At 36.5% G+C, this 115343-nt stretch carries 116 protein-coding genes, 1 pseudogene and 2 riboswitches (1 of these 119 running past the window's edge); of the genes and pseudogenes, 94 read left to right on the forward strand and 23 right to left on the reverse strand.

All coding sequences use genetic code 11. From position 1 onward, the window contains the following. Both MHH64_RS07480 and MHH64_RS07485 read left to right on the forward strand, forming a co-directional pair. Positions 1-518, forward strand: partial view of an amidohydrolase family protein gene (locus MHH64_RS07480; RefSeq protein ID WP_340002975.1) — the 3' portion only. The gene continues 325 nt to the left of window position 1, outside the view; 518 of the gene's 843 nt are visible here — the last part of the coding sequence; the start codon falls outside the window, past its left edge; the stop codon is at positions 516-518. 55 nt (positions 519-573) lie between these two features. Further along, positions 574-1464 carry a fumarylacetoacetate hydrolase family protein gene (locus MHH64_RS07485; protein ID WP_340002976.1) on the forward strand — a complete coding sequence of 297 codons (891 nt, stop codon included), beginning with the start codon at positions 574-576 and terminating at the stop codon, positions 1462-1464. 122 nt (positions 1465-1586) lie between these two features. Here the strand turns inward: MHH64_RS07485 and MHH64_RS07490 are convergent, their stop codons facing one another. Further along, positions 1587-2831, reverse strand: coding sequence for a TraB/GumN family protein (locus MHH64_RS07490; protein ID WP_340002977.1), 1245 nt, complete (start codon positions 2829-2831; stop codon positions 1587-1589). 248 nt (positions 2832-3079) lie between these two features. Next, positions 3080-3180: riboswitch (purine riboswitch) on the forward strand. A 198-nt stretch (positions 3181-3378) separates the two neighbouring features. Here MHH64_RS07490 and MHH64_RS07495 point away from each other — a divergent pair. The 3 genes from MHH64_RS07495 (at position 3379) to MHH64_RS07505 (ending at position 6169) form a co-directional block, all read left to right on the forward strand. Continuing rightward, on the forward strand, positions 3379-4683 hold the full coding sequence (locus MHH64_RS07495) for an NCS2 family permease (protein ID WP_095312539.1): 1305 nt from the start codon (positions 3379-3381) through the stop codon (positions 4681-4683). A gap of 368 nt (positions 4684-5051) precedes the next feature. Continuing rightward, complete coding sequence (locus MHH64_RS07500; protein ID WP_251659571.1) at positions 5052-5537, forward strand: GyrI-like domain-containing protein; 486 nt, start codon at positions 5052-5054, stop codon at positions 5535-5537. 107 nt (positions 5538-5644) lie between these two features. Beyond that, positions 5645-6169 carry a GNAT family protein gene (locus MHH64_RS07505; protein ID WP_095312545.1) on the forward strand — a complete coding sequence of 175 codons (525 nt, stop codon included), beginning with the start codon at positions 5645-5647 and terminating at the stop codon, positions 6167-6169. Positions 6170-6402: 233 nt separating this feature from the next. On the opposite strand, the gene MHH64_RS07510 is transcribed toward MHH64_RS07505, so the two are convergent. Next, positions 6403-7575, reverse strand: a complete 1173-nt coding sequence (locus MHH64_RS07510; protein WP_095312547.1) for an MFS transporter — start codon at positions 7573-7575, stop codon at positions 6403-6405. Between the two features lie 172 nt (positions 7576-7747). On the opposite strand from MHH64_RS07510, the gene MHH64_RS07515 reads away from it, so the two are divergent. Then, a complete protein-coding gene (locus tag MHH64_RS07515; protein WP_095312550.1) occupies positions 7748-8461 on the forward strand; it encodes a gamma-glutamyl-gamma-aminobutyrate hydrolase family protein in 714 nt (237 codons plus the stop codon). A 39-nt stretch (positions 8462-8500) separates the two neighbouring features. Here MHH64_RS07515 and msrA read toward each other — a convergent pair whose 3' ends face one another. After that, a complete protein-coding gene (gene msrA, locus MHH64_RS07520; RefSeq protein WP_095312552.1) occupies positions 8501-9022 on the reverse strand; it encodes a peptide-methionine (S)-S-oxide reductase MsrA in 522 nt (173 codons plus the stop codon). Between the two features lie 75 nt (positions 9023-9097). Between msrA and MHH64_RS07525 the strand changes: the two genes are divergently transcribed. The 17 genes from MHH64_RS07525 to MHH64_RS07605 all read left to right on the forward strand — a co-directional run bounded on the left by MHH64_RS07525 (position 9098) and on the right by MHH64_RS07605 (position 28835). Further along, on the forward strand, positions 9098-9637 hold the full coding sequence (locus MHH64_RS07525; protein ID WP_095312555.1) for an MOSC domain-containing protein: 540 nt from the start codon (positions 9098-9100) through the stop codon (positions 9635-9637). Between the two features lie 334 nt (positions 9638-9971). Then, complete coding sequence (locus tag MHH64_RS07530; protein ID WP_095312557.1) at positions 9972-11234, forward strand: Nramp family divalent metal transporter; 1263 nt, start codon at positions 9972-9974, stop codon at positions 11232-11234. A gap of 241 nt (positions 11235-11475) precedes the next feature. Then, positions 11476-12114, forward strand: a complete 639-nt coding sequence (locus tag MHH64_RS07535; RefSeq protein WP_095312560.1) for a DUF2179 domain-containing protein — start codon at positions 11476-11478, stop codon at positions 12112-12114. A gap of 137 nt (positions 12115-12251) precedes the next feature. Continuing rightward, positions 12252-15509, forward strand: coding sequence for a BTAD domain-containing putative transcriptional regulator (locus MHH64_RS07540; RefSeq protein WP_095312563.1), 3258 nt, complete (start codon positions 12252-12254; stop codon positions 15507-15509). A 159-nt stretch (positions 15510-15668) separates the two neighbouring features. Next, positions 15669-16268, forward strand: coding sequence for a TetR/AcrR family transcriptional regulator (locus tag MHH64_RS07545; RefSeq protein WP_095312566.1), 600 nt, complete (start codon positions 15669-15671; stop codon positions 16266-16268). Between the two features lie 5 nt (positions 16269-16273). Next, positions 16274-17767, forward strand: coding sequence for an AMP-binding protein (locus MHH64_RS07550; protein WP_095312568.1), 1494 nt, complete (start codon positions 16274-16276; stop codon positions 17765-17767). Positions 17768-17793: 26 nt separating this feature from the next. After that, complete coding sequence (locus MHH64_RS07555; protein ID WP_187393182.1) at positions 17794-18213, forward strand: MaoC family dehydratase; 420 nt, start codon at positions 17794-17796, stop codon at positions 18211-18213. Further along, entirely contained in the window at positions 18210-19217 is a 1008-nt protein-coding gene (locus tag MHH64_RS07560) for a 3-oxoacyl-ACP synthase (RefSeq protein ID WP_095312575.1), read from the forward strand. Before MHH64_RS07555 ends, MHH64_RS07560 begins: the two co-directional genes overlap by 4 nt. A gap of 99 nt (positions 19218-19316) precedes the next feature. Beyond that, a complete protein-coding gene (locus tag MHH64_RS07565; RefSeq protein WP_187393178.1) occupies positions 19317-20522 on the forward strand; it encodes a substrate-binding domain-containing protein in 1206 nt (401 codons plus the stop codon). 222 nt (positions 20523-20744) lie between these two features. After that, on the forward strand, positions 20745-21497 hold the full coding sequence (locus tag MHH64_RS07570; protein ID WP_095312578.1) for an ABC transporter ATP-binding protein: 753 nt from the start codon (positions 20745-20747) through the stop codon (positions 21495-21497). Further along, a complete protein-coding gene (locus MHH64_RS07575) occupies positions 21497-22204 on the forward strand; it encodes an ABC transporter ATP-binding protein (protein ID WP_095312582.1) in 708 nt (235 codons plus the stop codon). The genes MHH64_RS07570 and MHH64_RS07575 overlap by 1 nt, the downstream gene beginning before the upstream one ends. A gap of 11 nt (positions 22205-22215) precedes the next feature. After that, the gene (locus MHH64_RS07580; protein WP_095312585.1) at positions 22216-23076 is read left to right on the forward strand and encodes a branched-chain amino acid ABC transporter permease; all 861 of its coding nucleotides are present in this window, start codon (positions 22216-22218) and stop codon (positions 23074-23076) included. 70 nt (positions 23077-23146) lie between these two features. Continuing rightward, positions 23147-24100: a branched-chain amino acid ABC transporter permease gene (locus tag MHH64_RS07585; RefSeq protein WP_303447871.1), complete on the forward strand. Its 954-nt coding sequence runs from the start codon at positions 23147-23149 to the stop codon at positions 24098-24100. A 1-nt stretch (position 24101) separates the two neighbouring features. After that, the gene (locus tag MHH64_RS07590; protein WP_303447769.1) at positions 24102-25109 is read left to right on the forward strand and encodes a 3-oxoacyl-ACP synthase; all 1008 of its coding nucleotides are present in this window, start codon (positions 24102-24104) and stop codon (positions 25107-25109) included. 11 nt (positions 25110-25120) lie between these two features. Next, positions 25121-26032, forward strand: a complete 912-nt coding sequence (locus MHH64_RS07595; RefSeq protein WP_340003266.1) for an alpha/beta hydrolase — start codon at positions 25121-25123, stop codon at positions 26030-26032. After that, entirely contained in the window at positions 26033-26776 is a 744-nt protein-coding gene (gene fabG, locus MHH64_RS07600) for a 3-oxoacyl-ACP reductase FabG (protein ID WP_303447767.1), read from the forward strand. Between the two features lie 553 nt (positions 26777-27329). Beyond that, positions 27330-28835, forward strand: a complete 1506-nt coding sequence (locus MHH64_RS07605; RefSeq protein ID WP_340002978.1) for an AMP-binding protein — start codon at positions 27330-27332, stop codon at positions 28833-28835. An 88-nt stretch (positions 28836-28923) separates the two neighbouring features. Here the strand turns inward: MHH64_RS07605 and MHH64_RS07610 are convergent, their stop codons facing one another. After that, entirely contained in the window at positions 28924-29337 is a 414-nt protein-coding gene (locus MHH64_RS07610) for a MarR family transcriptional regulator (RefSeq protein ID WP_095312602.1), read from the reverse strand. A 307-nt stretch (positions 29338-29644) separates the two neighbouring features. Between MHH64_RS07610 and MHH64_RS07615 the strand changes: the two genes are divergently transcribed. After that, positions 29645-30691, forward strand: a complete 1047-nt coding sequence (locus MHH64_RS07615; RefSeq protein ID WP_340002979.1) for an NADH:flavin oxidoreductase/NADH oxidase — start codon at positions 29645-29647, stop codon at positions 30689-30691. Positions 30692-30863: 172 nt separating this feature from the next. On the opposite strand, the gene MHH64_RS07620 is transcribed toward MHH64_RS07615, so the two are convergent. Genes MHH64_RS07620 through MHH64_RS07630 form a run of 3 tightly spaced genes read right to left on the reverse strand, consistent with a single transcriptional unit; the run spans position 30864 to position 32719 of the window. After that, the gene (locus MHH64_RS07620; RefSeq protein ID WP_095312608.1) at positions 30864-31553 is read right to left on the reverse strand and encodes an ABC transporter ATP-binding protein; all 690 of its coding nucleotides are present in this window, start codon (positions 31551-31553) and stop codon (positions 30864-30866) included. After that, positions 31550-31930, reverse strand: coding sequence for a GntR family transcriptional regulator (locus tag MHH64_RS07625; RefSeq protein ID WP_095312611.1), 381 nt, complete (start codon positions 31928-31930; stop codon positions 31550-31552). The genes MHH64_RS07620 and MHH64_RS07625 overlap by 4 nt, the downstream gene beginning before the upstream one ends. A 3-nt stretch (positions 31931-31933) precedes the next feature. Then, positions 31934-32719, reverse strand: a complete 786-nt coding sequence (locus tag MHH64_RS07630; RefSeq protein ID WP_340002981.1) for a hypothetical protein — start codon at positions 32717-32719, stop codon at positions 31934-31936. Positions 32720-33001: 282 nt separating this feature from the next. Then, positions 33002-33102, forward strand: a riboswitch (purine riboswitch). 141 nt (positions 33103-33243) lie between these two features. Here MHH64_RS07630 and purE point away from each other — a divergent pair. The 27 genes from purE (at position 33244) to rlmD (ending at position 64587) form a co-directional block, all read left to right on the forward strand. Next, a complete protein-coding gene (gene purE / locus MHH64_RS07635) occupies positions 33244-33738 on the forward strand; it encodes a 5-(carboxyamino)imidazole ribonucleotide mutase (RefSeq protein ID WP_340002982.1) in 495 nt (164 codons plus the stop codon). Continuing rightward, complete coding sequence (gene purK, locus MHH64_RS07640; protein WP_340002983.1) at positions 33725-34855, forward strand: 5-(carboxyamino)imidazole ribonucleotide synthase; 1131 nt, start codon at positions 33725-33727, stop codon at positions 34853-34855. The genes purE and purK overlap by 14 nt, the downstream gene beginning before the upstream one ends. After that, positions 34852-36168 carry an adenylosuccinate lyase gene (gene purB / locus MHH64_RS07645; protein ID WP_340002984.1) on the forward strand — a complete coding sequence of 439 codons (1317 nt, stop codon included), beginning with the start codon at positions 34852-34854 and terminating at the stop codon, positions 36166-36168. The genes purK and purB overlap by 4 nt, the downstream gene beginning before the upstream one ends. Beyond that, positions 36158-36871 (forward strand): phosphoribosylaminoimidazolesuccinocarboxamide synthase, encoded by a 714-nt coding sequence (gene purC, locus MHH64_RS07650; RefSeq protein WP_340002985.1) that lies wholly within the window; start codon positions 36158-36160, stop codon positions 36869-36871. The genes purB and purC overlap by 11 nt, the downstream gene beginning before the upstream one ends. After that, a complete protein-coding gene (purS, locus tag MHH64_RS07655) occupies positions 36868-37119 on the forward strand; it encodes a phosphoribosylformylglycinamidine synthase subunit PurS (protein ID WP_095312622.1) in 252 nt (83 codons plus the stop codon). The genes purC and purS overlap by 4 nt, the downstream gene beginning before the upstream one ends. Then, positions 37116-37799: a phosphoribosylformylglycinamidine synthase subunit PurQ gene (purQ, locus tag MHH64_RS07660; protein WP_118890119.1), complete on the forward strand. Its 684-nt coding sequence runs from the start codon at positions 37116-37118 to the stop codon at positions 37797-37799. Before purS ends, purQ begins: the two co-directional genes overlap by 4 nt. Continuing rightward, positions 37783-40011, forward strand: a complete 2229-nt coding sequence (purL, locus tag MHH64_RS07665; protein WP_340002986.1) for a phosphoribosylformylglycinamidine synthase subunit PurL — start codon at positions 37783-37785, stop codon at positions 40009-40011. The genes purQ and purL overlap by 17 nt, the downstream gene beginning before the upstream one ends. After that, the gene (gene purF, locus MHH64_RS07670) at positions 39987-41396 is read left to right on the forward strand and encodes an amidophosphoribosyltransferase (RefSeq protein WP_095312628.1); all 1410 of its coding nucleotides are present in this window, start codon (positions 39987-39989) and stop codon (positions 41394-41396) included. The genes purL and purF overlap by 25 nt, the downstream gene beginning before the upstream one ends. Positions 41397-41579: 183 nt before the next feature. Then, on the forward strand, positions 41580-42599 hold the full coding sequence (gene purM, locus MHH64_RS07675) for a phosphoribosylformylglycinamidine cyclo-ligase (RefSeq protein ID WP_340002987.1): 1020 nt from the start codon (positions 41580-41582) through the stop codon (positions 42597-42599). Further along, positions 42596-43162 carry a phosphoribosylglycinamide formyltransferase gene (gene purN, locus MHH64_RS07680; protein WP_340002988.1) on the forward strand — a complete coding sequence of 189 codons (567 nt, stop codon included), beginning with the start codon at positions 42596-42598 and terminating at the stop codon, positions 43160-43162. Before purM ends, purN begins: the two co-directional genes overlap by 4 nt. Before the next feature lie 10 nt (positions 43163-43172). Then, positions 43173-44705: a bifunctional phosphoribosylaminoimidazolecarboxamide formyltransferase/IMP cyclohydrolase gene (gene purH / locus MHH64_RS07685; RefSeq protein ID WP_340002989.1), complete on the forward strand. Its 1533-nt coding sequence runs from the start codon at positions 43173-43175 to the stop codon at positions 44703-44705. Between the two features lie 78 nt (positions 44706-44783). Next, complete coding sequence (gene purD, locus MHH64_RS07690; RefSeq protein ID WP_340002990.1) at positions 44784-46028, forward strand: phosphoribosylamine--glycine ligase; 1245 nt, start codon at positions 44784-44786, stop codon at positions 46026-46028. A 273-nt stretch (positions 46029-46301) separates the two neighbouring features. Next, positions 46302-48041 carry an adenine deaminase C-terminal domain-containing protein gene (locus MHH64_RS07695; RefSeq protein ID WP_340002991.1) on the forward strand — a complete coding sequence of 580 codons (1740 nt, stop codon included), beginning with the start codon at positions 46302-46304 and terminating at the stop codon, positions 48039-48041. Positions 48042-48083: 42 nt separating this feature from the next. Beyond that, positions 48084-49136, forward strand: a complete 1053-nt coding sequence (locus MHH64_RS07700; RefSeq protein ID WP_340002992.1) for a DUF3048 domain-containing protein — start codon at positions 48084-48086, stop codon at positions 49134-49136. Positions 49137-49157: 21 nt separating this feature from the next. Then, the gene (locus MHH64_RS07705) at positions 49158-49454 is read left to right on the forward strand and encodes a YerC/YecD family TrpR-related protein (protein ID WP_118890126.1); all 297 of its coding nucleotides are present in this window, start codon (positions 49158-49160) and stop codon (positions 49452-49454) included. A gap of 370 nt (positions 49455-49824) precedes the next feature. Continuing rightward, on the forward strand, positions 49825-50514 hold the full coding sequence (locus MHH64_RS07710; protein ID WP_303447754.1) for a heptaprenylglyceryl phosphate synthase: 690 nt from the start codon (positions 49825-49827) through the stop codon (positions 50512-50514). A gap of 19 nt (positions 50515-50533) precedes the next feature. After that, positions 50534-52759 (forward strand): DNA helicase PcrA, encoded by a 2226-nt coding sequence (gene pcrA / locus MHH64_RS07715; protein WP_095312645.1) that lies wholly within the window; start codon positions 50534-50536, stop codon positions 52757-52759. Between the two features lie 10 nt (positions 52760-52769). Next, positions 52770-54779: an NAD-dependent DNA ligase LigA gene (ligA, locus tag MHH64_RS07720; RefSeq protein ID WP_303447752.1), complete on the forward strand. Its 2010-nt coding sequence runs from the start codon at positions 52770-52772 to the stop codon at positions 54777-54779. Positions 54780-54792: 13 nt separating this feature from the next. Continuing rightward, positions 54793-55899: a CamS family sex pheromone protein gene (locus tag MHH64_RS07725; RefSeq protein ID WP_095312647.1), complete on the forward strand. Its 1107-nt coding sequence runs from the start codon at positions 54793-54795 to the stop codon at positions 55897-55899. Between the two features lie 482 nt (positions 55900-56381). Beyond that, positions 56382-57662, forward strand: coding sequence for a helix-turn-helix transcriptional regulator (locus tag MHH64_RS07730; RefSeq protein ID WP_340002993.1), 1281 nt, complete (start codon positions 56382-56384; stop codon positions 57660-57662). A gap of 13 nt (positions 57663-57675) precedes the next feature. Beyond that, positions 57676-57825, forward strand: a complete 150-nt coding sequence (locus tag MHH64_RS07735) for a hypothetical protein (RefSeq protein ID WP_340002994.1) — start codon at positions 57676-57678, stop codon at positions 57823-57825. Positions 57826-58091: 266 nt separating this feature from the next. After that, entirely contained in the window at positions 58092-58388 is a 297-nt protein-coding gene (gene gatC, locus MHH64_RS07740) for an Asp-tRNA(Asn)/Glu-tRNA(Gln) amidotransferase subunit GatC (protein ID WP_095312651.1), read from the forward strand. Between the two features lie 91 nt (positions 58389-58479). Further along, positions 58480-59946: an Asp-tRNA(Asn)/Glu-tRNA(Gln) amidotransferase subunit GatA gene (gene gatA, locus MHH64_RS07745; protein WP_340002995.1), complete on the forward strand. Its 1467-nt coding sequence runs from the start codon at positions 58480-58482 to the stop codon at positions 59944-59946. Beyond that, positions 59946-61376 (forward strand): Asp-tRNA(Asn)/Glu-tRNA(Gln) amidotransferase subunit GatB, encoded by a 1431-nt coding sequence (gatB, locus tag MHH64_RS07750; RefSeq protein WP_340002996.1) that lies wholly within the window; start codon positions 59946-59948, stop codon positions 61374-61376. Before gatA ends, gatB begins: the two co-directional genes overlap by 1 nt. A 160-nt stretch (positions 61377-61536) precedes the next feature. After that, positions 61537-62451 (forward strand): diacylglycerol kinase, encoded by a 915-nt coding sequence (locus MHH64_RS07755; protein WP_095312656.1) that lies wholly within the window; start codon positions 61537-61539, stop codon positions 62449-62451. Positions 62452-62528: 77 nt separating this feature from the next. Then, positions 62529-63101, forward strand: a complete 573-nt coding sequence (locus MHH64_RS07760; protein WP_303447745.1) for a Uma2 family endonuclease — start codon at positions 62529-62531, stop codon at positions 63099-63101. 106 nt (positions 63102-63207) lie between these two features. Continuing rightward, a complete protein-coding gene (gene rlmD, locus MHH64_RS07765; protein WP_340002997.1) occupies positions 63208-64587 on the forward strand; it encodes a 23S rRNA (uracil(1939)-C(5))-methyltransferase RlmD in 1380 nt (459 codons plus the stop codon). A gap of 1461 nt (positions 64588-66048) precedes the next feature. Here the strand turns inward: rlmD and MHH64_RS07770 are convergent. The 4 genes from MHH64_RS07770 to MHH64_RS07785 form a co-directional block, all read right to left on the reverse strand. Continuing rightward, positions 66049-66561, reverse strand: a complete 513-nt coding sequence (locus tag MHH64_RS07770; protein WP_303447742.1) for a hypothetical protein — start codon at positions 66559-66561, stop codon at positions 66049-66051. Positions 66562-66939: 378 nt separating this feature from the next. Then, complete coding sequence (locus MHH64_RS07775) at positions 66940-67143, reverse strand: hypothetical protein (protein WP_078989028.1); 204 nt, start codon at positions 67141-67143, stop codon at positions 66940-66942. 329 nt (positions 67144-67472) lie between these two features. Further along, a complete protein-coding gene (locus MHH64_RS07780; protein WP_340002998.1) occupies positions 67473-68090 on the reverse strand; it encodes an SAR2788 family putative toxin in 618 nt (205 codons plus the stop codon). Between the two features lie 444 nt (positions 68091-68534). Then, positions 68535-69476, reverse strand: a complete 942-nt coding sequence (locus MHH64_RS07785; protein WP_340002999.1) for a YafY family protein — start codon at positions 69474-69476, stop codon at positions 68535-68537. Between the two features lie 118 nt (positions 69477-69594). Here MHH64_RS07785 and MHH64_RS07790 point away from each other — a divergent pair, with 118 nt between their 5' ends. From MHH64_RS07790 to MHH64_RS07810, 5 genes are all read left to right on the forward strand, one after another. Continuing rightward, the gene (locus tag MHH64_RS07790) at positions 69595-70167 is read left to right on the forward strand and encodes a dihydrofolate reductase family protein (protein ID WP_340003000.1); all 573 of its coding nucleotides are present in this window, start codon (positions 69595-69597) and stop codon (positions 70165-70167) included. A 547-nt stretch (positions 70168-70714) separates the two neighbouring features. After that, positions 70715-71551 (forward strand): undecaprenyl-diphosphate phosphatase, encoded by an 837-nt coding sequence (locus tag MHH64_RS07795; protein ID WP_340003001.1) that lies wholly within the window; start codon positions 70715-70717, stop codon positions 71549-71551. A gap of 725 nt (positions 71552-72276) precedes the next feature. Further along, positions 72277-72687: a DUF4064 domain-containing protein gene (locus MHH64_RS07800; protein WP_095312700.1), complete on the forward strand. Its 411-nt coding sequence runs from the start codon at positions 72277-72279 to the stop codon at positions 72685-72687. Between the two features lie 273 nt (positions 72688-72960). Then, on the forward strand, positions 72961-73620 hold the full coding sequence (locus MHH64_RS07805; protein WP_118890138.1) for a metalloregulator ArsR/SmtB family transcription factor: 660 nt from the start codon (positions 72961-72963) through the stop codon (positions 73618-73620). A 19-nt stretch (positions 73621-73639) separates the two neighbouring features. Then, a complete protein-coding gene (locus tag MHH64_RS07810; RefSeq protein ID WP_340003002.1) occupies positions 73640-74938 on the forward strand; it encodes an MFS transporter in 1299 nt (432 codons plus the stop codon). Positions 74939-75176: 238 nt separating this feature from the next. Here the strand turns inward: MHH64_RS07810 and MHH64_RS07815 are convergent, their stop codons facing one another. The 7 genes from MHH64_RS07815 to MHH64_RS07845 all read right to left on the reverse strand — a co-directional run bounded on the left by MHH64_RS07815 (position 75177) and on the right by MHH64_RS07845 (position 81228). Continuing rightward, positions 75177-76370 carry an MFS transporter gene (locus MHH64_RS07815; RefSeq protein ID WP_340003003.1) on the reverse strand — a complete coding sequence of 398 codons (1194 nt, stop codon included), beginning with the start codon at positions 76368-76370 and terminating at the stop codon, positions 75177-75179. Positions 76371-76373: 3 nt separating this feature from the next. Further along, positions 76374-76865 carry a glycosyltransferase gene (locus MHH64_RS07820; protein WP_340003004.1) on the reverse strand — a complete coding sequence of 164 codons (492 nt, stop codon included), beginning with the start codon at positions 76863-76865 and terminating at the stop codon, positions 76374-76376. Then, the gene (locus tag MHH64_RS07825; RefSeq protein WP_340003005.1) at positions 76798-77517 is read right to left on the reverse strand and encodes a hypothetical protein; all 720 of its coding nucleotides are present in this window, start codon (positions 77515-77517) and stop codon (positions 76798-76800) included. Before MHH64_RS07825 ends, MHH64_RS07820 begins: the two co-directional genes overlap by 68 nt. A 348-nt stretch (positions 77518-77865) precedes the next feature. After that, complete coding sequence (locus MHH64_RS07830; RefSeq protein WP_340003006.1) at positions 77866-78774, reverse strand: HAMP domain-containing sensor histidine kinase; 909 nt, start codon at positions 78772-78774, stop codon at positions 77866-77868. A gap of 20 nt (positions 78775-78794) precedes the next feature. Continuing rightward, positions 78795-79544: an ABC transporter permease gene (locus tag MHH64_RS07835; protein WP_340003007.1), complete on the reverse strand. Its 750-nt coding sequence runs from the start codon at positions 79542-79544 to the stop codon at positions 78795-78797. Next, entirely contained in the window at positions 79541-80455 is a 915-nt protein-coding gene (locus MHH64_RS07840; protein WP_303447719.1) for an ABC transporter ATP-binding protein, read from the reverse strand. The genes MHH64_RS07835 and MHH64_RS07840 overlap by 4 nt, the downstream gene beginning before the upstream one ends. 95 nt (positions 80456-80550) lie before the next feature. Beyond that, positions 80551-81228, reverse strand: coding sequence for a response regulator transcription factor (locus tag MHH64_RS07845; RefSeq protein ID WP_303447717.1), 678 nt, complete (start codon positions 81226-81228; stop codon positions 80551-80553). Between the two features lie 280 nt (positions 81229-81508). Here MHH64_RS07845 and MHH64_RS07850 point away from each other — a divergent pair, with 280 nt between their 5' ends. The 3 genes from MHH64_RS07850 to MHH64_RS07860 all read left to right on the forward strand — a co-directional run bounded on the left by MHH64_RS07850 (position 81509) and on the right by MHH64_RS07860 (position 84586). Next, entirely contained in the window at positions 81509-82492 is a 984-nt protein-coding gene (locus MHH64_RS07850; RefSeq protein ID WP_340003008.1) for a tRNA-dihydrouridine synthase, read from the forward strand. A 254-nt stretch (positions 82493-82746) separates the two neighbouring features. After that, positions 82747-83313 (forward strand): hypothetical protein, encoded by a 567-nt coding sequence (locus MHH64_RS07855; RefSeq protein WP_340003009.1) that lies wholly within the window; start codon positions 82747-82749, stop codon positions 83311-83313. Positions 83314-83875: 562 nt separating this feature from the next. Then, the gene (locus MHH64_RS07860; protein ID WP_303447714.1) at positions 83876-84586 is read left to right on the forward strand and encodes a class I SAM-dependent methyltransferase; all 711 of its coding nucleotides are present in this window, start codon (positions 83876-83878) and stop codon (positions 84584-84586) included. A gap of 244 nt (positions 84587-84830) precedes the next feature. On the opposite strand, the gene MHH64_RS07865 is transcribed toward MHH64_RS07860, so the two are convergent. Together MHH64_RS07865 and MHH64_RS07870 are read right to left on the reverse strand one after the other, a co-directional pair. After that, a complete protein-coding gene (locus MHH64_RS07865) occupies positions 84831-85415 on the reverse strand; it encodes a PepSY domain-containing protein (RefSeq protein ID WP_340003010.1) in 585 nt (194 codons plus the stop codon). 246 nt (positions 85416-85661) lie between these two features. After that, the gene (locus tag MHH64_RS07870; RefSeq protein WP_303447710.1) at positions 85662-86285 is read right to left on the reverse strand and encodes a flavin reductase family protein; all 624 of its coding nucleotides are present in this window, start codon (positions 86283-86285) and stop codon (positions 85662-85664) included. Positions 86286-86379: 94 nt separating this feature from the next. Between MHH64_RS07870 and MHH64_RS07875 the strand changes: the two genes are divergently transcribed. From MHH64_RS07875 to MHH64_RS07910, 8 genes are all read left to right on the forward strand, one after another. After that, entirely contained in the window at positions 86380-87060 is a 681-nt protein-coding gene (locus MHH64_RS07875) for a winged helix-turn-helix domain-containing protein (RefSeq protein ID WP_303447709.1), read from the forward strand. Positions 87061-87168: 108 nt separating this feature from the next. After that, positions 87169-88086 (forward strand): LysR family transcriptional regulator, encoded by a 918-nt coding sequence (locus MHH64_RS07880; protein ID WP_340003011.1) that lies wholly within the window; start codon positions 87169-87171, stop codon positions 88084-88086. A gap of 110 nt (positions 88087-88196) precedes the next feature. Next, positions 88197-88835, forward strand: a complete 639-nt coding sequence (locus MHH64_RS07885) for an HD domain-containing protein (RefSeq protein ID WP_095312730.1) — start codon at positions 88197-88199, stop codon at positions 88833-88835. Between the two features lie 501 nt (positions 88836-89336). Then, positions 89337-90734 (forward strand): right-handed parallel beta-helix repeat-containing protein, encoded by a 1398-nt coding sequence (locus MHH64_RS07890; protein WP_340003012.1) that lies wholly within the window; start codon positions 89337-89339, stop codon positions 90732-90734. Between the two features lie 186 nt (positions 90735-90920). Continuing rightward, complete coding sequence (locus MHH64_RS07895) at positions 90921-91394, forward strand: stress protein (protein WP_118890143.1); 474 nt, start codon at positions 90921-90923, stop codon at positions 91392-91394. 252 nt (positions 91395-91646) lie between these two features. Further along, on the forward strand, positions 91647-91982 hold the full coding sequence (locus tag MHH64_RS07900; RefSeq protein WP_118890144.1) for a hypothetical protein: 336 nt from the start codon (positions 91647-91649) through the stop codon (positions 91980-91982). Positions 91983-92467: 485 nt separating this feature from the next. After that, a complete protein-coding gene (locus MHH64_RS07905; RefSeq protein WP_340003013.1) occupies positions 92468-92971 on the forward strand; it encodes a GNAT family N-acetyltransferase in 504 nt (167 codons plus the stop codon). A 322-nt stretch (positions 92972-93293) separates the two neighbouring features. After that, entirely contained in the window at positions 93294-94124 is an 831-nt protein-coding gene (locus tag MHH64_RS07910; RefSeq protein ID WP_340003014.1) for a dihydrodipicolinate synthase family protein, read from the forward strand. Between the two features lie 144 nt (positions 94125-94268). On the opposite strand, the gene MHH64_RS07915 is transcribed toward MHH64_RS07910, so the two are convergent. After that, entirely contained in the window at positions 94269-94472 is a 204-nt protein-coding gene (locus MHH64_RS07915) for a hypothetical protein (RefSeq protein WP_340003015.1), read from the reverse strand. 196 nt (positions 94473-94668) lie between these two features. On the opposite strand from MHH64_RS07915, the gene MHH64_RS07920 reads away from it, so the two are divergent. Then, entirely contained in the window at positions 94669-95121 is a 453-nt protein-coding gene (locus MHH64_RS07920) for a MarR family transcriptional regulator (RefSeq protein WP_095312744.1), read from the forward strand. Positions 95122-95143: 22 nt separating this feature from the next. Beyond that, positions 95144-95662 (forward strand): GNAT family N-acetyltransferase, encoded by a 519-nt coding sequence (locus MHH64_RS07925; RefSeq protein WP_303447699.1) that lies wholly within the window; start codon positions 95144-95146, stop codon positions 95660-95662. 129 nt (positions 95663-95791) lie between these two features. Here the strand turns inward: MHH64_RS07925 and MHH64_RS07930 are convergent, their stop codons facing one another. Continuing rightward, positions 95792-97243 carry a PLP-dependent aminotransferase family protein gene (locus MHH64_RS07930; protein ID WP_340003267.1) on the reverse strand — a complete coding sequence of 484 codons (1452 nt, stop codon included), beginning with the start codon at positions 97241-97243 and terminating at the stop codon, positions 95792-95794. Positions 97244-97372: 129 nt separating this feature from the next. Between MHH64_RS07930 and MHH64_RS07935 the strand changes: the two genes are divergently transcribed. The 17 genes and pseudogenes from MHH64_RS07935 to MHH64_RS08015 all read left to right on the forward strand — a co-directional run bounded on the left by MHH64_RS07935 (position 97373) and on the right by MHH64_RS08015 (position 107413). Continuing rightward, on the forward strand, positions 97373-97990 hold the full coding sequence (locus tag MHH64_RS07935; RefSeq protein WP_340003268.1) for a LysE family transporter: 618 nt from the start codon (positions 97373-97375) through the stop codon (positions 97988-97990). A 100-nt stretch (positions 97991-98090) separates the two neighbouring features. Then, on the forward strand, positions 98091-98489 hold the full coding sequence (locus MHH64_RS07940; RefSeq protein ID WP_340003016.1) for a hypothetical protein: 399 nt from the start codon (positions 98091-98093) through the stop codon (positions 98487-98489). Positions 98490-98722: 233 nt separating this feature from the next. Then, entirely contained in the window at positions 98723-99208 is a 486-nt protein-coding gene (locus MHH64_RS07945; RefSeq protein ID WP_340003017.1) for a GNAT family N-acetyltransferase, read from the forward strand. Positions 99209-99262: 54 nt separating this feature from the next. After that, positions 99263-99454, forward strand: a complete 192-nt coding sequence (locus tag MHH64_RS07950) for a hypothetical protein (RefSeq protein ID WP_303447695.1) — start codon at positions 99263-99265, stop codon at positions 99452-99454. Between the two features lie 126 nt (positions 99455-99580). Continuing rightward, positions 99581-100348 carry a hypothetical protein gene (locus MHH64_RS07955; protein WP_251659624.1) on the forward strand — a complete coding sequence of 256 codons (768 nt, stop codon included), beginning with the start codon at positions 99581-99583 and terminating at the stop codon, positions 100346-100348. A gap of 24 nt (positions 100349-100372) precedes the next feature. Continuing rightward, a complete protein-coding gene (locus tag MHH64_RS07960; RefSeq protein WP_095312754.1) occupies positions 100373-100600 on the forward strand; it encodes a hypothetical protein in 228 nt (75 codons plus the stop codon). A gap of 61 nt (positions 100601-100661) precedes the next feature. Further along, positions 100662-101159, forward strand: coding sequence for a GNAT family N-acetyltransferase (locus MHH64_RS07965; protein WP_340003018.1), 498 nt, complete (start codon positions 100662-100664; stop codon positions 101157-101159). 43 nt (positions 101160-101202) lie between these two features. Next, the gene (locus MHH64_RS07970) at positions 101203-101439 is read left to right on the forward strand and encodes a hypothetical protein (RefSeq protein ID WP_340003019.1); all 237 of its coding nucleotides are present in this window, start codon (positions 101203-101205) and stop codon (positions 101437-101439) included. Between the two features lie 141 nt (positions 101440-101580). After that, a complete protein-coding gene (locus MHH64_RS07975) occupies positions 101581-102162 on the forward strand; it encodes a DUF4256 domain-containing protein (RefSeq protein WP_251659628.1) in 582 nt (193 codons plus the stop codon). Positions 102163-102436: 274 nt separating this feature from the next. Then, on the forward strand, positions 102437-103012 hold the full coding sequence (locus tag MHH64_RS07980; protein ID WP_340003020.1) for a LysE family transporter: 576 nt from the start codon (positions 102437-102439) through the stop codon (positions 103010-103012). Positions 103013-103036: 24 nt separating this feature from the next. After that, entirely contained in the window at positions 103037-103813 is a 777-nt protein-coding gene (locus MHH64_RS07985; protein WP_340003021.1) for an AraC family transcriptional regulator, read from the forward strand. 43 nt (positions 103814-103856) lie between these two features. Next, on the forward strand, positions 103857-104819 hold the full coding sequence (locus MHH64_RS07990) for an MBL fold metallo-hydrolase (RefSeq protein WP_340003022.1): 963 nt from the start codon (positions 103857-103859) through the stop codon (positions 104817-104819). A gap of 78 nt (positions 104820-104897) precedes the next feature. After that, complete coding sequence (locus tag MHH64_RS07995; protein WP_340003023.1) at positions 104898-105284, forward strand: enoyl-CoA hydratase; 387 nt, start codon at positions 104898-104900, stop codon at positions 105282-105284. A gap of 215 nt (positions 105285-105499) precedes the next feature. Then, positions 105500-106294 carry an aminoglycoside adenylyltransferase domain-containing protein gene (locus MHH64_RS08000; protein ID WP_340003024.1) on the forward strand — a complete coding sequence of 265 codons (795 nt, stop codon included), beginning with the start codon at positions 105500-105502 and terminating at the stop codon, positions 106292-106294. 84 nt (positions 106295-106378) lie between these two features. Beyond that, on the forward strand, positions 106379-106654 hold the full coding sequence (locus tag MHH64_RS08005) for a hypothetical protein (RefSeq protein ID WP_340003025.1): 276 nt from the start codon (positions 106379-106381) through the stop codon (positions 106652-106654). 15 nt (positions 106655-106669) lie between these two features. After that, positions 106670-106814, forward strand: a pseudogene (locus MHH64_RS08010) (RidA family protein); the annotation flags it as partial. Between the two features lie 38 nt (positions 106815-106852). Continuing rightward, positions 106853-107413, forward strand: coding sequence for a GNAT family N-acetyltransferase (locus MHH64_RS08015; protein WP_340003026.1), 561 nt, complete (start codon positions 106853-106855; stop codon positions 107411-107413). A gap of 244 nt (positions 107414-107657) precedes the next feature. Here the strand turns inward: MHH64_RS08015 and MHH64_RS08020 are convergent, their stop codons facing one another. Beyond that, on the reverse strand, positions 107658-108113 hold the full coding sequence (locus MHH64_RS08020) for a YfmQ family protein (protein ID WP_340003027.1): 456 nt from the start codon (positions 108111-108113) through the stop codon (positions 107658-107660). A 174-nt stretch (positions 108114-108287) separates the two neighbouring features. Here MHH64_RS08020 and MHH64_RS08025 point away from each other — a divergent pair, with 174 nt between their 5' ends. From MHH64_RS08025 to MHH64_RS08060, 8 genes are all read left to right on the forward strand, one after another. Then, positions 108288-109052 carry a methyltransferase domain-containing protein gene (locus MHH64_RS08025; RefSeq protein ID WP_340003028.1) on the forward strand — a complete coding sequence of 255 codons (765 nt, stop codon included), beginning with the start codon at positions 108288-108290 and terminating at the stop codon, positions 109050-109052. Positions 109053-109168: 116 nt separating this feature from the next. Then, entirely contained in the window at positions 109169-109867 is a 699-nt protein-coding gene (locus MHH64_RS08030; protein WP_340003029.1) for a peptidase E, read from the forward strand. Between the two features lie 239 nt (positions 109868-110106). Continuing rightward, positions 110107-110805, forward strand: coding sequence for a DJ-1/PfpI family protein (locus MHH64_RS08035; protein WP_340003030.1), 699 nt, complete (start codon positions 110107-110109; stop codon positions 110803-110805). A gap of 33 nt (positions 110806-110838) precedes the next feature. Then, entirely contained in the window at positions 110839-111261 is a 423-nt protein-coding gene (gene fosM, locus MHH64_RS08040) for a FosM family fosfomycin resistance protein (RefSeq protein WP_340003031.1), read from the forward strand. 58 nt (positions 111262-111319) lie between these two features. After that, complete coding sequence (locus MHH64_RS08045) at positions 111320-112204, forward strand: alpha/beta fold hydrolase (protein ID WP_340003032.1); 885 nt, start codon at positions 111320-111322, stop codon at positions 112202-112204. A 43-nt stretch (positions 112205-112247) separates the two neighbouring features. Next, on the forward strand, positions 112248-112733 hold the full coding sequence (locus MHH64_RS08050; RefSeq protein ID WP_303447684.1) for a diadenosine tetraphosphate hydrolase: 486 nt from the start codon (positions 112248-112250) through the stop codon (positions 112731-112733). 226 nt (positions 112734-112959) lie between these two features. Further along, positions 112960-113748: a lipid II flippase Amj family protein gene (locus tag MHH64_RS08055; protein WP_303447866.1), complete on the forward strand. Its 789-nt coding sequence runs from the start codon at positions 112960-112962 to the stop codon at positions 113746-113748. 299 nt (positions 113749-114047) lie between these two features. Next, positions 114048-115331, forward strand: a complete 1284-nt coding sequence (locus MHH64_RS08060) for a histidine--tRNA ligase (protein ID WP_340003033.1) — start codon at positions 114048-114050, stop codon at positions 115329-115331. The last annotated feature ends 12 nt before the right edge of the window (positions 115332-115343 follow it).

Genomic DNA, 115343 nt, shown 5'->3' on the forward strand with positions numbered 1-115343 from the left:
GTCTGAAGTTAGGACCAATGTATCAAAATTTTTATCCAGATGATAAAAAACATTTCTCACTTTATGCTAAAGCAGATGAACTAAATATTCCTATTTTATTTCATCAAGGTACCTCCTTTGTTCCAGAAGGATTTTTAGATGCTTCACGCCCTGCTGCGCTGGATCCAATTGCAAGGGAATTTCCAGATTTAAAAATAATTATTGCACATATGGGACATCCATGGGTAGGAGAATGTATTTCCGTTGTTCGGAAAAATACAAATATGTATATGGATTTATCGGCTTTAGGTGGACGTCCATGGCAATTTTATAATGCCATGGTATTAGCAATGGAATATGGGGTAACTCATAAAATATTATTAGGATCTGACTTTCCTTTCTTCACTATTAAAGAAACGATAGATCTGTTATGGCGGATTAATGATGTTGTTGAAGGAACAAAGATGCCAAAAATACCTAATCAAATTATAGAAGATATTATAAATCGAATGACCCCTGAAATTCTAAATTTAAGTTAATAAACTTTTATATAGAGATTTAGAGAATTTTGTGATATGAAGGAGGTAATTGGAGATGAAGTTGCTAACTATTTTAAATGAAGGAAAAGAAGTATTAGGTGTTAAAACAAATGAAGGTATTATTAATATTAGTCAAACACTATCTATTCATCCAAATGCTAATATTCCAACTGATTTGATGGATGTAATTAACGGTGGAGAAAAAGTTGTAAATGAAATTGAATACTATATTAAACAATTACCAACTGATTCTATTCAATATCTTAATGAAGAAGAAATTGAATGGGGTCCAGCAGTAACGAGACCTAATAAAATCATTTGTGTAGGTTTAAACTATAGAAAACATGCGGATGAAACAAAAGTTCCATATCCTGAAACTCCGATTTTATTTACTAAATATAACAATACTCTTACTGGACATGAAAAAGATATTACAGTCCCGAAGGTAACAAACAAGCTAGACTACGAGGTAGAGTTAGGAATTGTTATTGGAAAGGAAGCTAAAAATATCTCGAAACAAGACGCATTAAATTATGTGTTTGGTTATGTTACAGCAAATGATTTATCTGCTCGGGATTTACAATTTGTGTCCTCTCAATGGCTATTGGGTAAAAGCTGTGATGGATTTAGTCCAGTAGGTCCTTATCTAGTTACTCGTGATGAGATTAAAAATCCAAATAATTTACAACTTAAAACGATTGTAAATGGTGAGGAAAGACAAAACTCTAATACAAGAGATATGATCTTCTATTGCGATGAGATTATTAGTTATATTTCAAAATATATGACACTAGTACCTGGAGACTTAATATTAACTGGTACCCCGGAAGGAGTAATATTAGGTGACCCAGAAGACAAACAAGTATATTTAAAACCTGGTGATGAAGTTAGTGTGGAGATAGAAAAAATAGGTAATTTAACTAATCGATTTGTAAAAGATTATTAATTGTCTGTTCCATTTATAACTTGTCTTTTGTAATTGAACTTTATAATAATATAACCCTATACTGGTGTGTATCTTTAGCTATCAAATAAAAAAAGCTGTCTCGAATTGAGACAGCTCTCCAATCAATAAACATGCTCCACCTCATACCCCTCTTCTTCCAAAATCGAAACTACATGAGGCTCCATAATTAAGTGCAAGCTACCGACAATAACAAAGTATGTATCGCCATTATCTTCCTCAAGAAACTCCGTAATTGTATCGGCCATTCCATAGTTACGTTCATCATTCAATGCTTCCATAAATGCTTGTTCTTCAGCTGTTGGTTCTGCCTCTTCCTCGGTTAAAGCAGTTAATAGTTCATCGACATCCCCTTCTTTATAGAGGTTGAATAGCTCTAGCATATCTTCCTCATAATCATCGATATCAACTAATGATTCCTCTAGCATTTGAATTTGATAGTCATCCGATGTATCAGCAAAAATGCTCAGCTGTTCCTCAACTGTTTCGAGGGCAATAATTTCTTTGTCATCTTGAGCGGCTCTGTCTAAAAAGTATTGATCGACCCCATTCATAAAACCAAGTTGTTCTGTCATGAGCTGTTGAATGGTGGAGGATAGGAACCATGGCTTAAAGCCTTCAACCATCTGTAATGGCAATCCAAGTTCATCTAGTGTCGCAGATAAATCAGAATACACATCTTCTGGAATATGATCTTCTATTGTGGTCCCGTCTTGATAGGCGCCAAGATCCATTGTTAATTGCTGTACCTCCATTACATTTAAATCGGTTATATCAATTTCAGGCACAACGACATCAGCTTCTCGATATGCATCTTCAATTTTTTCGTTTAATGGATAGAAGTCTTCTGTTCCAGCATGAATGGTTCCTTGCAGATAAACGGTTGTATCACCATTTTCTACTTTCCACAAAAAGCCACCCGGACCATCCGGACTTCCGACGACTTCTGTTTCTTCTGTGAAGTGAACGACAACGTCTTGTTCGGTTAATTCATCTAATAGTGCTTGTTGCTCCTCATCAATTGGATTACTCCTTACATTAACTTCTTCGAGACTTTCTAAATCCTTTAAAAGAGAGAAATCATTAATTTCATTATCTTCTAATGATAATACCTTCAAATCATCTAATAACTCTATTCCAGTAAGGTCCTGAATACCTAAACCAGATAGGTCAAGCTCAACTAATTCATCGAAATCTGACTCGTATAACTCTCCGTCTGTTTTTTCAACTTCCGCACGTAATCCTTCCTCTAATTGTTCATCGGAAAAAGAAACAGCTTCTTCTGATTGACATGCCGTGATAACAAGTGCAATCATCACAATCAGTAAGTTGGCAAATAGGCGTTTCATAAGAACAGCTCCTCTTGTATGTTGTGTTTTTATCATTGGGATGAAAATAAGTGATGGTGAAGTTTTGTACTAATATTATCCCTGTCTCAATTATAAATGATAATTGGTATGATTAGGAAAATAATATGAAAAAACTCTTTTTATGATTAGTTTTATAAATCAGATTAAAATTTAACGAACGTTAATATATTTTTACATAAATAATGTACGCATTTTGTTGACAAATCGTTACTGAGTTAGTAATCTATTGATGTGAATTAAAAGAAAAGCGTATAATTTCGGGGATAGGGCCCAGAGTTTCTACCAGACTACCGTAAATGGTCTGACTACGCAAAGATGAAAGTAATCAAGGGATTGATGTTATCTCTTGTATTACCCCTTCTTGCATAGTTAATGGGTAGTGCTCTTGGTCAAATGATCAAGGGCATTTTGGCAAGCATAAAAGTATAAAACTTTTAAATTTGCATGAGTGCTACTAAGGCATCCGCTTAAAAGCATAGCGAATGCCAAGTTTGCTAATTTCCGAAAAAGCTGAGGAGGACAATGAATGAAAAAGTATTTTCAGTTTGATGAACTGCGGACGAATTACAGAACGGAGTTTATGGCTGGTTTAACCACGTTTTTAGCGATGGCATATATTCTTTTTGTTAACCCATCAATACTTGCTGAAGCGGGAATGGATGAACAGGCTGTCTTTGCAGCAACTGCTATAGCTGCAGCTGTTGGTTCGTTATTTATGGGAGTGATTGCGAAGTATCCAATTGCATTGGCGCCTGGAATGGGATTAAACGCCTTTTTTGCATACACGGTTGTATTAGGCTATGGTATTCCTTGGCAAACGGCATTAGCAGGAGTTCTAGCATCAGGAATTATCTTTATTATTTTTACATTAACTGGTTTACGTGAACTGATTATAAATGCTATTCCTGCAAATATGAAATTAGCAGTTGGAGCAGGGATTGGGTTATTCATTGCTTTAGTTGGGCTTATTAACTCAGGAATTATTGTTAGTGATGAAGCCACTTTAGTTGCACTTGGTGACTTAACTTCACCAACTGTTTTATTAGCTATCTTTGGGGTTGTCGTATCTGTCATACTTCTAACGCTCGGTCTAAAGGCTGGGATTTTCTACGGGATGATTCTAACGGCAATTGTGGGAATGATCTTTGGGTTAATCGCTGCACCTTCCGGAATTGGCAGTATTGTAAGTTCTGTTCCAAGTCTAGAGCCAACATTTGGTCAAGCGTTTTTGCATTTTGGTGAAATTTTTACATTAGAAATGCTCGTTGTTATTCTAACGTTCTTATTTGTTGATTTCTTTGATACTGCAGGGACACTGTTAGCAGTCGCAAGGCAAGCTGGTTTAGTGAAAGATAATAAACTGCCTCGTGCAGGAAGAGCATTGTTTGCAGATTCGACTGCAACTGTAGTTGGAGCAGTTGTTGGTACATCTACAACAACTTCTTATGTCGAATCAACGTCTGGTGTTGCTGTTGGTGGACGCTCTGGATTCACCTCGGTTGTTACAGCTGGATTCTTCTTATTGGCTTTGTTCTTCTCACCATTATTAAGTGTTGTAACAGCAGAAGTGACAGCTCCTGCATTAATTATCGTCGGTGTGATGATGGCGAGTGCGCTGAAGCATATTGAATGGGAACAATTTGAGATCGCAGTACCTGCTTTTTTAACAGTACTCATGATGCCGTTAACCTATAGTATTGCAACAGGAATTGCGATTGGATTTATTTTCTATCCAATCACAATGATTGTAAAAGGGCGGGCGAAAGAAATACATCCAATCATGTACGGATTATTTGTTGTCTTTGTTCTATATTTTGTTTTCTTAAGTTAGCCAAGAGAATGTTTCTTTTCTCTTGGTTTTTTTTTATGTATCTATCCAATTACTGATGGTCACAATGAAATGGCTGATGTTTACAAATAGTTTTTCACGAATACTTACTCACATCAAAAAGTTAAATCAATATGTAATACGTTGGATTATTATCACGAAATAAACATAAAAAAGAACTACTGTTGCAGATTTGAAATAAAGTTAAATCGTTTGTAAGAAGTTCGACCATTTATTCAAAAGGTTGCACCGTTTTCCCCCTTTGGATATGATGATTCCAAAGGGTTTTTACGGAAAACAATATTCCGCAATCAGGCCATTATGCGGAATAACGTTATGAAGGATTTTTATTTTTGGAGGGAGGGTATCTAATGAAAAACTTTCATTACGAAATTAAAAAGCTTCCTGCCTATCGTGCTATGGGAATTAAATGCGACGTTGCATTTACTGAAATGAAAAAGATTAAAGATGTGATTCAAAGTGCAATTAAAAGAGTGGATGAGCTTGAATATGCTGTAAATAAAGATACAAGATTGGGCTTTTCTTATCATATTCGATCAGATGGTTTCGTTTATTATTCTGCCTATGAAGTACGGAAGGAACAACAACTTCCAGAAGATATGGTTGAAATTCATGTTCCAGAAATGACCTACTTGGTCACAAAACATGATGGTGGAAGTATTGAAGAAACTTATGGAAAAATCATGGAATGGCTAAATGAAAATGAATACATAGTTTTTAAAGAGCAAGGTGTTGATTACTATGATGACTTGCCGATAAAGCATGAAAAATACCCAATTGATGTAGATACAAGGGATCCACATTTTGAAATCTTAATACCTATAGAAAAGCTATAGACAATCTAAATGAGGTGCTTTTGCGGAACAAGCGCTTTGCAGGCCATTTAGTGGATTAATAAGGTAGCTTAGTAACAAATCATTTGACATTCAAAGGAGGAGTTTCTTTGAAGTTTAACACTGAAAGATTAACAATTCGACCGTTTAAAAGTAATGACTTACATAATGTATTTAACATTTACAAAAACGATGATACATGTAAATATCTCTTGCATGATAAATGGACACATGAAAATATGGAAGAAGAGTTTAATAAAAAGCTAGAAAATAGTGCACTTACTAAAGAATCAATGTTAAGTGTGGCGGTAGTAAATCGTTCTAAAGTAATTGGAGATCTATCTGTATGGTATACAGATATGAAAGATACTGTTGAAATTGGTTATAGTTTTTCTAATGAATCTTCAGGAATGGGTTATGCAACAGAAGCCGTGGGCAGTTTAGTCAAGAAGCTATTTGATGAATTTGATGTGCATCGTATACAAGCTAACCTTGATGCAAGAAATGAAGCATCACAAAAATTATGCGAGCGTATTGGTATGAGGAAAGAAGCTCATTTCATTCAGGATTTTTGGAATAAAGGGGAATGGACAGATAGCATTGTATATGGAATGTTGCTTTCAGATTTAAATTAAAGCTAAAATCAAGAATACCTGCTAATATCAGTTTAACCGAACTTAGGTAAATAGAGTGGGGTTGTCGAAAATCACATAGAAAGTGGTCAAGCTTTTTTTAAAAATTGAACAATCCCTCACAAAGAAAAGAATCCATTTTGATCAGTCTTTTTTCAAAATGGATTCGTAATACTAGTATTTTGATCGACCTTTATTTTAAATCTACTACTAACAAAATAGAAGCTCCTAATACATTATTCCACTTCTCGAACCGCATCCTCTTTTCCGAATGGCAGCAAGTGATAAAGAATAAGCGAGACCGTTCCGATTGCTGCGAGAGACCCCATAACTAGATACATCATGCTTCCACCAAATAATTCGATAATTGGACCACCTGCTAATGAGCCGATAATCCCGGAAAGACCAAAGTACACAGAGAAGAAAATGAGATGACCAGTTGATTGTAGTAAACTTGGAATTAATCGTGTCACATATTCAAAGGCAGCTGTGTAAAATACACCAAACGTTAATCCATGCATGAATTGAAGTGCGATAACATGCATCGGGTCATCAACATATGCGTATAAGAACCAACGAATCGTATAAAGGATTGCTGCAGCTATGATAAAGATTAATGTTCGGTACTTTTTGAACCAAAAGCCTGCAAGTGCAAATACTGCAGCTTCTGAAATAACTCCCATGAACCAAGCAAGTCCAACTAACGATTCGCTTCCGCCAAGTTCTGCAATATAGAGTGCTATATAATAATCATTCATGCGGTGGGTTATTGTAATAAAGACAATGACAACCAGAAAGAGAAGGAAAGGTTTATTTGTAAAAATTTTGCGAACATCTTTCAACTTTACAGGCTCTGATTCCACTTTCACATCTTTCATTGGAATGAGGACAAATAAAATAACGAGTCCGAAAAATAAATACGGCCAAATCATATATTGAACACCGAATTGGTCAAGAATTCTACCAACAATTAATGCTGAAATTGCAAAGCCAACAGAACCCCACATCCGAATTGAACCAAAGGAAATATTTAATTCATCTGCTCGTCTTTGGGCAAGGCTGTCACTTAGCGCTCCAATTGGTGTCGCGAAGAAGTAAAACGCTGCGCCTGTAATTAAGATAGTCGATAATGTATCCATCTGAAAGAAGATAGAGCTTCCAATTAGGAGACCAATCACACAAATGAACAATATTTTTCGTACTGTTTTGAATTTATCGCTTAAATATCCCCAAATTGGCTGTGCAAGAAGGGAAGCACAAGATTCAACTGCGAGCACCCAGCCAATTTCAGTTCCGTTTAACCCACGATAATGTAAATAAAGTGGCAAAAAACTAATCAGAATGGTGTTGGAGGCATGAAAGCTTACAAATAATGTTTTTAAAGGTATAAGTGATTTTTGTATGGACAAACGTCTTGGGCCCTCCTTATATAAAGTCTACGATTAAATAGTAAGCATATAAATGAATGTGTTAGACTACTATACCATGATTTTTTAGTGTTAAATAGAATTGTTAAGAAAAAAACAAATAACAGATTAATCAGAATGTATTGGTTGCACAGACCAATTAGGAGGAGTTGTAATGAAACCAATTATTGGAGTAACAGCGTCCATGGAAACGGACCGGGCTTACTACAGTACAGCTAAACGAAATGTGAAAGCAATTATCGATGCAGGAGGTATCCCTGTCATTCTACCATACATCATAGAAGGGGAGGATGTTGCAGAAATTGTTAACCGGTTGGATGGTCTTTATGCCACAGGTGGGGGAGATATCGACCCGATTCTATTTGGAGAAGAACCGCACCCTAAGCTTGGTTTGATTATACCGGAACGCGATCAATCGGAACTTATTCTTATTCAAAAAATGCTAGAAATGAAAAAACCAATTCTTGGTGTTTGTAGGGGAAGTCAGATTTTAAACATAGCTGCTGGTGGAGATATGTATCAAGATATTTATTCGCAAATCGATAAGCAATTGCTCCAGCATTCGCAAAAAGCGCCTTTTGATTATGGTTCCCATTTTGTTTATGTCAAGAAAGACTCGCTATTACACAAGCTGACAGATGAAGATAAATTACGTGTGAATAGCTATCACCACCAGGCTAATCGTAAGGTTCCGAAAGAGTTTCAGATTAGTGGGACTGCAAGTGATGGTGTGATTGAGGCAATTGAGAGTAAAACCCATCCTTTTGTACTTGGCTTGCAATGGCATCCGGAGGGGATGACGGAAGTAAATGATGAAGCATCGCTTAAAATTTACGCTGGCTTTATGAAGGCATGTATTTCTAAATAGAAGGAAAGCTGTCTATTAAAGACAGCTCCCTCCTCGCAATTATTTCCAAACGCTATCAATAAACTCATCTCTTCCAGATTTCGCACGGTCTTCTTCATATTCTGCTTTATGCGTTTTGTAAAAATCCTGATGGTAATCTTCTGCATGATAAAAGGTAGTAGCTGGAAGAGTCTCTGTAACAATCGGTTTTGAGAATTTGCCACTTGCAGCTAATTCCTGCTTAGCAGCCTCCGCTAATTCTTTCTGGTTTTCATCGTGATAAAAGATTGCAGTACGATATTGGTCTCCACGATCATCAAACTGTCCCCCAGCATCTGTAGGATCAATTTGTTTCCAAAATAAATCAATGATTGTCTCGTAGGAAATTATATCTGGATCATAGGTGATTTCAACTGCTTCATAATGTCCCGTTGTACCAGTTTTTACTTGTTCATATGTCGGGTTTTTCACATGTCCACCAATATATCCGGAAATAACACTATGTACGCCATCCCATTGATCAAATGGCTTTACCATACACCAAAAGCAGCCCCCTGCAAATGTCGCTTTTTTAATTGTCATTCATGATTCCTCCCTGTATGAATTGGAACGATAATCTAGTAAAATATACTATATCACAAATAAGTAGGTGACATAATGGAAGAACCTCACGTACATAAAATATTTACAAATCATAAGGAGTTAATGGAATCCTTTTTATTACAGAAAACGGGATTTTTGAGTGATGCAGAGAGTCAAGATGCTAATAAAAGCAAAATGGATAAAGCAATCTTTGCTTACCCAATTAAACATTATACGGAGTTGCAAGACATGGGGTCGAACGGTGAAAATTTTGCTGTGCTTGAAATGGATGAATTTACTGTGTTTATTGGAGATACGTTTAAAATTGGTGATGCCATTATTCAAGTTTCGCAGCCCGGCCCTGTATCAAGGCAACATCTTCAAGGTGGATTACAAACAGGCTGGTACTTTCGGGTAATACAGGAGGGGATGATTCAAGGCGCGACAGATTTTGAATTACTTGAGCGCCCATATCCAGAATGGTCAATTGCGGCATGTACAGAAGTAGTATATTTGCATCAAGATGATTTTCGCGCTGCAGATGATTTGTATGCCTGTGAAGCACTTGGTGATATTTGGAGACGTACATTGCGAAAGAGATTACGGGGATTTTAATTGACCTTAAGTGCGTGTTCACCAGATTTTTTGAACAACCTTCTATAATCAAATATCGATGCACAAAGGAATGGTTATCTTGCTAGCCATTCCTTTTATGATATTAGAATATACAGTGCTTGTAATTCGTAATTCCAATAACTTCCACGTAAGTGTTACTTCGCGCATTTCTACAAGTTCTCGGGCGGCACCTCTACAAGAATTTAGTTTTATTCCTATTTAGGAAGGGTAGTAGAAAAAGGATGTATCAATTACATTTGTTGACGAATTGTTATACATATACATGCAATTCGAAACATAGGGATTAAAAAAATGAAAAATTAGAGGTGAGTCAATGGGGTTAACCCAGCAAGAAAACGATGATTCAGACGGTAGGAAGGATACAATTATTGACAAGATAAAGAGCGTTGGTCCAGGGGCCATTATTGCCGCGTCATTTGTTGGTCCGGGGACTGTGACAACAGCAACGCAGGCTGGTGCATCATTTGGCTACGCGCTTGTCTGGGCGGTTGTGTTTTCGATTATTGCTACCATGGTTTTGCAGGAAATGTCAGCTCGCCTAGGAATTATCGCACAAAAAGGTTTGGCAGAGGCGATAAGAGATCAATTTGCAAATCCTATTATTAAATATAGTGTGATTTGGTTTGTGATCATAGCCATTTCGGTAGGCTGTGCAGCGTATATGAGTGGTGATTTGAATGGCACATCATTGGGTATATCTGCTTTAACAGGTGGATCGGTTAAAATGATTGGTCCGATCGTTGGTGTTATTATCCTAATACTTGGATTAACGGGAAGTTATAAATTAATTGAGAAATTAATGATTGTATTTGTCGTTCTCATGAGTGTTATCTTCATTACAACCATGTTTATAGCAAAGCCAGATATTGGAGGGATTCTTACTGGAATGTTTGTGCCGACAATTCCGGTTGGTTCCATTATTACGGTTATTGCTTTAATCGGAACAACAGTTGTACCGTATAATTTGTTTATTCACTCTACATCTGTGCAGGAAAGATGGAATAAGCCTGAGCATTTGAAAAAGTCACGTTGGGACATTTATTTATCGATTGGCGTCGGAGGATTGATCACAGCAGCTATCTTAATTACATCCGGTACATTAATGAGAGGAATTGAAGTTCAAAGTGTTGTCGATTTAGCGGTACAATTAGAGCCGCTTTTAGGAACCTATGCAGAAGCTTTTCTTGCAATTGGTATCTTTTCAGCAGGGTTTTCTTCTGCTACTGCATCAGCACTAGGGGCAGCAATCACAGTCAGCAGTATGCTAAAGTGGGAGAATGGGATGAAAAATTGGCGTTTTAAAGCGGTCTTTGCTTCCGTTATCCTCATTGGAATCATTACCTTTATCTTCAATTTCCAGCCGATGGATGTTCTACTTTTTGCTCAAGCACTAAATGGCATCCTTTTACCTGGTATTGCGATCTTGTTAATGATTATTATGAACAACAAAAAAACACTTGGCAGCTATCGCAACTCCATAAAAATAAATGTGATCGGTTCTGTTGTTGTGTTAATCTGTCTTGGTCTCGGTATGTATAGTTTTGTTACCGCTATTCAATCATTCTTAGCATTATAATAGGTGAGTTAGCATGATAATCAAGAAAAGTTCCATTATTGGTGTCCCTGTGCTTTTTTTGCTGGACACCAATTTGGTATGCTCGGATGAAAAAGGAAATTACCCACAGATGGAAAGATAGCTCATAAAAAAAATAATGCGATGGTACAAATTATATTTAAAATGAGGTATTCTAAAAGTGTGTATTTAAAATGAAATTTTACAACCTCTAAAATGGAAAGAAATCTAAGGAGGAATTCTATTGCTAAGTAATGCATTAATCATGCTCGCAATTATTTTTGCTGTTAATGTTGTCTACGTATCATTAATGACTATCCGAATGATTTTGACACTTAAAGGACGCAAATATATTGCTGCTTTTGTCAGTGTGTTTGAGATAACTGTATATATTGTTGGTTTGGGACTTGTACTAGATAATTTAAATGAAATTCAAAACTTAATTGCTTATGCACTTGGGTTTGGAACGGGATTAATTATTGGCTCCATAATTGAAGAAAAGCTGGCGCTCGGTTACATAACAGTTAATGTTGTTTCCACTAATCCTGATCTTAAATTTACAAAGAGAATTAGAGAAAAAGGATATGGAGTCACAAGCTGGTCATCGTATGGGATGGATGGAGATCGGTTATCGATATCAATTCTCACCCCGAGAAAATATGAGTTAAGGCTATACGAACTGATCCAGGAAATAGATCCGAAAGCATTTATCATTTCCTATGAACCAAAACGGATTCATGGCGGTTTTTGGGTTAAGCAAGTACGAAAAGGAAAGCTAATGAATCCAAAGAAAAAAGCTGCTGCAGAATCGGCGAAAAAGCAAATAGAGCGGGAAGAGCTAATGAAAGAAGATCCCAGTTCAGTAAATCAAGAAAAGAAATGAGTAGACGTTCATAAGTCTATTCATTTTTTTATGCATTGTTATAAGATATGGATTCTTGAAATATAAATCAATTTATAGGTAAACAATGGTATGATAAAATAATAGAATATAAAAATAATTTGGAAAGGAGGATGAAAATGAGACATATACCAATTGTTCATAGCCAGCTTTCACCACCGCCAATACGTGACCGATTTGTACAGCGCAGTCATTTGAATAAAAAGCTCATGCAGATACCGAACTACCCGTTAACATTATTGTATGCTGGAGCTGGATATGGCAAAAGCACGGCATTATCTCTCTTTACCAAAAATAGAAATGCAGCTGTCTGTTGGTATTCCATTTCCAAAAATGATGATGATCTCTTTCCATTTCTAACAAAACTCATTAGCTCTATTCGGCAATGCCATCCGCGGTTTGGCAACTCCATCGAAAAGGAATTAATGCGGCTGGATAATTATATGAATACGGAAGAAATTTATTCACTCGCAACGTTCTTTATCAATGAAGTAATTCAGCTTGATGAAGAAATTCTGATAATCTTAGATGATTTTCACCTTGTGATGAATTCGAGTGAAATTGAAAATATGCTCTTATATGTAGTCGAATATATACCATCAAATTTGCATATGATTGTCTCGAGCCGGAAAAAACCACGTTGGAATATTCTGCCCAAATTAAGGGGACAAGGGGAATTACTAGAGCTAACGCATTTTGACTTTGTTTTGTCGCCTGCTGAAATGTCCTATATTTTAGAGGAAATATACAAGACTGATGTTTTGGAGGAAGAGGTAGCGCAAATTTATCGCGCTACAGAAGGGTGGGCAATCGCATTCAATATGTTAGCCCAACAAATTGCTGAAAATACGTCCATAACTGCGATTTTACAAAATAAAAAGAAATCATTAAAGGACTTGTTTGCTTATTTGGCCTCGGAAGTATTGTCCAAACAGTCGTTAATTACACAGCAGTTTCTCATGCAGTCCAGTATATTTCATGTTTTATCACCTGAGATTTGTGATCACGTCCTTGAAATTCAAGGATCAGAAGAAATTCTAGTTGGACTCGTAGAACAGAATTTGTTTATTGAAGAAGGGGAAGGAAATGTCTATCGTTATCATGCATTGTTTCAAGCTTTTTTAGAAAACTTATTTATGCGTAAATATGAAAACGAATTCAACCTTTTGCATAAACGGGCAGCTAGCTACTATAAGCAAGTAGAGGACTTGGAATCTGCACTATATCACTATAAAAAGATAAATGAATCACAAGCAATTGCTGTCTTATTAAATGAGCATGGCCGTACAATGCTCCAATCTGGTAGATTGCAAGCTTTATATGATTTACTAGTTGAACTTCCTGACAATTATAAAGGGCAGTATCCACTGCTTTATTTTTATCAAGGGGAAATTGAGCGGTACAGATCATTATATGATCAAGCAGAGCACAACTATAATGCGATAAGTGATGCAATCACAAAAGGTGATAAAGCAAAAGACTATATTATGAGTCTTGCTTTAGAGGGAAAGGCACGTATCTATTTGGACACGATTCAGCCGGACCGGGCAGAGCATTTTGTAAATCAGGCCATTCAATTGCGTGAAAAAGCCTCCGCATCAAAGGAAGAGATGGCACGGCTATATGTATTAATGGCTGAGAATTTATTGAATGCCGGTCAAGCAGTAAAGGCAGAGGTTTGGTATGATCGTGCAAAGCGTCTAAACCTGCCGTTGGAAGAGAGTGAAAGTAATTTACAAGCGAGAATATATTTGAGGACAGGAAGGCTTGCACAAGCGAAGGAGATTTTAATTGCACGTAAACAGCAAAATGCAGGAAGTGAGAAAGAGCATTTGCCACAATCGCATCGAGAAACGGATTTAATTTTATCGATTATTGAAGCTTTTATGGGCAATGAAAAAGCAAGTAAACAATTAGCATCAGATAGCATTCAATTAGGGTTGGCGATTAAATCACCTTTTGTAGAAGCATGTGGCTGGATGCGATTAGGACATGCAGTTCAATTAATCAATCAATATAATCACAAATTAGCAATTCAATGCTACCAAACTTCCCTTGATATAATGGAGAAGATTAATGTATCTCGGGGCAAGGCAGAGCCATATATGGGGCTTTCTATTCTTTATGGGAAGCAGCAAGCATACAGCCTCGCGATGGATAATGCAAAACGAGGATTGCTGGAAACAGAGAAGGTAAATGACCGCTGGCTAAGTGCATTAATTAAGCTAGGAATTGCGATTACAGAAGTGTATCGGATGAATTACGATCAAGCAGTAAAAGCGATTGAAAAAGTAAGAACAGATATGATTGCTTGTGGTGATCGATATGTTATGATGGTTACCTCCTTTTGGTCAGCGTACATCGCATTTGAAAAGGGAGAGGCGGATGGATTTAAAGAAGAAATGATTGCGTTTCTTACAGCGGTTCAAGCTGAAGCATACGACTTTTTTCTGAAAAGAAGAACGACCTTTGGTCCGCTTGATATGCAAAACATGGCACCGATGCTGCTCAAAGCAAAGCAATTAGATATCGAATCTACCATTGTTACACGCATGCTGTCTGATCTTGGACTTGATAAAACTGTTAAAAATCATCCTGGCTATACGTTAGTAATTCAAACGTTAGGTCAATTCAAGCTATGGCTAGGTACAAAGCAAATTGAGTCAAACGATTGGCAACGTGGGAAGTCGAAGGAGTTATTTGAGCTTTTTATAACTAATCGAAATATAAAATTACAAAGAGAAGAGATTTTCCAAAGTCTCTGGCCAGACCAAGATGAAAAAACAGCAACTAAAAACTTTAAAGTAACCCTTAATGCTCTCTTAAAAGTACTAGAGCCACATCGAAAAGCAAGAGAGGATTCCTTCTTTATTATACGAGAAGGCAGCTCCTACGGGATTAATCCTGATGCGGTCTATGAATTAGATACGATCACGTTTGAAGCGCTTATCTTAAAGGGATTAGAAGAAAGTAATCCAAAGCACGCAGCAGAGTTATTAGAAAAAGGGTTAATGGTATATCAAGGTGATTACTTAAAAGACCTTCGATTTATTAGCTGGTGTACCACTGAAAGAGAACGCTTGCGTCAGTTGTTTTTACGTGGTGCAGAAAGGCTAGCGCAGCATTCGGTTCGATTACTAGACTTCCATCGGTGTATAGAATGGTGTGAGAAAATCCTAAGCTTGGACTCCACGTGGGAGGAAGCATATCGCCTAATGATGTATTGCTATTATCAAAATAATAACCGTCCTCAAGCGATTCGATGGTATGAGAAATGCTGTAATGTGCTGCAAGTGGAATTAGGTATCGAGCCAATGCAACAAACAGAAGAAATATATGATTTGATTATGGAATCAGAGGAATTAGACAAATATTGAGGAAGTTCTAAAGTATGTTATATCGAATGAACATCAAGCATCCGATTTCTTGGATGCTTGATTTTTTAAATGAATTTAGTAACTTTTAATATTTAAAATAAAATACACTTGCTAATTTTTAGATAATTATTTATAATCAAAAACTGAGGGGTGATTCATATGTCAGAAATTAAAGCGACACAATTAACTAAAAAGGGAATAAAAACAAGGCAAAAAATATTAGCAACGGCAGAGCAAATCTTTGGTGAAAAAGGATACTTTGAAACATCGATTGCTGAGATCACTGTACGAACAGGGGTAGCACAAGGGACGTTCTACAATTATTTTCCAACGAAAAAGGCGATATTTGATGAGCTGATTTATCAATTAAGTTCGGATTTCCGTTATGCGATTAAAAAGAATATGGATGAGGCTGACACATTTGAAGAAAAACAACGTGCGGGGTATTTTGCCTTTTTTAAATGGGTAATGAACCATCGTAATTTATATAGCATTATACAGCAATCCGTATTAGTTGATAACGAGCTTTATCGATGGTATTACGAAAAAATAGCCGATGGATTTATCAGAGCCATTGAGACAGCGGTTGATAGTGGAGATTGTAAACCGTTAAATCCAGAAACCGTGGCATATTGTTTAATGGGGATTGGACAATTTATTGGAATGCGCTGGGTGCTTTGGGAGGATAAGCTCGTACCAGAGGATGTATTTGATGAAGCAATGGAAATAATCTTTCACGGAATACGTGGCAGGGGGTAGACGAAATGGAGTCAATTGCTAATTGGATTCATAAGCGAGGATTAATCACGCCGAATCGCAACGCATTAATAAGTGAACATAATCAATATACCTACAAATCCCTTTCTACTAAAGTAAAATCGATGGCTGGTTTATTGCAAAACAAGTATCAGCTGGAAAAAGGAGATCGGGTCGCAATTCTTTCGCACAACCGGGAAGAATATATTATTTCTTATTTCGCAATAGCACAGCTTGGTCTAATTGCAGTTCCTTTAAATATCCGTTTACGAGCTACTGAAATAGCTTTTCAATTAACGGATAGTGGCACAAAAATGATTCTCTTTGAAACAGAGACAGAAGCATTACTTGAGGAAATAAAAGACTTGTTCGTTTTTGAAAACGCTTACTCGTTTGATGAGAGAATAGCAGATACCGAAGAAACAGTAGTGACAGTGGAAGTAGACGCGAGTGTGGATCCGTTTATTATTTGTTACACATCGGGAACAACTGGAAGGCCAAAGGGAGCTGTATTAACACAGGGAAACATGTTTTGGAATGCGGTAAATAATCAATATGCAATAGATATTACTTCAACAGATATTGTTCATGTGCTGCTTCCATTGTTCCATATCGGAGGAATTGGTTTATTTGCTTTTCCAACATTACTTGCAGGTGGATCCATCGTTATTCCCGGTAAATTCAATGCAGAGCTGGCGATTCGTTCCATTGAAACCCATCGTGTAACGATCGTTATGGGAGTCCCTACAATTCATGATGCAATTAGAAAGCATGCCTTATTTGATACAGCCGACTTTTCATCCGTGAGATGGTTTTATAGTGGAGGAGCCCCTTGTTCAGAAGAGATTATCCGCTCATTTATTGATCGTGGTCTTCCGTTTGGCCAAGGAATGGGGATGACAGAAACTGCTCCAACCATCTTTATGTTGTCTAAGGAGGATTACAAGCGAAAGATAGGATCCATTGGAAGGCCAGTCATGTTTTGTGAGATTGCTCTCGTAGATGAAATGGGTCAACCAGTTGATACTGACGAAGTTGGCGAACTGATTATTAAAGGACCAAATGTGATGAAAGAGTATTGGGGGTTGCCTGATAAAACAAAAGAAGCAATACGTGATGGGTGGTTCTATTCAGGTGATTTAATGCGTCAGGATGCGGAAGGCTTTATTTATGTGGCTGGAAGAAAAAAAGATATGATCATTTCTGGCGGGGAAAATATTTATCCATTGCAAGTGGAACAAACCATTTATGAGCTTCAAGCAATCCATGAATGTGCTGTAATTGGGATGGCTGATGATAAATGGGGAGAGGTACCGATTGCATTTATCTCATTAAACGATGGGAAAACCATAAGTAAGACAGAAATTATGGCACACTGCAGAGCGAACTTAGCAACTTATAAAGTACCGAAAGACATTCGGATTATCGAAGAATTACCGAAAAATGCGACTGGAAAAATAGATAAGGGAAAACTTACTCCTTTATTCAATTTCCCAACTTAAATTTATCAAACTAGCCTAAAGGGGGAATTACATTGGATTTTGCAGTTGGTGATGCAGCAGCTTTTTCAAGGACAATAACAGAAACAGATTTTACTATTTTTGCAGGTTTAAGTGGAGACTATAATCCGATACATGTGGATAAGGAGTATGCAAGGGAGACATTTTTTGGAGAACGAATTAGTCATGGGCTACTAACTGCAAGCTTCCTATCGAGATTATTAGGAATGCATTTGCCAGGTCCTGGATCTGTGTATGTATCACAAACCTTAACCTTTAAAAAGCCTGTCTATATTGGCGATACGATTACAGCTAGAGCAGAGGTCATCAAGGTAGAAGATGAAAAAAGGCTGCTAACGTTGGCCACGACCTGTTTAAATCAACATGGAGAAATCGTATTGGATGGCGAAGGGGTTATGAAACTACCAAAAAAGGAGCGTAATCGATGATTGGCATACAAGCAACCAGTATTTATGAACCAGAATTGAAAGAAACTGCAGTAGATTTAGCAGTTAAAACTGGGATACCAGAGCAGGTTATTGTGGAGAAGTTTGGTCTTTATGAAAAACGAATTGCTCCGGATCATTTGCATGCATCCGATTTGGCAATTGCAGCAGGTAAGAAAATTTTAAGGCATATCGATCCGAAAGCAATTGATGTTGTGATTTATTTTGGTAGCCCCTACAAGGACTATCCAATTTGGACAGCGTCCTCTAAAGCACAATATGAGCTTGGAACAACTAGTGCATATGCCTTTGAAATGATGAATGTAAGCTCTTGTTTTCCAATCGCAGTCAAAGTGGCGAAAGACATGATTCGTTCCGATGAAAGTGTTAACCATATTTTACTCGTTGGCGGATCAAAAGAGTCCATGACAATCAATTACGAGAACCCTCGTTCACGGTTTATGTTTAATTTTGCGGATGGTGGGACCGCTGCATTAGTATCGAGAAATGCGACAAAAAGTGAGATTCTTGCTTCATCGATTATCACGGATGGTTCGTTTAGCGGTGATGTACTTGTTCCAGGAGGAGGGTCTGTCCAGCCTGTTAGTACGGAAGTGGTAGAGAAGAAACTACACTTTCTTGATGTACCCGACCCACTAGGAATGAAAGAGAGGCTTGATCCGGTCTCCATACCGAACTTTACGCGTGTGATCAAACAAGCGGTAGAAAGGAGTGGAGTAAGACTAGATGATTTGAAAATGCTCTTTCCATTGCATACAAAGAAATCCATGTTCCGTGAGATGCTTGAAGGAGTTGGCTTAAAGGAGGATCAAGCTGTTTACTTAACACATCACGGACATATGTCTGCACTTGATCCATGCTATGGGCTTCATCTGGCAGAACGAAACGGATTATTGAAGAACGGGGATATCGCTGTTATTGTTTCCGCCGGAACTGGCTATACGTGGGCTGCTACTGCGATTCGTTGGTTTGGGATGGCTGTGTAAAAGACGTAGGTTTACGCAATGCACTGTAACTTCCTTGTAACTTGAAAATTTTATGATGATTGTAGGTAAAACGATTCTATTCAAAGGGGGCAAAAAGTAATGATAGCTAGGAGATTTGGAGTTGTTTTGATTGCAGTGTTGATCATTGGTGTACTAGCAGCTTGTGGAGATAGTGAAGGGGCATCCAGTGAAACAAAGGATACAGTCAAGGTTGGTGTACTTATTTCAGCAACTGGGGCATTAGAAACATACGGTGGCATGACAGAAAGAGGATTTAAATTAGGAATGGAATATGCTACAGACGGAACGATGGAAGTTGCAGGCAAGAAAATCGAATATATTTTTGAAGATACAGAGACAGACCCGACGATTGCACGGCAAAAGGCATTGAAGCTACTGGAAGATGATGAGGTAGATTTTCTTGTTGGATCATCAAGCTCAGGCGATACGCTAGCTGTAACACCATTAGCAGAAGAATACGAAAAAATCATGATTGTTGAACCAGCTGCAGCTGATAGTATTACAGGCTCTGAGTACAATGATTACGTATTCCGTACGGCAAGAAATTCCTCACAGGATGCCATTGCAGCCGCTGCAGCAGTAGCTGGTGAAGGAGTTAAAATAGCAACGCTTGCACCAGATTACTCCTTTGGTCATGATGGGGCAAAAGCATTTATCGAAGCTGCAGAGGAATTAGGGGCAGAGCTTGTTCATGAGGAATATGCCGATCAAGCAGCAACCGATTTTACAGCGAATATCCAAAAAATAATTGAAAAGAAACCAGATTATCTTTTCGTTGTGTGGTCGGGAGCAAATACACCATGGAATCAAATTGTAGATATGCGTGTGGAAGAGCAAGGAATTAAAGTAACGACAGGTGTTGCCGATAATGCAACATTGCCATCTATGAAGCCTTTAGTAGGGATGGAAGGTTTTACGCTTTATTATCATACATTACCGGATAATGAAGTGAATGACTGGTTAGTTGAAGAGCATAAAAAACAATATGATGGTGAAGCACCAGATCTATTTACAGCTGGAGGTATGAGTTCAGCTCTCGCAATTGTGGAAGCGCTTAAGCAAACGGATGGTGATACAGACGGTGCAACATTAATTGAAGCGATGGAAGGAATGAGCTTTGAAACACCAAAAGGAACAATGACATTCCGTCCAGAAGACCATCAAGCATTGCAGGAAATGTATTCGGTAACATTAGAAGAAAGTGATGAATTTGATTATCCAGTTCCAGTATTAAAACGTGTTCTAACACCGGAAGAAACAGCACCACCAATTATGAATGAGTAGTTGTAAAACGCGTTACAGGCAAGATAAATTGCTAGAGTATTATACAGAAAATAGGACAAATCTTTCATATCCTTACCTAAAGGGATTTGTCTAAGGATAAGAATGTATAAAATTAGGCGCAATCATGCTGATTTATCATAATTTACCACGTCTGGCTCCAGCGCCCTAAATGGGCGCTCCTTGAGCCTTTGTAATACATCATGCTGTAGGGGAGGAAGGAAATTGGCAGCAATTTTGGAAACAAAGGATTTATCGATAGCATTCGGTGGGCATGTAGCAGTAGATCGTGTTTCTGTACAAATTACCGAGAAAAAGTTCACCTCGATTATCGGGCCTAATGGTGCAGGAAAAACCACCTTTTTTAACCTGCTTAGCGGACAGCTCTCACCCACAAATGGTTCCATCTATTTTAAAAATCATGACATAACAAAGCTTTCTACAACTGAACGTACACGTATGGGAATTGGAAGGTCGTTTCAGATTACGAATGTTTTTCCAAAACTAACCGTCTTAGAAAATGTCCGTTTAGCGGTTCAATCACAAGCGAAGGTTCGATATCATATGCTTTCTCATTATTTACATTATAAGAAATTTGAAGAACGGGCCTATGAGCTACTGGAAGTTGTCTTTTTGAAGGATAAGGCAAAATCGATTGCAGTTAATTTGGCACATGGAGAAAAACGAAAGCTTGAGATTGCTATGTTACTAGCCTTAGATACAGAGATTATGCTGCTGGATGAGCCAACGGCAGGTATGTCCTTAGAGGAAGTCCCGGCAATCATCGATGTAATTAATAAAATTAAACAACAAGGAGAACAGACAATCGTCCTCATCGAGCACAAAATGGATATGATTATGGGATTATCAGATGAAGTGCTCGTTCTATACCACGGAGAATTAATTGCGCAAGGTTCACCACATGAAATTGTGGAGAATGAAACGGTTCAATCCGCCTATTTAGGAGGTGGTGTCTAATGGAGAGCTTACTCGAACTAAAACAAGTCGAAGCATTTATTCAGCATTATCATATTTTACATGATATCTCTTTTGAAGTTCCAAAGAGTGAGGTTACTGTTCTATTAGGAAGAAATGGTGCTGGGAAAACAACCACATTGCGTACGATTATGGGATTAAATCAAGTATCTAAAGGGACGGTGCGATTTAAAGGAGAGGAAATTTCAAATCGATCCACACATCAAATTGCAAAAAGAGGTATTGGTTACGTACCGGAGGATCAAGGGATTTTTAATGGCCTGACCGTAGGAGAGAATATGCGCGTAGCGATGAAAAAAGAAGACGAAGAAACAACAAAACGGATGGAATGGGTGCTTGAACTGTTTCCGGATTTGAAGAAGTTTTGGAAGAAAGAAGGCGGCCAATTAAGTGGCGGACAAAAACAAATGCTTGCTATTTCCAGGGCATATGTCAATAGAAATGATCTATTACTGATTGATGAGCCGAGTAAGGGACTCGCACCAATCATCGTTGATAAGGTGACTGAGTCGATTCAGCAAATGAAGGAGCAAACGACAATTGTTTTAGTGGAACAAAACTTTATGATGGCAAGTAATATCGGCGATCATTTTTATATTATTGATGATGGCGCTACGGTCCACCACGGGAAAATGGAAGAATTGAAGGAAGACAAGATAACAATGAAAAAATACCTTGGTATTGCATAGGAGGGATTGGAATGGATTTATTAATAAGCTTAGTAATCAATGGGCTTGCGACGGGCATGCTAATATTCCTCCTTGCAGCCGGATTAACACTTATATTTGGTTTAATGAGCGTGCTGAATTTTGCTCATGGTGGCTTATTTATCTGGGGTGCTTATACAGGTGTTTGGGTTTTTCAAATGAGTAACAGCTTTATCTTAGGAATTATTGCTGCAATCAGTATAGGATTGCTTCTGGGACTCGTAACGGAGAGGCTGATTGTTAGGCCAGTATACGGAAATCATATTCAGCAGATATTGATTACCCTCGGATTTATGCTTGTCTTGCAAGAGTTAATTAAAGTGGTGTTTGGACCAGATCAAAAAGCAGTTTTTCCACCGGATATTCTTGCAGGAAGCTTTATTGTTGGTGACATTGTCTTAATTAAGTATCGATTGTTTATTATTGCAATCGGCATACTAATCTTTGTTATTTCAACCATTATCTTAAAAAAATCACGAATTGGATTAATTGTACGAGCAGGTGTTATGGATAAGGAAATGATTCAGTCGCTTGGGATCAATATTAAGCTCGTATTTATGCTTGTCTTTATGGTTGGAGCTGGGCTTGCAGGATTAAGTGGCGTGCTTCATTCCGTGTATTCTGGTGTTATTTATGCAGAAATGGGATTGGAATTCTCCATTCTCGCATTTATCGTTGTTGTTATCGGTGGGATGGGCAGCTTCTCTGGCTCTTTATTTGCGGCTATATTAGTTGGCTTAGCACAGGCTTTTATGGCTTATTATGTACCAGCACTTTCCTTGGCAGTGAACATGTTATTAATGACGATTGTACTCATTTTCAGACCACAAGGCTTGTTTCAGGTGAAGGGGTGAGGACGAAGTGAATTTACGTAATGTAGATAAAAGTACCTGGATTTATTTAATTGCTAGTTTGTTATTGTTTATGGTGCCATTTATTCTTACGGGCAGAAGCATGCAATTTATTTTTATCCAAATATTTATTTTTGCGATCTTTGCCATGAGTTATGATATTTTGCTAGGATTTACTGGGATTATTTCATTTGGGCATGTGATGTTTTTCGGAATAGGAGCGTATTCAACGGCAATTACAATGAGTAAGTTTGATTCAACAATAGGTTCTTTTCTTTTTGGGGTCGTTATAGCGGTGATTCTCGCAGCCTTTGTAAGTTTTATCGTCGGTGTTTTAACATTAAGGCTGAAGAGCCACTTTTATGCGATGCTCACATTGGCTCTTGCCGGGTTATTCTTAGTTGCCGCTGAAAAATGGCGCACCTTAACAGGAGGAAATGATGGATTTACATTTAGACTTCCAGAGATATTCCGTGATTCACAAAGTATGTATATGTTCTGCTTGCTATCTCTGATTTTAATATTTTTTGGGCTTAGACGATTTACGAAATCTCCATTTGGCAGAGTATTAATGGCCATCCGTGAAAATGAAAACCGTACAGAATCATTAGGCTATAAAATAGTTCATTATAAAGTGATTGCCAGTGTTGTAGCAGGGGTAGTAGCTAGCTTTGCAGGTGTTTTATATGCACTTTCGCTTCGTTTTGTAAATACGGGTGTATTTGCGACCGACCTTACGATTGATGTCCTCTTGATGACGATTATTGGTGGTGTTGGGACATTAGTTGGACCGATACTGGGTGCCGGTTTAGTTGAATTTGCGCATCATTGGTTATCTGGTTTAGCAGATGTACACTGGATATTCGAGCGTTGGATTATCCTGTATGGAACTGTCTATATTCTAGTTGTTATTTTCTTTCCGCTTGGCATTGTTGGGACCATTCAATCGAGGTTTTCAAATCGTCCATTAAAAGGGTTACGCGATAATCGAAAACCAAATGAAAATAAGGGGAGGAGGGCTTCGTGATATGCAAATAGGAATTTTAAGTACGGGTGTCTATATTCCGGAAAAAAGAATAACATCAGGTGAAATAGCAAAGCGGGCAGGACTTCCACTAGAGGTTGTCGAACATAAAATGGGGATAAAGGAAAAGCCGGCCCCGGGTATTGCAGACCACACGGTGGAAATGGGGATTCGTGCTGCAAGGACAGCAATTGAAAAAGCAGAAATCGATCCAAAGGAAATTGACCTTGTCATCTATATTGGGGAAGAATATAAAGAATACCCCGTTTGGACAGCCGGAATTAAGCTGCAATATGAGATTGGTGCAAGTAATGCATGGGCTTTTGATACAGCATTGCGATGCGGAACGACGGTAATGGGATTAAAAGTTGCTAAAGATATGATGATTGCAGATGATAGTATTCAAACCGTACTGCTCGCAGGAGGCTATCGAAACGGAGATCTGATAAACTATGAGAATCCCAACACAAGGTTTATGTTTAATTTAGGTGCAGGTGGTGGAGCAATCATTCTGCAAAAAGGCGATGTGAAAAACCAGTTGCTCGGCACGCACATGATTACCGATGGGGCATTTTCCGAAGACGTGATTGTTCCAGCTGGTGGAACAAAGAACCCAATGACCAAAGAATCATTAGAGGAAGGTCTCCATCAATTTGATGTGCCAGATCCACTTGGAATGAAGCAACGATTAGAAGAAAAATCAATGGTTAACTTTATCGCATGTATCGAGAAAGCATTGCATAAAAGCGGCTATCGTAAAGAAGACATTGACTATGTTGCGATGCTTCATATGAAGCGATCTGCACATACATATGTCTTAGATCAACTTGGAGTTTCACTGGACAAATCGGTTTATTTGGAGAACTACGGCCATATTGGCCAGATAGATCAGATCATTTCGTTAGAGCTTGCTGAACAACAGGGAAAGCTTAAAGATGGATCTATTGTTGTCTTTGTGTCTGCAGGAATTGGCTATGCATGGGGTGCAACGATTTTAAAATGGGGAAATTAGAGGTGAGTAAAATGATTGATGTGAAAAAGGTTTTACTAGCAAACGGTGAGGAGATTGCTTATCAGGAAAGAGCTGGTGGTGAGGATGTTGTAATACTTGTTCACGGAAATATGACATCTTCGGTCCATTGGGATGTCGTGATTGAAAATTTATCACCTCATTATAAGGTGTATGCCATTGATCAGCGAGGATTTGGAAATTCCAGCTATTATCAACCGATAACAGAGATTAAAGATTTTGCGGATGATCTGAAGCTTTTTGTAGATGAATTGCAATTGAGAGATTTTGCACTTGTAGGCTGGTCACTTGGTGGAACGGTTTGTCAGCAATTCTGTGCCGATTATCCAGGCTACTGCAATCGTTTGTTTTTGCTAGCTTCAGGTTCATCCAGGGGTTATGCTTACTATCCAATTGGAGAAGACGGGCTTCCAGATACAATCAACCGTCTTCGTACGATAGAAGAAGTACGTGAGAGTGATAAGGCGAAAATTGTACAAACAGCGTATGATACGTTAAATTACGATTTCTTAAAGCAAATGTGGGATATGGTTATCTACACTGACAACAAGCCTGATTCGGAACGCTATCAGAAATATTTAGAGGATATTACAACGCAACGCAATTTAGCAGAATGCTATCAAGCATTAAACATATTTAATATTAGCGATGTTCATAACGGTCTTGTTGCAGGTACGAATCAAGTCAAGGATATTGATATCCCTGTCATGATCGCATGGGGTGAAACAGATATGGTTGTAACAAAGGATATGACAGATGAATTAATTGCGGATTTTGGTGACAAAGCAGTGCATAGGGAGTTAAAGAAATGTGGACATTCTCCTTTAATTGATGATCTTGATCAATTATTAGACGCAATGGAAACGTTCTTCGTTGGATCGACTACGAATAAAGGAGTTTTATAGATGGGGAGACTTGAGGGGAAGGTTGCAATTATAACCGGGTCCGCAAATGGAATCGGACTGGAGGCTGTCAGGGTGTTCGCAAGTGAAGGGGCAAAGGTTGTACTTGCAGATTTTGACCATGAAGTTGGTGAGAAACGTGAGCAGGAGTTAGCTGCTGAAGGGATAGAATGTAAGTTTATTCCAGTGAACGTATCAGATGCGGATAGTGTGAATTCAATGACTGAACGTGCCAAAAGTGAATTTGGAAAAATTGATATTTTGGTTAATAATGCCGGAATAACAAGGGATGCGATGCTTTCAAAAATGTCAGTAGAACAGTTCCAGCAAGTAATTGAGGTGAATTTAACCGGTGTTTTTAACTGTACGAAGGCAGTTCTTCCAGCGATGATAGAGCAGGGTAAAGGAAAAATTATTAGTACGTCCTCGGTATCTGGCGCATATGGCAATGTTGGACAAACAAATTATGCTGCAGCAAAGGCTGGAATTATTGGGATGACAAAGACGTGGGCAAAAGAGCTTGGTCGCAAAGGGATTAACGTGAATGCTGTCGTTCCAGGCTTTACAGAGACAAGCATGGTGGAGGCAGTTCCAGACAAAGTCATTGAGCAAATGAAAGCCCAAATTCCACAACAGCGCCTAGGAAGACCAAGAGATATTGCGAATGCATATCTGTTTCTTGCATCAGACGAATCAGATTATGTAAACGGGCATGCATTACATGTTGATGGAGGAATTATGATGTAATTGAATACAGGTGATTTACAGTCTGGTGGGCTGGTGAATCACCTGTTTTTACTTGGGTTTGTAATTCTTGCTCCCTTTATACTAAACGTACTTCATCTTAATCAGTTACTGAATGATCTAGCTTATGCCCTCAATGAGTTACCAACTGGCCAAGAAATCCGTGATTTCGGGCGCTTATGGCCTTAATGAGTTACCAAATGACCAAGAAATCCGTGATTTCGGGCGCTTATGGTCTTAATGAGTTACCAAATGACCAAGAAATCCGTGGTTTTGGGCGCTTATGCCCCCAATGAGTTACCAACTGGCCAAGAAATCCGTGATTTCGGGCGCTTATGCCCCCAATGAGTTACCAACTGGCCAAGAAATCCGTGGTTTTGGGCGCTTATGCCCTCAATGAGTTACCAAATGATCTAAATATCCCTCCGTTCGGTAACTCAACGCCCTAAGAGTTATCAAACACGCTAGTGAAGTACCGAGTCCCAGGTGTAACTCCCCTGTAACTAGATCGATTTATACTGAACGTAATTACTTAGTTGGGCAAGGGGTGGCGAGGATGCTATATGATATTAATTGGTTTGAGAGCCGTGTTCAGTTAACACCAAAGGATATTGCGATTATTGATTCAGAAACAAAAGAATCATGGACATATGAAGAGTTATATGAGCGTGTAATAAAAGTTTCAAATATTTTTCATACAAAAGGAGTGCGGAAAGGTGACCGAGTTGCTATCTTAGCTCCTAATCATATTAGTTATTTTGATTTTTTCTTTGCTTCCATGAAAATTGGCGCAATCTTCGTCCCGTTAAACTGGAGAGTTGCAAAAGCTGAATTGCATTATTGTATAAATGATTGTGACCCAAAGGTTATAGGGGTGAATCCAGATTTCAAGGCGAATCTAGATGCTGCTGAAACAAATGGAACGTATATTACTATTGATACGAGTAATTATATCGACGATCTATATTATGAACAAGCTACTTTTGATGGAAATCTGCATGAGGAAGATCCACTAGCAATGATCTATACTGGTGGAACTACCGGATGTCCAAAAGGGGTTGTGTTATCCCATAAATCGATTTTATGGAATGCTTTAAATACAATCGTTAGCTGGGGACTAAGTAAAGAGGATACGACGCTTACTTGTTTACCGATGTTTCACACTGGTGGTCTTAATGTATTGTCCTTACCATTATTATTAAGCGGCGGTAAAGTAGTTCTCCTAGCAAATTTTGATGCAAGTCAAGTAATAGAGGAGTTACTCCAGTATAAATGTACAATTGCTATGTTGGTGCCCACAATGTACCACATGATGATTGAAACAAAAACCTTTAAAACAGCAACATTTCCTGATATGAAGGTGTTTGTGTCTGGCGGAGCGCCATGTCCTTATAAAGTTTATGAGGCATTTTCGAAAAAGGGGATTGCTTTTAAAGAAGGATATGGGTTGACAGAGGCTGGTCCGAATAATTTCTACATCGATCCCAAGGATGCCATGCATAAATTGGGCTCCGTTGGCAAACCAATGCTTTTTAATGATATTAAAATTATGAAAGATGAAGAAGTTATCACAACTGTTGATGAAGTGGGGGAATTATATATTCGTGGAAGTCATGCCTTTACATACTATTGGAATAGACCTGAAGAAACAAAAACAACGTTGATTGATGGGTGGATCCGAACTGGGGACATTGCAAGACAGGATGCAGATGGCTATTTTTATATCGTCGGGAGAAAGAAAGACATGATTATAACAGGAGGAGAAAACGTTTATCCATTAGAAATAGAGCATTGGCTGGAGGCACATCCTGCTATCGATGAAGCAGCAGTAATTGGATTGCCGGATGAAAAGTGGGGAGAGGCTGTTGTGGCATGTATTGTCACGGAGAAGGTATTGACTGTAGAGGAATTGGAAGACTACTGTAAACAGCAGTTAACACGGTATAAGGTTCCGAAACAGTTTTTCTTCTTAACTGAGTTGCCGAAAACCGATGTTGGTAAAGTAAATAAAAAAACGCTAAAGCTCAAGTATAGCAATTATACCGACAGCACAATTTCATAATTAAAATTGTATGTTATAAAACTAGCTATCCCCGTAAATGGAGTCAATGAACCCTATTTTACGGGGATATATTAAAAGCACTGCGAAACTATTCAATAAGCCTTTTTATGTCATGAATATCTTTTATACTTATTTGAGTTTGTAAACTGTTATTTAACAGTATTAACATCTCTTCAACCTGTAGTTGCCCTTTTTTTAATAAAAGAACATAGACTGATCGTTTATCATTTTCATCTGTTTGACGCTGCACTAAAGACTCACCACGATGCTTTTCCAATCTAGTTACCAACCGAGATAAAGCACTATGGCTAAGCCCCACTTTTGGCACCAAATCCAAAAGCTTCATTTTTTTGTTTTCGGATTGGGCAAGAAAATACAAAAGATAAAACTCATTAATCCCTAATTGAAAGTGATCTTGAAGTGTATAATCTATCGCTTTTAAGAGACGATTATGATATTTAGTTAACTTGAGCCACGTATCAAATAATTCATTATCATACATGTTGATATTCCTCTCCGATTTTAATTATTGACTTCATTATATCATATGCTATATTATATGCATGCGCAAACAAATAATAAAGTGTAGATAGGTGGTTAAAGAATCTTTTATGTTATTTATATGTATGCGCAAGCAAATTAAAGGAGTGATGCATACATAGAGATATTTCAACCTTTTATATTTAAATGTTGGATTCATTAATTACTCTCCATATCTTAACTAAATAGAACAACTGATGAACACTTTTATTACATTGTAATGAAAAAATAGTTCTAAAAATAATCTTAATCAATAAGGAGTTTTCATAATGAGTAACATGTTTAGTCCCTATTCTATCAAAAACTTAACTATAAAAAATCGTATTGTTATGCCGCCGATGTGCCAGTATTCGGTTGATAAAGAAGATGGTGTTCCAAATGATTGGCATTCTGTCCATTACGTTTCAAGAGCTGTTGGGGGAGCCGGATTAATTATCTTGGAAATGACAAGTGTAACCCCCGAGGGACGTATTACAAATCGCGACTTAGGTCTATGGTCAGACGAACAAATTCCACATTATCAACGGCTTGTTAGCCAGATAAAGAGATATGACGCTAAAGTTGGAATTCAAATTGCACATGCGGGTAGAAAAGCAGAAGATGCAAATCAGCCTGTCGGAGCTTCCGATATTCCAGTTGAGGTTCTGCCGGAGGAGACTATAAACGGTGAACTAAAACAACCGAGAGCTTTAACAACCCAAGAAGTTAAGGAAACCATTCAACAGTTTAAAAATGCTGCTGAAAGAGCAGTGAAAGCAGGTTTTGATACCATTGAATTGCATGGAGCACACGGATATCTTTTACATCAATTTATGTCACCGAGCATTAATAACCGTACGGATGAATATGGACAAGACTTAGCCTTATTTGGGGAAGAAGTTGTAAAAGCAGTGAAGAGCGTAATACCTTCTGAAATGCCTTTAATTATGCGTTTATCTGCTATTGAGTATATAGATGGAGGTTATAACTTACCGCATGCTATTAATATGGCGAAACGATTTAAAGCAGCAGGTGTCGATGTATTCCATGTTTCAAGTGGTGGTGAGGGACTTCCTGGGAAGTTAAAACCTAAAAACACACCAGGTTATCAAGTACCATTTGCACGTGAATTTAAAAATCAATTAGGTCTCCCAGTTATCGCTGTTGGGAAATTAAGTGATCCTGATCTTGCAGAAGCAACGATTTCTAATGGAGATGCTGAACTGATAGCTATTGCAAGAGGCATGCTCAATGATCCTTACTGGGCATTACACGCAGAAAAAACATTGACCCGTAAAGTTAATCCACCTTTTCAATATTCAAGAGGAATACAATAAAAAGTTTTCCCTAATTAGTGTTGTCCCCAAAGTTAGATTTGGAATCTACTTTGGGGGCTACCATTGTAAAACTAACCAAAAATATTTATGAACCAGCTTCATGACGAACAAAAAATAGGCAGTTAGAGCCTGCGCATTTTATTTTACAAAATTCTAAAGAGTTTCGTATCTACTACTCATAAACCTCTGTCATCCAATCAACAATGCCCATTTGCTTCTGTTCACGCAGTTCTTCCACATTATGATGTCCAATAATGGAACCGGCTTTAATCGCTACGACTTCATCAAGAATATTTTCAACTTCTCTAATTTCATGTGTCGTGATAAGAACAAGCTGCTTTTCAAGATCAATGAAGGAAATCAGCCCTTTAACAATGGAATTGCGGACCATTGGATCAAGTCCGGAGAATGGTTCATCCATCAAGATGACTGGTACATTCCGTGCTAGAGAGAGTACGATTTTTAGTCGACCGCGGTTTCCCTTTGATAAATGTTTTAATTTATCATTTGGATCCAGCTTCATAAATTTCAAAATTTCATAAGCCTTTTCCTTATCGAAATCCTTAAATTGACTAGATTGGAATTCGATTGATCTTTTCACCGTGAAAAATCGATAATACTCATCGAGCTCTGATAAATAGGATACGGAATCCGCAATTTTACGGGTAACTTTTTCTCCATTCACTCTTACTTCCCCATTTGTTGGGTGATTGAGCCCCGCGATTAGCTTTAGGGTTGTTGATTTGCCACTTCCGTTCTCACCGACTAGACCGATTAATTTCCCCGGTGTCAGCTCTAAATTCACATGGTCTAATGCTTTTTTAGTGCCGTATCTTTTTGAGACATTTGTTAATGTAATCATCCCTTTTGCTCTCCCTTCTCATTCAAAAAATCAATTAATCCACGCTCGATTTCCTCGTTCGTATAGCCCATTTCATGCATTCCTTGAAAAAAGGTCGTCATCAATTCTGTTTTCATTTCTTCACGGATGGATTCAAGCACTCCTTCATCTTCTGTTACAAAGGTCCCCTGACCGCGCCTGGACTCTACGATATGCATCGATTCCAGCTCCCGATAAGTGCGTTGTACTGTATTTGGATTAACACTCACTTCAATTCCTGTCTCCCTAACAGAAGGGAGCTTATCACCTGGGGCCAGTTCCCCTCTTATTATTTGTTTTTTCATTCGTTCCGCAAGCTGCTGGTAAATTGGCTGGGATGAATGGAATATGTCTGCCATAACTTACACCTCAACTTTTTTCTCAATAATCCAGCAAGCAGCAATAAACATAATGACTGCAACAACAATATCACGAACAAAATGCCCGATATAGAAGATAGATGATTCGCTCATTGCTTGTGCTTCAAATGCATTCTCTACATAACCAAACTCAAATCCAACGATAATATCATTGACTTGAATACTTCCCCAATTTGTTAATGTTTGCATAAAGGATAGATCCATCAAAGAACCATAGATCCAGGATATGAATAAGAAGAGAATAAACGTTAGGATGAAGCTGATAAAATCATTCATCAGATGACTAAAGGTCAGGAAAATGGACCAGAAAAATAGGAAGAGAGCTGCGATGAAGAATCCTAATGTAAACACAAAGACAGTAATTGATCCTAACAAATTAAATATTGTTTCCTGATTAAAAAAATCGAAAGTATGAAGGAAAAATTGCGTTGAACCGATAATGAATACGGCAAAGGTAGATACCATAAAAGTGATTCCTGTAACTACTTTTGAAGAAAGCAATCCTGCAATCGACATCGGCGTGTGCAGCCATAAGTGTAATCTCTTTCTTTCAGCGCTCAAGCTGTAATATAAATAAAACGGTAGAAAAAAGATATGAAGTGTTACCACAAACCCTAATGCCACTGATAGCAAGCCTTCTGTGTAACCAGCATAATTACCAGTAAAATATCCACCACTCAAAATACCTAAATATAATATCAAAGCAATGAGAAAAGCTGGAAAACCAAGCTGGAATTCTTTCTTTGTTAACGACAACCATGCATTCATTTTTCATCCTCCTATAACAATGTATTAGTGTACTATTTAAATAGTACACTAATACATTGTTATAGGTCAATAATATTCAGAAACAAATTTAAAATAGGACTGCATTTAGAAGTATGGGTTATTTTGCCGAAATGCTCATTATAAATCAATCTAATTATTACACTGTATAAATTTAAGCAAATTACAACATCTATATCAGTAAAATCCGTACGTTAATTAAATATGACAAAACATCGTATGAAATTCAGTTGATTTTTTAGTTTTGTTTTGTTATGCTTAATCCGACAAATAAATAGAGTTCCTCATATATTTACTGAGAATATGGCTCAGAAGTTTCTACCCAGCACCGTAAATGCTGGACTATGAGGGAAGGTGAATCGTTGTGTAAGAACAATGAAAAGTTTTCACTTGATCGAAGGATTGAAAAGTCTATTCATCTTCTCTCATTTTGAGGGAGACGAATAGACTTTTTTAATTGATTATTTTTTGATGTTTCAACATGACTCCATGATAGAAAGAGGGATTTGATGACTCAGGTAGGCGTAATTATGGGGAGTATCTCAGATTGGGACACGATGGAACATGCGTGTAACATTCTTGAATTATTAAATGTCCCATATGAAAAGGATGTTATTTCTGCGCATCGTACACCGGATGAAATGTTTACGTATGCTAAAACAGCACGTGAACGTGGTTTGAAGGTGATTATTGCAGGGGCTGGGGGAGCTGCTCATCTTCCAGGGATGGTTGCGTCCCAAACGACATTGCCAGTCATTGGTGTTCCCGTTCAAAGCAAGGCATTGAATGGACTTGATTCTTTATTGTCGATTGTACAAATGCCTGGTGGTGTGCCGACTGCTACTGTTGCAATAGGGAAGGCCGGGGCAACAAATGCAGGTATTCTTGCTGCGCAAATTATAAGTACATTCGATGAAGAGATTGTTGGAAATCTAGAAAACTATCGTGAAACAATGAGAAAGAATGTATCGGAAATGAGGGAAGATCTTGGAGAAAAATAAAACCATACTTCCACCACATACAATTGGAATCATCGGTGGTGGACAACTAGGAAGAATGATGGCAATCGCTGCTAGATATATGGGATATAAGGTTGCAGTGCTTGATCCTACGCCTAACTGTCCAACTGCCCAAGTGGCTGATATTCAGATCACTGCCGCTTATGATGATATGAACGCAATTAAAGAATTAACGGAAATTAGTGATGTTATCACGTATGAATTCGAAAATGTTGATTTGACAGCGGCTGCTTATATTGAAAAGCAAGGAAAGCTACCACAAGGTACCTATGCACTTGAAGTTACACAGAACCGTGAAAAAGAAAAAGACTTAATGCAGGAAATGAACTTACCAATTCCCGACTTCGCAATTGTAAAAAATGCAGAAGAATGTAGAAATGCATTACACACATTTACGATTCCAGCAGTGATTAAAACATGTCGTGGCGGTTATGACGGCAAAGGACAAATTAAAATAAATTCGATTGAAGACACAGACCGAGCAGCACAATTTGCAGAGGAACATGGCTATTGCATTATTGAACAATGGATAACGTTTGATAAAGAAATTTCAGTTGTGTTCTCAAGGTCTCACGAAGGAAAAATTACAATTTTCCCAATTGCAGAGAATAAGCATCGTGACCATATTTTGTATCAAACAACTGTTCCAGCAAAAATTAGTTCTACTGTTAAAAATAAAGCGTATGAAGCAACGAAAATCCTTGCAGAGAAAATGAATATTGTTGGCACATTTGCAATTGAAATGTTTGTACAAGGTGATGACATTTTCTTAAATGAAATGGCGCCAAGACCACATAATTCTGGACATTATACGATAGAAGCTTGTAATGTATCTCAATTTACCCAGCATATTCGCGCTATTTGCGGTCTTCCATTAGTAGAGGTTCAATTACTGAACGAAGCAGTAATGATCAATATTTTAGGCGAGGATATGGACGGCGTATTCAAGGCATTGCCACAGGCAGAGAACGGTTTTGTTCATTTATATGGCAAATCCGAGCCAAAAGAAAAGCGAAAAATGGGACATATCACATTTATTGCAGCTAACGAAGAAACGTTACAGAAACAGATCGAACATTTCAAGGGGGCAATGGCATGATTGAACGCTATACAAGAGAAGAAATGGGAAACATTTGGACGGAAGAGAATAAATTTAAAGCTTGGCTTGAAGTGGAGATTCTTGCATGTGAAGCATGGAGTGAGTTGGGTGTTATTCCAGCTGATGATGTAAAAAAAATACGAGCGCACGCTTCTTTTGATATCAATCGAATCTACGAAATAGAACAGGAGACACGTCATGACGTTGTTGCCTTCACACGGGGAGTATCGGAGACACTTGGAGAAGAACGGAAATGGGTCCATTATGGACTAACCTCAACAGATGTTGTCGATACGGCATTAAGTTACTTAATTAAGCAAGCGAATGAAATTATTCGCAAAGATTTACATCGTTTTATTGAAATTTTGAAAAACAAAGCGATTGAACATAAGCATACGGTGATGATGGGACGAACGCATGGTGTCCATGCAGAACCGACTACTTTCGGGTTAAAGCTTGCCCTCTGGTATGAAGAAATGAAACGTAATCTGGAGCGATTTGAGTTGGCTGCGAAAAATATCGAATTTGGTAAATTGTCTGGAGCGGTAGGGACATATGCCAATATTGATCCGTTTGTTGAAACCTATGTATGTGAAAAGCTTGGGATCACGCCTGCACCAGTGTCTACCCAGACCTTACAGCGTGACCGCCATGCTGGATATATTTCTGCATTAGCGTTAATTGCTACATCAATTGAAAAGTTTGCTACGGAAATTCGCAGTTTGCAAAAAACAGAAACCCGTGAAGTAGAAGAACGGTTTGCTGAAGGGCAGAAGGGTTCCTCTGCTATGCCGCATAAGCGTAATCCAATCGGGTCAGAAAATATGACCGGAATGGCACGTGTGATCCGTGGTTATATGATGACTGCATATGAGAATGTAGCCCTATGGCATGAACGTGATATTTCCCATTCTTCCTCAGAACGTGTCATTCTGCCAGATGCCACAATCGCACTGAATTATATGTTAAATCGCTTTGCGACCATCGTGAAAAATTTAACCGTATTTCCGGAGAATATGAAACGAAATATCGATAAAACACATGGTGTTATTTTTTCACAGCGTGTCTTGTTGAAATTAATTGATAAAGGGATGGCACGTGAAGCAGCCTATGATATCGTTCAGCCAAAGGCAATGCAAGCTTGGGAAACAGAAACACCTTTCAAGCAGCTTGTGGAAGCAGACGAAGAAATCACAGCTAAATTAACGCAGGAAGAAATAGATGATTGCTTTAATTACACCTATCATTTGAAAAATGTTGATGTCATTTTTGAGCGAATTGGATTATCAAGAGGTGTACAGGATGAAGGCTGATCTTGTGTATGAAGGAAAAGCGAAAAAGGTATATCAGGCAGAAGGAAGACCTGGAGAACTTGTTCTTTCCTATAAAAATGATGCAACAGCATTTAATGGAAAGAAGAAGGCATCCTTTGAAGGAAAAGGAGAATTGAATAATTCTATCTCAACCTTAATCTTTCAGAAGCTTCATAAAAGTGGAATTGAAACTCATTTTATAGAGAAGTTGAATGATACCGAGCAGCTTGTGGTTCAAACGGAAATCATTCCATTAGAGGTCGTTGTTCGCAACATAGCCTCAGGTAGTATTGCGAAGCGTTTAGGGATTGAAGAGAAGACAATTTTTGAAAAACCAATCATCGAATTTTACTATAAAGACGATGCACTAGGGGATCCGCTGATTAATGATGAGCATGCATTATACGTAACAACGATTACAGAAGCAGAGATTAGTGAAGTGAAACAAAAAGCATTGCAGATTAATCACCAATTATTGGTGCTTTTTCAATCGATCGGGATTACATTAGTTGATTTCAAATTAGAATTTGGAAGAAAAGCGTGTGGCGATATTGTTTTAGCGGATGAAATCTCGCCAGATACATGCCGCTTATGGGATAGAGCGACTGGAGAGAAGTTGGATAAGGATGTTTTTCGTCAAGGAAACGGAGATTTAATTGAAGTTTACAATGAAATATTACAACGGCTGGAGGCTAAAGCATGAAGAAGGTAACTGTCTATATTACATTAAAACAAGGTGTTCTGGATCCACAAGGAAAAGCAATTCAGGAATCATTAAATTCTTTAGGTTATAAGGAAGTAGAAGAAGCTCGTGTTGGGAAATTTATTGAATTACAAGTAGAAGAAGGACCCGATTTAACGGAACGTGTTACGGCAATGTGTGACAAGTTACTAGCTAATCCAGTAATCGAGGAATATCGTTTCGATGTGGAGGAGGCTGAAGCACTGTGAAATTTGCAGTAATTGTTTTTCCTGGATCTAACTGTGATCGTGATATGTATCATGCTGTTAAAGACGTTTTAAAGACAGAAGCTGACCTTGTATGGTATGAAGGCAGCAATTTAGAGAACTATGATGGAATATTGCTGCCAGGCGGTTTTTCTTATGGTGATTATTTACGCTGTGGAGCAGTTGCTTCCACTTCCGATATCATGAAGCAAATTAAAGTACATGCTGCAAAAGGAAAGCCAGTGCTCGGTGTATGTAATGGATTCCAGATTCTAACGGAAGCTGGTCTGTTGCCTGGTGCATTGCTGCGTAATGAGAAACTTTCGTTTATGTGCCATCAGGAACCACTTGTTGTGGAAAATAACGAAACTATCTTTACTGCTGCATATGACAAAGGAGAAGTTGTACATTTTCCAATTGCTCATGGAGAAGGTAACTATTTCTGTGATGAGGAGACGTTAAAAGAGCTTAAAGCGAATAACCAAATTGTTTTTACCTATCAAAACAATCCGAATGGATCGGTTGAAGATATTGCTGGGATTATGAATAAACAAGGAAATGTACTTGGAATGATGCCACATCCAGAGCGTGCTGTGGAACAGTTACTCGGCAGTGATGACGGGTTACGACTATTCCAGTCGATGATTCAGAATTGGAGGGACATGTATGCTGCAAACGCATGATATAAGTCCAGAGCAAATTGAACGTGATAAATTGTATCGTGAAATGGGTTTAAGTGATCAGGAATTTGAAATGATAAAGGATATTCTGAAGAGACTTCCTAACTTTACAGAGACTGGAATCTTCTCCGTCATGTGGTCAGAGCATTGTAGTTATAAAACATCCAAACCACTTCTTCGTAAATTTCCAACAAAGGCATCACATGTGCTGCAAGGGCCTGGAGAAGGAGCTGGAATTATTGATATCGGTGATAACCAGGCAGTTGTGTTTAAAATTGAAAGTCATAACCACCCATCTGCAGTAGAACCGTATCAAGGAGCCGCAACTGGTGTTGGGGGAATTATTCGTGATGTGTTTTCTATGGGTGCACGTCCAATTGCATCGATGAATTCATTGCGCTTTGGAAACTTAAATACCGATCGAACGAAATATCTCTTCTCAGAAGTTGTGAACGGGATTGCTGGCTATGGGAACTGTGTTGGTGTTCCTACCGTCGGAGGAGAAGTTCAATTTGATGACAGCTATGAGGATAACCCACTTGTAAATGCGATGTGTATTGGGTTAATCAACCATGATGAAATTCAAAAAGGGATTGCAGCTGGAGTTGGGAATACCATTCTTTATGCAGGTCCTCCAACTGGACGCGATGGAATTCATGGGGCAACCTTTGCATCTGATGATTTAGGGGAAGATGCAGCCAAGGATCGTCCTGCCGTTCAGGTTGGTGATCCATTTATGGAGAAGCTTCTGATTGAAGCGTGTTTAGAAGTCATTCATTCCGATGCATTAGTAGGAATGCAGGACATGGGTGCTGCTGGACTTACGTCGTCTGCAAGTGAAATGGCTAGTAAAGCAGGAACAGGACTTGAAATGAACTTGGATCTTGTACCACAACGAGAACAACATATGACAGCTTATGAAATGATGCTCTCGGAATCCCAAGAGCGAATGCTTCTATGTGTGAAAAAAGGGCGCGAACAGGAAATCATTGATATTTTTGAGAAATACGGATTAAAAGCAGTTCCTGTTGGTGAAGTAATCGAAGAAAAAGTATTCCGTATTAAGCATCACGGGGAAGTTGTGGCAGATATTCCTGTAGACTCACTAGCGGATGATGCACCAGTGTTTCATATGCCATCAAAAGAAGCAGCTTATTATAAAGAATTTCAGAAAATAGAAAATACGGCCCCGTTTGTAAATGATCATGCGGAAATACTAAAGCAATTATTACAGCAACCTACAATCGCTAGTAAGGAATGGGTCTATGATCAATACGACTCAATGGTACAGACAAATACAGTCGTAACACCAGGTTCTGATTCGGCAGTTGTTCGGATTAAAGGAACAGATAAAGCATTGGCGATTACAACGGATTGTAATTCTCGTTATATTTATTTGGATCCTGAAACAGGTGGGAAAATTGCTGTAGCAGAAGCGACGCGTAATATTGTTTGTTCTGGTGCAAAACCACTTGGCTTAACCGACGGATTGAACTTTGGAAATCCAACAAATCCAGAAGTGTTTTGGCAAATGGAAAAAGCAGTAGAAGGAATGAGTGAGGCTTGTGAAGTCTTAGAAACTCCTGTAATCAGTGGAAATGTGTCCTTATACAATCAGTCAAAAGGTAAATCTATTTATCCAACACCAATTGTTGGAATGGTTGGACTTCATGAGTCATTGGAGCATATTACACCAAGCTTCTTCCAAAAAGCAGGGGACGCTATCTATTTAATTGGTCATACAGAAATTGAATTTGGTGGAAGTGAGCTGCAAAATCTACTTGACGGAGAATATAAAGGGAAAGCACCTGCTATCGATTTAGAAGTGGAAGCAACAAGGCAGAAGCATTTGTTAGAAGCAATTCAAAGCGGATTAATTGTATCTGCGCATGACCTTGCTGAAGGTGGGCTTGGCGTTGCTTTGGCGGAAAGTGTATTTGCTGGAAAAGGACTAGGTGCAGACGTACACCTGAGCGGAGAAGCTACCGTTGAGCTATTTAGTGAAACCCAGTCAAGATTCATAGTTACAGTAAAGGCTGAGGATCAAGCGCGCTTTGAGAAAGAAGTAAAAGACGCTAAGCAAATCGGTGTTGTAACCGATGATCAAACATTAAGCATAACTGTCAATGAAGCAGCAGTTATCCAGGAAAATGTTAACCAACTAGAGAAACTATGGAGGGAAGCGATCCCATGCTTGCTGAAATCAAAGGCATAAACGAAGAATGCGGTGTGTTTGGAATTTGGGGACATGACAAGGCGGCTGAACTTACCTATTACGGGCTGCATTCTATGCAGCATCGTGGGCAGGAAGGAGCAGGAATTGTTGTTAGTGATGGCAAGGAATTAACAGCACATAAAGGGCTCGGTTTGGTTAATGATGTTTTTAAAAAGGCAAAATTTGAAGAGCTTGCTGGCAGGAATGCAGTTGGGCATGTACGATACACTACCCAAGGCGGGAAAGTAATCGAAAATGTCCAGCCCCTTCTTTTCCGTACACAAACAGGCAGTATGGCCCTTGCGCATAATGGGAATATCATGAATGCTCACCAACTGCGCGGGGAGCTTGAAGATGAAGGGAGTATTCTACAGACATCATCTGACACGGAAGTACTTGCACACTTGATTCGAAGAGGAGGACAGCGAACAAATGAAACCTCCATATCAACTGCTCTCAACCAAGTTGTTGGAGCATATGCATATTTAATCTTAAAAGAGGATCGTATGTATGCAGCCCTTGATCCCGCTGGAATTCGTCCACTTTCCATTGGCAAGCTTGGTGATGCATATGTTGTTGCATCAGAGACATGTGCATTTGATCAAATCGGTGCAACCTTTGAACGAGAAGTTTTACCAGGAGAACTTGTAACGATTAGTGATGATGGCATAGAGATTAGGCGATTCGCTCCTCGCGGTGGCCGTAAATTGTGTGCAATGGAGTATGTCTATTTATCAAGACCGGACAGTGATCTGAATCATGTAAATGTCCATGCATCACGAAAACAAATGGGTGTGGAACTTGCAAAAGAAGCGCCAGTAGATGCAGATATGGTTATTGGAGTTCCTGATTCCAGTATTTCTGCTGCAATCGGCTACGCAGAAGAAAGTGGCCTTCCATACGAAATGGGAATTTTAAAAAATCGCTATGTTGGAAGAACATTTATCCAGCCTTCACAAGAGTTACGGGAGCAAGGTGTTAAAATGAAACTCTCTCCTGTTCGTGGCATCGTGGAAGGCAAACGGATTGTGATGATTGATGATTCCATTGTGCGCGGTACAACGAGCAAGCGAATTGTGAAAATGTTAAAGCAAGCCGGTGCAAAAGAGGTCCATGTTCGGATTGCATCACCATCCATTCAGCATCCCTGCTATTATGGAATTGATATGTCGACGAGAAAAGAACTTATAGCTGCTAATAATAGCCCAGAGGAGATCTGTGAAATAATTGGAGCTGACAGTATTGCTTATTTATCAGAGAGAGGTCTCGAACAAGCAATTGTAAAGGACAAAACGATTAACCAAGGAGTTTGTATGGCATGCATGACAGGGCGATATCCTGTGATGGAAAATGGAGAAACGGAAATAAATTATACAAAGTGCTAACAGCACGTTTTGACCAAAAAGCTATAACCGAGGCGAAGACACGTGGACACCGTAGCTGGAAAATTGATCGTTGCTAATGATTGAGCATTCCGATTTAAATGTGGTGACTGTGTTTGAAAAAACATATACGTGGCTGGTCAAAATTGCCAAAATCTAATCCAACATTAAAGGAGATATTCATTCATGTCAGAAGTATATAAACAAGCTGGAGTAGACGTGGAAAAAGGCTATGAAGCTGTGGAAAGAATGAAAAAGCATATTGCAAAAACGACACGCCCAGAAGTAATGGGGGGGATCGGCTCATTTGCAGGACTATTCGACCTTTCCAGTTTTACTTATAAAGAACCAGTGATGGTATCAGGTACCGATGGTGTTGGTACAAAATTGAAACTTGCCTTCGAATTAAATAAGCACGATTCAGTTGGAATTGACCTTGTTGCGATGTGTGCCAATGATATTGTTGCGCAAGGTGCACAACCTTTGTTTTTCCTGGATTATATTGCTTGTGGAAAAAATGACCCTGCAATGATCGAACAAATTGTTGCCGGAATCTCTAATGGTTGTGTTACTGCAGGAGCTGCACTAGTTGGCGGGGAAACGGCAGAAATGCCTGGAATGTACGAAGAGAATGAGTATGACCTGGCAGGCTTTGTTGTAGGAATCGCCGAAAAAACAAAATTGATTACAGGTGAGGCAATTAAAGCTGGGGATATTGTTATTGGCTTAGCCTCCAATGGTATTCACTCCAATGGCTACTCACTTGTACGGAAAATCATTGAGCAGCTTGATTTAAACTCAACATACCACGGGCTGTCAGCAAGTCTTGGAGAAACGGTAATGACACCTACGAAGATTTATGCGAAACCTGTAGCCGCAGTATTAAAGGAAGTGACGGTAAAGGGTATTTCACATATTACTGGTGGTGGATTCTATGAAAACTTCCCACGAATGATGCCAAAAGGGCTGGGTGTGGAACTAGATAAGAAAAGCTGGAACGTACCGGAGATTTTCACCTTCTTACAAGAAAAAGGAAGCATCCCAGAAAAAGAAATGTATGGTGTCTTTAACATGGGGATTGGTATGGCACTTGTCGTTGATGAAGCAAATGTTAACCGCACACTTACGATTTTAAAAGAAGCTGGTGAGGAAGCCACTGTTATTGGAAGTGTAACCACTACTGAGGGAGTGCAATTTCAATCATGAGCAAGATAAAAGCAGCAATTTTTGCCTCTGGTACAGGAAGTAACTTCGAGGCAATCATGGAAACAGAGCAGCTCGCATGTGATATTGCATTGCTCGTTTGTGACAAAGCTAATGCGGGTGTCATCGTCAAGGCAGAAAAATATGGTCTTCCTACATTCGTATTTGATGCAAAACAATTTCCTGACAAGGCAGCCTATGAAAAAGCTATCATTGACAGATTGGAAGAATCCGAGATCTCTTGGGTTTTTCTTGCGGGCTACATGCGGATTGCAGGAGCAACATTACTAGATCACTATGAAGGTAGGATCGTAAATATTCACCCATCGTTATTACCATCGTTTCCTGGGATTGATGCCATAGGGCAGGCATTTCGTGCTGGAGTGAAAACAACTGGAGTTACGGTTCATTTTATTGATGAAGGAATCGATACGGGTCCAATCATTGCACAAGAAAAGGTAGCGATTCTTCAAGATGATACAGAGGAAACATTAAAGAAACGAATCCAAAGCGTGGAGCATCAATTATATCCAAAAGTAATTAATCAACTTTTACAAACAAAGTGAGGTATTCGTAATGAGCAAGAGAGCGCTAATCAGTGTTTCAGATAAAAGTAATCTTACAGCATTTGCAAAAGGCCTTATTGAAGCGGGATATGAAATTATTTCAACAGGTGGTACACTAAGCACCCTTGTAAATGCTGGGATTGAGGCGAAGCCAGTTGATGATGTAACAGGTTTCCCGGAAATTATGGATGGTCGTGTGAAAACATTGCACCCACTCGTTCATGGTGGCTTACTAGCAAAACGTTCCAATCCAGATCACATGAAGCAAATGGAAGAAAACAATATTTCACCAATTGACATGGTTGTTGTTAATTTATATCCATTTAAACAAACCATAGAAAAACAAGGTGTTTCCAATGAGGAAATTATCGAAAATATCGATATAGGTGGACCAACCATGCTTCGTTCTGCTGCAAAGAACTTTGAAGACGTTGCAGTAGTTGTTGATCCTGCTGATTATGATAAAGTACTGCAAGCTCTCCAGTCTGACCAGCTAGATGCAGAAATTCGTAAACAATTAGCTGCAAAGGTATTCCGTCATACAGCGAACTATGACGCTATGATTGCAAACTATTTTATGACAGAAACAAATGAAGAATTTCCAGAAACCTATACCATTACATATGAAAAAGTCCAAGATTTACGTTACGGAGAAAACCCGCATCAGCAGGCAGCTTTTTACCGAAACCCAATAAATAAAAGCACGAGCCTTGCGACAGCTAAACAGTTACATGGCAAGGAATTATCCTACAATAATATCCAAGACGCTAATGCTGCACTTGAAATATTAGCGGAATATAATGAACCAGCGGCAGTGGCAGTGAAGCATATGAATCCTTGTGGAATTGGTGTTGCTGAAACAATCGAAGGAGCATTCAGCCGTGCTTATGATGCAGATCCGATTTCTATTTTTGGTGGTATTGTTGCTTGTAATCGGGAAATCGACTATGCTACCGCAGTGAAGCTCAGTGAAATATTCCTTGAAATTGTTATTGCACCTGGGTTTAATGCAGATGCAATGGAAATTTTGACAAGGAAGAAAAATATCCGCTTGCTAGAATTAGAACTAACAAACGAGTCAACTGCAATGAAAAAACTAACAACAGTTAGTGGTGGTGTCTTGATTCAAAATAGCGATAACGGAAACATCTCTATCGATGATTTAAAGATTGTAACGAAACGTCAGCCCTCAGAAGAAGAACTGGATAACCTATTGTTTGCATGGAAAGCTGTAAAGCATGTGAAATCTAATGCAATCTTACTTGCTAAGGATAACCAGACAATTGGTGTTGGTGCAGGGCAGATGAATCGGATTGGTGCAGCAAACATTGCGATCGAACAAGCTGGTACTAAAGCGGAAGGATCTGTGATGGCATCTGATGCATTTTTCCCAATGCCTGATACAGTCCAAGCGGCAGTAAAAGCTGGAATTACAGCAATCATCCAGCCAGGCGGTTCAAAACGTGACCAGGATTCCATTGATGTTTGTGATGAACATGGCATCACAATGGTCTATACAGGGATGCGTCACTTTAAACATTAAACACTAAAGTCACCAGATCAAGGAAGGCTGTTCCAACGGTTCTGGTGACTTCTCTACTCGATTTAAGGAGGGTTCCAATTGAAAGTGTTAGTAGTCGGACGTGGTGGTCGTGAACATAGTATCGTTATGAAGCTTGCTGAAAGTAAAGCAATCACAACCCTTTATACAGCGCCAGGTAATGGTGGAATTCGGGAGCGGGCAACTTGTATTGCGATTGATGAAATGGATATTGAAGGGCTTTTGTCCTTTGCAAAGGAAGAAGCAGTTGATTTAACCATTGTTGGTCCAGAAAATCCATTAAATGAAGGAATTGCCAACCGTTTCCAGGAAGAAGGATTGCGAATATTTGCCCCAACAAAAGAAGCTGCACTGCTTGAAGGAAGCAAAAGCTTTGCAAAAGAATTTATGAAAAAATATGATATCCCAACAGCGGATTATGCTGTATTTACAGAAGCTCGTGAAGCAAAAGCGTATATTGAGGAAAAAGGTGCGCCAATCGTTATCAAAGCAGATGGACTGGCAGCGGGAAAAGGAGTTATCGTTGCTTTAACAAAAGAAGAAGCCCTAAATGCAGTAGACGATATGCTTATATCTAAAGCTTTTTCGAATGCTGGAGCTACTGTGGTTATCGAGGAATTTTTAGATGGAAAAGAATTCTCGCTTATGGCATTTGTTCATGAAAATCAAGTCTATCCAATGGTAACAGCGCGTGACCATAAACGTGCATATGACCATGATGAAGGGCCGAATACTGGTGGAATGGGAGCATTTGCACCTGTGCCAGATGTTACAAAAGAGCATTTAGATTTTTCAATCGAGCATATCTTGCAAAAAACAGCTGACGGCATGATGGAGGAAGGCAGAACCTTCACAGGTATTTTATATGCTGGATTAATCATGACTGTAAAGGGTCCAAAGGTGATTGAGTTCAATACACGCTTCGGAGATCCAGAAACACAGGTTGTTTTGCCATTGTTAAAGAATGACCTTGTTCAAGTTTTCAACGATGTCTTGGATGGAAAAAATCCAGAACTAGACTGGGAGGATGCCGCATGCACAGGTGTTGTCGTAGCATCTAAAGGCTATCCAGGTACATATGAAAAAGAAGCGCCAATTCCATCATTTGATGTCACGGACAATACGTTTGTTGTTCATGCAGGAACTAAGCTGAAAGGTGACACAATCGTTTCGGATGGTGGCCGTGTCCTCTTGGTGGGTGCTAAATCTACCTCTCTAAAAGCGGCAACGGAGGATGTCTACCAGTTGCTTCATCCGCACGTGGAGCACTCAGCATTTTTCTTTAGAAATGATATAGGTAAATAGTTAACCCTCTCCCAGGTTTTATTCTAACAAGGGAGAGGTTTTTTTCTGTCCGTCACTTTTGCAGATAAATCTACTCTCGCAGTTCTTCAGATTCTTGAATAATCCACACCCTACTAGAACTACGTCCATTCGACGGAATCAGTTATGTTTGCAGATGATTAGACTTAATTTTCAATTTTATTAAGTTAATTTAAATTTATAATTAATTAACCCTTTTAAAGTGAAAATATGGTAAAATAAAGCAAATGGTTGATGAGAGAGTTGGGATATGAAATGATCAATGGATTGAATTGGCGTAACCGTGAACTAAGACAGCATGTAAAAGTGATTGATGGCTTAGTAGCACCAACACTTGTACTGAAAAACAGCACGTATTTAAATGTATATACAAAACAATGGTTAGAAGCTAATATATGGATTTTTAATGACCGCATTATTTATGTTGGTGAACAATTACCAAAGCAGTTTGATGGTGTAGAGGTAGTTGATTGTACTGGGAAATACTTGGTTCCAGGATATATTGAACCCCATGCACACCCATTTCAATTAGCGAACCCGGAAGCATTAGCATTTCATGCTGCAAGATTCGGTACAACAACATTGGTTAATGACAGCTTAACGTGGAATTTGACATTAGACAAAAAGAAAGCGTTTTCTATAATAGAGGAGTTCAATAAATTACCGACTTCGATGTATTGGTGGGCGCGATTTGATTCACAAACAGCCTTGAACGATGAAGAAGAATTTTACAACACTCCAGATGTTCTATCATGGTTATCACATCCAAATGTCGTGCAGGGTGGCGAATTAACAGCATGGCCTAGTCTTCTTGCTGGAAATGACCGGCTGCTCTATTGGATTCAGGAAGCAAAGCGGCTTGGGAAACCAGTGGAAGGGCATTTGCCAGGAGCATCGGAGAAAACATTAACAAAAATGAAGCTGCTAGGTGTGAGTGCAGACCATGAGGCGATGACAGGTGAAGAAGTCATTCGCCGCTTGCGACTCGGATATAGTGCTGCATTGCGTTATTCTGTTATACGTCCAGATTTACCGATTCTTATAGAAGAAATTCTTGAATCGGGTCTCAAGCATTTTGATAATTTGATGTTCACGATGGATGGACCAACACCGGCATTTATGCAAAAAGGAATCATTAATGTTTGTCTTGAAATTGCGTTAGACAAAGGAATTCCGCTGGAAGAAGCATATCGCATGGCAAGCTATAATGCAGCAAAACACTTCCATCTTGATGAACAGATTGGTAGTATCGCACCAGGGCGCGTCGCTCACATTAATATATTAACAGACAAAGCCAACCCGCATCCGGAGAGTGTTTTGGCAAAAGGACAATGGATAATGCGTGAGCAACAGGTGCAAGTTTCCGAGTCGATGATTAATTGGGAAAAGTATGGAATTGAGCCAGCAGCCTTTGACTGGGATTTAGATGAAGGGGATTTGCAATTTTCCGTTCCGATTGGATTAGAAATGGTTAACAATGTAATCGTAAAGCCGTACAGTATTGAGGTAGATATTAATGTTGAAGATTTATCAGAAGCGAATGGTGATCAATTTCTACTATTAATGGATCGAAAAGGTACATGGCGAGTCAATACGACAATTCGTGGCTTTGCACCAGGCTTAGGTGGTATAGCAAGCAGTTTTTCTGCTTCTGGTGATATTGTGTTTATCGGGAAAAACAAAAAGGATATTTTACTTTCATGGCAACGCTTGAAAGAAATTGGCGGTGGTATTGTCCTTGTACATGATGGAGAAATATTAGCGGAGATACCTCTTGAGCTTGATGGATTTATATCAAAAAAATCAATTCAAAACCTTATCGAAGAAGAAGAAAAATTAAAGGGATGCTTAAAAAAGGCTGGTTATGCTTTTAGTGATCCATTTTATAGTCTTCTATTTCTATCATCAACCCATTTACCGTTCTTGCGCATTACGCAACAAGGGCTGGTGGACATAAAGAATCGGACAATTCTCTTCCCAGCAACGATGCGATAGCATATAATAGAACATAGACTAAATTAGAGAGTGTGGACATAAATGAAAAAAATACTTTTGTTAACACTAACGGTCTTTGTTCTAGCACTTGCAGCTTGTTCGTCGGATAATCAAGCGTCAGATGATAATAAAGAGAAGGACAATGTTCCCGAACAGCAACCAGAGGGTAATGATCGTTATGCAGCTACATTTCCATTATCAGGAATCGAAACTGACGTGTCTGTAGACAATCGAACGATTGGTGTCATGATAAATAATCATGCTGCTGCAAGACCACAATCTGGGTTATCAGAAGCAGATATCGTTTTTGAAATTTTAGCTGAAGGAACAATTACTCGATTTCTTGCTTTATATCAAAGTGAATTGCCAGAAGTCGTCGGACCAGTTAGAAGTGCGAGAGAATATTATTTCGAGCTTGCTGAGGGATATGACGCAATTTATGTGTATCATGGTGCAGCAGATTTTGTAAATGATATGATTGTGAATCGGGGCATTAATTTCTTAAATGGTTCTACCTATGATAATGATGGGATTCTATTTAAAAGGGAATCCTTCCGTAAAGCACCACATAATTCATATCTACAGCTGGGTGCTGTTTATGATGTAGCATCAACGAAAGGATATGAAACAACAAGTACGCAAGAGTCGCTGAACTTTCTAACGGAAGAGAAAATCGAAACGCTTGATGGCGAAAAAGCTGCACAAGTTAAGGTTGAGTATGGCGATAATACATCAGAAAGCGTTGAATACACATATGATGAAGCTAGTGGAAAGTATGCACGCTCCAGTAATGGAGAGCCGTCAGTTGATTTAAATACAGAAACTGCAATCCAAGTGGATAATGTTTTTATAGTAGAAGCCTTCCATGAAGTAATCGATGATTCAGGACGCAGGGCGATTGACTTGAAAACAGGCGGAGATGGATACCTGATTCAAAAAGGCCAAGTACAGGAGATTCAATGGGAAAACAAAGATGGAAGAATCATTCCTGTAAAAGATGGCCAGCCGATTGGTCTTGTCCCTGGAAAGACATGGGTCAATGTTGTACCAACAGATCCTGGAATCAAGCAGTCTGTCACAATATCAAATGAGTAGAATAGTCAGGAGGGTTTTGTCTTGCAAATCGATAAACTACGTGGAAAACAGTTAGATCAATTATTCGAAGCAATCCTATCACTGGAAAATATAGAAGAGTGCTATCGCTTTTTTGATGATATTGCAACAATGTCTGAAATACAGTCTATTTCACAGCGCTTGCAGGTTGCTAAGATGCTGACAGAAGGAAAGACATATAGTGCAATTGAAAATGAAACAAAAGCATCAACAGCAACGATATCCCGTGTACGAAGATGTCTCAATTACGGCAGCGATGGTTATATGATGGTTTTAGATAGAATTAAGGAAAAAGAATAGAAACCGTGTCCCAGCTTGGGCTACGGTTTCTATTCTTTTGTTCCTGCATAGAGAACTATAAAATTTGAATGCTGTGGATAACTTAGTTACCTAAACGGCTACGTCCAGCTCCAGCGCCCAGCGACTAGCGAGACTTCCTTCACCTCCGTACGATAAGTCAACATCGGCTCCCTGCGGTCGCCGTGTTTCCTTTATCTCCTACGGCCCAGTCCAGTCCGTACGTCGCTAACCGGGCGCTTGCGCTTTTGTTCCACAGTTATCTATCCAATTACTTTATTTCGATTTCATAAACATTCCTCAAATTGCTAAATTCCAACCTTGATTTTTGGTATAATAGACTAATGTAAAATGATGATGGAGGAATCAACCTTTGAAGACAATTAATGAATGGAAACATATATTTAAGCTTGATCCAGCAAAAGAGATTTCGGATGAGGATTTAGATCTAATTTGTGAATCAGGTACGGATGCAATAATCGTTGGCGGAACGGATGATGTAACATTGGACGGTGTACTTGATTTATTATCACGGATTCGCCGCAGCCATACGGTTCCATGTGTTTTGGAGATATCGAATGAAGAAGCACTTACTCCCGGATTTGATTACTACTTTATTCCAATGGTGCTCAATTCCAAGGAGAAAAAGTTTATGATGGATATCCAGCATAAAGCGATTAAAGAGTATATTGATATGATGGAGTACAGCGAGATATTTTTCGAAGGATACTGTATATTAAATGAGGACGCGAAAGCATTTACGCATACGAATAGCTATTTACCAGATAAAGATGATGTGAAGGCATATGCATATATGGCAGAGCATGTCTTTCACTTGCCCATCTTTTATGTAGAGTATAGTGGTACATATGGAGATCCTGAACTTGTGAAAGAAGTAAAGAACGAGCTTGATAAAACACTGCTTTTTTACGGTGGGGGAATCGAAAATCCCAAGCAAGCTAAGGAAATGAAAGAGTATGCAGATGTAATTATAGTTGGGAATAGTATCTATACCGACATCAAAAAAGCACTCAAGACAGTAGAAGCGGTAAAAGATAAATGATTCAAGGAGTGATGTAATCATGAGTCAGGCATTTGACGAAATGATAAATAGATTAAATAAAGAGCAGCAGGAAGCTGTTAGACATACAGAAGGACCATTATTAATTATGGCAGGAGCGGGAAGTGGAAAAACGAGAGTACTCACACACCGAATCGCTTACTTAATGGATGAGAAAGAGGTTTCACCGCGAAATATTCTGGCAATTACGTTTACGAATAAGGCTGCAAGAGAGATGAAGGATCGTGTGAGCAGACTTGTAGGAGCTCAAGGGGAGCAAATGTGGGTTTCAACTTTCCACTCGATGTGCGTGCGAATTTTACGTCGTGATATTGATCGGATTGGATATAGCAGCAGCTTTACAATCCTGGATAGCAGTGACCAGTTATCGGTGATTAAACAGGTGTTAAAGAATTTAAATATGGATCCGAAAAAGTTTGACCCCCGTGCTATGTTGGGACAAATAAGTACAGCAAAAAACGAATTAATTACCGATGAAGAATTTAGTAAACATGCGGGTAATTTTTACGATAGACAAGTAGCACAGGTCTATGAAGGCTACCAGAAAATGCTTCGAAAAAATCAATCTCTTGATTTTGATGACTTAATTATGCAGACAATCCATCTATTTCAACGTATCCCTGAAGTGTTAGAATACTATCAACGTCGTTTTCAATATATTCATGTGGATGAGTATCAGGATACCAACCATGCACAATACTATTTAGTAAAACAGCTGGCAAGTCGTTATCAAAACCTTTGTGTTGTTGGGGATTCAGACCAGTCGATTTATCGCTGGCGAGGAGCAGATATTAAGAATATCCTTTCTTTTGAAAATGATTATCCAAGTGCGAAGACAGTGTTTTTAGAACAAAATTATCGTTCGACAAAATCAATTCTTGCAGCTGCGAATAAAGTCATTGGAAATAATGCTGGACGTAAACCGAAGAATTTATGGACAGAAAATGATGAAGGTCAGAAAATAAGCTATTTCCAAGGTGCAACAGAACAGGAAGAAGCTCTTTATATAACAGATAAGATTCAGGAGCTAACTCGGAATAAAGAGTATTCACCAAGTGAAGTTGCGGTTTTATACCGAACCAATGCGCAGTCCCGTGCAATTGAGGACACACTATTAAAGTCTGGTATTTCTTATCAAATGGTTGGAGGTATGCGATTCTACGACCGGAAAGAAATTAAAGATATGGTGGCCTATTTACGATTAATTACCAACCCGGATGATGACTTAAGCTTTGAACGTGTGGTGAATGAGCCCAAAAGAGGAATTGGGAAAACATCCGTTGAACGACTTCGTGCATATGCAGCAGAGCACGGCATTTCCTTCTATGAGGCAGTGAAGGAAGTAGACTTTACAGGTGTTTCAGGCAAAGCAGCAAATGCACTTGCAGCCTTTGGTAATTTAATCAAAACGTTAAATCAACAACAGGATTTCCTGACTGCAACAGATATGGTTCAAGCAGTTTTAGAACGAACTGGCTATGAAGAAATGCTTTTAAATGAGAAATCAATCGAAGCACAAAGTCGTTTAGAGAACTTAGAAGAGTTTATGACGGTGACAAAGGATTTTGAAGAGACAAGTGAAGATAAAACACTAATTTCATTTCTAACGGATCTAGCCTTAATCGCAGATATTGATCGTGTGGATGAAGAAGATCCGGACAATGAGGAAAAAATTACATTAATGACGCTCCATGCTGCAAAAGGGCTGGAATTCCCGGTCGTCTTTTTAATCGGTATGGAGGAGAATGTTTTTCCACATAGTCGTTCATTAATGGATGAAGAGGAAATGCAAGAGGAACGACGTCTCGCGTATGTAGGAATAACCCGAGCTGAAAAAGAGCTTTATTTAACACATGCAAAAATGCGCACTCTATATGGCAGAACGAATATGAACCCCATCAGTCGATTTATCAATGAAATCCCGAGAGAATTGATTGAGGGAATGGAAGAAACTAGAAACACGATGTTTGGCAGCATATTCAGTAAACCTAAGGATGTCCAAAGCCCAGCACCTGTGAAGCGAAAAGCAGAGCGGATGCAAACAACAACTGGAGCAGAAGATAAGGATTGGTTCCCAGGAGATAAAGCGAATCATAAAAAATGGGGCATTGGCACAGTTGTGAAAGTTCAGGGAGATGGAGACAAAATGGAATTGGATGTTGCCTTCCCAGCACCCGTAGGTATCAAACGATTGCTTGCAAAATTCGCACCAATCACGAAAGAATAGGAGTCAGCTAATGGATAAACAAAAAGCGCAGGATCAAATACAAGCACTGATCGAATTACTGAATCAATATGGTTATGAATATTATGTGCTCGATAAGCCAAGCGTACCGGATGCAGAGTATGATGAAAAGCTAAGAGAATTGCAGGAACTCGAAAAGCAATTCCCAGAGTTCCTTTCTGAGAACTCTCCAACACAGCGTATTGGTGGAGAACCATTGGACGCATTTAAAAAAGTGCAGCACAATGTGCCAATGCTAAGCCTTGGTAATGCATTTAATGAGCAGGATCTTAGAGATTTTGCTAGGAGAGCAAGTAATGGAACGGACGAACCCCTTACGTTTGTGTGTGAGCTTAAAATTGATGGACTTGCTATTTCTCTAACCTATGAAAATGGTAAGTTTGTTCGTGGTGCAACTCGTGGTGATGGAACAACGGGTGAGGACATTACTGCAAATTTAAGAACGATTCGCAGTATCCCGCTTTCCATTAAAGATGAAGCAACACTAGAAGTTCGTGGAGAAGCTTTTATGCCGCATAAGTCATTCCTTGCATTGAATGAAAAGCGAGAGAAAAATGAAGAAGAGCCATTTGCTAACCCGCGGAATGCTGCGGCTGGGTCTTTAAGGCAGCTTGACCCTAAAATAGCTGCCCAGCGTAATCTTGACATCTATTTATATGGTGTTGGTGAGTGGAATGATAGCTCCATTACGTCACACAGTGAACGACTTGAGAAATTGAAAGAGCTTGGATTTAAGACAAATCCAGAATGGAAAAAATGTGAAACAATTGATGAAGTCATCGAATTTGTTAACTATTGGGCGAAAGAACGCCCGAATTTATCCTATGAGATTGACGGGATTGTGATAAAAGTCGATGATTTAAATCAGCAAGATGAGCTCGGTTATACTGCAAAAAGCCCTCGCTGGGCAATCGCTTATAAGTTTCCAGCGGAAGAAGCCATCACAAAGCTTCGAGATATCGAGCTAAGTATCGGCAGAACTGGTGTGATTACACCAACTGCAATTCTCGATCCTGTAAAGGTTGCTGGATCTACAGTACAACGTGCTTCACTGCATAATGAAGATTTAATTCGTGAGCAAGATATCCGAATTGGTGATACAGTCGTTATTAAAAAGGCAGGCGATATCATTCCAAAAGTCGTCCGTGTCGTGGAAGAAAAGCGGAACGGGGAAGAGCAAGAATTCCATATGCCAACAGAGTGTCCTGCTTGTGGCAGTGAAGTTGTTCGATTGGAGGAAGAAGTGGCGCTTCGCTGTATTAACCCGAATTGCCCAGCACAGCTCATGGAAGGACTCATTCACTTTGTATCTAGAAATGCAATGAATATTGACGGGCTTGGAGAAAAAGTAATTATACAGCTTTTCCAAAACGAGCTCATTCACACAATGGCAGATTTATATCGATTGGAACGAGAAGAATTACTCAACCTGGAGCGAATGGGTGAAAAATCTGTATCTAATTTGCTGGAAGCGATCGAAGCATCGAAAGAGAATTCATTGGAGAGACTGTTATTTGGCCTGGGCATTCGTTTCATAGGAGAAAAGGCAGCTAAAACGCTTGCGATGGAATTTGAAACAATGGATAATCTACAGCAGGCTACATTTGAAGATCTTGTAGCTATTGATGAAATTGGCGATAAGATGGCTGATTCCATTGCACAATATTTTACCGAGGAAAAAGTGGTTGAACTCTTAGATGACCTACGTGGATTACAGATTAATATGGAATATAAGGGTCCAAAAAAGTCAGCCCAACAGGACGAGGGTGACACTGTTTTTGCCGGTAAGACAATTGTATTAACAGGGAAGATGGAAGAGTTTTCTCGAAATGAAGCAAAAGCCTTCATTGAATCGCTCGGTGGGACAGTTACCGGAAGTGTAAGTAAAAAGACAGACATTCTCATAGCTGGGGAGGATGCTGGATCGAAATATGAAAAAGCCGTGAAACTCGGTGTTGAAATATGGAATGAACAGCAGCTAAAAGCAGTTGTGGAAGAATAAGGAGTGTTAAACTTTGAAAAAAATAAGTGCTGTTTTGTTATGTACACTCCTAATTATAACGGGCTGTGTACAAACACCAACCGAAGAAGAAGTGCTGCAAAATGATGATACTGAACAAGAAACTTCTATTGTCCCTAGCTATCAATTATCGGATGAAAATTATAAAATGATTCTTCCTTACAAAACGAGTCAGGCGAGAGGTGTTATTGTCAATCAATTGGCAAACCGAGTAGACATTGATGAGATGGAGCAAGGCCTGCAGCGGTTATCAAAGGACGTTTTCGACCCAAATGATTTCTATTTTCAAGAAGGACAATATTTAACATCAGGACGAATCTATGAATGGATCGATGGTTTGAATCCACAGGTGGAAACAGGATCAGATGAGGATACGTATCGCGACAATCCGCGCTATCTATCGCATATATTGGAGCAGAATTATTTGAAACAAAATGATGATGGTACCGTTCAAATCGCAGGAATGTCTATCGGAATTGCGCTTAAATCCGTTTATCGCTTCCAAACCGAAATCGGTGGACCATATTATTATGAAAATATTTCAGAGGAAGATATGCTCGAGCAAGGTAATCGAATTGCTGAAGCTGTTGTGGAGGAGATTCGCCAAGAGGAGGGGCTAGGTGAGATTCCAATTATGGTTGCATTGTATCGAGAAGCAGAACAAGCATCACCTGTGCCAGGGAGCTTTGTCGCTAAAGCAAATGTATCAGGTGGAAGCAATTCGATAGGTGATTGGGAAGACGTTGATGAAGAAAATATTTTATTCCCTTCAGCTGAAGGAAGAGAAAAGTATTACGATGACCATGAGATTGTAACTAGTTTTGGCAATGAAATCGCTGAGTTTTTCCCTAACTATGTTGGTTTAATTGGAGAAGGATTTTATGTTGATGGTGAATTGCAAAAATTAACGATTGAGGTTCCGATAGAGTTTTATGGAAAAGCAGAGGTAATAGGTTTCACACAATATGCATATGGACTTGTTCAAGACATGTTCTCAAACTATTATGACCTTGAAATAAACATTACATCCAGTAATCAAGCAGAAAGTTTGATTTATCGAAATGCTGGTGATGAGTCGCCAACAGTTCATATTTTTCATTAAATAAGCATGTAAATGTACAAATAAGAGTGACACGTTATATGTTATAAAATATGAAAAGCTCGTTTAAATAATTGTATTTAAATGAGCTTTTTTATTGGATTTAATGCCTGGTTTTCTAAACGAATGGATTATTTAAAACTTTAGTCGTAATACAAGACTAATTATTCATATTTATTCGAATAAAATAATGGTATAATTATTTTTTAGGTGAGAAAAATCTTGTTAAATTTTTACTCCGAAAAGTTAGGGTTACTGTACCTCATTTAGTTTGTTTTTTTATTGCAGCCCTACATCCACTTCATATGATGGGCATTTAGGATTCAAGGTCAGAAAAAGAATAAACCGCGTAAATTTTCCTCTCTCAGGAAAATCAAGAAAACTAAAGTGCTGTTATACGTGCTTTTGACCTATGATTTTCCCAATATGCATTTCCGTTAAATATGATATAATACTAGTAAATAGAAATATTTCTGAATATGAGGGTGGGTATTTTGATAGAGATAGGATCATTTATAAAATTACAGCGTACAAAACAGGAAATGACCTTAAACGAACTTTCTGAGGGAATCGTATCTGTCTCCTATTTATCAAAAATTGAGAATCAGAAAACCCAGGCTAGTCCCGATATTATTCAATTATTATGCAATCGCCTTGGGATTGAGAATGATAACAGTCAAGAGGAACAGATTAAAGAAAAATGTAACAGATGGTATAGCATGCTGTTTGAGGTTAACAACAAGGAAGAAATTATAACTACATATAAAGAAATCCAGGAAATGCTGGACAAAAACCTTTCGAATAGCTTGCTAATGTTTGAGATTCATAAGATTAGATACTATCTCATAATGGAAAATTTTGATGAAGCATTGAAAAAGATTAATGAACTGAGTGAGATTGCCAGTACATTCGATAGTTTACAGCAGTTTTATTGGTTTAAATTCAAAGGGAATTATTATTCCTTAAAAGATGCGGATTATAATCAAGCATTGAATATGTATAAATCTGCAGAAGAGAAAATTAATAAAATTGAATTATCTGAGGAGCAGGTAGCTGACCTGCAATATACAATTTCAGTTACCCATAGTAAGTTGCGTAATACATTGGAATCGATTGATTATGCAAATCAATCGTTAGAAGTTTTTATGAAGCAGTATAATTTCCAACGATGTGCGCAGTGCCATATTATTTTAGGTATATCTTACAGGCGAATCAAAATGCATGAGCGTGCAATAAAAAATTATAATTTGGCTAAGCATTTAGGAGAGCTTAATAAAGATAAAAAAATTATACAATTGACCAATTTAAACTTAGGGTACTTATATTCTGTAATCAGTGAGACAAACGAAGCAATTAGCTTTTATGAGAAAGTAGCAAATGACGAAGACGTAAACTTAGAACAACGTTTAATCGCAATAACATCGATTATTAAAGAGTTCTATAATATAGATAAAATAAATGAAGTGAAAGATGCCATTGTCAAAGCACATAACATACTAGACTTGGCTAAAGATAAAGGTTATTCCAAACTATACTCCTATATTATTCATACGTTTGAATATGTGACCAATGGAGAGAATGACAGATTTGTATCATTTGTTAAAGATAAGTTTATACCTTTTTTAAAGAATCATAGTGACCATGCTAACTTGGTATTTTACTCAACAATGTTGGCTAAACACTTTGAAGAACAATATAAGTATAAAGATGCTGTGAAATATTATAAGCTTGCAAATTCAACTTATGATAATTTAATAAGCCTGTAAAGGAGGGGAGAAAATGAAAAAGCTGATTTCAGGTGTTGCATTAACTGTAGTACTGGCTACTGGATTCTTTTTTGCCCAGGGAGTACAGCAAGGTAATGTTGAAATTGCTGGTGAACATGAACCAAGCATTCTAAACGTCAGCAGTTCAAGTGTATTTTTCTAAGTTTTTACATTAATTATTTCAATTTTTTACCCTATTACTATATGATGGATTTGCCTGAAACGGAGTGGAACCTGTTTCAGGCCTTTTTTTGCGTAGATATGTATAAGTAGTTTTCCAATAACCTACATAATATGCTAACGAACTTTCATATACAACATAATTTGCCTATCTAGACCTATCTTTGCTATTATCAATAGTGTTATAATGGTACAATGAGAAAAAAATAAAGCATCACCTATATAAATTATTGATTTGGAGGTAATCACATGGCGGATATTTCAAAAGAGCAAGTGAAGCATGTAGCACACTTAGCAAGGCTCGCTGTAACGGACGAAGAGGTAGAGCAGCTTGTAGATGAACTGAGCGCAATTATCGATTATGCTGAACAATTGAATGAATTGGATACAGACGGCATTGAGCCAACAACGCATGTGCTTGATTTGAAAAATATAATGCGTAAAGATGAACCGAAGGAATGGATTACGCAAGACGAAGCATTTAAGAATGCTCCTGATCACGAAGACGGTCATTTCCGCGTACCATCAATTTTGGGAGATAGTTAAGTATCGAACTTTTCTATCCGTAAACAAAGACATTTGCCGCAGAAGGTCAGGCAAATTCTTTAGTTTTCTAAAACAAGGAGGGAAACCCTAGATGTCATTATTTGACCATACAATTAAAGAATTAGAAGCAAAGCTACATAATAAAGAGATCACGGTTCAAGATCTAGTTGATGAATCTTACCGTAGAATTAAAGAAGTAGACGGACAAGTAAATGCCTTTTTAACCTTGGATGAAGAAAATGCTAGGGCGAAAGCAAAAGAACTTGATGAAGCAGCAGATGCTACAGCGAGTCTATTTGGGGTTCCAGGTGGAATTAAGGATAATATCGTAACAAAAGGTGTTCGTACTACATGTGCGAGTCAGTTTTTAGATAACTTCAATGATCCGTTATACGATGCAACAGTTGTACAAAAATTAAAGAACGAACAAGCAATTTCTGTTGGAAAACTAAACATGGATGAATTTGCAATGGGATCAACCAATGAAAACTCCAGCTATACACCAACAAGAAATCCATGGAATACAGATTATGTCCCAGGAGGTTCTAGTGGTGGTTCTGCAGCAGCGGTTGCAGCAGGTGAAGTATTGTTCTCACTAGGCTCTGACACAGGTGGTTCGATTCGCCAACCAGCATCTTTCTGTGGAGTTGTAGGAATGAAGCCTACTTACGGACGTGTGTCTCGTTTTGGATTAGTTGCATTCGCATCTTCGCTTGATCAGATTGGACCAATTACAAGAACAGTAGAAGATAATGCACGAGTATTAGAGGTCATTGCAGGACATGACGAAATGGATACGACAAGTGCTAATATTGACGTGCCGAAATATACCGAAGCATTGACGAAGGACATTAGCGGGTTGAAGATTGCTGTACCGAAAGAATACTTAGCTGAAGGTGTGGCACCAGAAGTTAGAGAGTCTATTCTTGAGGCATTGAAAGTATATGAATCACTTGGTGCTACATGGGAAGAGGTTTCTTTGCCGCACTCTAAATATGCTGTATCTGCTTATTACTTATTATCTTCATCTGAAGCATCTGCTAACTTAGCTCGTTTTGACGGGGTGCGCTATGGTGTGCGTAGTGAAAATGCAGATAATCTGATTGATGTATTTAAGAAATCTCGAAGCGAAGGCTTTGGACCTGAAGTGAAAAAACGAATTATGCTCGGAACATTTGCATTAAGTTCTGGATATTACGATGCATATTATAAAAAAGCGCAAAAAGTACGTACTTTAATTAAACAGGATTTTGACAAAATCTTTGAGGACTTTGATGTTATTGTTGGACCAACTTCTCCTACAACAGCATATAAAGTAGGCGAACTTATTGATGACCCATTAACAATGTATGCAAATGATATTTTAACCATTCCAGTTAACCTTGCTGGCGTTCCAGGAATCTCCCTTCCGTGTGGATTCTCTGAAAATGGACTACCTATCGGCTTGCAAATTATTGGCAAGTACTTTGATGAAAGTACGGTATATCGTGCAGCACATGCATTTGAACAGGCAACAGAGCATCATAAAAAACGACCTCAGCTTGGAGGTGCCAACTAATGAATTTTGAAACAATAATTGGACTTGAGGTACACGTTGAATTAAAAACAAATTCGAAAATATTTAGCCCGAGTATTAATGCATTCGGATCTGATCCAAATACGAATATAAACCCAATTGATCTTGGCTATCCAGGAACACTTCCAGTTTTAAATGAAGAAGCAGTTAACTTTGCAATGAAAGCAGCTATGGCATTAAATTGTGAAATTGCGACACACACAAAGTTTGACCGTAAGAATTACTTTTACCCAGATAACCCGAAAGCATATCAAATTTCTCAGTTTGATCAGCCAATCGGTGAAAATGGCTGGATTGAAATTGAAGTAAATGGGAAAAAGAAACGTATCGGCATTACGCGTGTTCATATGGAAGAGGATGCTGGTAAATTGACTCACGGTGAAGATGGTTATTCGTATATTGACTTTAACCGTCAAGGGACACCACTGATTGAAATCGTATCAGAACCAGATATGCGCTCTCCAGAGGAAGCCTATGCATATTTGGAAAAACTAAAAAATATTATCCAGTATACAGGCGTTTCCGATGTGAAAATGCAAGAAGGTTCACTAAGATGTGATGCGAATATTTCATTACGTCCAATTGGACAAGAGAAGTTCGGTACGAAAGCAGAGCTTAAGAACTTGAATTCATTCTCCTTTGTACAAAAAGGTCTTGAATTTGAAGAGAAGCGTCAAGAGAAAGTACTCCTTTCAGGTGGCGAAATTCTTCAGGAAACACGTCGTTACGATGAGAAAACAAAAGAAACAATTCTCATGCGTGTAAAGGAAGGTTCGGATGACTATCGTTATTTCCCAGAACCAGATTTAGTACCACTATACATTGATGATGTATGGAAAGAACGTGTGCGCAGTGAAATTCCTGAACTGCCAGATGCTCGCAGAAAACGTTATGTTTCAGAACTTGGCTTATCCGAATACGATGCAAATGTATTAACGAACTCGAAGCAAGTGTCCGATTTCTTTGAGGAAGCTGTCTCGCATGGCGGTGACATCAAGCAAGTATCGAACTGGCTGATGGGTGAAGTTTCTGCATACATGAATAAACACTATAAAGAAATCCAAGAATTAGCGATTACACCAGAAGCATTGGCTAAAATGATTCAGTTGATTGAAGACGGAACGATTTCCTCTAAAATTGCGAAGAAAGTATTTGCTGAGCTCGTAGAAAATGGCGGAGATCCAGAACAGATCGTAAAAGACAAAGGTCTCGTACAAATCTCTGATCCAGAGCAGCTGAAAGAAATTGTTAATAATGTGCTGGATGAGAATGAGCAATCCATTATTGACTTTAAAAGTGGAAAAGGCAAGGCGCATGGTTTCCTTGTTGGTCAAATTATGAAAGCTACAAAAGGACAAGCGAACCCGCCACTTGTTAACAAGATTCTTTCTGAAGAACTCAGCAAACGTTAAATATATATGGAAGGCTGTCATTTGCTTGCAAATGGCAGTCTCGATATGTTTTAATCCTTTTCAATTGATATGAAAAAGGCTATGATATTTATTAGATGCAAAAGTACGAGTTCTAAATGGATAAAGCCTTCAGAGTGAACATATTGGGGGAGGAAATAGAATGAAAAAGGCCCGAATAATATATAATCCGACTTCGGGGCGTGAAGCAATCAAAAGAGCATTGCCAACGATATTGGAAAAGTTTGAGGTTGCAGGTTTCGAGACATCCACACATGCTACTACTGGCGAAAATGATGCGATTGCAGCAGCGAAATCAGCGGTAGAGCGTGGCTATGATCTAATTGTAGCTGCAGGTGGTGACGGCACTATTAATGAAGTAATTAATGGAATAGCTGGTTTCGATAACCGGCCAAAGCTTGGAATTATCCCTGCTGGAACAACAAATGATTTTGCCCGAGCATTGCGAATCCCACGAGATATCTATAAAGCAGTGGATATTATTTTATCGAATAAATCGATGCTACTGGATATTGGAAAAGTCAACGAGCATTACTTTATGAATATTGCCGGTGGCGGGAAGCTAACGGAATTAACCTATGATGTACCAAGCAAGCTAAAGACAATGCTTGGACAGCTGGCATATTATATCAAAGGGATTGAAATGCTTCCATCACTAAAACCAATTAAAGTAAAGATTGAATATGATGATGAAGTATTAGAAGATGATATTATGTTATTTCTCGTATCAAATACCAATTCGGTTGGGGGATTTGAAAAGCTTGCCCCAAGTGCGAAAATGAATGATGGATATTTTGATTTGCTAATTTTGCGCAAAACAAACCTAGCTGAATTCATTCATATTGCCTCCCTCGCTCTACGAGGCGCACATTTGGATAGTAAGAATATTATTTATAAACAAGCGAGGTACGTAAAAGTATCTGCTGATGAAAAAATGCAATTAAATATCGATGGTGAATATGGTGGGTTATTGCCTGGTGAATTTGTAAACCTACAGGAGCACATCGAATTTTGTGTGCCAGAAGAATTTATTGATATGCAGGAAGACTTGGATTAGAGTCTTCCTTTTTGGTGTTATTGACCGTTCAACAATGCTATAATAAATAATAAAATTTGCTAACTTGGGGTGATTACATGTCATTACCAAAGGAAGATCGCATTTATACGTATAACGACTATTTATCATGGCCCGAGGACGTAAGAGTAGAGATTATTGATGGTCGTCTTTATATGCAGGCAGCCCCTTCAAGAATCCATCAAGAAATTCTATCGGAGTTACATCGCCAACTTGCTAATTATCTAGTTGGAAAAGCGTGTAAGGTATATCCTGCACCATTTGAAGTGGTGTTATATCTTGATGAAGAAGATAAAGACGATAGCAGAAATGTATTCGAGCCAGATATTACGATTGTTTGCGATACCTCTAAATTAGATGATGCAGGTTGTAAAGGGGCTCCAAATATGGTCATTGAAATTTTATCACCATCGACAGGAAGAAAAGATAAACTTGAAAAGTTCAATAAATATGAGCAGGCTGGTGTTCAGGAATATTGGATTGTTGAACCCCAAGAAAAGATGGTTAGTGTTTTTACCCTCGAAGAAAGTCAAAACTACGGTAGGCCAAGTTTGTATTCAGATGAGGAAGAAATTCAAGTATCTATTTTTGATGATTTACGGATTGATTTGAAAACCGTATTTGCTTATTAGTAAAATAAGTATCTGTCCGCTTTGCCGGTGGGTACTTATTTTACTGCTTGCTGAAGAGGAAATAGGATAAAATAATTATAAATAATGTAATTGAAGGAAGATATAAATGGTAAAACAAACCACACCGGTGAAAAAAAACGAGACAATCACACTACGCTTTGAAGACCTGACCCATGAAGGGAATGGTGTCGGGAAAATTAATGGTTATCCATTATTTGTTCCAAACGTACTACCAGGGGAAGAAGCGATAGTAAAGATTGTTAAAGTAAATAAAAATTTTGGTTTCGGAAAATTAATGGAGCTTACCAAGTCAAGTCCTGAACGAGTGGAGCCAACCTGCCATGTACATTGCGGTGGTTGTCAGCTACAGCATATGAGCTATAAGCTTCAGCTTGATATGAAACAAAACCAAGTGAAGAATGTGATGAAGAAAGTTGCCCATCTTCCGCATGTACCAATTCATCCAATCATGGGGATGAAGCATCCATATCATTATCGCAACAAAGTACAAGTCCCTGTTGGAGAGAAGAACGGTGAGCTTATTGTTGGCTATTACCAAAAACGAAGTCATCGAATCGTTGAAAATATGGACACATGCAGTATTCAAGCTGAGACAATCAATGAAATTCTGCCAGTAGTTAGACAGCTTGCTAACCAGCTTGGGATTGAACCTTATCAGGAAGAAAACCATTGTGGGGACCTTAGACATATTATGATTCGAACCGGTCATGCAACCAATGATGTCATGATTGTGCTCGTTACCCGGACGAATAGATTGCCAAATAAAGATGTCTTAATTGACGAGTTAACGAGACGATTCCCTCAGATTAAATCGATTGTTCAAAATGTAAATGAGAAGCGTACAAATGTCATACTTGGTGAGAAAACAAAAGTGCTTTGGGGCGAAACATATATTTACGATAAAATCGGCGATATTACTTTTGCGATTTCAGCTAAGTCTTTTTATCAAGTAAATCCAATACAGACGAAGGTGCTTTATGATAAAGCATTAGAATATGCGAAAATTGGAAAGAATGATATTGTCGTTGATGCCTATTGTGGTATCGGAACTATATCCTTATTCTTAGCGCAGAAGGCGAAAAAGGTATATGGGATAGAAGTTGTACCTGATGCTATTGATGATGCTAAAAAGAATGCAGCACTTAATGGTATAACTAACGCCGAATTTACAGTAGGACAAGCTGAAAAAGTAATGCCAAAATGGAAAGAACAAGGCCTTACACCAGACGTTATTGTAGTTGATCCGCCACGCAAAGGCTGTGAAGCTGATTTCTTACAAGCAATGATCGATATGGAACCGAAACGAATTGTGTATGTATCCTGCAATCCATCGACATTGGCAAGAGATCTTCGTATTTTAGAGGATGGTGGCTACGTGACGAAGGAAGTGCAGCCTGTAGACATGTTTCCTAGTACGAATCATGTGGAGGCTGTTACTTGGTTGGAGAAACGCTTGTCAAACTAAAATAGACTCTTGGCTGTTAAAATAAACATTTGCTATTCCGACCCTGATTTCGTTAAAATAAACATTTCCGATATCAGGGTCTTTTTCATGCCAATCCCTTGTCTTTACTCGGTTTTCTCTTCTTTCCACTATGCAACATTCTCGGAGAACTTTATTCCAACTTCGGAAAAAAAGGTGAAAAAACAGGTGAAAAATCGGCGAAAAACGGGCATTTTTGTATCAAGAATCGTCCAAAATGGGGGTTCTGTAGGTAATCTTTATTTTAACTGAAACGGTGGAATGCGGGTTTGAGGTGGGGGATTTCGGAGGAGATTAAATTAACGTCACATAGTAGAGAAAAGAAGTGAAGTTTGGTTTGTAATATTTCCAACCTAGACTTAGAGATAGAAGAAAAGAGTAAAGTATTTCTGTTGTTTTACAATGCAACTTTGCTAAGAGTGTAACTGTAGAATAAAATATCAAATCTAAGTGGAAGCTGTTGCCTCCCTGTAACTCCCTTGTTCCCAATGTAACTTTGTTCTTCCCTTATGGAACTTAGTTGGTATCCGAATTGGAAGAGGACGAAGAGAACAGCAGGGAAAACAATATTTAATTTGATGGCTTTTTAATCATCATCCAATAGGGGTTTTCAATCCCAAATCAATAAAAATTCGGACTGAATCCAATAGTGATTCAGTCCGATTCTTTTTGCTTAATACTCCTTCAATCCCTTATCAATATAGGCTTTCAGACAGTTTCCAATCGCTTTTCAGTAGTTTTCCTAACCCTAAATCCAACGGATTTTCAATCTATATTCAGTGTATTTCCTAACTGTAACTACATCCTGAAATTGTTGCATATCCAATCTTTTATCCAGTTTCCCCTGATACTTTTACCCAATTCTGGGGAATAACTTAGTTACAATGGCAGAATATTCTACACAACCCAGAAGGCTTAATTCGGGTCATTTTCGGTGTTTTGGGGAAGAACTTAGTTCCATTGCTTTGTGGCGTAAAAGAGGGGGTGAAGACTTGGGGGATAAGGGATTGAGGGGAGTTTGGTTGGGGAAGGACTAAGTTACAGGTACATATAGTAGATGAGTAGAAATGGGCATTAGAGGAATGAGGAAAGAGTTAGGATATAAATATTTTGAATATATGGTAAAATAAGAGCGGACTATAGAGTTTGTGAAAAATGTAATTACACTAACGGGGCAGCATTAGTTGAAGATCGTTGTTAAACTTGTGTTCAACAATCAGACCATATAGTTGAGTAACTTAGTTTCAATATAAATGGATAATTATGTTAAATTATAGTGAATAACCTCTCCGATAAGAGCAGATTATCAAACGCAGCTTCTATCATTTCTTTGTTTCTAGACAACTCAAGGATAATTGATAAAGGAGTCTACGTGCATTTTTGCTTCATTTTGGGATTTTATTGTAGAACCCAAAAACAGAAGAGACTTATCTCTTCTGTTCTTCATGATTTTAAAGCTTTATAATCTTGAACGAAAGAAGAATAGGAACTTTCCTCCGAAAAAGAAAATTGATTATTGACGATAAATTCTCCAAATGCTAAGAATCCCTCTATTATTGCTTTCGAATACTCATCTTTAGGAATTGTATTTGAAATTTGATTGTCTTTACTTGATGTATTATTAATACAAAAAGTAAATCCTGAGTTATTGGTTAATATCTTAACTTCATATAAGGAATCTAAAATTGATATTTCATACTCTTTATTTCCTGGTGTTAATATAGGTTCAACTAATGTTTGCCATGTAAATAACAAATCTGTTGTTTCCATGTTTTCGGTTAGGATAACTTCAGAGTTGCATTCTAATCTGATTGCTCCTTCTAGATAATCATGGTCATTTTCATCTAAGGTTTGATTCACTAAATCACCAGATAATGGATTATTAATTGATAAAAAAGTAGACTTGTGACCTATGTTGATATTTGTATCCTTAATCAAAGTTTCAATCTTTAGCATATTATCACCTCATTAAACTGGATATGCTGATTTTACATACCCATCTTTCCCTATATTTACTTTATATTTTATTCCATTTATAGTCTTATAAGCATTAATGTGACCGCTTGAAAGATATGACACAGTTTTTGCTTGATAAAATGCAACACTTTTTTCCAGTTAAGGACTTCCCTTTTTTATGGAAGAGTGTGTATGATGGTCTTAACGGTCATGCAACCGCTGTTTGTTTTTGCATAATCGATGCTCAAGAAAAAAATGTATATATACTAATAATTATGCACATTAACGAAGTTGTGCTTGTTGCACTAACGGGGCAGGTTAGTTCAAATTCTGTTTTATATAAATAAAAGACGGTGAAAACGCACCGTCTATAATTAGCTATTTATTTTGTGTTAATTCTTTGTAATAAAGGTAATCGACTTTATGCTTGGTAGCCATTAACTGTGAAGCCAAAACCGCCGTATAAACAGTGGTTAGTACAATTGCTCCAACACCAAGACCTGAAAGGTTTATCTTATTAGATGTACTCATTCCATTATTGCTTGTGTTCATTCCATTATTACTTGTAGGTGCTTCTTCCATTTTATTAACCCCCTCATTTGTTATAGGGGTATTATTTGTAACTGCATTTAAACTTATACTCAAAAAATAACAGGCAGGTTCTAAAAACTTTAAACTTGTGAACAAATGTACTTAAACTAATAGGTGCGTTAGTTCAACAACTCTGATATCTAAGAGGAGCTAAAATATACATTATTTTATTCATAAGAATGTATATTTTGGCTCTTTGTTATTCTCCTTCACCGTATAAAATCAGAACAATGATTAACAGATGTCTTGTTATTAGAGGCTACAATTCACCACAAAAGAGGGAAGATAATTTCCAGTAAAGTGTGTCAGTTATTTTAGCATTAACTGTTCCATTTTACTTGACGGTCACAATTAACAGAGTTTCCTTTTTTAAGAGCATTTCCAATGGTAGTTTTATTACTGTTAATAACATTAGTAACAATGTTTTTTACACCATTGACACTTAAACTAGGGTCAAACATTGATTTCCCACCTTTTCCTGTCCAATAATTTGGGTGGTGGTTTTGTAGAATATGTTGCATTTTAGCATTAGTAAAATAAACATTTTTTCCTCCAGCTTTAATGGTTACATTAGAAAAATTGACTGTTGCTTTCTTGGCAGCATCTTTAGATTTCGCTTGGAATGTTTTTTTACCAATTTTTAAAATGGCTTTTTTACCAATATGTTGAACTGTTATTCTGGCAACTTGTGAACCAATAAAATAAACAATTACAGGTAAAGCAGATGCTTCAATTTGCGTGGAGTCAACAATATATTCTTCTCCTGTGTTAAGATCAATAAAATTAAAAACATATGAATCTTCGTTTATTTCTAGGATTTCTATTTCATATTTCCCTTCAACTACTTGTCCTTCTTCGAGATATTCACTTGTCATAATGATTTCTTCTGTTTCAAATGAAAATTCCAACTCAAATTTTGCTGCAATAATTAAACCCAAAATTGGGGGGAATGGTGGTTCGGTAGCAAAACTTTATTTTAACTGAAACGGTGGAATGCGGGTTTGAGGTGGGGGATTTCGGAAGAGATTAAATTAACGCGTGTCTAATTAAAAAAGTCATTTGGCTGTAAAAATAAACATTTGCTAGTCCGATCCTGATTTCGTAATAATAAACATTTACTTTTTTCAGTCCGAATCCAATAATTTCTCGGGTTTTCCTCATCAGGAGCCCGAGTTTTTTATGCCGATTCCAATTTCAAGTTCAATACTCTTTCATCCCCAAACTGTTGTCATTACTGGATTTATCCAATATCCCACGCAATATTAAAGTAATAATAATTCAATACTTATTCAATAAAATTCATCTTTTCTCAAAACTGTGTTTTACAGGTGAAATAATAGAAACAAAATTATTGTTGGAATATAGCTAAATAGCTCAAGATTCTAATTCTCATCTTGATACATAGTCAAAATTTCTTCAGCTTGTTTACGTAATCTAACTATTAATTCCTTCGGTTCCAAAATTCGTGCATGACTTCCAAGCCTCAAAAATAGTGATGTTATAAAATTAAGTTCACCTCTATCAATGATTGTATCAATGTATCCAGTTCCATCTTCTTGTGTGCCTACAAAACCATCGAAATAAGGAACACTTTTACATTGACGGACACCTTCCATTGTTAAGATCACATGCAGTCGAACGGGGTTTTTTACTTCATGAAAGTTGAACCATTCTTCTAAATTCATGAAATCATCTTCATTTTTTTCAGCTGATAAGATTGATAGAATGCGATCTACACGATACAGTAATATTTTTTTCTTATGATAATCGTAAGCAGGTAAGTACCATAATCCATCATGAGCATATACACCAATAGGACGGATGTGTTTTTTTCTCATTCCTGATTTAGATTCATATTGAATATGTAAATTTTTATTTTCAATAGAATGCTCTAGAATATCTTTTAAAAATGGGGTATCAATAGTTCTTTTAGGATTCCAAAAAGCAATATAAGAACGAATTTTATCCACTTTTATTTTAGCTTCACTCTGAAGTGAACTATATAATTTATGTTCAACCGAGGTGATTTCAGAATCAAAAGGCAAATTGCGATAGTAATTTAGAGATTGAAAAGCAAAGAAGATAGAAACAACTTCTTCTTCTGTAAATAAAATAGGGGGAAGAAGTCTACTTGTTAATACTGTATACCCTCCATTTCGTCCTTGTTCAGAGTAAATTGGCATTCCCATATCAGATAAATCTAGTATGTATCTATGTACAGTACGAACAGATATATTAAATTCATCTGCTATTTCTTGTGCTGTAAAATTTTTCTTAGCGGTGACAAACATAAGAATATCTAATAGACGCTTTGCTTTTGACATTTTGCTCACCTCTTTTCAATTAATCATGTCATTACTTGTCATGTTTTACGTTTAGTATAGTTTATACGTTATGATTTTATCAACAAGGAAAATCTATAAGATAAAAGGAGATAAAAATATGGGCATTAACGAAAGTGCAAGAAGAGTAATTCTGGATTTAGCAGTTACTTTAGATGGATTTATTGAAGGACCGAATGGAGAAGTTGACTGGTGCATCATGGAATCGGATATGGGTTTCACAAATTTCTTGAATCAAATTGATACTATTTTATATGGAAGAAAAAGCTACGATTTATGGGGACAATATATCCCCAAAAATGATGATTCAGATAACGAAAAAGAAATTTGGAAATTGGTTCATAGTAAAAAGAAATATGTATTTTCCAAAACACAAAAAGAGTCTGATAATCAAGCGATATTAATAAATGAAAACATTGTTGAAGAAGTTAATAAATTAAAGAAAAAGCCTGGTAGAGATATCTGGCTATATGGTGGGGCGAGTCTTATTACAACTTTTATAAAATTAGGGTTGGTTGATGAATTTAGGTTATCTGTTCACCCTGTTATTTTAGGGGAAGGAAAACCTTTGTTTATTGACATAAAGGAGAAAGTGAATCTAAGACTGATTGATACAAAAAGATTTTACTCTGGTGTTGTTCAACTTTGCTATCACCTTAATGACAGTAATTGATAAGTTTATGCTAAAGCGGAGGTAAAAGTAAATTTTCTTCTCAACTAATGAAAGAGTAAATAATTATTAACATCCTTCCATTCTTAATGATGGGAGGATTTTTCTTACTAAATAGTCACAAGAGCTTCGGTTAAATACATAGTTGCCGAACTGTATAAGCAGAGTTATCTTCGTCATTTGCAGATCTTTTTGTTCAGACTGATTTAACGCTTCAAAGTGGAAGAGAATGAAGCAAGATTATTCATTAATTTTAATTTGTCTCGTTATATCAAGGCATTCTGCCAAGTTTGGTCTGCGAAAGCTGAGTTATCAAAGCGGAGGTAAAGATACCTTTTTAAAAATTAATATGTATTTTTTAAGATAAAAGAAATATGATTTTATATGTGAATGAGATATATTTGTATTAGAGGATAGTTTTTTTATGAAAAAAATTTTACTATAGTAGATGATTCAAAACCTGTTTTTTGCTTTGAAAGAGTAAAAAAATGATTTCAAGGGTGCAAATCTTTCAAGGTAATGAAATAACAATATAAAAGGAGTTTAAAGAATGGATTTCGTTGAGTTAATAAAAGCAATAATACTAGGGTTAGTGGAGGGATTAACAGAATTCGCACCAGTATCCTCTACAGGACATATGATCCTAGTTGATGATATGTGGCTAAAGTCTACCGAATTCTTGGGGCAATATGCGGCAAATACGTTTAAGATAGTTATTCAGCTCGGATCTATTTTAGCCGTTGTGATTGTATTTAAGGATAGATTTATTGATTTGCTTGGATTAAATCGTATTTTTAATAAAAAGGGTCAAGTATATAATAGGGAACATCTAAAATTAACCCACATTATTGTTGGTTTGATTCCAGCAGGCGTTTTAGGATTACTATTTGAGGACTATATTGATGAGAACCTCTTTACAACCAAAACCGTTCTAATTGGTTTATTAATTGGTGCATTCTTTATGATTGCAGCGGATTTACTTCGTTCTAAAAATCCAAAAGTTGTATCTGTGGATCAAATAACTTATAAACAAGCATTTTCAGTTGGATTAATTCAATGCTTATCATTGTGGCCAGGGTTTTCTAGGTCAGGTGCAACCATTTCAGGTGGTGTATTAGTGGGGATGAATCACCGCACAGCCTCAGACTTTACATTTATCATGGCTGTCCCAATTATGGCTGGTGCAAGTTTCTTGTCATTAATAAAAAACTGGGAGTACTTTACCTTAGATGCTTTACCATTTTTCATTGTTGGGTTTATTAGTGCATTTGTATTCGCATTAATATCTATTCGTTTTTTCCTGAAATTAATTAATAAAGTTAAATTAATCCCATTTGCAATTTATCGTATTATATTAGTAATTGTAATCTACTTTTTATATTTCTAAATCTGACATAGGACAATACAGATGATCTTATTTGTTTATTAATGGAGTCTATTTCATTAAAAATTGATTTTTCTTATGCTACTGAAACACTTTCTTTTCCTATGTAATACAATAATACTTTGCTAAGCAAATAAACATCCTCTATTCTAATCCTGTCTTCGTAAAAATAAACATTTGCGAATTCGGGATCTTTTTTTATTCGATCTCCAATCCTTCCTGGCTTACCTTTGGATTTTTGTTCCTAAATCGAATCTGATCGAATCCCATTTTTAATCTAAAATCGTAATTATGGAACAATATAAAAATTGTTTCGCACTACAAATAAATTCTTCTGCCCTCTGCTAAATATTTGGTAGAGTCATACAATTCTAGTTGAAGATATGTGGTTAAGGTCTACCGAATTTTTGAGGAACGGGTGATACAGATTTGTCTCTGGTTTGTTTCCACCACCAGTTTAATCGTCTTTACCGATCAAATCAAAAATCAATATCGTAAGCTGGATTCATTAAGAGGTCTAGCTTTATTTCTTCATCGATAGTGTTTCGAACATATTTTGTCAGTTGAAACTTTTACCTTTTTATTTCGTATGAAAAAAGTATAACGCATTATTTTAGGGAGGTGCTTCTAATGGAATCAATTGTAAATTTAGTACACTCAATAATTACAATAACTTCCTTCTCATATGAGGAACGTGGTATAAATAAAATAGAAAGGAGGTATAGATAATGAAAAGAACAGTCGAAATTGTATTAGCTATAATTGGAATTTTAGGTTACGGACTTCTTGGAGCTTTTGGAGTTGTTATGTTAGTTCTGCAAAATAATGAAGCTATCCTCCAAGATATCGTAGAGCAAACTCCAGAAATGGGTCTTGGTGATCTGGACACTCTAATTGAAGGATTGAGTACAGGCGGATGGCTTATTCTCATTGTAGCTGTGCTGGCTATTATATTGAGTATTGTCGCTATTTTCTTAATTAAAGGTAATAAGCACCCTAAAAGTGCTGGTATTATTTTCGTTGTGACTTCTATCTTGGGTGCTGTTATTACTGTTGGATTTGGTATTTTTCCAGGCATCTTCATACTTATTGCTGGTATTATGTGCTTTGTTCGGAAACCGGCTCAACTTATTCAGTAACATAATCTTACTGGGACACTTAGTCTCTTCTTACTACAAATGCGTGGTCTAACGCCACCGCCTTTAAAAGGTATCAGCTTTTTGGTCTTTTTTAGGGTTAAGGCATGTTATGTACACATAGTTAAAAATCCCATCAAAATGCAAAGTAAAAAAAACAAGTGGTTTTCATTATTCCACTTGTTTTTTACTTCTAAATAAAGGATTGACAAAAGATAGTGGTTATGACTATAATTCAACTATTCAATAAAACACTTGAATAGTTGGTGATTTAAAATGCTAAACGAAAGAAATTTAAAAGATTTATTATATCAAGAGTTTGCAAGACTAGGTAAAAGCCTTTCCAGCCCAAAGCGTATAGAGATTCTTGATATCTTATCTCAAGGCCCAAAATCGGTGGAAGCATTGGCGAAAGCAACTACCATGTCTGTGGCAAATGTATCTCAACATTTACAAACTCTCTCTAATTCCAGATTGGTAAAGTTTCAGAAGAAAGGTAACTATGTAATCTACGAATTAGCAGATACAGCGATTTCCGGCTTTCTAAAGTGTCTGCATACTTTGTCAGAAAAGCAGTTTGTACAGGTGCAACAAATAAAACAAGAATTCTTAAATGCCAATCTTGGCATGAATGGTATTTCACTTGTGGAACTTAAAGACCGGATGGAAAAAGGTGAAGTTTTATTGTTAGATGTCAGGCCGAAAGAAGAGTATGAAAAAGCTCATATTCCGGGTGCTGTTTCGATGCCAATTGAGGAATTAAAGGAAAAACTCTCTTCTTTACCAACCCACTGTGATGTAGTTGCCTACTGCAGAGGACCATACTGTTTGATGTCAGTAGAAGCAGTAGAGCTTTTAAAGACGAGAGGAATACATGCCTTTCGTTTTGAAAGCAACGTTCAAGATTGGTATCAATTTGAAGATAGCTTAAATTAATGGAGGAAGGAGGGGGAATATGTCTCGTGAAACGAATGATTTGATCCAAAGTTATATAGATAATCCAGCGAAACAAAGACAATTATATAAACGTACATTAATCATCGTTGTTATTTCTCAAATGTTTGGCGGGGCAGGATTAGCTGCTGGAATAACAGTAGGGGCACTACTTGCTGAACAAATGCTTGGAACAAACGCATTTGCAGGGCTTCCTGCTGCTTTATTTACGTTAGGATCTGCAGGAGCTGCTTTAACAGTAGGGAGACTTTCTAACCGTTTTGGAAGACGTATGGGTCTAGCAACAGGATTTATAACAGGTGGACTTGGAGCAATAGGTGTTGTGTTTGCTGCTGTCTTAAATAGTGTATTTTTATTATTCGCTTCTCTACTTGTTTATGGTGCAGGTACTGCAACCAATTTACAAGCCCGTTATGCTGGTACAGACTTGGCTTCGAACAAACAGCGAGCAACTGCAGTGAGTATAGCGATGGTTTCAACTACATTCGGTGCAGTTGCAGGTCCCAACTTAGTAGAGGTGATGGGGAATGTCGCTCTTTCAATTGGTGTCCCAGAATTAGCAGGTCCTTTTATTTTATCCGCGGCAGCATTTATAGTAGCAGGTATTGTATTATTTGCCTTTTTACGTCCTGATCCATTCATTATAGCGTTAAAAATAAATGAAAATAAGCAAAAAACAGAACCTAAAAAAATAACTGAGAAGAATCACCTAAACAAAAAGCGAATTACAGTTGGTGCTCTCACAATGGTACTTACGCAAATTGTCATGATTGCTATTATGACAATGACACCAATTCATATGGGGCATCATGGTCATAGTTTAGGTGCAATTGGGCTTGTTATTGGCTTTCATATAGGTTCCATGTATCTTCCATCACTTTTCACTGGAATTCTTGTTGACAAGATAGGTCGAACCGCCATGGTAATTGCTTCTGGCGTTACATTACTCGCCTCAGGTATTGTAGCAGCGCTTGCTCCAGGTGATTCTTTATTTCTTCTAATTGTTGCACTTTCATTACTTGGAATCGGATGGAATTTTGGTTTGATAAGTGGAACAGCTTTAATTGTTGATGCAACAGAACCTTTAACACGGGCCAAAACTCAAGGAACAGTTGATGTCTTTATAGCATTAGCAGGAGCGTCTGGTAGTGCCATGTCAGGAATGGTTGTCGCTGGTTCAAGTTACGAAATGCTATCACTTGCTGGAGGGATTTTATCTTTAATCCTTATTCCGGTTGTGATTTGGTCTCATAAAAGTAAAGCTGTATTAACCTCGGACAAAAAATTAAAAGAGTTATAAAAGCTACCTGTTGCAGTTGATATAACACTACGTATTCAATCTTTCTTTAAATGATTTTTTTACTTAAATATCATTTTATATTAGGGCTGGATCCAATATGGGTTCAGTCTTTTTTTAATATCGTGAATAACCAAATCCCAAATACCTCATTTAATGTTTCATTTCTCTTTTTTCATGCCATTTCTTCTAATATTGCTTTTGACAACCATTGATCTGAATCTGGAAAACTCTATTTTATTTAAAGCAAGATGTTCTTCCTTCGAAAAAACAAAGCATATAGTAAGTAAATGACTGCAGTTATGCCAAATATAGCTGCACTCACTTTGATCGTCGTTATGGTTTGGTTTTGGTTGGCTAAAACGCTGCCGATGGTTGGTCCAATCATGACACCAAAGCCTTGTAAGGCGGAGAAGATACCCCAGCCAGCTTCCTTTAAATTTTCAGGTATAAATCCAGCAATAAATGCATTCCAAGCTGGTAAAAATAAGGCGTAAAACAATCCGAGCGAAATGACGATTGCAAATGTAGCCACAATGTTAGGGCTCGTAATTAGGATTAATAGCGACAGAGCAAACAAACAAAAACCAATAATAAAAAGGACGACTTTATTTGAAATTTTATCAACCAATTTTCCAATTGGAACAAGGAATAATAACGCACTTCCTCCACCTAGCAACATTAATAAGGAATATTGATCCGTTGAAACGTGCAATACATTAATTGCGAATGCAGGGAGAATTGGGATAATCATTCCCATTGCAACACCCTGCAATAATAATCCAGGTACGACAACTTTACTCTTTTTTATTAATGTAATGGTATTGTCTTTTTGTTCCTTAAGGTTAGAGAGCCGATATGATACGTCACCTTTATTCACAAGCGTATAAATTAGCCAGCCAAGTAGAATGAGTGCAGGAAGAAACCATAAAATATATTTAAAGTTGAATTGTAAATAATGGTTCATCGTTATTAACCCAGCGCCAATCCCAGCAAGCCAACCGAAATAGACAATACTAATATTTTGCCCACGCTGTTGTTTACCTGCTTTGGATAATAAAATGATCCATAGGGGGCAAATGCCAATTCCTAAAAATAAAGCACTGACAATCAGCGTGATACCATTCGTCCATATTGCCACCATCACTAGACCCATTATAGAAAAGGTAAAGCTTAGATGAATGACAACATTACTTCCAAATAGCTTCATGAAATAGCCAACAATTAAATTTGTCACGGAATCACCTATAAAGTGAATGGATATAGCTAGTCCAATGATTGTTAAAGCAATCCCCCCAGGGTGGATAGATAAACCTGGAAGGTAGCTAAAAACAAATGCCCCCCTAACAAATTCAATGAGAAAAAGAGGGATAATGAGTAATAAAAATTCTTGTCTTGCTGTGACATTAGCTGTGACATTTTTTAAGATATTCATTTGTTATACAAATTCCTTTATACGTTTTTCCTTTTGTTCTTCCAACATAGTGCTAACATCGTCACAAATAACCTTTGCAGCATGGGGATGATATAGGGATCTCATATTTTCTTTCATTGTCGTTTGCATCTGTTCCTGAGAAATGAGATTTGTGATCGTTTCGATTAATGAATCTGGATTGTCAACATTGATACAAGCACCTTTTTGTTCGAAAAATAGAGCATTTTCTCTTTCTTGACCAGGTACAGAACGGTAAAGAATTAATGGAACCTGCACTGCCAGCGCTTCACTTAATGTAATGCCGCCAGGCTTCGTAATCATCACATTTGATAGCTTCATTAAGTCGTCCATGTTATTCGTATAACCTAAAATTTTCACATGATTATTTTCTCCAAATTTACTAGTTAAGCTCATCTTTAATTTCTTGTTATGGCCACAAACGATGATAACTTGGTTGTCCTTTATTGCTAACAAGCGCTGGACGATATCGACCATATTTTTTCATTACACCATGAGCACCAGCGGCAAGAAGCGTGACAGGCATATTTTTCTTTAATCCATAGGATTCGAGCAATCGATTTTTATCATCATCACTTTCAAAACTAGACTGGATCGGTATGCCTGTAACTTTGATTTTTTCAGAAGAAATTCCTTTTCCAATCATTTCAGCTTTTAAATCATCGGAAGCGACATAATATCGTCCAATCTCCTCATGTATCCAATTATTATGCAGGCCGAAGTCTGTTAACACATTAACCATTGGAATTGGTGAACCTGCTTTCTTTAAGAATTCCGGAACAACAGTCATTGGAAATGTATTGATAATGATATCGGGATTAAATTCTTTCACTAAATTTGCTAATGTCCTTCTGCCATAGTAATTGATGAAATCTAATGGAGAGACACTTTTTTCTTTCTTTCCCGCATAATAAAAACTGCCATATAGCTTCTGTCCATAGGTAAAACTCTTAATATATAAAAATTTAGTTGCTTTTGTTAATATTGGGTGTGCTTCTAAATATAAATCGGATTCTATTACTTCATTGCAGCCATACGCAATCAAAGTTTCCTTTAATGTATTAGAAACTTTCAAATGGCCATTACCGTAGCTTCCAGTTAAAATTAAGATTTTTGAGTTTTGTATCATCAAATCACCTTTCAGAAAACTAGTATGAGTGTGTTTGCCTAATAATATCAAAATTCAGTCAATACATTGTGATTATATCATATGAATATTAAGTTAGATTAAACAAATCGTAAATTTATTATAAGAAAGGACGGAGCTCTTGAGTTTTGTGATCTACAAGCTTGTAGCGAAAGCTGAGATCGTGTTTGAAAACAAATAACTCCGCATTATATCCTGGTTTTGTCGGAAATAATAAAGAGGTTGATAAGTTAATGTTGTACGTTATGAACAATGAGAATACGGAACAGGGTTTTATCAACTCACTCCGACGTGTTATTACATCTTTGCTACTAAGATGTGTTTACCCAACTAATTCCATTTTTTAAACGCAACATCGATTCTGAATTCATTTTTATGAATATCTGCAACTACTTTCCCGCCCTGTTTGTTGATAAGCTGTCTGACAATATGCAGGCCTAATCCAAGGTGCCCAGCTGTTCGGCTGTTATCCAATCTAAATGTTCGATCAAAAATTTGATTGATTTCAGTACGATTAAACTCGGTAACATCATTTATTGCTCTTAACCAGACATATTTCTCATCTTCAATTAAGGTAATGGTTAAATAGCTTTTTGCATATCGTAACGCATTTTGAATAATATTTGTCACAATTCGGTTTGTTGCCTTCTTGTCTGCAATAATGGGTGGTAAAACAACTTCATCCACATGTATGCTTAACTGGCTTTTTTCAAAATCGTCGTAAAACAGTAGCATAGCTTCTACGACAAGTTGATCTAAAAACTGCTGTTCCATTATCAATTGCTTGTCTTCAGAGTCGATCTGGGAAAGTTCATAGAATAGATCGACCATCATTGTGAGAGTGTCAATTTTCTTTTGAATAATAGCTAGAAACTCTTTCTTTTCTACTTCAGATAAAGATCGATCAGTTAGCAATTCCGAAAATCCTTTAATTGATGTTAAGGGCGTTCTCAAATCATGAGAGATATTAGTTATTTCTTGCTTTAGTTCTTTTTCTCTTCTGTGGGTGTACTGTTGATCTTCCTTAAATAATTGAATGAGCTGATTGATTTTGGCGGCAAATCGAATTAGGCTTTTACTATGTGTATTTGTGCGAACCAATTCATTTGTACCGAAATTTTCAATGATTACTTCTAATTGGTTTGTCATCTTTTTGATATCCCAATGAAAAAGCAGAAGCATCCCGATATTAACAATTAGTAGTAACATCAAAGTAATGATTATCAACCAGCTACTCACTTCCATTCATCCCATCTCCATCAATTGATATTTTGTTTAGCGAACTTTCTTGCCCCTATTAGTAAAGAAAACACTGAAATAACGATGCCAGTAACCCAGTAATGGTAATCGAATTGAACTGCTTGGTTCAAGAAGCTCATTAGGTTTTCGTTTAATAGTGTACTTGGTGCATATTTGTAAAGCTCATTCAATCCTGAAATCGGGCGAAGTAGCATCCGTAATAGATCACCAGAAAATATAAAGATGAATAGCAACGTGATAATGATATAGACTTCACCGAACTTCAACATTTTCAGCACATGAATTATAAAAAATCCACTCATCACAATCGGGAACATGTTTATACTAGCTGTCAAGAAATACCTGACTGATTGTTCCTCACTAGCCAAAAGATTCTCTCCCAATCCAATCATTAAGAGAAGACCAACGGCACATATTGCCAGAAAGTAACTCAATGTTAGGATTAGTTTTGACCAAAAGATCGTGTTTCGAGATACACCAAAGGATACAGATTGTTTGATTAGAGACGTATCCTTGCCAGTAAGAGCCAAATTAAAGAGAAAGGCAACGATTATAATTAGTATCCCACTGCCAATTACGTTCGAATAAAAAAACAAACTCGTAGCGTAGGGGAAATTCTGATCTTGTTTCCCGGAATAGTACAAGACAGCCGCTGCTGCAGCAATTAACACTAAACAGATAACACTCGTAATATGAAGTCCTTTTTTGTGTAATAAACGATAATTTTCGCTTTTTAAATAATTAATCATTTTTCATTCCCCTCCACTAATCCTAAGAAGTACTCTTCCAAATTCAGTGCCTCCATACGAAACTCCATTACTAACACACCATTGTCGACTAAGAGGCGATTGATTTCGCCGCCCTCCTCTACATGATTTTGGATGGTTATGATATGATTAGGAAGGACTTTATACTGAATATCAGCATAGGTTTGTTCCAACAATCGTGATGTCTTTGCTGCATCATCGACTTTAAGTTGAATTTGCTTCTTGCTTTTATCGTTTAAATTCTCCTTGCTTAAATCATCGACAATTACACCATTTTTGATAAATACAAAACGTGTAGCTAGTAATTGTAGTTCAGTTAAAATATGGCTGGAAACTAAAATCGTTATTTGTTTTTCTTGATTTAACCTCAATAATAAATTACGAATCTCTATAATCCCTTCAGCGTCTAAACCATTAATTGGTTCATCTAGCACTAGACAATCTGGACTGCTTAGCAGGCAAAGGGCGATCCCTAAACGTTGCTTCATTCCCATCGAGTAATCTTTAAATCGTTTCTTCTTTTGATTTGCTAAACCAACGATTTGCAAAACCTCATAAATGCGTTTCTTTTCAATAACGCCGCGTTGAATTCGAAAATACTCTAGATTTTGAGTTGCAGTAAAATCTGGGAAGAATTCAGGTGTTTCTATCATAAAACCCATTCTTTTTTTTGAGTGAATCATCTCTTTGCCTGATTTTCCAAATAAGTGAATGTCTCCTCCAGTTGGCATTAGTTGTCCCGCAAGCACTTTAAAAAACGTCGATTTTCCAGCGCCATTCTTACCAATTAATGCACAAATTTCTCCTTTTCTTAATGAGAAATCAAGGGGTTTGATGATTTCTTCTTCTTTAAAGGTCTTTTTTAATTGATATGTTTGAATAATGGTATCCATTTTGTTGACTCCTTCACTAAATTTCTTGATATATTTAGTTTAGCTTAGGTGCCTTTAATTTCCCTTAAACAAAACATAAAGAAATCATAAAGAAATTACACCAGCATGAAGCCTACTCCCCATATTGTCTTTATATACTCATCAGAAGTGATTTCGGCCATTTTTTTGCGAAGATTTGAGACATGAACACTAATCGTATTATCATCACCTAAATAGGTACCTTTCCAGATGCTTTCATAAATCTCCCTTTTGGAAAAGGCATGCTCTGGATGACTTACAAATAAGGACAAAATATCAAATTCTGCATTCGTCAATTGCAGCTCTGTGTTATCTAAAGAGACAGATAGTTTTTCAGGTTGAATCTTAAGTCCGCGCCATACATTCTCCGCTGTTCGTGATGTAATGGTTGATTTTCGTAATTGAACTTCAACTCTGGCAAGAACCTCTTCTTGATTAAAGGGTTTGGTTATATAATCGTCTGCCCCCATTTTCAATACGTGCACTTTATTTTCTATATCAACCTTGGCTGAAATCACAATTATGGGGATGGAATTCTCTTCTCTGATCTTTTTTATTAATTCCTCTCCACTCTTACCTGGTAACATTAAGTCTAATAAGATTAAATCGAACTTATTATTTTGTAGTTGCAGGAGACCTTCAGTGCCAGAATAAGCCGCAATCGAATCCAATTCTTTTTTTGTTAAAATAACGCTTAGTAGTTTACTTATTTCTTGATCGTCTTCAATTATTAAAATCCTTTTCCCTTCATTCATAATCATCACCCGTCTTTTTCCTATTGATTATAACTAATTATAGCTTATTTTGTTTGACTAAATTAGGGAATGTTGGTGCAGGTTGGAGAGTCGAAATTCGGAATAGCTTATTTTAAACGTACATCAGGTGTCTAATTAAAATAAAATAACTCCTACTCGGATTGATAAAAAGTACTTAAACATGGTATAAATATAAAAGGAGCAGGAGCCATTTTCTGCTTTTTAATTTTGTGGTAAGGGTTTGTCCTGGTTTCCCGGAATGAGAGGATTTGAATTTGAAATGGTAGATAATTTTTGGCGTGATTTACCACGACCGTTTTTTATATTGGCACCAATGGAAGATGTGACGGATGTTGTTTTTCGTCATGTTGTAAGTGAGGCAGGTAGACCCGATGTGTTCTTTACAGAGTTTACAAACTCGGAGAGCTATTGTCACCCAGATGGGAAACAAAGTGTCCGTGGGCGTTTGACTTTTACAGAGGATGAACAACCGATTGTAGCCCATATATGGGGCGATAAGCCTGAATACTTTAGGCAAATGAGTATTGGTATGGCGGAAGAAGGATTTAAAGGGATCGATCTCAATATGGGCTGTCCTGTACCAAATGTGGCAGGGAAAGGGAAAGGTTGTGGCCTTATCCGCCGTCCGGAAGTTGCAGCAGAGCTAATACAAGCCGCAAAAGCAGGTGGATTGCCTGTAAGTGTGAAGACAAGGCTTGGTTACACGAATGTAGACGAATGGCGCGACTGGTTGACACACGTCTTGGAACAAGACATTGTTAATCTTTCCATCCATCTTCGTACGAAAAAGGAAATGAGTAAAGTAGATGCTCATTGGGAATTGATTCCGGAGATTAAGAAACTTCGTGACGAGATAGCGCCAGATACGCTTTTGACGATCAACGGGGATATTCCTGACCGTCAAACTGGCTTGGAGCTTGCCGAGAAATATGGTGTTGATGGGGTTATGATTGGGCGTGGAATTTTTCAAAATCCGTTTGCCTTTGAAATGGAGCAGAAAGATCATAGCAGTCAGGAACTGCTTGAACTTTTAAGACTGCATCTGGATCTCTTTGATAAATATTCAGCAGTAGAACCACGTGCGTTTAAGCCTCTACGTCGTTTCTTTAAAATATATGTCCGCGGGATTCGCGGTGCAGGCGAGTTAAGAAATCAATTGATGAGCACAGAGTCAACAGATGAAGTGCGTGCATTGCTCGATAAGTTTGAGGGAAAGCGTACTGAGGGTACAGGGGAAATTTAGATTTTTACCAATTCATGGTAAAAATTAAAGTGGGGCGTTTAAAGAATGTGCTTCTACAGTTAGCGTCTATATAAGCTGTTAATTGGCATGTGTGAATACGGTAATCATCCGTGTTCACGCATGCCAATTTGTATTTTAAACGTTTGTTGTAGGAAGTTATTTTATTATTCTGGGGCTATAGCCTGCTTCCTGAATAAAATTACATAAATAAATCATTAATCCATAAAATAAGCCTGAAAATTAGGAGGGATTTTGTGGATTATATAGAATATCGGGATGAAATTTATGTGAAGACAGAAGAATTTAATGGGCTTATATCGAACTACTGGAACGATTATTCCAATTTTGGTACATGGCAGTTCTGGGTAACGTTGCTGGTTTTTATTCTTCCACTGGTTCTGCTTTTCTTTGCAGTGGATCGAAGTAGAATTTTTGAAGTATTTTTCTTTGGCTTTATGGTACATATTTTATGGACTTATGCCAGTATAATTCTTGAAAGATATAATTTCATGTTTCATACATTCTTTCTCGCACCGGCACTGCCATACTCTTTGAATATAACAGTGTCCATTCTTCCTGTTGTTTTTTTACTTCTATATCAATATACAACAAAGCATAGGAAGAATTTTTACGTATATGCTATTCTGTTAAGTGCAGTGTTTGCATTTGGTTTTGCAACACTGGAAGAATGGATGGGCTTATTGGAGCTTCATAAGGGAACTAATAATTTCCACATTTTTCTTGTCGATCTTGCAGTAGTCTTTATATCCTACTGGGTTACATTGTTTATAAAAAGTTTAAAAGATAACAATGTCAAATGAAAACGCAACCTTACCTACTCAAATGCCATTATAAATAAAAAAAGCCGTCTAAATTTAGATGAATTTTTATTTATAATGGCAAGTTTACCTTGAAATTTTAAGATGTTTCTAATATATGGCAAGATAACTATGTGATATTATGTACTTAAAGGAAAAGCATAGTGAAACTTCAATTTTTTCTAATTCGTATATAAGGTATAAAGGTAAATATATCTAATTATTTATCAGAACATTAAAATTAATAGGGCTTCCACTATGCTGCAGATTTTATTCCCATGCTATCTATAGTTTCTTTAGTTATATGGATTGTGGTGACCCGAAAACTTGCAAAATCTTTTTAAAAGAAGAACGGACAAAAAATAGTAACTTTAATGTCTGCGAGTGCCTTATGTACTTCGTGAAAGATTCAGATTATATTGCTGAATTTAAAGGCGATATTATCAGTATTATCATTCTAATTATAAATTTAGCAAGGCTATAAAGAAACCAGATGATAAAACTATTGAAAAATTGAATTTATAATTATGAAATCATTTATCAGGAATCTAAAGGAGGGAATTAAATGAGTAATACTACAAGAGACATTTATAATAAACTAGCTCATACCTATCAGAACGATATTGATGAAGGGAGTCCTTATAACGCTTATTATGAACGTCCAGCTATGTTAGCGGCTTTACCCACCGAGTTAAATGGAAAAAAAGTTCTTGATGCTGGTTGTTCGGCTGGATGGTATGCTTCGCAATTATTGCAGCAAGGAGCGGAAGTTACTGGTATAGATGTAAGTCCTGAAATGGTAAAGGCAGCAAAGCATCGTTTAGGGGAAGAGGCTACATTCCTTTGTCAAGATCTTCAAGAACCCCTTCCGTTTAAAAATGATTCCTTTGATGTGATTATAAGCTCACTTACACTTCATTATCTAAAGGATTGGACTTACACATTTCACGAATTCAACCGCATTCTAAAAGCAGAAGGAACTTTTTTATTTTCGCTTCATCATCCTTTTATGGATTATACAAGATTCGATTGTGAGGATTACTTTAAAACACAATACTTATCAGAAACTTGGCACAAACCTAATATTACAATTGATGTTAGCTTCTACAGAAGACCCATGCAAAGCATCGTAAATGAAACAACTGCTTTTTTCAACCTCGATAAACTAATTGAACCTAAACCGCAAAAAAAGATGAAAGAAGTAAAAGAAAAATCGTACTACTATCTAATGACCAGCCCTCATTTCCTAATAATAAAAGCTACGTCCAAAAAATAAATCTAACTATAAGATTGGGTATCTGATATTCTGCAAATGGGTGTTTTAGTGAAAGAAAGTTGTAGGTTATTGAGTTGTTCTTCAAAATTTAATAACAGGGATGAAAATGTGAGCAAAAATAGATTGATGATGAAACATGGACATAGGTAATACGGATGCAAGCATTAAACAAGTTGTTCATCAAAACGAATGGAGAACATTTCCATCCTAAAGTGAAGGGTGCACTTTAGGATGGTGCTTTTCATTAAAGGTTGCCGTTGAATACCTGTCCATGATCGTTCACATCAATGATTTTCAGAAGGTTGTCATGTTTTACGAAAATGGTTTTAAAGTGCTTTTTTCCCTCGTCGTCAACAAGGAACATGATGCGATTTCCTGGATTGTCAGTAACCAGATGAAAAGACAAATCTTCTGCGTTTACCTGATCAATAATGGTGTCGTACTCTTCAAGTGAAGTAACATTAGCTGATTCAATCGAATAGTTACTATCATCAAAAGAGCGTTTCTGTCCAGCTACTTCCTGTTTTTCTTCTTCTACAGTATTTTCAATTTCCTGCCCTACAATTTTCCCTGTTGTTGCATCAATGTTAAATTCATACTCGTTTACGCTGCTTTCGATTTGAACTGCATAATAATTTTCATCCTCTTCGAAGGAAAGGTCCACTTCCTGCACGAATCCTTCCACTTTTTCGAATACTGTCTGGATGGCTTGTTCTGCGGTAAATGCTTGATTATCCTTGATGTTATTGTCATCCGATGCCCCCACAACAGCGGCACCACCCAAAATGACTGTTGCTGCTGCTGTTCCAATCAAAAGATTTCTTTTCAAAATACTTCCTCCTTTATTTGTTTTACGCATTAATATTAACTTTTAAAAGTAAGAGAAGAATGATAAGAATATTAGAATTTGATTAGAATTGGAAAGAATACCAAGAATGTATTTTAAATAAAGAGTGCATGAAGATCGTGAGAAGTATTCCTAAGATGAATGACAGATGATAATTCATCTGTCATTCACGAATACCTTTAATCAATTTTTTTAAAGATAGAGCGTGATTATGAAAAATGAAACCTATCAAGTTTCTGAACGGAACGTTTTTCCTACTTCTCTTCCTAATTCAAAGTAATGCCTAAAATTATAAATTAGAGGACTCCATTTTGATGGATTGATATAATTTTCATTTTGTATAATACTTTCATTAGCATGGAAATGTAATACTTGTGTTTCAACAATAGCAAACAATGAATTATATTCAGGGATGCGAATATTTTTAACTGCTGCTTCAATTTGAATCGGACATTCTTCAATACGAGTAGGTAAAACAGTTTTTGATTTTAAAGGTGTTAACTCTGCTGATACGTATTTATCCTTTTTATAAGTGAATCCAATCTCTTTCTTATAAGATGGTACATTCTTTTTACCAGTGTAAGAAGAGATTTTTTCAATGTTTTCCCAATGGTTTGGGCTGGGTAAATTGATGACACACTCTTTATGTCTATCTAAGTTTTCTATCGCTTTTCCTTCAAGCCCTATTCCGAGAACAATGCAGTCACCTAATGCCCAAGAAGAAGACATTGGGCTAATGTTCGTTGTTCCATCTTCATTTAACGTGTTAAGAAGCAGTGTTGGTGTCCCATAATACATAATGTTAGGTTTTATTTCTTTAAAACTATCCGTATCCTTTTCTTTAATAATCAAGTGTTTTCTTCCTCCTTTAAATTTAGCTCACAATTGGATTATAATAGAATAACATTTCCACTATCATCGAAATATGAATGCGAGGAGAATAAAAGTGAATCCGAATATCTCAAAAATAGCTTCGCTAATATCTGATCCAACTCGCTCTTCTATTCTGCTTAGTCTTATGGATGGAAGAATACATCCTGCTAGTGAACTGGCTTATACTGCAAAAGTAAAACCTCAAACAGCTAGTTTTCACCTGCAAAAAATGCTTGAAGCAAATCTTGTTAGTGTGGAAAGGCATGGAAGACATCGTTATTATAAGTTGACTAGCAGTGACGCAGCAAAAGTGATTGAGCAGATGTTAATTATCTCACCGAACTCTCCTGTAACCTCATTAAGGGATTCAAGAGAAAAAAGTGCTATACATTTCGCTAGAACTTGTTACGATCATTTAGCTGGTTATATTGGTGTGCAAATTACAAATTCTTTAATAGAACAAGGTTTTATAAAAAAGGTAGATATGAATTATGAGGTAACATCAGAAGGCTTCCAATTTTTTCAGGAGTTTGGAATTGATTTAGAAGAACAAAAGAAAAAGCGTAGAGCATATGCCCGGTGTTGTCTAGATTGGAGTGAGCGTGAGCATCATATTGCGGGAGCTCTGGGTAATGCGTTGCTACTAAAGATGCTCGAATTAAATTGGATAACACGTATGCCTAAAATACGTGCTATTAAAGTAACGCCAAGCGGAAAGGTTGAATTAGAGAAACATTTTAAAATGCAATTATGAAGATGATCTATAACCTTTTGAAGAAATAGGAATGGAGGTAATTTATAATAGATTCTAAGTTATGTCTTCATACTAATAAAAGAGAAAAAGGAGTGAAATGCTATCGAATTGCGACATTTAGAATATTTTTTAATGATTTGTAAAGAACTGCATTTTACAAGAGCAGCTGGAAAATTAGGAATTTCCCAACCAACTTTAAGCCATCAAATTAAGATGCTAGAACAAGAGGTAGGATATCCACTATTTAACCGTGTTGGCAAGAAAATTGAGCTTACAAAGGTTGGGGAGATTGTACAACAAGAAGCATTGAATATTAAAGGTTCGCTGCAAAGCATGTCGTCTCAAATTGAAGCATTTACGAAAGTGGAAATCGGAGAATTGAAAATTGCTGTGTTACCAGGAGAAATAACCGATTTGGTATCAACTTTGTGCATTCAATTTAACCAGCTATATCCGAACATTAATGTGTCCATCCTAACAACTGATCAGGTGGAAAAGGCCGTTCTAGAAAATCGAGCTGATTTTGGTATTAGTTTTCAACTTAATCAATGTGATAGGTTGCAAGTGACGAAGCTGTATGATGAAGAATTTTACCTGATTAGTAATCAGCGCAATGAAGAGGATCGGGTTTCATTTTCCACAGTTTCAGAATTGCCTCTGATTTTATTTCCAAATATGCATCAATGCAGAAAAATACTTGATATAGCGAGTAAGGAAGTTGACAAACAATTACATCCTATTGTGGAAACATCTAGTATTCAATCTATCTTGAATTTAGTCCGAAGTGGTGTTGGCCGTAGTGTTGTTTCACGTACATTATATGATTTTTATGACACAGGGGATTTATTTTTTCAGCATATTGAGAAACCGGTTTTGACAAAGGAAGTTTATCTCGTGATGAAAAAGAATTGTTTTATTAATTATGCAGCACGTAAATATATTACGTTATTAGTACGTGAAATCGAAAAACTGCATTTTCCCACAGAGAAAGATGCGGTTACTTCTATACAGAGCTCTGTACTATAGTTTTTATCTATCATTATGATAGATATGATGTAATAGACAAATGATGAAGTCCTCTTTACAATGAAGACAACTCATGGAATGAGAAATTATATTGTAAAGGGGTTTTAATCATGCAACAAACAATAGCAGGTATCAAAATTCCAGATTCCAGGTTGGCAAAAGATGCAGCCGATATATTACGTGAGTATGGGAATGACCTATTGTGGAATCATTCCAATCGTGTATTCTTATTTGGTGCAGTAAACGGGGAAAAAGCGAAGCAGAATTATGATTTAGAGTTATTATACATTAGTGCTTTATTCCATGATTTAGGCTTGACTAAAAAATACAGTAGTGCAGATTTACGGTTTGAAGTAGATGGTGCAAATGCAGCAAGAAGTTTCCTCCAGCAGTATAAAATTCCAAATGATTCGATTCAGCTTGTATGGGATGCGATTGCTTTGCACACGACACCCGGAGTTGCTGAGCATAAAGAATCTGAAGTTGCATTGCTCTTTCATGGCGTTGGTTTAGATGTTATGGGTGATGGCTTTGAACAGTTCCCGGAAGACTTGCGTGAAGATATTATAAAAGCGTTCCCTCGTAACAATTTCAAAAAGGAAATTATTCCAGCGTTTTATGATGGATTTAAACATAAACCCGAAACAACTTTCGGCAATATGAAAGAAGATGTTGTTCAATATTTTAGACCCGAATATAAAAATAAGAATTTCTGTCAATGCATTTTACATTCCCCGTGGTCAGAATAAGCAATTGAATTGACAGGAGGTTAACGATAATCTACTTAAAAGTCGGTTTCCACTATCAATTCGATTATACTATTAATAAAGAATAATCAATAGTAGGGGCAGATTCGATAAGAATTTACCCCACTCCTTTAATGTAATCCTTCAATCCATTGTGCAATAAGTGTCTCAAGCTTTCTTTTTCCAACCTCTTTTCCTACTGCTCTCTATTAAGAAACACGCTTTATATTTCAGTAGAGTGATGAAACAAAATCTATTGATAACTCTCTGCAACATGCCAGCCCCAACTGTTAAATAATCAGCTAGAGGGAGTTCCATATAGGAACTATCTGAATGAATTTACTAGGTAGTACATTGAAAAATGATATACTGAAAATAGTTAACAAAAACTTTGTGATCAAATTCACTTAAACTATAAGGGCGGTTTATTGGGAAAAAATAGATTAGATGACTAATTTCCCTTATTAAAGAAAATAGAGATGTATATGAGAAGGGAATGTTTTAATGAAGAAATTCTATTTTATCCTCTTGGCTGCAGCTGCTATCATGATTGTTTTAGTTTTTAGCAATATATTTGATAAGCAAGATCAAGCTATTTACGTTGCTAAAAATGGGGATGATCAAAATGCTGGTACAAAATCAAAACCATTTCGCACACTAAAAAAAGCAGCGTCAGAAGCAATTGCGGGGACTACCGTCCACATACGAGAAGGAAAGTATAATGAAAAGCTTCTTGTTAAACATAGTGGCACCAAATCAGAACCAATTACTTTTAAATCCTACAACAATGAGAAGGTTGTTCTTAGTGGGATAGATCTAAAGGATGCTGAAGGGGATACATCCTTAGTTACGATAAATAGTAAAAACTACGTGACGATTAGTGGACTAATTATCCAGGATTTATCTACTGATTTGGCAGATGAAACAGTGATGGGGATTTATGTAACAGGATCTAGCAACCATATTACATTAGAAAATAACAATGTGCAGCGGATTGAAACCAATGCAGATGATGGGAATGGCCATGGGATCGCTATATACGGAACAGATCCAATGAAGGATATAAATATTTTGAATAACACGATAGAAGATTTAAAACTCGGTTCAAGTGAATCTCTTGTTCTAAATGGAAATATTGACGGTTTTAAAGTGGAAAATAACATAGTTCGCAGGAGTGATAATATTGGGATTGACCTGATTGGTTATGAAGGCGTCTCTAATGATAGAAAGATGGACTACGTGCGCAATGGAGTAGTAAAAAATAATCAAGTTTATGAAATATCCTCTTACGGCAATCCGTCTTATGGGGAAGATTACTCTGCTGGCGGAATTTATGTAGATGGTGGAAAGAATATAATCATTGAAAAGAATACGATTTATAAAAGTGATATTGGAATTGAAGCAACCTCTGAGCATGCTAAAAAATACGCTGATAACATTAAGATAATGAACAATATTATTTACGACAACTTTTACACTGGGATATCGATTGGTGGGTATGATGAAAATCGGGGTGGTACAATAAATTCTACTATCTCAAAAAATATTCTTTATCGAAATGACACGAAGGGGCTGGGTGGGGGACAGCTTTTATTACAACATGATACAAAAAACAATGTAATAGAAAGAAATATATTAACCGCTGGGCCATCACGGATTTTTATTGCCAACGATTTTATAACAAATCAAGAGAATAAACTGCAAAAGAATGTATTTCATAAAGAGAAAGAAGAAAAGGGTATTTGGATATGGAAAGAGGAAGCATATACATCTTTTCCTAAATTCAAAAAGGCTTCAAAAAGTGATGAGCAATCCATTTATTTAGATCCAAGATATCAAAATGCAAACAAATATGATTTTAGGCTGAAAAAAGATTCACCCGCAAGAAAAATTGTAGACTAATTTTGTATTCTAATAATCTAGCTCTTTTAGATTTTAAAACGGCGATTACTACATATAGGCTTTGTTATTATTTTTCATTGTTTTTCCTAGATGTATATAAATGTTAAATCATCCTCTTTATTTTGTTTTAAATTTAAGATAACGGGTAGAGGGCTATGTAAAACAAAAATTAAAGGAGGAGATCGAATGAGAAAAGCGAAACGAGTTGTTGTAACTTCTGCATTAGGGATAGCCGTGTTAGCGACGCCATTAGCTCTGCCGACTTTAGGGGGTTCTACAGGTTCCGCAGAGGCAGCAGAGGTCAGTGGAGAAATAACTGTTGATCCTGTGGCTATTGGACAAGCTATTGAAGATGCTAAGAAATCAGCTGACAATAGAAGTGGCTTTGTAAAGGGAGCGATGGAAAAAGCATTCTTTGAAGCAGGCCAGCAATATAATGTAATGGTGATGAATTTGAGTCAAGGTTATAATTCCAATCAATTGCAAGGTGTACACTTCTTTGATACGGTAAATTACGATGGCATTACATTCGGAGTCTGGGTGTTTGAAGAAGGAACATTCATTAACGAAGGTGATGGAGGTTACGATAATTGGGCCTTCAGAGGTTGGTTTGAACGAACTGGAGACGACGAGAAAACGGTCAATTTTCATAGACCTTAAATACAAATAGAATTGAAGATGAATATGGAGTAGTGTCGGGAAAATGCAGGTTTACAAAGTTAAGGAAATCCAAATAACAAAAGCCAGATTTCTCGCACTGAGAAATTTGGCTTTTGTTACTTTAAAGTACTACCCTTCACCAAATGAAACACATTTTTGAAATATAAAGTAGGATTCCAATTAATGATAATTTAAAAATCAATATTATGTTAATATGGAACTGGACTGATTAAAAAAGGAAGGCAATGCACAATGGAATTCAATTTTGGTGATTTTGCTATCGTTCTCCCACCTTTACACATTACGATTATCGCAATAATTATTATTTTCTTTTTAGTAAGGTGGAGCAGGCAATTAGAAACAAGGCGTTTTACGGTCTTCTTTTATTTTTTGATTAGCACTTACATTGTTCCAATCTTTTCTCGCAGTACAGAAGAAGGTGTTTTTGAGTTATGGATTCCCTTGGGGTTTATAGTCGTTTTCTTTTACTTGTTTCGCAACAAAAGAAACCATCCGTCTAAAATAAAGGCAAGTCTTTTAGGGTTTTCCATAGCATTATATCAGTTAATTCTTCAATATATCGGGTAGTTTTTAATTCTACTAACAGGTAACTATTACATATTACACAGAGCTATTTTAAGAATTTGGAGTGATATGATGGCACGATATTATATTGCAGTGACATATGATGTTTGCGAACATGATAATCTATATCAAGATATGAACGAATATCCTTTAGATTTGTCCATTGATATAGATAAGCAAATAAAGGAATTTGCAAATGTGGATGTAGCTCCCTTAATAAAGATTTATGAATCAGATACATGTGACCTTAAAGAGTTAAGATTCTACAGAGAGTATAAATTCAAAGAATATGAATGTAGTTGTAAACAGTAGCTTTTTATTAGGATAAGAATGGATAGAACGGGATCATCAATCGATGGTCTCTTCTTTCTGGTAAATTTCAGAAATTTGCAATTAAAATGTTGTTTATTATGATATTATTTTTTTATAGATATGAACGGAGCGGGACTGTTTAAGAAGAATTTTAAAATGGAAAGAAGGTTTTGAGATTGGCAATTATCTCTGAAAGACTGGTATTTCGTCCCTATAATGATGGTGATTTTGAATTTCTTATGTCCTTGCTGTCGGATCCTGAAGTAGTCAGATACATTGGAAACGGAAAAACAAGGGATAGAAACGGTGGTAAGGACTTTTTAAATTGGATTTATAATACATATGAATTTTGTGAAGATATGGGTTTAATGGTTTTAGTTAATAAAGAAGATAATACTTTAATTGGACATGCGGGTTTAGTTCCACAAACAATTGATGGTAATAAGGAAATCGAAATTGGTTATTGGATATCTCGTAAATATTGGGGAAAAGGATACGCAACAGAATCAGCTAAGGCATTATTAAAATATGGAAATAAACAATTTGACAGACAACGATTTATCGCATTGATTCAACCTAATAATTTTACTTCTCAAAAAGTAGCAATAAAACTAGGAATGGAAATAGATAAAAAAATTATATTAGGTGGGAAAGATGTAAATGTATATGCTACCAAGTAGGCAATGTTTGTTTACTATTAGTGTAATAACAGGGGTGCAGCTTGTTAAACACTATAATGAGAAATAAGGATTAATGATGTAAGAACTTCTTAACCCTTTTTCAAGGCGTTGTAAAATAAATTCCTATTAGTGTTAGGGATTGGGTTACTAAATATAAAGTATAATATTCATCCATAAGAAGAAATCTACTCTCTATAATAATTATATATTGAATAGCAAATACCCATGACTAAATTTAGAGGAATTATTGCTCTTTTTATAGAAATGAAATCATTAGGTATTAAACTATCTTGTAGATATAAAGAATAAAGGAGATAAAATAATGCTATCAGAAAAAGTCCATATTGCTGTGCCAACAGCTTTTTTTGAAGATGAATCTGTAAATATTCAAGGGACAATCAGCCATATAAGAGACCTGTTTAAAAAAGGAGTAAAATCTGTTCTTGTCTCTGGTAGTACTGGAGAACAGCATAGTCTTAGCCTCCAAGAGAAAATTGAAATAATAAATGCTTTAGAACTGGAAGAAGAACTTATTGGTAATATGGAAATTATATTTGGAGTGGCTTCAATTAGACAGAAAGAGGCAGAGGAATTAGCTGAGAAGATTCGTCATACAAAAATATCTGGTATCATGCTTGGGTATCCGCCGTATGTTTTACCTACACAAGAAGAAGCATGCGTTTATGCAAAGAGGATTATACACCTTAGTAATAAACCTGCAATTTTATATAACAATCCAAAAAGGACTGGATTTGATTTATCAGAAAAAAGTATTATTCAATTAAGTAAGGTAGACTTAGTGATTGGCATAAAAGATGCTGGCAATAAAGAAAAAGTTGAACGAATAAAAAATGGTATCCATAGAAATGATTTTTATTTTTATGCTGGTGGAGAAGTGGATGTAGAAGAAAAAGTATTACATGGATATGATCGTCTTTCTTCTATTGCTGGGAATGTTTCCCCGGCAGAAATTAGTCAATGGTTTCAAAAACTGCTCATGAAGCAAAAAGTAAGCAAACAAGAAAGCGATACAATAGAAAATATAATGGAACAAGTTTTTCAAGGAAATGCTATTGTAAATCTGAAGAAAATAATAAATCATAAAGGTATTCCAATAGGGATTTGCAGGAGCCCAATAGGAAATATTTATTAGATGGGAATAAGGAGCTGCAGCAGCTGTTTCGGAAATTCTTAAGAGTACGGTAAATAATCCAAAAGAGATGTTTGCTCTATGCTTGCATCTCTATTTAGGTACTCATATATTTCTAAATTTTCTTTCCCAAACTCCTCTATTAATTTAGTCATATTTTTTATTTAATACTCTACCTATGAACATAAATAGACGAATAAAAACTACAGTTAAGATACATTTAAAAAGTCTATCTCCCCAATTTATCGGCTGATCTTTTAAATAGTCTATAAAACCTGCTAATCCCAATATAAATAAAACACCAAAAATAAAGAGTAAAATTTCTTTTAAAATGATATTTGCCTTTAACATGAAGTTCAACTCCAATTGTAATAAAAATTCTTCTTAGTCTGTTTAGTTTAAACTATCTTTTTCTAGAATTATAGGGTTGGATTACAATTTTTAAGATGCTATAATAGATATAATTTTGTTGTAAATACAACAATTATAAGATAAAATCAGTACATACAATTTATTGCATTTGCAACCAAAAGAGAAGGAGCGTATTATGAAAGAAATTCTTAGAGAAATTGGAATGATAGCAAGAGCGTTAGATTCTATAAGCAATATTGAATTTAAAGAATATGAGCTAACAAAAGGACAATATTTGTATCTTGTACGAATATGTGAAAATCCAGGAATCATCCAAGAAAAGTTAGCCGAAATGATAAAAGTAGATCGAACATCGGCAGCTCGTGCTATAAAAAAACTTGAACTAAATGGCTTTATTCAAAAGGAAAAAGATAATCATAACAAAAAAATTAAAAGGCTTTTCCCAACCGAGAAAGGGATTAACATTTATCCTTTTATTAAAAGAGAAAATGAATATTCAAATAGCATTGCATTAGAGGGACTATCCGAAAGTGAAACAGATACCATGTTCAATTTACTTCAAAGAGTTAGAAAGAATATAGAAAAAGACTGGGAACTTGTAAAAAAGGGAAACAAGCGGAACTATTGATTTATGAAGGGAGACATAAAAAGTGACTATAAGTTTTACAAAATGCACCCCTGAAGAGTTACATACACTTCAAGAGATTAGTTATGAAACATTTAATGACACATTTAAACATCAAAATTCACCTGAAAATATGAAATCCTATTTGGATAGTGCATTTAGCATAAAACAATTAGAGAAAGAATTATCCAATACTGATTCAGAATTCTTTTTCGTTTATTATAATAATAAAATCGCTGGTTATTTAAAGGTCAATACCGATGAGGGACAATCTGAAGAGATGGGTGATGCATCTTTTGAAATTGAGCGAATTTATATAAAGAAAGAATTCCAAAAGCATGGTCTTGGTAAATATCTATTAAATAAAGCTACCGAGATTGCTATGGAACGCAATAAAAATAAAATCTGGCTAGGTGTATGGGAAAAAAATGAAAATGCCCTTGCTTTTTATAAGAGAATGGGGTTCGTTCAAACTGGAGCACACTCTTTTTATATGGGTGATGAGGAACAGGTAGACTTTATAATGGCAAAAAAGCTTCAATAAAGTTAATGACCATACTATAGAAATAATGAAAACCAAAAAAGGAGAGTGAGCCCTTATCTCCTTTTTTTTATTAGTTTGATAATGCATTTCATAATTTATTCAACGTGATAATGATCCCCCTTAAATTCCTTAATCCCTATTTTCCTTAATGAGTTGTGAAAGTTTTATTAGCCCTTTTTCAAGTTGCTTAGGTGTCGCATACGAATAGGAGATTCGAATATGAGAAGAATCATTCCGATCATAGATATTGCCTGGATTTAGTAATATACCTTCCTTCAAAGCCTTCTTAAACAATTTATCCATAGGTCCTTTCACATTTAATTTGAGCCAAATATAAAAACCACCTTCTGGATTATTCCAGGTTGCAACCTCTGAAAAATATTTATCGAGAATATGAAGTGTTAAATCTCTGCGGACTTTCAACTCTTTTCTTATATGAATAATATGTTTATCATACAAGCCGCTTGCAAGCCATTCGGCAACAGCAAATTGCGATAATGAACTAGATCCATAATCGGTTTGCATTTTAATATCAGACAAGCGGTCTATTACTGGTTCTGGTCCGACAAGCCAGCCAATTCGTAAACCAGGACTCAATGTTTTGGACATGCTCCCCATGTATAAAACAAGTCCTTGTTTATCCTGCGCTTTTAGTGGCTTTGGTATAGGTTGCTCAAACCAAATATCGCCATAAACATCATCTTCCAGAATCGGTAGCCTTTCTTTACTACAAACATCCAAAAGTTGTTTTCTTCTATTATTAGACATTAAAATGCCTGTAGGGTTGTGAAAAGAGGGAATGGTATAAAACAACGTACCATTATGTTGTCGTTTTAATCTTCCTAATAAATCTGTTTTAACACCTTCATTATCCATTGGAATTTCGAATAAATTCATTCCAGCAGATTGAAATACATTGACAGATGTTAAATAAGATGGTGTTTCATGAAAAATGGTAGAACCTTTATGTAATAGACCTAGAGAGACTAACTGTAACGCTTGTAGTCCACCAGAAACAATTAAAACAGATGGTGGAGTTACTTCAATACCTTTTGTTTTCAAATGGTTGCAGATCGTTTCTCGCAAATACAGCGTTCCTTTTGGTTCTGTATAGCCAAGCGAAAGAGCTTGTTCTGTTTTTCTATGAAAGATACTTTTCATCTGCTTAGATGGCATTAGTTCAGGTGATAGTTCACCTGTTCCGAGACGAATAATATCGGATCTGATTTCTGCTTTATTGATATCTTGTATAATTGATTGATTTGGTTGATGTGTACCTGATTTTACATAATTTCTCCAATCAGGTGGTGAAGTAGAGGAAATGATACTCCACGTATTATTAATCACTACGGTCCCTCTACCCACTTTTGATTCAATTAACCCATCAGCAGCCAATTCGTCAAGAGCGGTAACAATGGTACTTCGGTTCACTTTAAACTCATGAGCTAATCTTCTTTGTGGAGGGATTTTTGTACCTAATGTCCACTCACCATTCATAATTTTCTTTTTCATAAATTCGTATATTTGTTGATATAAAGGAATTTTTGAAGATTCGTTTGGTTTCCATTCAAGGTTATACATATCCATATGCGCTCCTGTTTTTCTTTTATTATAACTGATTGGTTGGTGTTACTTCCAACCAATTGGTTGGAGACTTTAATTTATTCTTTCTTTAAAATGTTTTCATAGACAGAAGGAGGAAAAGTGATGATTGAAGCGTTTATTCATGGAGCAGCATTAGCTTTAGGTTTAATTTTACCTCTTGGGGTACAAAATGTATTTATTTTTAATCAAGGAGCTACACACGAAAGATTTCTAAGAACAATACCAGCCATTTTAACAGCGGCTATTTGTGATACGATTTTAATAATTTTAGCAGTTGCAGGTGTATCGATAATTGTGTTTCGTTTTGAGTGGCTAACGAATCTGATATTTATAATTGGATTTTTCTTTCTAGTTTATATGGGGTGGTCTATATTAAAAAACGATATTGAAAAAGGAGAAAAACAAAACAAGCATGTATATTTTACTACGAAGCGCCAGATTACATTTGCAGCCTCCGTTTCGTTGCTTAATCCCCATGCTATTATTGATATTATAGCAGTGATTGGACCCAATTCATTGACATATAACGGATATAATTTAGTGGTTTTTACTGTATCTTGTATTGGTGTTTCTTGGATTTGGTTCTTCGGATTGGCAACTGCAGGGAGACTTTTTGGAAAGGTTGATTCAACTGGCAAATTGGTGAAGCGATTCAATCAAGTATCAGCATTTATTATATGGGGGATGGCTGTTTATATTGGGATTAAAGTTATAGGTGGGTAGTAGCGATTACCATAATTAAAATCATCGATTCCGTATATTTATTAATCAAATTGGAAATTACTTATATCTAAATTGATTAATAAAGGATCGATGGTATACAATGTCTAGTCATAATTATAAAAAGGCGATATTGTACTCTCAAAGAATTATGGAAGAAAATTGTAATGTTGCTGAAATAGAGGATGATATTATAAAGCACTTGCATGAAAAAAATTTTGAAGTAGTTAAGAAATTTTCAGACCTTGGCTATCAAAACCTTATGCGTACTGGCTTAAATGAATTAATTAAATATCTTATGAATACGGATCAAACTATTGATTTAGTTGCATTTTATTCATTCGATTATCTAGGAAGAGATAAAGCGAGACTTAACTATGTAATGCCAAGAATAAAAAAGTATGTAACACGGGTAATGTTAATCGAAAACCAACCTAGTTTGTATCGTAATAGCAAACTGAAACTTCAGTTCAATCAAGATATATGGAAAAAGATTATATAGCCGATTGCCTTGCCAGATTAGGTGGTAAGGCAATTTTTGTGGTTTCAGGACAGCAAAATGGATGTATTTGAAGTCTTAATTTGAGATTAATTTTCAAATAATTATGATAAAATAAGCGTAAGGTTCTTACAGAATTATTTTAAAAGAAAACGAAAGTAAATATAGAAGTGAGATTTTTAGAGTCATAGTATGTGTAATTAAATATAATTAAATAGTCGGAGGAGTGAATAGATTTGTTTGAAACGGAGAGATGTTGTATGAATGTCTTTAAGAAAACAGATCATGCCGATGTGAAAAAACTATTTTTGAATGAGGATGTAAGAAAATACCTCGGTGGTATACGCGATGAAGTATCAATCTCAGGGGCGTTAAATAGTATGCTGAATCCTCCTGACAATGCTTTTTACTGGGTGGTTAGAGAAAAACAAAAAGATAAATTTATTGGCTTAGTTTCTTTAGGTTTGCATCATGATGGTATATTTCATGAAGTTTCATATCAACTATTGCCAAATTGGTGGGGGAAAGGATATGGGAAAGAAGCAGTACAATTGATTATTCGTTTCGCACTAAATGATTTAAAACTAAAAAAGATAGTTGCTGAAACACAAACAGCTAATAAAAGTTCTTGCAAGCTCTTAGAAAAATTAGGAATGCAATTAGAATACAAGGTTATCAGGTTTGGTGCTGAACAAGCAGTTTACTCGATAAAATCATCTTAGAAATTTGTCTCTAAACAACAATATAGAATTATCATGAATCCTTAGGAGGTCATCATGAAGTTTTATATTTTTAATAAAGATAGTGGTAAAAAGGTTCCAAAATCTAATTCAGATTTTATTATGTCTCGTATTATTCAAACAGATAAGATAACTAACATTGGATGTATGCACTTAGATAGAAAAGGTATTTATTGTGGGCTATCATCAAGCGGTAGTGCTTCGACTACTTTTAAATGGAGAGGGTAATGTCCTTAATGAAGTAGATGAGTATTTTAAGTCTTTAAAGAAATAGGATATCTTTATAGTTTATAGGCTTAGCTTCATTAGGTTCACATCATGAAGGTGTTTTTTTGCAGAGGAGGTGTTCTAATATTGCTTAAACAAAACCTAATAAAAGCATTTCTATACCTGACTACAAAGCTAGCAGGTGCTGGATTTTTATATCTCGTAATGTCTGGTTATCTATTAATTTCAACTGGTTTTGATTTGTATGAGTTTGTTGAAGAAATATCTCATGGATTTCTATGGTTCGTTGTTTACGTGTACGGCATTTTGTGTTCCATAATTATTGATTTACTTACATATAAGATTTCCAAGAAACACTTTTCTGTAAAAATCTTGCTCTATGTCGTTGCAGGTTATGCTTTTTTCATCGTACGTGAGATAAATGTCATAATGCTCATTGCTGGAACAGTCGGAGCGTTGTGCTCAATCATATTTTATGTTGGGGCTTATAATTCTTTCCGTTTTCAATCGTTTAAATATGCAGTGATCATAGCGCCTTTATTTGTTACCATGCTAATGAATTTTGACTTTACGGAAAAGGAACAGTGGGTTGAGGTAAGAAGTGATCATACATATATAGCAACATTTGAATATTTTAATGGAAAACATGAAATACCATTTCATGTAAAGGAAGGTCAAGCCATTACCGTTTTTCATGATTTTAAAAATACAAATGGGGGTGGACATGGATTTCATTTCCTGAGTGGGAAAAATAATGTAATCGGAATGACAGAAGTTAGTGAGAAGAAGGTGAAATTAGAGGTTCAGGATTCTGGTGTTTACAGTATGGTTGTAACGGGGGATGATGTCAAAGGAAGCTTTCTCGTAACTTGGGAAATAGATGAAGATGGTTAATAATAAATAGACGTAGCGATAGTAGTGGATGAAATAAACCAGAAAAAGGGCTGCTATAATGAAAATAACATTTCGTTTGAGGTCCATTACTTTTTAGTGAGAATTGTTGGCGGGAAAAGAAAAATCCAAGATCCAGATAATTTAATTTATGATATTGCTTGGAAAAACATAGATGATTTAAAGAAAATCGATTTATCTTTTCCTGAGGATAGAGGTTTCTTGATAAGCTATATGAAAAACGACCCATATTAAGCTAGAAAAGTTACTAACAGAGCAACTATTGTACCTAGTTAGGAAAGAGGTTAAAGGCAAGATGATATCATTAAGAAATGTGCGAACGACAGATTTAGAGCAGCTGTTACAGATTGAGAATGAAGGCTTTTCAAAAGAAGAGGCTGCTACAAAAGAAGCATTTATCGAGAGGATTCAACTGATACCCGATACGTTTATTGTGGCGGAAAGAGAAGGAGAGCTACTTGGTTATATTAATGGTCCGATTATTCACCAACCGTATATAACCGATGACCTTTTTGAGCAAATTAAGGAAAATCAGACAAAAGGCGGTTATCAGAGTATCTTAGGATTAGCGGTGTCCAAACATGCAAGGAATCAAGGAATAGCAAAGATATTAATGGAGAAAATGGAAGAGGTTGTAAAAGAAAATGATAGGGAGGGAATCACATTAACCTGCAAACAGGAATTAGTTTCTTTTTATGAAAAACTTGGATTTGCTAACCATGGTGTTTCGGAATCAAAGCATGGTGGAGTGCGGTGGTATAACTTGGTCAAATTAAAAGAAAATATGAATTAAATCTTTTCTGAGCAGTGTATTAGGAGACTTAGGAGGGCTTAAATTGAAAGATACAGCAGATACGTCAGAGTTTGAAGATACGTTAAATGCGGTGGATAATCTAACAGAGGAAGATGCCAAAGCATTTTTGAAATTAATATATGCTAATATAGATATTTTCAAAAATGGAAATGGAAACTATACAATTGAAAAACTAATAGAAGAAATCTCGTCTTTTTACAGTCAAAAGATAATAAGGACAGTTGAATTAAGAAATGCTATAAAAGAGGAATCCAGATAGGACAAGTTAGGGTTTCTAATGAAAATAATTAGAGGTCCTAATTTATAAAAAGTTTGATACAATGATGCTAAATGATGAATTACATTAATTAATGTACAAGAATAGATTTGTAAACTGAATCTATCTATTAGGAGGAAACATATGACACAGAAAAATACAAACAGCGTTAACAAGGACATAGCTTCAGAAGAGCGTGAAGAACTACTCAACGTATTGAAAGCTCGTTTTGAGAAAAACATGCATCGCCATCAAGGGATTGAATGGGAGGATGTCCAAGCAAAGCTGGATGCCAATCCCCAAAAGCTTTGGTCTCTAAATGAAATGGAAAAAAGCAGTGGTGAACCAGATGTTGTTGGTTATGTTAAAGAGACGGATGAGTATATTTTTTATGATTGTTCAGCGGAAAGTCCAAAAGGTCGCAGGAGTGTTTGCTATGACCGTGAGGCACTGGAGGCTAGGAAAAAGCACAAACCAGAAAATAGTGCTATGGATATGGCAACAGTCATGGGAATTGAACTTTTAACAGAAGAACAATATCGCGAGCTGCAGAAACTTGAAGATGTCGATAAGAAAACATCGAGTTGGGTGCAAACCCCTGCTAACATTAGAAAACTTGGTGGAGCTCTATTTTGTGATCGCCGTTACGACACTGTCTTTGTTTATCATAATGGTGCAGATTCTTACTATGGTGCAAGGGGATTCCGTGGCTCACTGAGGGTCTAGGTTTTACAGGTAGCAAAAGTCAATTTTGTATGTCGATTTTCGATAATGAAAAACGAACTTGCAGAGCAGAATGCCAGAAAGGAGAAACATGTTCTTATTTAAAAGTAACGTGTTTCTCCTTTCTTTATCAGAAAATCCTCGTCTACATTTTAATGCAAGTGTATCAGAAGAGTTTCCACTTTGTTACATAGTCCTGCAATAATATACTATATCCAATAAAACCTTTAGATGTATATTTATATGAAAACTACAAACTTGAAAAGGAGTTTTCATCATGGATATTACATCTTTTATTATATACTGCTTTATTGTGACGGTGACCCCAGGGCCTACGAATATCGTCATCTTATCCACCGTACATAATTACGGATCCAAAAAAGCAATGGAGTATACGTATGGAGCAACGATTGCTTTTGGATTGTTACTAGGAATTTCAGCTATGTTGAATACGGTATTGTTAACGGTCATACCAAAAATTTTAATTGGTATGCAGATTATCGGAACTGTTTATATGTTATATCTTTCTTACCAAATTTATAAAATGGATACATCCGAAACAAAGGACAATAAAACAGGAACCTTTACTACTGGTTTTCTGATGCAATTTTTAAATCCAAAAGTAGTACTATTTACAATGACTGTCATTCCCAGCTTTATTTTGCCATATTATAACGACATGCCAGCGGTAACGATAAGTGTTATAGTTATAACGATCATAGGTTTATTAGCATTTATTATATGGGTTCTTTTCGGTGCAATCTTCAAGAAGTTTCTACAAAAGCATAATAAGGTTGTTCATGTAATCATGGCATTAAGTCTAGTTTATGCTACAGTCATGATCTGGATATAGGACAGCGTACAAGAGGTGAGTCAAGTGGATAAATTTATATATAAAAAAGCAGCAGGAATCATGGCGTTGTCAGCTAGTTTCACAGAGTTTAAGTATAAAAAGCACGCTCATCAAGAATATGCAATCGGTGTTACATTGCGTGGCATCCAACAATATCATTTAGATGGCAGCTTACAGTTATCATATCCGAATGGTGTTATGCTTTTTAATCCCGAACAAGTACATGACGGAATGGCACATGATGAGAATGGTCTTGATTATGTCATGTTATATATTAATCCACAATTGCTCTTAGAGGTAACTGGAAAAAAAGAAATCGTATTGTTCCGGACTCCCATTGTGTATGATTTTAAACTTGAACAAAGCGTCTTAAATCTAGCCAATGCAATATCCAGCGGAAAAGATGAGGCGTTGTGCAGTGAATTATTCTACTCCCTCACAGATAGTCTAATACAAACAGATCTCTCGGCAGATTTTAAGAAAGATCATAAATTAATAAAAAAGGCGAAAGAGATACTTCATTCGGACTTGGGAAAAGTCCTTAAATTGGAAGCGATTAGTAGTGAGTTAAATCTATCAAAATTTCAGTTTATCAGGTTGTTCAAATCTCATACTGGAATTACGCCATACCAATACTTTCTGAATTACAAGATTGAACGTGCTAAGCAGTTAATAGATGAAAAACGAGATATTTATGCGGCAGTAGCTGAATATGGTTTTGTAGATCTAACGCATTTAAACAAGCACTTTAAAAGTGTATATGGAATAACAGCATTTGAGTATATGTCTTATTTAAAATGAGGAGAATCTTTATACATCACCTAAATTTCAGGAGGATGAATTTATGAAACATCCTAAAATTATTTTCTATGAGCGAAAATTCCCAAGTGCAAATATGATTCTTATCAAGGATCAATTTCCAATCCTTGTTGATACAGGATTTGGAAGTGAGGCAAAAGAAACAGAGCAAATCATTAAAGATGCAGGCATTTCCCCAGAAGGATTACATTTGATTGTGAACACGCATTATCATAGTGATCATGTAGGAGGAAATTCTCATCTCCAAAGAAAATTTGGAGTGAAAATTGCTGCCCATAAATGGGAAGCAAATTTAATTAATACTCGTGATACAGAGGCTTGCAGTGCTGGATGGTTAGATCAGCCTGTAGAACCTTACGAAGTTGATTTGCAGCTTTCTGATAACGATGAAATTCGTACAGGAAACAGAAGTTTTAAAGTCTTGCATACACCAGGACACACGCTGGGACATATTTCTTTATATGAACCTGAAGAAGAGGTATTCATTTGTGGGGATCTTTTTCACAGTAATGATGTCGGCTGGTTGAACATCTTTAGGGAGGGTGTTTCATCCATTCAGCGCTCTTTAGAAAGTGTAGAGCGGGTGGCCAAGCTTAATATTAGGCAGGCATATTCCGGGCATGGGCCACAAATTAAGGACCCTATTCATTCGATTAATACAGCAAGGAGACGACTTGAAAAGTGGCTCAAAGATCCAGAGAAAGTTTCTTGGCATGCTTCTAAAAGGATTTTTGCATTTACATTAATGATGAAAAATGGATTGCAAAAAGATGAGGTTGATAATTACTTATTAAATTGTGGTTGGTTTCAAGATTTTGCGCGCTACAGTTTCAAGCTTCAAGCAGAAGAATTTATCCCAGTTCTGATAGATGAAATGATTCGATCCGGAGCAGCAAGCTGGCATAACAATTATTTAATTGCTACAGCTCCCTATACGGATCCGCAAAAGGAATGGATCGATAAGAATAGCAAGCCGAAAGATTGGTGAACTAAGGTTTTTATTTAAAAATAATTTTCGGATTTTTTTGTTAAATGACCACCAAATAATGACTTAGGAGGAATTTAATTGAATTTAAAAATTGGAGATATTATTCAATTTGAACGGACATTTACAAAGGAAGAGGTTGAACTATTTACAAAAATATCGATGGACGAAGGGAAACACCATACGAATCCCGATGAGTTAGGAAGACTTGTCGTTCAAGGACTGTTAACTGCTACATTACCAACAAAAATTGGTGGAGATTACAACGTACTGGCTCGCACCATGAATTTTGAATTTTTCAGATCTGTTTTTACAGGAGATACAATAAGTTGTGCGGTAACGATTGAAAAGCTAGAAAAGAAAGATACGAAGAGAATGTCGATTATGGCAACTTTCAAATGTATGAATCAAAATGAGAAACAAGTATTAGGTGGGAATTTTGCAGGAGTTATTTTAACGAGGGATTAGTTCAAACATCAACCAAAATATTATATTAGTTCAATTACACTTCCTATTTCGTGTTCATATCCAATAAAATCCCGGGCTTTTGTTAAGAGCCCGGGAATTTTTATGATAATAAATATTTTGAAAATATGATAAAATAAATTTGATTTATAAAGATATGGAAATAGTGTACTTAAACAGACAGAATTAGTTTAATAAGACACTAGGTGGGATTTTTTATGGATAGTTGGAATACTTGTACATCTGAGATAAAAGTTTTTGTTTTACTTCTTTTACGTGAGGTCCAAAAAATATTAAAAGATGAATTTATCGGGTTTTATTTACACGGTTCTTTAGCGATGGGGGGATTCAACCCTATAAAAAGTGATATTGATATTATAGTTGTTACGAGAGAATCTGTGGCTGTTGAAACTAAAAGAGAACTAGCACAATTATTTCTAAGCAACTCGAAGAATCCTTTTCCAATTGAAATAAGTATTTTGAATGAAAAACAATTAAAAATTTGGCAGCACCCCTCTGCATATGATTTTCACTACAGTGAATCTTGGAGGGAACGTTATAAATACGATTTGGAAATGGAAACAAATCGATATTTAAATGATCAGGTCCAAACCGATCCTGACTTAGCTGCACATATAATCATAATTACAGCCAGAGGAATATGTATAGGTGGAAAACCTATTGCAGAAGTTTTTCCTTTCGTGCCACGTTCTCACTATATATCTTCTATTATGGGAGATTTTGAAGACTGTATAGAAAATATTAAAAAGAAACCAGTATATTGTACATTAAATATGATTAGGGTGTTTTGGTATCTAAAAGAAGGTGTTATTTCATCGAAGAAAGAAGCTGGTAATTGGGAATTGTTATCCTTACCAAATGAGATGCATCCTTCCATTCAAAAAGTGATTAATAGCTATTTGAACGAAAATGAAGTATATAACTATGAGGAAACGGAACTTCTATTATTTAAAAACTATATAGTCAGTAATGTACGTGATTTATTGAAATGAAACAGTGATTGTGAAATTAACGGTGAATCAAATACATTTATCGTAGGGTTATAAAAAAGAAAATAAAGAGGAGCTGGTCAGTAAATGATAACGATTAAGAGAGTATCCCGATTTATTTACTTTTTGATCACGGGAATACTATTAATACCATTAACATTATTTTTTGCTTCTGGAGGAATCGCAGAAAATTATTATGATGGGACTCAATTTTCAGCTCCTGAATTCTTTTGGCTAATTGCTATTTGGGGGATTGGATTGCTTGTGCACTTTAAGTGGCTTTGGGCTGGGGTTATTATTACAAGCCTTCCAGTTTTCTATCTCTATGTAACAATGTATCTCGTCGGTTATACTAATTTCTGATAATGAAAATAGGGTCTTGATGCTGCTGAAATGGAGATTAAAGACCTAACAAAATTGGTATTCTACTTAGTTGGAGATAGGAGATTTTCTTAGAGAACACCTTCCATGTACTACAATGATTTTTGTGGCATCGCTAGCAATACCTCAGTTTAAATTATAGATTGATGCATGGGCTTGAAGATATAAAGGGGGAAAATAATGAACTATAAAGAAACAGAAAAAAACCTAGAAACGAATAGATTACTTCTACGCCTATTTAATGAATCTGATGTTCCAGAAGTTACGAGACTTTGCAATAATTACAATCTCTATAAAAATACTTTATATTTACCTTATCCATATTCCATAGAAGATGCTTTATCATGGATTGAAAATCATCTTGAAAATTTTAATGATAATAAATTATATGAATTTGCGATTACAGATAATGTTACTGGAAAATTATATGGAGCAATAGCATTAACGAACAATCAAAGGTTTGAAAATGGTGAAATTGCTTATTGGGTGGGGGAAGAATATTGGGGATATGGCTATGCTACGGAGGCATCTAAAGCTATACTCGAATTTGCTTTTATTGAAAAACAATATCATAAACTATTTGCTCGATGCTTTGCTTCAAATATAGCATCAAGCAGAGTTATCGAAAAATTAGGCATGAAAAAAGAAGGTGTCTTAAGAGATCAAGTTATCAAGGAAAATAATTATATAGATCTTGTTTATTATGGAATTCTTAAACAGGAATTTGATTTCAACCAATAGTTGGGTTATTTGTAAAGTGTGTAACTATTGATAAAGAAAGGTAATGCAATATGAACTAATATCTAAAGCAAAGTTTGAAGCTCTATGTTATCAAATTAAATCCCAGGTTTCTAATAAAAGCCTGGAATTTTTATGATAATAAATATTTTGAAAATATGATAAACTGGATTTGGTTTATAAAGATTTGCAATTACGTCCTTAATAGAAAATTTAATAAGACAAGGTGAGATCAAAGAAATAAAATTTAAGCTGTTTCAATTCTATTGTATGAAGTAGTAAATCTTTGTAAATAATCAGATCTAAGATTATAGGAAGCAACTTTCTTCTTCCGTTGTTTAACTACTAAAATATGGTCATCGTTACCGTCACAATAAACAAAGAAATTCATTTCTTTGTTTCTGCCTTTTATGTTGATGACAAATGGAATAACATCTGTTTCTGGATTTAGAAACAGTTTCTCATTTCCTTTGAATATCGGATTACGATTTAAGAACAGAGCTTCATTAAAATAGTCAGTAAATCTATCTTTTTCTTCAATATGTAAGTCTTTTCCGTTAATTGATACAGTAATATCTTTTGAATCAAGTTTTGGGTGAAGTTCGAATTTACTTAAAAACCATCCAACAAGTGCACTTGGGGGACATGTTAAAAATTTTAAAATTGCACCAATCACGATAACGAGAATAGTCGTCCATATCAATTCATATCAACTCCTTGAAATAATATATGGTTAATTGATCGGCCTATAGGATCACTTTAGATAATAGATTAAGATTATCACAAAAAATGTATTTTAAGTTTGACAAACTTTCAACATTTAAGTTGAAAGTAAATAGTAAAGTCTAAAAATGCTAAAAGCAAAGGAGAAAAGTATATGCTGGGTTACTATAATAAAATTTCTTCAGAAGTTTACGATATAGACAAATATATAGGTCTTTCATTTGGAGATGTAGAATTTTATAGCGATAGATTAGCTGCTTGTAAGGGCAGCATACTTGAACCAGGTGTAGGGACTGGTAGAATTCTTATTCCACTTTTAGAAAAGGGGTTGTATGTTGATGGCTTTGATGTTTCTGAAGAAATGCTAAAAATATGTCGTACTAACTGTGAAAAAAGAGGGGTAATCCCTAAAAAACTATTTAAAGGGGAAATGGAGTCAGTTTCATTAGATGCACAGTATGAAGCCATTATTGTGCCAACTGGTACATTTCTGCTATTGCATAGAAGAGAAGATTCAATACAAGCATTAAAAAATTTTTATAATCATCTTTCTAATGGAGGCAGGCTAATCTTAGATATCTTTTTACAAACTGATTTGGAGATTGACAAAGTCTCAACAAGAACTTGGGAATCTAAAAATGGTTATATTATCACATTAGAACATAAAGTAGTTGAAGTTGATTATATAAACCAATATTCAATATCGCATCATCGGTACGAAAAATGGAGTAATGGTGAACTTCTACAAACAGAATTAGAACGATTTCCAGTTCGTTGGTATGGAATTGAAGAATTTAAACTACTTCTGGAACAAATTGGGTTCGAAGATATAATAATATCAGCTGATTATAAGTATGGACAACATCCAACTAAATCAAGTCAAATAATTACATTTGAAGCTGTTGCTAATAAGGCGTAACAATTTTTATTAATTAGTGTTCTTACGAAAGAGTTGTCGTTTCTAAAACTTCATTACTATTGTGCCAAAAGGTGAGCTGAATCAAATAAGCCTAGAGAATGGAGGGAATTAAACAGATGAGACAAGTGATCGCTCTTGGTGGCGGTGGGTTCTCAATGGAGCCAGAAAATTCATTGTTAGATTTATATGTGCTTCAGCAATCAGGCAAGATAAATCCAAAGATTTGCTTCATTCCTACTGCAAGTGGAGACTCGGATATCTATATATCAAGGTATTATAACTTCTTTAATAAACAAATATGTATACCATCACACCTTTCATTGTTTAAACCGCAAACAAGAGACCTGGAAAGCTTTCTATTAGAGAACGATATAATTTATGTTGGTGGCGGTAACACCAAAAATTTACTGATTTTATGGAAAGAGTGGGGATTAGATACGATATTAAGAAGGGCTTGGGAACAAGGTGTTGTATTAGCTGGAATTAGTGCTGGTTCAATTTGTTGGTTTGAAGAAGGGGTTACGGATTCATTTGGGGATGGTCTTGAGCCATTAACTTGTCTAGGTTTCCTAAAGGGCAGCAATTGCCCGCATTATGATGGAGAATTAAATAGAAGACCTGCATATCAAAATCTTGTAGCTAAAAGTAAAATAAAACCTGGTATTGCTACTGATGATGGGGTTGCACTTCATTATATTGACCAAAAATTAAGTGAAATCGTTAGTTCAAGACCCAATGCCAAAGCTTATAAGGTTTACTTTAATGAAGAAATAAAAGAAGTAGAATTGAAGACAAAATTTCTAGGTGTTCATTGATGAATAGGTGGGAGGAGGGAGAAGATGCAAAAGTACATAAACAGAACGAATATAATTATATTTTTATTGGGAATTATAACGTATTTTATAATTTCTACGATCGTAAAACTAATATGGTAATATCTTTGAAACGTAAAAGTTAATATGTTGGTTTCAGAGAAAACATTTCAAGGTTCATTCTGCAGAAGCGGGAAGGCAAAATGTATTTTCGTAGCGAAGCTAAAAAAATGGAGGAAGATATGAAAATAATTATCTATTTATATAATGGAATAACAATGCTTGATGCCATTGGCCCGTATGAAGTTTTAAGGAACATGCCGGATGCAGAAGTATACTTTGTTGCTGAAAAAATAGGTGAAATAAAGGCTGATTCTGGCATTATCGATTTGAATGTGAAATATAGCATCGATGATATGAAAAGTGCAGATGTTTTAATAATACCGGGTTCAACGATAGCGTTTGTTAAGGAAATGAAAAACGAGAAAGTATTGAAATGGATCAAGGAAGTAGATAAAACGACAAAATGGACTACATCTGTATGTACGGGTTCTATGATACTGGCTTCAGCAGGTTTACTTACTGGATTAAAAGCAACATCACATTGGAAGCCAATCAATCTTCTAAAGGATTTTGGAGTTACACCAGTTAGAGAGAGAGTCGTTGAACAAGGAAAGTATATAACAGCTGCAGGAGTCTCCGCAGGTATAGACATGGCGTTATATCTAGTGAATAAAATTGTGGGAGAAGATGAAACGAAAGCTATTCAACTTGCGATAGAATATGACCCACAGCCGATAGTTGACTCTGGAAATTACTCGAATGCAGATGAAAGAATTAGAAAAATAGCAGAAAAGAAATTAACAAAAGATGCAACAAAAGGACTTGGATTACTGGGTATGATAAAAAACTCAAAAGATATTCTTAAAATGATTAAATAGATTAAACGGATAGATTTTTTGGGAGTGATAAAGGTGTCGATAAAAGGTCTAAATCATTTTTTATTTTCCGTTTCTAATTTAGAAAAGTCTATTGCATTTTATCAAAATGTATTCGATGCGAAGCTGTTAGTAAAGGGAAGAAGCACTGCCTACTTTGACTTAAATGGAATGTGGCTTGCTCTCAATCAAGAGAAAGATATCCCTCGTAATGAAATAAGCCACTCTTACACACATATTGCTTTTTCAATTGAAGAACAGGAATTCGATAAGATGTACGACAAGCTAAACAGATTAAATGTAAATATATTGTCAGGTCGACCGAGAGATGAGCGAGATAAAAAGTCTATTTATTTTACGGATCCGGATGGGCATAAATTTGAATTTCATACAGGGACATTACAAGATAGATTGGATTACTATAAGCAAGAGAAAACACATATGGAATTTTTTGATTGAATAGGTTGGTATTTAGATTAAATAGCTTTAACTAGGGGGGAGAAATATAAGAAAGTTTTTGATAGTAAATAATAACAAAATAGAAATTCTTCAAAAAGGGGATAAAGGTACCCCTATAATTATTCTTATCGGAATGGGTTGTTCTTTTTATGAATGGTATGAGGTAACAGAATCAATAAGTAGATCAAACAGAATCATAATGTTTCATAGACCTGGTCTTGGTCAAAGTGAAATTGGTAATGAAATTCGTAATACACAGGCCGTAGTGAATGATCTAACTGAAATCATATCTCAGCTCAAAATCTATGAACCTGTCATTTTGGTTGGTCACTCATATGGTGGGCTATGCGCTCAGCATTTTGCAATTGAGTATCCTGATAAAGTTAAGGGATTAGTATTAGTAGATTCAACTTCTGTTGATTTGAAAGAATTAGACGACTTAAATTTGCCTGTTTTAGATGAAGAGGGAACAGATGAAAAGTGGATGGAAAAATGTTCTTCCTATTCTATTATGGAACAGGAAGAATTAAGAAAAGTAATAAACCCTTCTCTTACTGAAAAGCAGAAGCATCTCCCTATCTATATTCAACAATTGCTAATTGACTTTCAAATAAATCCTTATCTTTATAAAGCAATGTATTCTGAAATTAAAAATTGGAAAAATGACGCTAAGATAATTAAGAGTTTAGGGAAGTTTCCTGATATCCCGTTAATCGTTATTGGTCGAGATAAAGAGTATAACATTAAGCTGGGGACTATGGATGGTTTGCCTGAGAGGGAGCTAAGATTACTGGAAGAGAAGTGGCAGGAACTTATTGTCAACCAAGCTAAACTTAGCCAAAATAGTGAATTGATATTTGCTAAAGAATCAAGTCATTCAATTCATCTGGATAGACCAGAAGTAATCGTTCATTCACTTAGAAGTATAATTAACAATTATTAAGTACTAGAATATCCCGTGGAGCATTCACTAGGAGGATAAGTCTGTGAGAAAAATAACGTTATCAAATGGAAAAACGGTTGAGGTTGCTTGTTTAAGTTGTGCAATAACAAGTAATTTGATTGAACCAGATGGTGGTATTGTATTTGAAACGGAGTATTTTCACGCGCATCAAGATGTTGCTTATCCTATTAAGGGACTTATAATTTTAGCTTCTAAACGGCATATCAAATGTTTTGATGAACTAACAGAGATAGAAAAAATAGATTACATCCAGCTTCTGTCAAAGATAAGAAAAGCTCAGAGAGATGTTTTAGGAATTGAGTACGTTTATTATTTCTACAATGAAGATACAACACATCATTTTCATACGTGGATGGTTCCGAGATTTGATTGGATGTACGAATTTGGTCGCTCGGTTGAATCAGTTAGACCCGTACTTCTATACGCCCGTAACAAAATGAATACGAAAGAAAATATTCAAGAAGTATTGGATGCTATTGATTCTTTAGCTAAGGAATTAAATAAGTGATACTTTAGTTTACCCTTTCTAATTTAGAAACAGATTGTTGTAGTAGGTGGATAGTTTTCCATTAAAATCAGTATTTTTTTTTAGCTGAACTTAGTGAGTTTAATGTTAAAATTGAAAGTATTGTAAAGTTAATAAAGAAATCAAATACGAAGATATCGGGATTTTTCTTTCAAACAAATAAAATGAAGTAGGTAATGTCTTGGAATATTTTACAACACAATTAATAATGATAGCATTGTTTACCCTAATCATTCATTCAATCGAAACTTTAGCATATTCAGTGCGCTTGTCAGGAGCAAGAGTAAGACTATTAGCATCGGCTCTTTCCTTGTTTAATGTAATGGTGATGGTTTCGAGGTTGGCTAATATGATGCAGCAGCCTTTCACAGGGAGCTTGATAGATAATGCTCCAAAAGAAAATGCTTTAGAATTCGTTGCTAGTCAATATCGGATTTTAATTGGTTCTGCCACAGTAGGAACCATTATCGGTGTACTTTTATTGCCGACATTTATTGCTATTTTTTCGCGGGCAATCATTCATTTAGCAGAGGAACGCGGTTCTATCCCGACGTTAATGAGAAAGGGATTTACATTACCTTACTTAAAACGTGCAAAAAAACATATTCATTTACCTAGGTATACATATTTGAAAGATATGAACTGGCGAGATATACCGATTAAGTTATTCTGTATTAATATGTTGATTACCGCAATCTATACAATCGGTGTATTATCTGCATTATATGCTGCATTGCTTGCACCTGAGCGGGAAACTACGGCTGTAATGGCTTCAGGTTTAATTAATGGGGTGGCAACTATCTTACTAATTGTTTTTATTGACCCTAAGATTTCAATCCTTGCAGATGATGTGATCAACAAAAAAGGAAGCTATATTAATTTAAAAAACGCATCTATAATGATGGTGACATCACGATTATTGGGTACACTTTTAGCACAGTTATTGTTCATACCAGGTGCGAAGTATGTAGCATGGTTTACTCAGTTTATTGTATAGTTAGGAAAGTACATATATAAGAATATCAAATCTGATAAGTGGACCTATGTGAAAAGTATAAGAAATAATGGTTGAAATAAAATCAATATCACGATATAATAAATGAAATTTTGAGGTGAGTAAAAATGCTTCCGTTCAAGCTTTCGTTCACACAATTACATCATCATATCAATTAGCCTTGCTATTGGATTTTAAAAAATCGCAAATAGGAAGGCTATTTATCATTAACCGTATTTGATTAAGTTTACACTTCAATCAAGTGCGGTTTTTTATTTTATAAAAATTTGGAGGTTAGCGTCATGAAAAAAATGGATTATCAAAATGTAAAAGGTACACAGGATTATTTGTCGAATGCGGAGGTTGTACGTCGGAATATTAGAAGAACATTAGAAGACGTCTTTATTCAATATGGATGTAAACCGCTGGAAACCCCAATATTAAATTACACGGAATTATTAGCTTCTAAATATGGTGGGGGAGCAGAGATATTAGAGGAAATGTATACATTAACGGATAGAGGGGAGAGGGATTTAGCATTGCGGTATGATCTCACTATTCCGTTTGCAAAGGTTGTTGCAATGAACCCCACATTGAGGATGCCTTTTAAACGCTATGAAATTGGGAAAGTATTTCGAGATGGGCCAATCAAAACAGGGAGGCTTCGGGAATTCACGCAATGTGATGTTGATATTGTAGGTGTTGAGTCACAAATAGCTGAGGCAGAATTAATGGTGATGGCTCTTGATGCATTCAGTAAGATTGATTTAAAGGTAACTATACAATATAACAATCGAAAATTGCTCACAGGAATGCTTGAAGTATTTGGTGTAGAAAGTGAAAAACGCAATAAAGCAGTGTTAATACTTGATAAGTTAGAAAAGATCGGATTAGAAGCTGTTATCACTGAGCTAAGTGAACAAGGATTAGCAAATTCAACGATAGCATCCATTCGGAAATTCTTGAGGGATGAGAATAATATTACCTTTAACTATTTTGAAACTTACGCTAACCAAAATGAACAGGTACGGGAAGGGTTAAATGAATTAAAAGAGCTAGATTCCTATCTTGACTATCTAAGTGTTGATAACCAATGTGTATTTAATCCTTTTTTAGCAAGAGGCTTGGAAATCTACACAGGTACCATTTATGAAATGTTTTTATCAGATCAAACTATTAAATCAAGCATTGGCAGTGGTGGAAGGTACGATAATGCAATTGGTGGTTTGCTAGGGACAAATGAAAACTACTCAACGGTAGGAATATCATTTGGCTTAGATGTAATTTACACGGCCATACGTAATTCCGAGAAGCGTTTAGAAGTCAGTCAGGATGTAGATTATTATATCGTTCCATTGGGCACTCCAAAAGAATCATTAATGGTAGCAAAGGATTTAAGAAAGAAGGGATTTTCAGTCGAATATGAAATGAGTAACAAGAAACTAGGAAAGGCACTTAATAAAGCAAACAAAGAAAAGATTCGTAACGTCGTTATTATTGGGGAAGATGAAGTGAAAAACAATCAGATTAAAATTAAAGATATGATTACTGGAGATGAAAATATTGATACCTATTTGTTTAGGTGAATTAAAGGATAA

This window comes from Oceanobacillus sp. FSL K6-0127 (assembly GCF_037983385.1).
GTDB classification, from domain to species: domain Bacteria; phylum Bacillota; class Bacilli; order Bacillales; family Amphibacillaceae; genus Oceanobacillus; species Oceanobacillus profundus.

Coding starts and splice junctions, on each gene's coding strand:
- msrA (WP_095312552.1), bottom strand. CDS start 9,022: ATGACAATTAAAAAAGCGACATTTGCAGGGGGCTGCTTTTGGTGTATG.
- MHH64_RS07495 (WP_095312539.1), top strand. CDS start 3,379: ATGAAAAAGTATTTTCAGTTTGATGAACTGCGGACGAATTACAGAACG.
- MHH64_RS07700 (WP_340002992.1), top strand. CDS start 48,084: ATGAAAAAAATACTTTTGTTAACACTAACGGTCTTTGTTCTAGCACTT.
- MHH64_RS07820 (WP_340003004.1), bottom strand. CDS start 76,865: ATGGTCGATATCGTCCAGCGCTTGTTAGCAATAAAGGACAACCAAGTT.
- purS (WP_095312622.1), top strand. CDS start 36,868: ATGAAGAAGGTAACTGTCTATATTACATTAAAACAAGGTGTTCTGGAT.
- MHH64_RS07890 (WP_340003012.1), top strand. CDS start 89,337: ATGAAGAAATTCTATTTTATCCTCTTGGCTGCAGCTGCTATCATGATT.
- MHH64_RS07990 (WP_340003022.1), top strand. CDS start 103,857: ATGAAACATCCTAAAATTATTTTCTATGAGCGAAAATTCCCAAGTGCA.
- MHH64_RS07590 (WP_303447769.1), top strand. CDS start 24,102: ATGCAAATAGGAATTTTAAGTACGGGTGTCTATATTCCGGAAAAAAGA.
- MHH64_RS07950 (WP_303447695.1), top strand. CDS start 99,263: ATGAAGTTTTATATTTTTAATAAAGATAGTGGTAAAAAGGTTCCAAAA.
- purH (WP_340002989.1), top strand. CDS start 43,173: ATGAGCAAGAGAGCGCTAATCAGTGTTTCAGATAAAAGTAATCTTACA.
- MHH64_RS07805 (WP_118890138.1), top strand. CDS start 72,961: ATGCTAAACGAAAGAAATTTAAAAGATTTATTATATCAAGAGTTTGCA.
- MHH64_RS07850 (WP_340003008.1), top strand. CDS start 81,509: ATGGTAGATAATTTTTGGCGTGATTTACCACGACCGTTTTTTATATTG.
- MHH64_RS07790 (WP_340003000.1), top strand. CDS start 69,595: ATGGGCATTAACGAAAGTGCAAGAAGAGTAATTCTGGATTTAGCAGTT.
- MHH64_RS07835 (WP_340003007.1), bottom strand. CDS start 79,544: ATGATTAATTATTTAAAAAGCGAAAATTATCGTTTATTACACAAAAAA.
- MHH64_RS07845 (WP_303447717.1), bottom strand. CDS start 81,228: ATGAATGAAGGGAAAAGGATTTTAATAATTGAAGACGATCAAGAAATA.
- MHH64_RS07565 (WP_187393178.1), top strand. CDS start 19,317: ATGATAGCTAGGAGATTTGGAGTTGTTTTGATTGCAGTGTTGATCATT.
- MHH64_RS07630 (WP_340002981.1), bottom strand. CDS start 32,719: ATGAATGCATGGTTGTCGTTAACAAAGAAAGAATTCCAGCTTGGTTTT.
- MHH64_RS08025 (WP_340003028.1), top strand. CDS start 108,288: ATGCTGGGTTACTATAATAAAATTTCTTCAGAAGTTTACGATATAGAC.
- MHH64_RS07800 (WP_095312700.1), top strand. CDS start 72,277: ATGAAAAGAACAGTCGAAATTGTATTAGCTATAATTGGAATTTTAGGT.
- MHH64_RS07620 (WP_095312608.1), bottom strand. CDS start 31,553: ATGATTACATTAACAAATGTCTCAAAAAGATACGGCACTAAAAAAGCA.
- MHH64_RS08060 (WP_340003033.1), top strand. CDS start 114,048: ATGAAAAAAATGGATTATCAAAATGTAAAAGGTACACAGGATTATTTG.
- MHH64_RS07575 (WP_095312582.1), top strand. CDS start 21,497: ATGGAGAGCTTACTCGAACTAAAACAAGTCGAAGCATTTATTCAGCAT.
- gatB (WP_340002996.1), top strand. CDS start 59,946: ATGAATTTTGAAACAATAATTGGACTTGAGGTACACGTTGAATTAAAA.
- purB (WP_340002984.1), top strand. CDS start 34,852: ATGATTGAACGCTATACAAGAGAAGAAATGGGAAACATTTGGACGGAA.
- purC (WP_340002985.1), top strand. CDS start 36,158: ATGAAGGCTGATCTTGTGTATGAAGGAAAAGCGAAAAAGGTATATCAG.
- purF (WP_095312628.1), top strand. CDS start 39,987: ATGCTTGCTGAAATCAAAGGCATAAACGAAGAATGCGGTGTGTTTGGA.
- gatA (WP_340002995.1), top strand. CDS start 58,480: ATGTCATTATTTGACCATACAATTAAAGAATTAGAAGCAAAGCTACAT.
- MHH64_RS07525 (WP_095312555.1), top strand. CDS start 9,098: ATGGAAGAACCTCACGTACATAAAATATTTACAAATCATAAGGAGTTA.
- MHH64_RS07840 (WP_303447719.1), bottom strand. CDS start 80,455: ATGGATACCATTATTCAAACATATCAATTAAAAAAGACCTTTAAAGAA.
- MHH64_RS07795 (WP_340003001.1), top strand. CDS start 70,715: ATGGATTTCGTTGAGTTAATAAAAGCAATAATACTAGGGTTAGTGGAG.
- purL (WP_340002986.1), top strand. CDS start 37,783: ATGCTGCAAACGCATGATATAAGTCCAGAGCAAATTGAACGTGATAAA.
- MHH64_RS08015 (WP_340003026.1), top strand. CDS start 106,853: ATGAACTATAAAGAAACAGAAAAAAACCTAGAAACGAATAGATTACTT.
- MHH64_RS07825 (WP_340003005.1), bottom strand. CDS start 77,517: ATGATACAAAACTCAAAAATCTTAATTTTAACTGGAAGCTACGGTAAT.
- MHH64_RS07560 (WP_095312575.1), top strand. CDS start 18,210: ATGATTGGCATACAAGCAACCAGTATTTATGAACCAGAATTGAAAGAA.
- MHH64_RS07940 (WP_340003016.1), top strand. CDS start 98,091: ATGTCTAGTCATAATTATAAAAAGGCGATATTGTACTCTCAAAGAATT.
- MHH64_RS07810 (WP_340003002.1), top strand. CDS start 73,640: ATGTCTCGTGAAACGAATGATTTGATCCAAAGTTATATAGATAATCCA.
- MHH64_RS08005 (WP_340003025.1), top strand. CDS start 106,379: ATGATAACGATTAAGAGAGTATCCCGATTTATTTACTTTTTGATCACG.
- MHH64_RS07605 (WP_340002978.1), top strand. CDS start 27,330: ATGCTATATGATATTAATTGGTTTGAGAGCCGTGTTCAGTTAACACCA.
- MHH64_RS07920 (WP_095312744.1), top strand. CDS start 94,669: ATGAAAGAAATTCTTAGAGAAATTGGAATGATAGCAAGAGCGTTAGAT.
- MHH64_RS07755 (WP_095312656.1), top strand. CDS start 61,537: ATGAAAAAGGCCCGAATAATATATAATCCGACTTCGGGGCGTGAAGCA.
- MHH64_RS07625 (WP_095312611.1), bottom strand. CDS start 31,930: ATGGCAGACATATTCCATTCATCCCAGCCAATTTACCAGCAGCTTGCG.
- MHH64_RS07550 (WP_095312568.1), top strand. CDS start 16,274: ATGGAGTCAATTGCTAATTGGATTCATAAGCGAGGATTAATCACGCCG.
- MHH64_RS07485 (WP_340002976.1), top strand. CDS start 574: ATGAAGTTGCTAACTATTTTAAATGAAGGAAAAGAAGTATTAGGTGTT.
- MHH64_RS07500 (WP_251659571.1), top strand. CDS start 5,052: ATGAAAAACTTTCATTACGAAATTAAAAAGCTTCCTGCCTATCGTGCT.
- MHH64_RS07885 (WP_095312730.1), top strand. CDS start 88,197: ATGCAACAAACAATAGCAGGTATCAAAATTCCAGATTCCAGGTTGGCA.
- MHH64_RS07515 (WP_095312550.1), top strand. CDS start 7,748: ATGAAACCAATTATTGGAGTAACAGCGTCCATGGAAACGGACCGGGCT.
- MHH64_RS07540 (WP_095312563.1), top strand. CDS start 12,252: ATGAGACATATACCAATTGTTCATAGCCAGCTTTCACCACCGCCAATA.
- MHH64_RS07895 (WP_118890143.1), top strand. CDS start 90,921: ATGAGAAAAGCGAAACGAGTTGTTGTAACTTCTGCATTAGGGATAGCC.
- MHH64_RS07930 (WP_340003267.1), bottom strand. CDS start 97,243: ATGTATAACCTTGAATGGAAACCAAACGAATCTTCAAAAATTCCTTTA.
- MHH64_RS07900 (WP_118890144.1), top strand. CDS start 91,647: ATGGAATTCAATTTTGGTGATTTTGCTATCGTTCTCCCACCTTTACAC.
- MHH64_RS07490 (WP_340002977.1), bottom strand. CDS start 2,831: ATGAAACGCCTATTTGCCAACTTACTGATTGTGATGATTGCACTTGTT.
- MHH64_RS07815 (WP_340003003.1), bottom strand. CDS start 76,370: ATGAATATCTTAAAAAATGTCACAGCTAATGTCACAGCAAGACAAGAA.
- MHH64_RS07610 (WP_095312602.1), bottom strand. CDS start 29,337: ATGTATGATAATGAATTATTTGATACGTGGCTCAAGTTAACTAAATAT.
- purM (WP_340002987.1), top strand. CDS start 41,580: ATGTCAGAAGTATATAAACAAGCTGGAGTAGACGTGGAAAAAGGCTAT.
- MHH64_RS07770 (WP_303447742.1), bottom strand. CDS start 66,561: ATGCTAAAGATTGAAACTTTGATTAAGGATACAAATATCAACATAGGT.
- MHH64_RS07615 (WP_340002979.1), top strand. CDS start 29,645: ATGAGTAACATGTTTAGTCCCTATTCTATCAAAAACTTAACTATAAAA.
- MHH64_RS08000 (WP_340003024.1), top strand. CDS start 105,500: ATGGATAGTTGGAATACTTGTACATCTGAGATAAAAGTTTTTGTTTTA.
- MHH64_RS07585 (WP_303447871.1), top strand. CDS start 23,147: ATGGTGCCATTTATTCTTACGGGCAGAAGCATGCAATTTATTTTTATC.
- gatC (WP_095312651.1), top strand. CDS start 58,092: ATGGCGGATATTTCAAAAGAGCAAGTGAAGCATGTAGCACACTTAGCA.
- purN (WP_340002988.1), top strand. CDS start 42,596: ATGAGCAAGATAAAAGCAGCAATTTTTGCCTCTGGTACAGGAAGTAAC.
- MHH64_RS08035 (WP_340003030.1), top strand. CDS start 110,107: ATGAAAATAATTATCTATTTATATAATGGAATAACAATGCTTGATGCC.
- MHH64_RS07965 (WP_340003018.1), top strand. CDS start 100,662: ATGATATCATTAAGAAATGTGCGAACGACAGATTTAGAGCAGCTGTTA.
- MHH64_RS07545 (WP_095312566.1), top strand. CDS start 15,669: ATGTCAGAAATTAAAGCGACACAATTAACTAAAAAGGGAATAAAAACA.
- MHH64_RS07910 (WP_340003014.1), top strand. CDS start 93,294: ATGCTATCAGAAAAAGTCCATATTGCTGTGCCAACAGCTTTTTTTGAA.
- MHH64_RS07530 (WP_095312557.1), top strand. CDS start 9,972: ATGGGGTTAACCCAGCAAGAAAACGATGATTCAGACGGTAGGAAGGAT.
- MHH64_RS07915 (WP_340003015.1), bottom strand. CDS start 94,472: ATGTTAAAGGCAAATATCATTTTAAAAGAAATTTTACTCTTTATTTTT.
- MHH64_RS07775 (WP_078989028.1), bottom strand. CDS start 67,143: ATGGAAGAAGCACCTACAAGTAATAATGGAATGAACACAAGCAATAAT.
- fabG (WP_303447767.1), top strand. CDS start 26,033: ATGGGGAGACTTGAGGGGAAGGTTGCAATTATAACCGGGTCCGCAAAT.
- MHH64_RS07760 (WP_303447745.1), top strand. CDS start 62,529: ATGTCATTACCAAAGGAAGATCGCATTTATACGTATAACGACTATTTA.
- MHH64_RS07980 (WP_340003020.1), top strand. CDS start 102,437: ATGGATATTACATCTTTTATTATATACTGCTTTATTGTGACGGTGACC.
- ligA (WP_303447752.1), top strand. CDS start 52,770: ATGGATAAACAAAAAGCGCAGGATCAAATACAAGCACTGATCGAATTA.
- MHH64_RS07785 (WP_340002999.1), bottom strand. CDS start 69,476: ATGTCAAAAGCAAAGCGTCTATTAGATATTCTTATGTTTGTCACCGCT.
- MHH64_RS08030 (WP_340003029.1), top strand. CDS start 109,169: ATGAGACAAGTGATCGCTCTTGGTGGCGGTGGGTTCTCAATGGAGCCA.
- MHH64_RS07860 (WP_303447714.1), top strand. CDS start 83,876: ATGAGTAATACTACAAGAGACATTTATAATAAACTAGCTCATACCTAT.
- pcrA (WP_095312645.1), top strand. CDS start 50,534: ATGAGTCAGGCATTTGACGAAATGATAAATAGATTAAATAAAGAGCAG.
- MHH64_RS07580 (WP_095312585.1), top strand. CDS start 22,216: ATGGATTTATTAATAAGCTTAGTAATCAATGGGCTTGCGACGGGCATG.
- MHH64_RS07695 (WP_340002991.1), top strand. CDS start 46,302: ATGATCAATGGATTGAATTGGCGTAACCGTGAACTAAGACAGCATGTA.
- MHH64_RS07595 (WP_340003266.1), top strand. CDS start 25,121: ATGATTGATGTGAAAAAGGTTTTACTAGCAAACGGTGAGGAGATTGCT.
- MHH64_RS07735 (WP_340002994.1), top strand. CDS start 57,676: ATGAAAAAGCTGATTTCAGGTGTTGCATTAACTGTAGTACTGGCTACT.
- MHH64_RS07975 (WP_251659628.1), top strand. CDS start 101,581: ATGACACAGAAAAATACAAACAGCGTTAACAAGGACATAGCTTCAGAA.
- MHH64_RS08055 (WP_303447866.1), top strand. CDS start 112,960: ATGATAGCATTGTTTACCCTAATCATTCATTCAATCGAAACTTTAGCA.
- rlmD (WP_340002997.1), top strand. CDS start 63,208: ATGGTAAAACAAACCACACCGGTGAAAAAAAACGAGACAATCACACTA.